Annotated in this window: 118 protein-coding genes, 1 pseudogene and 1 riboswitch (2 of these 120 cut by a window edge); of the genes and pseudogenes, 52 read left to right on the forward strand and 67 right to left on the reverse strand. The window is 70.8% G+C overall.

All coding sequences use genetic code 11. The annotated features are described in order from the left end of the window. Positions 1–234 carry the 3' end of a hypothetical protein gene (locus AB0368_RS28085; RefSeq protein ID WP_366156985.1) on the forward strand. The gene continues 405 nt to the left of window position 1, outside the view, so 234 of the gene's 639 nt are visible here — the last part of the coding sequence; its start codon lies off the left edge, out of view; the stop codon is at positions 232–234. Positions 235–245: 11 nt separating this feature from the next. Next, entirely contained in the window at positions 246–1331 is a 1086-nt protein-coding gene (ychF, locus tag AB0368_RS28090) for a redox-regulated ATPase YchF (RefSeq protein ID WP_366156986.1), read from the forward strand. Positions 1332–1372: 41 nt separating this feature from the next. On the opposite strand, the gene AB0368_RS28095 is transcribed toward ychF, so the two are convergent. From AB0368_RS28095 to AB0368_RS28110, 4 genes are all read right to left on the reverse strand, one after another. Then, positions 1373–1768, reverse strand: a complete 396-nt coding sequence (locus AB0368_RS28095) for a Uma2 family endonuclease (RefSeq protein ID WP_366157150.1) — start codon at positions 1766–1768, stop codon at positions 1373–1375. Positions 1769–1826: 58 nt separating this feature from the next. Next, positions 1827–2282 (reverse strand): hypothetical protein, encoded by a 456-nt coding sequence (locus AB0368_RS28100; RefSeq protein ID WP_366156987.1) that lies wholly within the window; start codon positions 2280–2282, stop codon positions 1827–1829. A 194-nt stretch (positions 2283–2476) separates the two neighbouring features. After that, positions 2477–3427 (reverse strand): hypothetical protein, encoded by a 951-nt coding sequence (locus AB0368_RS28105; RefSeq protein ID WP_366156988.1) that lies wholly within the window; start codon positions 3425–3427, stop codon positions 2477–2479. Continuing rightward, on the reverse strand, positions 3424–4002 hold the full coding sequence (locus AB0368_RS28110; RefSeq protein WP_366156989.1) for a SigE family RNA polymerase sigma factor: 579 nt from the start codon (positions 4000–4002) through the stop codon (positions 3424–3426). The genes AB0368_RS28105 and AB0368_RS28110 overlap by 4 nt, the downstream gene beginning before the upstream one ends. A gap of 460 nt (positions 4003–4462) precedes the next feature. Here AB0368_RS28110 and AB0368_RS28115 point away from each other — a divergent pair, with 460 nt between their 5' ends. After that, positions 4463–5032, forward strand: coding sequence for an NYN domain-containing protein (locus tag AB0368_RS28115; protein WP_366156990.1), 570 nt, complete (start codon positions 4463–4465; stop codon positions 5030–5032). On the opposite strand, the gene AB0368_RS28120 is transcribed toward AB0368_RS28115, so the two are convergent. From AB0368_RS28120 to AB0368_RS28135, 4 genes are all read right to left on the reverse strand, one after another. Continuing rightward, a complete protein-coding gene (locus AB0368_RS28120) occupies positions 5033–6370 on the reverse strand; it encodes an MFS transporter (protein WP_366156991.1) in 1338 nt (445 codons plus the stop codon). Positions 6371–6403: 33 nt separating this feature from the next. Continuing rightward, positions 6404–6886 (reverse strand): hypothetical protein, encoded by a 483-nt coding sequence (locus AB0368_RS28125; RefSeq protein ID WP_366156992.1) that lies wholly within the window; start codon positions 6884–6886, stop codon positions 6404–6406. A gap of 16 nt (positions 6887–6902) precedes the next feature. Then, positions 6903–7421, reverse strand: coding sequence for a phosphoesterase PA-phosphatase (locus tag AB0368_RS28130; protein ID WP_366157151.1), 519 nt, complete (start codon positions 7419–7421; stop codon positions 6903–6905). Positions 7422–7486: 65 nt separating this feature from the next. Then, on the reverse strand, positions 7487–8602 hold the full coding sequence (locus tag AB0368_RS28135) for an aminotransferase class I/II-fold pyridoxal phosphate-dependent enzyme (RefSeq protein ID WP_366156993.1): 1116 nt from the start codon (positions 8600–8602) through the stop codon (positions 7487–7489). Positions 8603–8661: 59 nt separating this feature from the next. On the opposite strand from AB0368_RS28135, the gene AB0368_RS28140 reads away from it, so the two are divergent. Further along, positions 8662–9144: an Lrp/AsnC family transcriptional regulator gene (locus tag AB0368_RS28140; protein ID WP_366156994.1), complete on the forward strand. Its 483-nt coding sequence runs from the start codon at positions 8662–8664 to the stop codon at positions 9142–9144. On the opposite strand, the gene AB0368_RS28145 is transcribed toward AB0368_RS28140, so the two are convergent. From AB0368_RS28145 to AB0368_RS28160, 4 genes are read right to left on the reverse strand one after another with little or no spacing between them, the layout of a single operon-like run. Further along, a complete protein-coding gene (locus AB0368_RS28145) occupies positions 9133–9627 on the reverse strand; it encodes an SRPBCC family protein (RefSeq protein WP_366156995.1) in 495 nt (164 codons plus the stop codon). The two genes, AB0368_RS28140 and AB0368_RS28145, sit on opposite strands and share 12 nt — an antisense overlap. Continuing rightward, positions 9611–9964 (reverse strand): metalloregulator ArsR/SmtB family transcription factor, encoded by a 354-nt coding sequence (locus AB0368_RS28150; RefSeq protein WP_366156996.1) that lies wholly within the window; start codon positions 9962–9964, stop codon positions 9611–9613. Before AB0368_RS28150 ends, AB0368_RS28145 begins: the two co-directional genes overlap by 17 nt. A gap of 31 nt (positions 9965–9995) precedes the next feature. Then, a complete protein-coding gene (locus AB0368_RS28155; RefSeq protein WP_366156997.1) occupies positions 9996–10619 on the reverse strand; it encodes a DUF402 domain-containing protein in 624 nt (207 codons plus the stop codon). Then, positions 10609–11100, reverse strand: coding sequence for a MarR family winged helix-turn-helix transcriptional regulator (locus AB0368_RS28160; protein ID WP_366156998.1), 492 nt, complete (start codon positions 11098–11100; stop codon positions 10609–10611). The genes AB0368_RS28155 and AB0368_RS28160 overlap by 11 nt, the downstream gene beginning before the upstream one ends. 18 nt (positions 11101–11118) lie before the next feature. Between AB0368_RS28160 and AB0368_RS28165 the strand changes: the two are divergent. From AB0368_RS28165 to AB0368_RS28180, 4 genes and pseudogenes are all read left to right on the forward strand, one after another. After that, positions 11119–11331 (forward strand): annotated as a pseudogene (locus tag AB0368_RS28165) (NAD(P)H-dependent oxidoreductase); the annotation flags it as partial. A 329-nt stretch (positions 11332–11660) separates the two neighbouring features. Then, positions 11661–12560: a G5 domain-containing protein gene (locus AB0368_RS28170; protein WP_366156999.1), complete on the forward strand. Its 900-nt coding sequence runs from the start codon at positions 11661–11663 to the stop codon at positions 12558–12560. An 18-nt stretch (positions 12561–12578) separates the two neighbouring features. Then, positions 12579–13412 (forward strand): nucleotidyltransferase domain-containing protein, encoded by an 834-nt coding sequence (locus tag AB0368_RS28175; protein ID WP_366157000.1) that lies wholly within the window; start codon positions 12579–12581, stop codon positions 13410–13412. Next, the gene (locus AB0368_RS28180; RefSeq protein ID WP_366157001.1) at positions 13409–14146 is read left to right on the forward strand and encodes a peptidase E; all 738 of its coding nucleotides are present in this window, start codon (positions 13409–13411) and stop codon (positions 14144–14146) included. The genes AB0368_RS28175 and AB0368_RS28180 overlap by 4 nt, the downstream gene beginning before the upstream one ends. Here the strand turns inward: AB0368_RS28180 and AB0368_RS28185 are convergent. The 4 genes from AB0368_RS28185 to AB0368_RS28200 form a co-directional block, all read right to left on the reverse strand. Beyond that, on the reverse strand, positions 14143–15819 hold the full coding sequence (locus tag AB0368_RS28185) for a ThuA domain-containing protein (protein ID WP_366157002.1): 1677 nt from the start codon (positions 15817–15819) through the stop codon (positions 14143–14145). The two genes, AB0368_RS28180 and AB0368_RS28185, sit on opposite strands and share 4 nt — an antisense overlap. Beyond that, on the reverse strand, positions 15816–18608 hold the full coding sequence (locus AB0368_RS28190; protein ID WP_366157003.1) for a PQQ-dependent sugar dehydrogenase: 2793 nt from the start codon (positions 18606–18608) through the stop codon (positions 15816–15818). The genes AB0368_RS28185 and AB0368_RS28190 overlap by 4 nt, the downstream gene beginning before the upstream one ends. Before the next feature lie 226 nt (positions 18609–18834). Continuing rightward, a complete protein-coding gene (locus AB0368_RS28195) occupies positions 18835–19197 on the reverse strand; it encodes a PH domain-containing protein (protein ID WP_366157004.1) in 363 nt (120 codons plus the stop codon). Between the two features lie 10 nt (positions 19198–19207). Further along, on the reverse strand, positions 19208–19519 hold the full coding sequence (locus AB0368_RS28200) for a pterin dehydratase (RefSeq protein WP_366157005.1): 312 nt from the start codon (positions 19517–19519) through the stop codon (positions 19208–19210). A gap of 182 nt (positions 19520–19701) precedes the next feature. Between AB0368_RS28200 and AB0368_RS28205 the strand changes: the two genes are divergently transcribed. Next, positions 19702–20139, forward strand: coding sequence for a (deoxy)nucleoside triphosphate pyrophosphohydrolase (locus tag AB0368_RS28205; protein WP_366157006.1), 438 nt, complete (start codon positions 19702–19704; stop codon positions 20137–20139). Here the strand turns inward: AB0368_RS28205 and AB0368_RS28210 are convergent. Together AB0368_RS28210 and AB0368_RS28215 are read right to left on the reverse strand one after the other, a co-directional pair. Beyond that, positions 20113–21651: a long-chain fatty acid--CoA ligase gene (locus AB0368_RS28210; protein ID WP_366157007.1), complete on the reverse strand. Its 1539-nt coding sequence runs from the start codon at positions 21649–21651 to the stop codon at positions 20113–20115. The two genes, AB0368_RS28205 and AB0368_RS28210, sit on opposite strands and share 27 nt — an antisense overlap. Next, positions 21648–22820, reverse strand: coding sequence for an acyl-CoA dehydrogenase family protein (locus AB0368_RS28215; RefSeq protein WP_366157008.1), 1173 nt, complete (start codon positions 22818–22820; stop codon positions 21648–21650). The genes AB0368_RS28210 and AB0368_RS28215 overlap by 4 nt, the downstream gene beginning before the upstream one ends. A 54-nt stretch (positions 22821–22874) precedes the next feature. Here AB0368_RS28215 and AB0368_RS28220 point away from each other — a divergent pair, with 54 nt between their 5' ends. The 3 genes from AB0368_RS28220 to AB0368_RS28230 are packed head-to-tail and all read left to right on the forward strand — an operon-like array spanning position 22875 to position 25977. Continuing rightward, complete coding sequence (locus AB0368_RS28220) at positions 22875–23504, forward strand: TetR/AcrR family transcriptional regulator (RefSeq protein ID WP_366157009.1); 630 nt, start codon at positions 22875–22877, stop codon at positions 23502–23504. Next, positions 23501–24895 (forward strand): aldehyde dehydrogenase family protein, encoded by a 1395-nt coding sequence (locus AB0368_RS28225; RefSeq protein ID WP_366157010.1) that lies wholly within the window; start codon positions 23501–23503, stop codon positions 24893–24895. The genes AB0368_RS28220 and AB0368_RS28225 overlap by 4 nt, the downstream gene beginning before the upstream one ends. Continuing rightward, positions 24892–25977: an alcohol dehydrogenase catalytic domain-containing protein gene (locus tag AB0368_RS28230; RefSeq protein ID WP_366157011.1), complete on the forward strand. Its 1086-nt coding sequence runs from the start codon at positions 24892–24894 to the stop codon at positions 25975–25977. Before AB0368_RS28225 ends, AB0368_RS28230 begins: the two co-directional genes overlap by 4 nt. Positions 25978–25980: 3 nt before the next feature. Here AB0368_RS28230 and AB0368_RS28235 read toward each other — a convergent pair whose 3' ends face one another. Further along, on the reverse strand, positions 25981–26544 hold the full coding sequence (locus AB0368_RS28235; protein ID WP_366157012.1) for an NlpC/P60 family protein: 564 nt from the start codon (positions 26542–26544) through the stop codon (positions 25981–25983). Positions 26545–26816: 272 nt separating this feature from the next. Here AB0368_RS28235 and AB0368_RS28240 point away from each other — a divergent pair, with 272 nt between their 5' ends. Continuing rightward, positions 26817–27821, forward strand: coding sequence for a trypsin-like serine protease (locus AB0368_RS28240; RefSeq protein ID WP_366157013.1), 1005 nt, complete (start codon positions 26817–26819; stop codon positions 27819–27821). A 7-nt stretch (positions 27822–27828) separates the two neighbouring features. Here the strand turns inward: AB0368_RS28240 and AB0368_RS28245 are convergent, their stop codons facing one another. After that, positions 27829–29016 (reverse strand): aminotransferase class V-fold PLP-dependent enzyme, encoded by a 1188-nt coding sequence (locus tag AB0368_RS28245; protein WP_366157014.1) that lies wholly within the window; start codon positions 29014–29016, stop codon positions 27829–27831. A gap of 42 nt (positions 29017–29058) precedes the next feature. Here AB0368_RS28245 and egtA point away from each other — a divergent pair, with 42 nt between their 5' ends. Genes egtA through egtD form a run of 4 tightly spaced genes read left to right on the forward strand, consistent with a single transcriptional unit; the run spans position 29059 to position 33372 of the window. Beyond that, entirely contained in the window at positions 29059–30300 is a 1242-nt protein-coding gene (egtA, locus tag AB0368_RS28250) for an ergothioneine biosynthesis glutamate--cysteine ligase EgtA (protein WP_366157015.1), read from the forward strand. Between the two features lie 47 nt (positions 30301–30347). Beyond that, positions 30348–31652 carry an ergothioneine biosynthesis protein EgtB gene (egtB, locus tag AB0368_RS28255; RefSeq protein ID WP_366157016.1) on the forward strand — a complete coding sequence of 435 codons (1305 nt, stop codon included), beginning with the start codon at positions 30348–30350 and terminating at the stop codon, positions 31650–31652. After that, the gene (gene egtC, locus AB0368_RS28260; RefSeq protein ID WP_366157017.1) at positions 31652–32401 is read left to right on the forward strand and encodes an ergothioneine biosynthesis protein EgtC; all 750 of its coding nucleotides are present in this window, start codon (positions 31652–31654) and stop codon (positions 32399–32401) included. The genes egtB and egtC overlap by 1 nt, the downstream gene beginning before the upstream one ends. Positions 32402–32403: 2 nt before the next feature. Then, on the forward strand, positions 32404–33372 hold the full coding sequence (gene egtD / locus AB0368_RS28265; RefSeq protein WP_366157152.1) for an L-histidine N(alpha)-methyltransferase: 969 nt from the start codon (positions 32404–32406) through the stop codon (positions 33370–33372). A 42-nt stretch (positions 33373–33414) separates the two neighbouring features. Here egtD and AB0368_RS28270 read toward each other — a convergent pair whose 3' ends face one another. From AB0368_RS28270 to AB0368_RS28330, 13 genes are all read right to left on the reverse strand, one after another. Then, positions 33415–34014, reverse strand: coding sequence for a TetR/AcrR family transcriptional regulator (locus AB0368_RS28270; RefSeq protein ID WP_366157018.1), 600 nt, complete (start codon positions 34012–34014; stop codon positions 33415–33417). Between the two features lie 47 nt (positions 34015–34061). Beyond that, a complete protein-coding gene (locus tag AB0368_RS28275; protein WP_366157019.1) occupies positions 34062–35267 on the reverse strand; it encodes an acyl-CoA dehydrogenase family protein in 1206 nt (401 codons plus the stop codon). Further along, a complete protein-coding gene (locus tag AB0368_RS28280; protein ID WP_366157020.1) occupies positions 35267–36277 on the reverse strand; it encodes a phosphotransferase family protein in 1011 nt (336 codons plus the stop codon). The genes AB0368_RS28275 and AB0368_RS28280 overlap by 1 nt, the downstream gene beginning before the upstream one ends. Further along, positions 36274–37056 (reverse strand): SDR family oxidoreductase, encoded by a 783-nt coding sequence (locus AB0368_RS28285; RefSeq protein ID WP_366157021.1) that lies wholly within the window; start codon positions 37054–37056, stop codon positions 36274–36276. The genes AB0368_RS28280 and AB0368_RS28285 overlap by 4 nt, the downstream gene beginning before the upstream one ends. Next, positions 37053–37808: an SDR family oxidoreductase gene (locus AB0368_RS28290; protein WP_366157022.1), complete on the reverse strand. Its 756-nt coding sequence runs from the start codon at positions 37806–37808 to the stop codon at positions 37053–37055. Before AB0368_RS28290 ends, AB0368_RS28285 begins: the two co-directional genes overlap by 4 nt. Positions 37809–37908: 100 nt before the next feature. Next, positions 37909–39174 carry an ABC transporter substrate-binding protein gene (locus AB0368_RS28295; protein WP_366157023.1) on the reverse strand — a complete coding sequence of 422 codons (1266 nt, stop codon included), beginning with the start codon at positions 39172–39174 and terminating at the stop codon, positions 37909–37911. Then, entirely contained in the window at positions 39171–40193 is a 1023-nt protein-coding gene (locus AB0368_RS28300) for a branched-chain amino acid ABC transporter permease (RefSeq protein ID WP_366157024.1), read from the reverse strand. The genes AB0368_RS28295 and AB0368_RS28300 overlap by 4 nt, the downstream gene beginning before the upstream one ends. After that, a complete protein-coding gene (locus AB0368_RS28305; protein ID WP_366157025.1) occupies positions 40190–41068 on the reverse strand; it encodes a branched-chain amino acid ABC transporter permease in 879 nt (292 codons plus the stop codon). Before AB0368_RS28305 ends, AB0368_RS28300 begins: the two co-directional genes overlap by 4 nt. A gap of 11 nt (positions 41069–41079) precedes the next feature. Beyond that, entirely contained in the window at positions 41080–41787 is a 708-nt protein-coding gene (locus AB0368_RS28310) for an ABC transporter ATP-binding protein (RefSeq protein ID WP_366157026.1), read from the reverse strand. After that, positions 41784–42488, reverse strand: a complete 705-nt coding sequence (locus AB0368_RS28315) for an ABC transporter ATP-binding protein (protein ID WP_366157027.1) — start codon at positions 42486–42488, stop codon at positions 41784–41786. The genes AB0368_RS28310 and AB0368_RS28315 overlap by 4 nt, the downstream gene beginning before the upstream one ends. 320 nt (positions 42489–42808) lie before the next feature. Beyond that, entirely contained in the window at positions 42809–43423 is a 615-nt protein-coding gene (locus AB0368_RS28320; protein ID WP_366157153.1) for an alpha-ketoglutarate-dependent dioxygenase AlkB, read from the reverse strand. Between the two features lie 30 nt (positions 43424–43453). Next, entirely contained in the window at positions 43454–43936 is a 483-nt protein-coding gene (locus tag AB0368_RS28325) for a hypothetical protein (protein ID WP_366157028.1), read from the reverse strand. 129 nt (positions 43937–44065) lie between these two features. Then, on the reverse strand, positions 44066–45286 hold the full coding sequence (locus AB0368_RS28330; protein WP_366157029.1) for an alpha/beta hydrolase: 1221 nt from the start codon (positions 45284–45286) through the stop codon (positions 44066–44068). 149 nt (positions 45287–45435) lie between these two features. On the opposite strand from AB0368_RS28330, the gene AB0368_RS28335 reads away from it, so the two are divergent. Next, on the forward strand, positions 45436–45945 hold the full coding sequence (locus tag AB0368_RS28335) for a TetR/AcrR family transcriptional regulator C-terminal ligand-binding domain-containing protein (RefSeq protein WP_366157030.1): 510 nt from the start codon (positions 45436–45438) through the stop codon (positions 45943–45945). Positions 45946–46001: 56 nt separating this feature from the next. Here AB0368_RS28335 and AB0368_RS28340 read toward each other — a convergent pair whose 3' ends face one another. The 6 genes from AB0368_RS28340 to AB0368_RS28365 all read right to left on the reverse strand — a co-directional run bounded on the left by AB0368_RS28340 (position 46002) and on the right by AB0368_RS28365 (position 53698). Continuing rightward, the gene (locus tag AB0368_RS28340) at positions 46002–47027 is read right to left on the reverse strand and encodes a succinate dehydrogenase/fumarate reductase iron-sulfur subunit (protein ID WP_366157031.1); all 1026 of its coding nucleotides are present in this window, start codon (positions 47025–47027) and stop codon (positions 46002–46004) included. Then, positions 47027–48937 (reverse strand): fumarate reductase/succinate dehydrogenase flavoprotein subunit, encoded by a 1911-nt coding sequence (locus tag AB0368_RS28345; RefSeq protein ID WP_366157032.1) that lies wholly within the window; start codon positions 48935–48937, stop codon positions 47027–47029. Before AB0368_RS28345 ends, AB0368_RS28340 begins: the two co-directional genes overlap by 1 nt. A gap of 13 nt (positions 48938–48950) precedes the next feature. After that, positions 48951–49757 carry a hypothetical protein gene (locus tag AB0368_RS28350; protein WP_366157033.1) on the reverse strand — a complete coding sequence of 269 codons (807 nt, stop codon included), beginning with the start codon at positions 49755–49757 and terminating at the stop codon, positions 48951–48953. Between the two features lie 152 nt (positions 49758–49909). Then, entirely contained in the window at positions 49910–50785 is an 876-nt protein-coding gene (locus AB0368_RS28355) for a hypothetical protein (RefSeq protein ID WP_366157034.1), read from the reverse strand. 61 nt (positions 50786–50846) lie between these two features. Continuing rightward, a complete protein-coding gene (locus tag AB0368_RS28360; protein WP_366157035.1) occupies positions 50847–52265 on the reverse strand; it encodes a metallopeptidase TldD-related protein in 1419 nt (472 codons plus the stop codon). Beyond that, positions 52262–53698, reverse strand: a complete 1437-nt coding sequence (locus AB0368_RS28365; RefSeq protein ID WP_366157154.1) for a TldD/PmbA family protein — start codon at positions 53696–53698, stop codon at positions 52262–52264. Before AB0368_RS28365 ends, AB0368_RS28360 begins: the two co-directional genes overlap by 4 nt. 100 nt (positions 53699–53798) lie before the next feature. Between AB0368_RS28365 and AB0368_RS28370 the strand changes: the two genes are divergently transcribed. Further along, positions 53799–54257 (forward strand): LysR substrate-binding domain-containing protein, encoded by a 459-nt coding sequence (locus AB0368_RS28370; protein ID WP_366157036.1) that lies wholly within the window; start codon positions 53799–53801, stop codon positions 54255–54257. Here the strand turns inward: AB0368_RS28370 and AB0368_RS28375 are convergent. Together AB0368_RS28375 and AB0368_RS28380 are read right to left on the reverse strand one after the other, a co-directional pair. Next, positions 54247–54765: a Uma2 family endonuclease gene (locus AB0368_RS28375; RefSeq protein WP_366157037.1), complete on the reverse strand. Its 519-nt coding sequence runs from the start codon at positions 54763–54765 to the stop codon at positions 54247–54249. The genes AB0368_RS28370 and AB0368_RS28375 overlap by 11 nt on opposite strands. Further along, a complete protein-coding gene (locus AB0368_RS28380; protein ID WP_366157038.1) occupies positions 54762–56495 on the reverse strand; it encodes a prolyl oligopeptidase family serine peptidase in 1734 nt (577 codons plus the stop codon). Before AB0368_RS28380 ends, AB0368_RS28375 begins: the two co-directional genes overlap by 4 nt. Positions 56496–56582: 87 nt before the next feature. Between AB0368_RS28380 and mshB the strand changes: the two genes are divergently transcribed. The 4 genes from mshB to AB0368_RS28400 are packed head-to-tail and all read left to right on the forward strand — an operon-like array spanning position 56583 to position 60085. After that, positions 56583–57461 (forward strand): N-acetyl-1-D-myo-inositol-2-amino-2-deoxy-alpha-D-glucopyranoside deacetylase, encoded by an 879-nt coding sequence (mshB, locus tag AB0368_RS28385; RefSeq protein ID WP_366157039.1) that lies wholly within the window; start codon positions 56583–56585, stop codon positions 57459–57461. Beyond that, positions 57458–57898 carry a hypothetical protein gene (locus AB0368_RS28390; RefSeq protein WP_366157040.1) on the forward strand — a complete coding sequence of 147 codons (441 nt, stop codon included), beginning with the start codon at positions 57458–57460 and terminating at the stop codon, positions 57896–57898. Before mshB ends, AB0368_RS28390 begins: the two co-directional genes overlap by 4 nt. Beyond that, on the forward strand, positions 57895–59601 hold the full coding sequence (locus AB0368_RS28395; protein WP_366157041.1) for a VanW family protein: 1707 nt from the start codon (positions 57895–57897) through the stop codon (positions 59599–59601). Before AB0368_RS28390 ends, AB0368_RS28395 begins: the two co-directional genes overlap by 4 nt. Before the next feature lie 19 nt (positions 59602–59620). Further along, positions 59621–60085 carry a hypothetical protein gene (locus AB0368_RS28400; RefSeq protein WP_366157042.1) on the forward strand — a complete coding sequence of 155 codons (465 nt, stop codon included), beginning with the start codon at positions 59621–59623 and terminating at the stop codon, positions 60083–60085. Here AB0368_RS28400 and AB0368_RS28405 read toward each other — a convergent pair. From AB0368_RS28405 to AB0368_RS28415, 3 genes are all read right to left on the reverse strand, one after another. Continuing rightward, positions 60057–60455, reverse strand: coding sequence for a hypothetical protein (locus tag AB0368_RS28405; RefSeq protein WP_366157043.1), 399 nt, complete (start codon positions 60453–60455; stop codon positions 60057–60059). The genes AB0368_RS28400 and AB0368_RS28405 overlap by 29 nt on opposite strands. Positions 60456–60485: 30 nt before the next feature. Next, entirely contained in the window at positions 60486–61838 is a 1353-nt protein-coding gene (locus AB0368_RS28410) for an L-serine ammonia-lyase (protein ID WP_366157044.1), read from the reverse strand. 124 nt (positions 61839–61962) lie between these two features. Continuing rightward, positions 61963–62057, reverse strand: a riboswitch (glycine riboswitch). A 54-nt stretch (positions 62058–62111) separates the two neighbouring features. Next, positions 62112–63077, reverse strand: a complete 966-nt coding sequence (locus AB0368_RS28415) for a GNAT family N-acetyltransferase (RefSeq protein ID WP_366157045.1) — start codon at positions 63075–63077, stop codon at positions 62112–62114. 82 nt (positions 63078–63159) lie between these two features. Between AB0368_RS28415 and fdxA the strand changes: the two genes are divergently transcribed. The 8 genes from fdxA to AB0368_RS28455 all read left to right on the forward strand — a co-directional run bounded on the left by fdxA (position 63160) and on the right by AB0368_RS28455 (position 71880). Further along, positions 63160–63486 (forward strand): ferredoxin, encoded by a 327-nt coding sequence (gene fdxA, locus AB0368_RS28420; RefSeq protein WP_366157046.1) that lies wholly within the window; start codon positions 63160–63162, stop codon positions 63484–63486. Then, on the forward strand, positions 63483–64574 hold the full coding sequence (gene dapC, locus AB0368_RS28425) for a succinyldiaminopimelate transaminase (protein ID WP_366157155.1): 1092 nt from the start codon (positions 63483–63485) through the stop codon (positions 64572–64574). The genes fdxA and dapC overlap by 4 nt, the downstream gene beginning before the upstream one ends. Positions 64575–64676: 102 nt before the next feature. Continuing rightward, positions 64677–65102: a hypothetical protein gene (locus tag AB0368_RS28430; RefSeq protein WP_366157047.1), complete on the forward strand. Its 426-nt coding sequence runs from the start codon at positions 64677–64679 to the stop codon at positions 65100–65102. Then, complete coding sequence (locus AB0368_RS28435; protein ID WP_366157048.1) at positions 65099–66592, forward strand: hypothetical protein; 1494 nt, start codon at positions 65099–65101, stop codon at positions 66590–66592. The genes AB0368_RS28430 and AB0368_RS28435 overlap by 4 nt, the downstream gene beginning before the upstream one ends. Then, a complete protein-coding gene (gene mycP, locus AB0368_RS28440) occupies positions 66589–67683 on the forward strand; it encodes a type VII secretion-associated serine protease mycosin (RefSeq protein WP_366157049.1) in 1095 nt (364 codons plus the stop codon). Before AB0368_RS28435 ends, mycP begins: the two co-directional genes overlap by 4 nt. 98 nt (positions 67684–67781) lie before the next feature. Further along, the gene (locus AB0368_RS28445) at positions 67782–67907 is read left to right on the forward strand and encodes a hypothetical protein (protein ID WP_366157050.1); all 126 of its coding nucleotides are present in this window, start codon (positions 67782–67784) and stop codon (positions 67905–67907) included. Between the two features lie 85 nt (positions 67908–67992). Then, complete coding sequence (locus AB0368_RS28450; RefSeq protein WP_366157051.1) at positions 67993–70902, forward strand: hypothetical protein; 2910 nt, start codon at positions 67993–67995, stop codon at positions 70900–70902. Positions 70903–71073: 171 nt separating this feature from the next. Then, positions 71074–71880, forward strand: coding sequence for an RNA polymerase sigma factor SigF (locus AB0368_RS28455; RefSeq protein ID WP_366157052.1), 807 nt, complete (start codon positions 71074–71076; stop codon positions 71878–71880). Between the two features lie 58 nt (positions 71881–71938). Here the strand turns inward: AB0368_RS28455 and AB0368_RS28460 are convergent, their stop codons facing one another. From AB0368_RS28460 to AB0368_RS28475, 4 genes are all read right to left on the reverse strand, one after another. Next, positions 71939–72868, reverse strand: coding sequence for a diacylglycerol kinase family protein (locus AB0368_RS28460; protein WP_366157053.1), 930 nt, complete (start codon positions 72866–72868; stop codon positions 71939–71941). A 46-nt stretch (positions 72869–72914) separates the two neighbouring features. Beyond that, the gene (locus tag AB0368_RS28465; RefSeq protein WP_366157054.1) at positions 72915–73745 is read right to left on the reverse strand and encodes an LPXTG cell wall anchor domain-containing protein; all 831 of its coding nucleotides are present in this window, start codon (positions 73743–73745) and stop codon (positions 72915–72917) included. Next, complete coding sequence (locus AB0368_RS28470) at positions 73742–74497, reverse strand: LamG-like jellyroll fold domain-containing protein (RefSeq protein ID WP_366157055.1); 756 nt, start codon at positions 74495–74497, stop codon at positions 73742–73744. Before AB0368_RS28470 ends, AB0368_RS28465 begins: the two co-directional genes overlap by 4 nt. An 87-nt stretch (positions 74498–74584) precedes the next feature. Further along, positions 74585–75256, reverse strand: a complete 672-nt coding sequence (locus AB0368_RS28475; protein ID WP_366157056.1) for a hypothetical protein — start codon at positions 75254–75256, stop codon at positions 74585–74587. A 272-nt stretch (positions 75257–75528) separates the two neighbouring features. Here AB0368_RS28475 and AB0368_RS28480 point away from each other — a divergent pair, with 272 nt between their 5' ends. Then, positions 75529–76101, forward strand: coding sequence for a DUF4352 domain-containing protein (locus AB0368_RS28480; RefSeq protein ID WP_366157057.1), 573 nt, complete (start codon positions 75529–75531; stop codon positions 76099–76101). Here AB0368_RS28480 and AB0368_RS28485 read toward each other — a convergent pair whose 3' ends face one another. Then, positions 76102–76866 (reverse strand): lytic polysaccharide monooxygenase, encoded by a 765-nt coding sequence (locus tag AB0368_RS28485; protein ID WP_366157058.1) that lies wholly within the window; start codon positions 76864–76866, stop codon positions 76102–76104. 86 nt (positions 76867–76952) lie between these two features. Here AB0368_RS28485 and AB0368_RS28490 point away from each other — a divergent pair, with 86 nt between their 5' ends. Further along, positions 76953–77597 (forward strand): SIMPL domain-containing protein, encoded by a 645-nt coding sequence (locus AB0368_RS28490; protein ID WP_366157059.1) that lies wholly within the window; start codon positions 76953–76955, stop codon positions 77595–77597. A gap of 60 nt (positions 77598–77657) precedes the next feature. Beyond that, positions 77658–78935: a DUF4407 domain-containing protein gene (locus tag AB0368_RS28495; RefSeq protein WP_366157060.1), complete on the forward strand. Its 1278-nt coding sequence runs from the start codon at positions 77658–77660 to the stop codon at positions 78933–78935. 235 nt (positions 78936–79170) lie between these two features. Here AB0368_RS28495 and AB0368_RS28500 read toward each other — a convergent pair whose 3' ends face one another. Further along, positions 79171–79371 (reverse strand): hypothetical protein, encoded by a 201-nt coding sequence (locus tag AB0368_RS28500; RefSeq protein WP_366157061.1) that lies wholly within the window; start codon positions 79369–79371, stop codon positions 79171–79173. A gap of 92 nt (positions 79372–79463) precedes the next feature. Between AB0368_RS28500 and AB0368_RS28505 the strand changes: the two genes are divergently transcribed. The 4 genes from AB0368_RS28505 to AB0368_RS28520 are packed head-to-tail and all read left to right on the forward strand — an operon-like array spanning position 79464 to position 82944. Continuing rightward, complete coding sequence (locus AB0368_RS28505) at positions 79464–80015, forward strand: RNA polymerase sigma factor (protein WP_366157062.1); 552 nt, start codon at positions 79464–79466, stop codon at positions 80013–80015. After that, entirely contained in the window at positions 80012–80815 is an 804-nt protein-coding gene (locus AB0368_RS28510) for a hypothetical protein (protein ID WP_366157063.1), read from the forward strand. Before AB0368_RS28505 ends, AB0368_RS28510 begins: the two co-directional genes overlap by 4 nt. Positions 80816–80833: 18 nt before the next feature. Further along, complete coding sequence (locus tag AB0368_RS28515; protein ID WP_366157064.1) at positions 80834–81634, forward strand: ABC transporter ATP-binding protein; 801 nt, start codon at positions 80834–80836, stop codon at positions 81632–81634. Next, a complete protein-coding gene (locus AB0368_RS28520; RefSeq protein ID WP_366157065.1) occupies positions 81631–82944 on the forward strand; it encodes a hypothetical protein in 1314 nt (437 codons plus the stop codon). Before AB0368_RS28515 ends, AB0368_RS28520 begins: the two co-directional genes overlap by 4 nt. Before the next feature lie 6 nt (positions 82945–82950). Here AB0368_RS28520 and AB0368_RS28525 read toward each other — a convergent pair whose 3' ends face one another. Beyond that, complete coding sequence (locus tag AB0368_RS28525; protein WP_366157066.1) at positions 82951–83634, reverse strand: TetR/AcrR family transcriptional regulator C-terminal domain-containing protein; 684 nt, start codon at positions 83632–83634, stop codon at positions 82951–82953. A gap of 69 nt (positions 83635–83703) precedes the next feature. Between AB0368_RS28525 and AB0368_RS28530 the strand changes: the two genes are divergently transcribed. Then, a complete protein-coding gene (locus tag AB0368_RS28530) occupies positions 83704–84369 on the forward strand; it encodes a DUF4386 domain-containing protein (RefSeq protein WP_366157067.1) in 666 nt (221 codons plus the stop codon). A gap of 4 nt (positions 84370–84373) precedes the next feature. Here the strand turns inward: AB0368_RS28530 and AB0368_RS28535 are convergent, their stop codons facing one another. Beyond that, entirely contained in the window at positions 84374–85102 is a 729-nt protein-coding gene (locus AB0368_RS28535) for a TetR/AcrR family transcriptional regulator (protein WP_366157068.1), read from the reverse strand. A gap of 46 nt (positions 85103–85148) precedes the next feature. On the opposite strand from AB0368_RS28535, the gene AB0368_RS28540 reads away from it, so the two are divergent. Beyond that, positions 85149–86003: an alpha/beta fold hydrolase gene (locus AB0368_RS28540; protein WP_366157069.1), complete on the forward strand. Its 855-nt coding sequence runs from the start codon at positions 85149–85151 to the stop codon at positions 86001–86003. Here AB0368_RS28540 and AB0368_RS28545 read toward each other — a convergent pair whose 3' ends face one another. Then, the gene (locus AB0368_RS28545) at positions 86004–87014 is read right to left on the reverse strand and encodes a hypothetical protein (RefSeq protein WP_366157070.1); all 1011 of its coding nucleotides are present in this window, start codon (positions 87012–87014) and stop codon (positions 86004–86006) included. After that, positions 87008–87550: a sigma-70 family RNA polymerase sigma factor gene (locus AB0368_RS28550; RefSeq protein ID WP_366157071.1), complete on the reverse strand. Its 543-nt coding sequence runs from the start codon at positions 87548–87550 to the stop codon at positions 87008–87010. Before AB0368_RS28550 ends, AB0368_RS28545 begins: the two co-directional genes overlap by 7 nt. A gap of 90 nt (positions 87551–87640) precedes the next feature. On the opposite strand from AB0368_RS28550, the gene AB0368_RS28555 reads away from it, so the two are divergent. Then, on the forward strand, positions 87641–88000 hold the full coding sequence (locus AB0368_RS28555) for a hypothetical protein (RefSeq protein ID WP_366157072.1): 360 nt from the start codon (positions 87641–87643) through the stop codon (positions 87998–88000). 4 nt (positions 88001–88004) lie between these two features. On the opposite strand, the gene AB0368_RS28560 is transcribed toward AB0368_RS28555, so the two are convergent. The 8 genes from AB0368_RS28560 to AB0368_RS28595 form a co-directional block, all read right to left on the reverse strand. Continuing rightward, positions 88005–88685, reverse strand: coding sequence for a hypothetical protein (locus tag AB0368_RS28560; RefSeq protein ID WP_366157073.1), 681 nt, complete (start codon positions 88683–88685; stop codon positions 88005–88007). Positions 88686–88948: 263 nt separating this feature from the next. Further along, positions 88949–89290 (reverse strand): hypothetical protein, encoded by a 342-nt coding sequence (locus AB0368_RS28565; protein WP_366157074.1) that lies wholly within the window; start codon positions 89288–89290, stop codon positions 88949–88951. Positions 89291–89312: 22 nt separating this feature from the next. Next, on the reverse strand, positions 89313–89645 hold the full coding sequence (locus tag AB0368_RS28570; protein ID WP_366157075.1) for a hypothetical protein: 333 nt from the start codon (positions 89643–89645) through the stop codon (positions 89313–89315). 147 nt (positions 89646–89792) lie between these two features. After that, positions 89793–90479, reverse strand: coding sequence for a hypothetical protein (locus AB0368_RS28575; protein WP_366157076.1), 687 nt, complete (start codon positions 90477–90479; stop codon positions 89793–89795). Positions 90480–90649: 170 nt separating this feature from the next. Beyond that, positions 90650–91120 (reverse strand): hypothetical protein, encoded by a 471-nt coding sequence (locus AB0368_RS28580; protein ID WP_366157077.1) that lies wholly within the window; start codon positions 91118–91120, stop codon positions 90650–90652. Between the two features lie 83 nt (positions 91121–91203). After that, complete coding sequence (locus AB0368_RS28585) at positions 91204–91698, reverse strand: hypothetical protein (protein WP_366157078.1); 495 nt, start codon at positions 91696–91698, stop codon at positions 91204–91206. 71 nt (positions 91699–91769) lie between these two features. Further along, entirely contained in the window at positions 91770–92258 is a 489-nt protein-coding gene (locus tag AB0368_RS28590) for a hypothetical protein (RefSeq protein ID WP_366157079.1), read from the reverse strand. 922 nt (positions 92259–93180) lie between these two features. Continuing rightward, positions 93181–93972 (reverse strand): hypothetical protein, encoded by a 792-nt coding sequence (locus AB0368_RS28595; RefSeq protein ID WP_366157080.1) that lies wholly within the window; start codon positions 93970–93972, stop codon positions 93181–93183. A 182-nt stretch (positions 93973–94154) separates the two neighbouring features. On the opposite strand from AB0368_RS28595, the gene AB0368_RS28600 reads away from it, so the two are divergent. Further along, a complete protein-coding gene (locus tag AB0368_RS28600; protein ID WP_366157081.1) occupies positions 94155–94598 on the forward strand; it encodes a nuclear transport factor 2 family protein in 444 nt (147 codons plus the stop codon). A 45-nt stretch (positions 94599–94643) separates the two neighbouring features. Here the strand turns inward: AB0368_RS28600 and AB0368_RS28605 are convergent, their stop codons facing one another. After that, on the reverse strand, positions 94644–95264 hold the full coding sequence (locus tag AB0368_RS28605) for a TetR/AcrR family transcriptional regulator (protein ID WP_366157082.1): 621 nt from the start codon (positions 95262–95264) through the stop codon (positions 94644–94646). 174 nt (positions 95265–95438) lie between these two features. Between AB0368_RS28605 and AB0368_RS28610 the strand changes: the two genes are divergently transcribed. From AB0368_RS28610 to AB0368_RS28620, 3 genes are read left to right on the forward strand one after another with little or no spacing between them, the layout of a single operon-like run. After that, positions 95439–96422, forward strand: a complete 984-nt coding sequence (locus AB0368_RS28610; protein WP_366157083.1) for an NADPH:quinone oxidoreductase family protein — start codon at positions 95439–95441, stop codon at positions 96420–96422. Positions 96423–96439: 17 nt separating this feature from the next. Continuing rightward, positions 96440–97201, forward strand: coding sequence for a 3-oxoacyl-ACP reductase FabG (gene fabG / locus AB0368_RS28615; protein ID WP_366157084.1), 762 nt, complete (start codon positions 96440–96442; stop codon positions 97199–97201). Between the two features lie 28 nt (positions 97202–97229). Beyond that, positions 97230–97682, forward strand: coding sequence for a MaoC family dehydratase (locus AB0368_RS28620; RefSeq protein ID WP_366157085.1), 453 nt, complete (start codon positions 97230–97232; stop codon positions 97680–97682). Between the two features lie 64 nt (positions 97683–97746). Here the strand turns inward: AB0368_RS28620 and AB0368_RS28625 are convergent, their stop codons facing one another. Then, entirely contained in the window at positions 97747–98358 is a 612-nt protein-coding gene (locus AB0368_RS28625) for a hypothetical protein (protein WP_366157086.1), read from the reverse strand. Between the two features lie 733 nt (positions 98359–99091). On the opposite strand from AB0368_RS28625, the gene AB0368_RS28630 reads away from it, so the two are divergent. After that, entirely contained in the window at positions 99092–100693 is a 1602-nt protein-coding gene (locus AB0368_RS28630; RefSeq protein ID WP_366157087.1) for a polysaccharide biosynthesis tyrosine autokinase, read from the forward strand. Here the strand turns inward: AB0368_RS28630 and AB0368_RS28635 are convergent. After that, a complete protein-coding gene (locus AB0368_RS28635; protein ID WP_366157088.1) occupies positions 100680–101300 on the reverse strand; it encodes a low molecular weight phosphatase family protein in 621 nt (206 codons plus the stop codon). The two genes, AB0368_RS28630 and AB0368_RS28635, sit on opposite strands and share 14 nt — an antisense overlap. A gap of 1 nt (position 101301) precedes the next feature. Between AB0368_RS28635 and AB0368_RS28640 the strand changes: the two genes are divergently transcribed. The 3 genes from AB0368_RS28640 to AB0368_RS28650 are packed head-to-tail and all read left to right on the forward strand — an operon-like array spanning position 101302 to position 103695. Continuing rightward, entirely contained in the window at positions 101302–102432 is a 1131-nt protein-coding gene (locus AB0368_RS28640; RefSeq protein ID WP_366157089.1) for an aminotransferase class I/II-fold pyridoxal phosphate-dependent enzyme, read from the forward strand. Then, entirely contained in the window at positions 102429–103067 is a 639-nt protein-coding gene (locus AB0368_RS28645; protein WP_366157090.1) for a sugar transferase, read from the forward strand. The genes AB0368_RS28640 and AB0368_RS28645 overlap by 4 nt, the downstream gene beginning before the upstream one ends. After that, on the forward strand, positions 103060–103695 hold the full coding sequence (locus tag AB0368_RS28650) for a NeuD/PglB/VioB family sugar acetyltransferase (RefSeq protein WP_366157091.1): 636 nt from the start codon (positions 103060–103062) through the stop codon (positions 103693–103695). Before AB0368_RS28645 ends, AB0368_RS28650 begins: the two co-directional genes overlap by 8 nt. Before the next feature lie 32 nt (positions 103696–103727). Here AB0368_RS28650 and AB0368_RS28655 read toward each other — a convergent pair whose 3' ends face one another. Next, positions 103728–104231 carry a PH domain-containing protein gene (locus tag AB0368_RS28655; protein ID WP_366157092.1) on the reverse strand — a complete coding sequence of 168 codons (504 nt, stop codon included), beginning with the start codon at positions 104229–104231 and terminating at the stop codon, positions 103728–103730. 10 nt (positions 104232–104241) lie between these two features. Here AB0368_RS28655 and AB0368_RS28660 point away from each other — a divergent pair, with 10 nt between their 5' ends. Next, positions 104242–105447 carry a hypothetical protein gene (locus AB0368_RS28660; protein WP_366157093.1) on the forward strand — a complete coding sequence of 402 codons (1206 nt, stop codon included), beginning with the start codon at positions 104242–104244 and terminating at the stop codon, positions 105445–105447. 5 nt (positions 105448–105452) lie between these two features. Then, positions 105453–105725, forward strand: a complete 273-nt coding sequence (locus AB0368_RS28665) for a hypothetical protein (protein WP_366157094.1) — start codon at positions 105453–105455, stop codon at positions 105723–105725. A gap of 196 nt (positions 105726–105921) precedes the next feature. Here AB0368_RS28665 and AB0368_RS28670 read toward each other — a convergent pair whose 3' ends face one another. Beyond that, a complete protein-coding gene (locus tag AB0368_RS28670; protein WP_366157095.1) occupies positions 105922–106074 on the reverse strand; it encodes a DUF397 domain-containing protein in 153 nt (50 codons plus the stop codon). Positions 106075–106316: 242 nt separating this feature from the next. Here AB0368_RS28670 and AB0368_RS28675 point away from each other — a divergent pair, with 242 nt between their 5' ends. Further along, a protein-coding gene (locus tag AB0368_RS28675) for a LamG-like jellyroll fold domain-containing protein (protein WP_366157096.1) crosses the window boundary here: on the forward strand, positions 106317–110566 show its 5' portion. 1654 nt of this gene lie beyond the right edge of the window; the window shows 4250 of its 5904 coding nt (coding positions 1–4250); its start codon is at positions 106317–106319; its stop codon lies off the right edge, out of view.

Consider the following 110566-nt stretch of genomic DNA (forward strand, 5'->3'; position numbering starts at 1 on the left):
ACCCTGCGGCGCAACGTCGGCACCTCGCACGCCTCGATCGAGCGGGTGCCGCAGCTCATCGCCCGGGACCCGGACAACGGGCGCACCGTGACCATCCCCCTGCGCGGCATCGGCACCGCCCAGCTGCCGGAATGGGAGCTCCGAGCGCTGGCGGACGCCATGCGGCCGGGCACGGCGGTGGCCGCCCAGCTGCGCACGATGGCGGAGAATTCCCTCGGCCTGGGCGCACCGTAGACTGGCCTGTCGTGAGCCTTACCATCGGGATCGTCGGCCTGCCCAACGTCGGCAAGAGCACCCTCTTCAACGCCCTGACCAAGAACGACGTGCTCGCCGCGAACTACCCGTTCGCGACGATCGAGCCCAACGTCGGCGTCGTGGGGCTCCCCGACGAACGGCTGACCAAGCTGGCCGAACTCTTCACCAGCGAAAAGATCATCCCGGCCCCGGTCTCGTTCGTCGACATCGCCGGCCTGGTCCGCGGCGCCTCGAAGGGCCAAGGCCGGGGCAACGCCTTCCTGGCGAACATCCGCGACGCCTCGGCCATCTGCCAGGTCGTCCGAGCCTTCTCGGACCCCAACGTCCTGCACGTCGACGGCAAGATCTCCCCGGCCGACGACATCGAGACGATCAACACCGAGCTGATCCTGGCCGACCTCCAGACGGTGGAGAAGGCCCTGCCCCGCCTGCAGAAGGAAGCCAAGCTCAAGAAGGACAAGGCCCCGGCGGTGGCCGCGGCGGAGGCGGCCTTCAAGCTGCTCAACGACGGCACCACCCTCTACGCGGGCGCCAAGGCGGCGGGCATCGACCTCGACCAGCTCGCCGAACTGCACCTGCTGACGATCAAGCCCTTCCTGTACGTCTTCAACGTCGACGAGGCGGAACTGGGCAACGCCGCATTCCTGGACGAGCTGCGCGCGCTGGTGGCCCCCGCCGAGGCCATCTTCATGGACGCGAAGATCGAGTCGGAGCTGATCGACCTGCCCGAGGACGAGGCGATGGAGCTCCTCGAGTCGACGGGCCAGACCGAGCCCGGGCTCAACCAGCTCATCCGGGTCGGGTTCCAGACGCTGGGGCTGCAGACGTACCTGACGGCGGGGCCGAAGGAGGCCCGGGCCTGGGTCGTGCCGGTGGGGGCGACGGCGCCGGAAGCGGCCGGGGTCATCCACTCGGACTTCCAGCGTGGCTTCATCAAGGCCGAGATCGTCAGCTATGTCGATCTGATCGCGGCAGGCTCGATGAGCGCAGCGAAGGCGGCGGGCAAGGTACGCATGGAGGGCAAGGACTACATCATGAAGGACGGCGACGTGGTGGAGTTCCGCTTCAACGTGTAGTGATTTTCCGAATCACCGTCTGGCGGACACGGGCGCCCCGCTCAGCTCTTGCGGCCGGGCACCAGCCCATCCAGATCGATCTTGATCGCGTACGGCGTCGTGGTGCGCAGCTCGTGCCGATGGATACCGGTCGGCACGTACGACCGAGTGGGCCCGTCGAGTTCGTAGGCGTGGACCACCGGTGATCCATGCTCGTCCTCGACGCGCCAGTAGTTCGCGATACCGGCTTCCGCGTACTTGCGCAGCTTGACGTTGCTGTCGCGGTGCGCTGACTCCGGCGAGACAACCTCGACGACGAGAAGAGTCTCCTCAGGCGAGTAGAAGGTGCGGGAGGGATCGTAAGGTGCGGTTGTGGCCAGGAGATCCGGCTCGGGGCGATTCCATCTGTCGAGTCGGATCGTGATCAGCGCATGCTGCGGGCCGCCGCGGGTCGGCAGCGGCCGCTCCGGGAGGCTGCGGGCCGCGTCGGAGGAGGCGCCGCATCGTGGAGCTTCGTCAGCCGAGGCGGGTCACGACCCGGCCGGTCGCGTCGCGGCCGGTGACGGCGGTGATGTCGGTGAGCTTCATGTCGTTGCGGCCGGGGGCCGTGCGTGGAAGCCAGACCGCGTAGGCGCCGATCTGGCGTCCGTCGGTGGCAGGCAGCGGACGCACGGCTGCGGTGGCGGTTCGGCCGAACATCGTCACGGAGACGTCGGTGATCGCGCCCCGCGTCGCGCCGATGAGGATGATCTCCTTCGACTGCGGGTCCAGGGGCGCGATGTAGGGCCGGGGTTTGCCCGGGAGCAGCGGTGGTCCCGGCGAGTTCAACGCCGCGGGCGCAGGGTCGCAGAAGACGAACTCGTTCTCTTGACCGTCGACGTGGCGGCCGCTGGTGCGCGCGGCCCGTACGCAGAACGTGTCGTCGTCGAGCCAGGCGGAGGTTTCCCAACCCCGAACGCTCGTGTCCAGCACGGCCGCCGCGTGCTTCGGAGTGGGTGGCGAGGGTTCAGGGGCGGCCCTTCGTACGCTGATGCAGCCTTGTGCGGCGAGGAGTCCGGCGATGGCTGCCAGGCAGGCTGAAGCGAAACGGCGGCGCATGTCGAAAGTATCCCCCGCTTCCCGTGGCCCCGCGACGGCCTCGACCGTCGCGAGACCATGTCGGCAGCTCAGCAGTAGCAGGCGTAGGTCCAGCCGATCCGGTAGTTCAATGTCACGCTCGGGGTGCTGAAGGGCAGTTTCACAGTGCTGGCGCCCGAAGCCGAGCGTTGGTCCGACGAGCCGCGGGTGCTGCTGCCGTGCCATTCCACCTTGTGCAGCGTCCTGTCCCACGTCACCGACCAGCCGTCGTCGCACAGCGGCGCCTGATAGGAGACCTCGATGATGTAGGCGAGGTTGATGCCGACGTTGTGGCAGTCGTTGCCGGGCAAGTTGGCCGCGGGCGACGCTTCGATGATCTCAGCGCTGGCACCGGACCAGGAGATCTGCGTGTACCCCTTCTGCAGTTCCTTGCCACCGCCGAGCACTCCAGTGCCCCAGCCGTGCCCGGTGCCGGAGCCCGCGGCGTACCAGGCGCGAGGATCAGAGGCGGTTTCGGCGTACAGCTTGTAGCAGCCGGACCACTCGAATTTGGGATCTGGTTGGACATCCTCGCTGTAGGCGCATCCGGAGCTGGCGATCGGCGGCTCGTCCAATGTGCCCTGGGGCTGCGCTTGGCGCCTGGCCTGTTCCGGGCTGAAACCGGCGGCGATCGCGTCCTTGTAGACGCTGCGCCCGGCGGCTTGGTAGGTGGCAGCCTGCTTGGCCGACGAGGCGCGGCTCAAGGCGTGCGGGTCGAGGATCTGTACAGAGCGGTCGTACACGCGCCGGCCGTCGGGCAGGGTCGCGACCGCGCCGGAACCGGTGAAGACCACCGTAGCCCCGGTGGGCGCCACGACGGTGATGCCCTCGGTGTAGTGCATCTTTTGTGCCGATCCGCCGTAGAGCGGTTCGATAGACAGCAGAGCTGGCTGCCACGTGTCCTTTCCACCGCCGGGTTGGGCCAGCGTCGGCCCGGACAGCAGCATCGACCCGGCCAGTAGCGCGGCGGACACGGCCGCGAGCGTGCGAAGCAACTTCATGAACTGGCTCCTTCGTCAACCATTGGGATGTGTCGATGCGTACACGTCGGTGCCGGCTGTGCGTGCTGCATGCGGAGGGGGCGGCTGCCTAAATCGCGCCGAAGCGCTGCGATAGCCCTTACTGTCTGGCTCGTCACCGTCCCGGGTGTGCACCCCAGGATCCGGGCCGTTTGCTCGACGCTGAGGTCGTTGAAAAATCGCAGGACCACGACGGCGCGTTGCCGCGGACCGAGGCGCTGCAAGGCGGGCAGCAGCTGCGCGCGGTCGTCCACCGCGGCGAGGTGATCCGGCGCCGGCGTGGCGTCGCCCATCGCATCCCTCACCACCTCCAGTCGTCGGTGTGCTCGGCGCTGCTCGGTCAGGTAACTACGCAGCACTACCTGCCGGGCGTACGCGCCCAGTGCCGCGCGGCGTTGCAGCCGGTCCCACCGCTGGTGCAACTTCCACAACGTCACCTGCACAAGGTCGTCCGCCTCGTGCCAGTCGCCGCAGATGTCGTAGGCCTCTCGACGCAACCAACGCCGGATTACCTGGGCGAATACCTCGAATGGCACGTCGCTTGAGTCGCCGGCCATGAGCTGTCCCCGCTTCCCCGCTGCGATCGGGCCCTCCTGTGCAGCACGCCGGAAGTCCCGAGGTGTGTACGCCTTGAGTCCTTTCCGGCTTTCGAGTGATGGCACCGCATCAAGATCGCCGGCCCGCGTGCGGCGTTCTCGTCACCCCGCCCGCGGAGACCCCGCGTCGCTCCACGTGTCCGAGAGGTCAGCATGGCAAGTGCATACATGGCCTTCTATAGGTAGATCTACCTATATCTGCCTATCAGTGCGTTTTGATCTCCGGCTGTATCACCTTTGGTGAGTCGTGGCGGAGACGAGGTATGCCACGGTTCGACGTCGGCCGGGTCCAGTCGGCGCGGAGGCTCCAGGGGGGGAGCCGACAATTCCTGATCGACGCCCGGTCCAGGGGCCTCTCCGGGCGACCGGAGGGCCCTGGATAGCCTGCTCGCTAACGACCTGGAGAGGCTGAGGTGCGACCATGGGCGACCCGAGCGGCGTCACATATCTGCTCATCGATGGCGAGAACATCGATTCGACCCTGGGGCAGCAGATCCTGGAGCGCCGGCCCAACTCCGACGAGCGGCCGCGGTGGGAGCGCCTGCGATCCTTCGCCGCCGAGGAGTGGGCGCAGCCGGTCAAGGCGTTGTTCTTCCTCAACGCGTCGTCGGGGCAGTTGCCGACGCCGTTCATCCGGGCCCTGCAGTCCATGGACTACCGGCCCATCCCGCTGTCGGGCTCGCCCGGGCAGAAGGTCGTCGACATCGGCATCCAGCGCACGCTCGACGCCATCGGTCGCCGGCGGGGAGACGTGCTGCTGGGCAGCCACGACGGGGATTTCCTGCCGCACCTGGGCCGGCTGCTGGACGCCGACGACCGGCGGGTGGGTGTCGTCGGCTTCCCCGAGTTCTTCAACGCGGGCTTCGCCAACTTGGTGGACGACGGCCTGACGCTGTTCGACCTCGAGGCCGACGCGCACTGCTTCACCAGCGTCTTGCCCCGGGTGCGGATCATGCCGGTCGACACGTTCGACCCGGAAGCTTTCCTCTGATCAGGCGGGAACGGTCTGTGGCATCGCGACCCGTGCCGCGACCAGCATCGTCAGGACACCCAGGACGGTGGTGAACGTGAACGGGCCGAGGAACGGCGCCACCCCGAACAGCAGCCCGGCCACCGCCAGCGAGCCGCTGCCACCGACCGCGTCCGTGATGCTCTTCGCCGCCGTGTTGAACCCCTGTTCACCCGGCGCCGAAGCGGCCAGCACCAGGGTGCTGATCCGGGGGTACAGCGTCCCCATGCCCGCGCCCGCGGCGAACCAGCCCAGCGCCGCCATCGCCGGGTGCAGATGCAGCCAGGCCGTGACGAGTTCCATCGCGGCGCCGCCGGTGAGTAACGCCGCGCCGGTTCGCAGCCACACGCCCGGATCCGCCCGCTCGCCCAGCCGGGCCTGCACCGCCGAGCCCAGCGCCCACGCCAGCGCGCCCGCGGTCAGCGTGATGCCGGAGAGCCAGGTCGGCAGGCCGTACCGGTCGTGCAGGAGGAGTGGCAGGTAGACCTCCGTACCGAAGAAGACGCCGCCGGCGGTCGCGCAGAGGGCGACCGCGGCGGGCAGGCCCGGACGGATCCGGTACGTGCCCACCGGTACGAGCCTGCGCAGGGCGACCGCGATCACGGCGAGTGCCACCGCCGCGAGGAGCCAGGCGAGTCCGCCGCCGAGGTCGCCGAGCGAGCTCAGTGCCACCGCCGCGAGCGCGACGACGGCCGCCCGGGCGATGCGGCGGGCGTCGTCCGCTGAGGCCCGGATGCGGTCCGGCGGGGGACGGTCGCGGCCGCGCAGCGCCGGCAGCATCAGGGAGGTGGCCACCGCGACGAGCAGCACCACGCCCAGGAAGACCCAGTGCCAGCTCAGGGCGTCGGCCACCAGTCCCGCCACGAACGGGCCGACCATCGACGGCAGCACCCACGCGGACGCGAAGGCACCGAAGATCTTGATGTGCAGGTCGGCGGGGTAGGCGAGGGCGACCAGGACGTACAGGGCGACGGTCTCGCCGCCCGCGCCCAGCCCCTGCAGGAAACGCCCCGCGGCGAACACCGGCATCGTCGTGGCCGTGCCCGCGACCGTCAGGCCGGCCGCGAAGAGCAGGATCGCGACGATCAACGGTACGGCGGGTCCGCGCCGGTCCGCCCACGAGCCGAAGGCCACCATGCCCACGACGGCGGCTGCCATCACGGACGAGAACGCGAGCGCGTAGAGGCCGCGCCCGTGCAGGTCGGCGGTGACCTCCGGCATGATCGTGGTGACGGCGATGGCCTCGAACGCGGCGAGGAAGACCAGACTCCAGGCGCCGACGGTGGTCAGGGCGTACGGGCGCTGCAGGATTCCGGTCACCGCAGCAACGTAGAACCTCAACCGGGGTCGAGGTCAACGGGCCTCGTGAACGCGGATGAGGCGCTGCGACAGGGTGGCCGCGAAGGAGATCAGGCCCATGCGTACGCCGAGGGCCCGGTGCGGGTGCGCGTGCCCGTCGCGTTCCAGTGCGCCCAACCAGCGCTTCTCCAGCCTGCGCCCGCCGACCATCGTGGCGACGGAGACGGCGACCGCCGCCCCGGTAGCGGCGAGGCGAGCCTTACTGATCGGCCGCGGCGGCACCTCGTCGGAAAGCATCTCGGCCTCGTCGGGAACGGCGCGGGTTTCGCCGGTTACGGCGCGGGTCTTGGCGGGGATGGCGCTGGGTTCGTCGGGGAAGGCCCAGTCGCGGACCGAGGCCATGCCGGAGAGCGCGACCACCGCCCCGGCCCGGCTCAGCCTGCGCTTGGCGGGCGGCAGTTCCCCGGCCGCGACCCACACACCGGTCAGCAGTCCCTGCAGGGCCGCCGCCCCGACGGCTCGTACGTAGGTGTCCATGTCCCGACGGTAAGGATCACGATCCACTCAGGGCGGGGAACACCGTGGCCGCGATCAGCGCGCCGACGATCGCCCCGGCGACGACCTGGGCCGGGGTGTGTGCCGACAGCCGGATCCGGGCCCAGCACGCCAGCAGTACCAGCGGCAGGCTGAGGAGGGCGGCCGGGCCGTAGAGCGCGGTGAGGGTCGCGGCGGTGCCGGCCGCCACGCCGGCGTGGATCGACATCTTCCACCAGTGCGTCACCGCCGTGAACACCAGCAGCCCGGTGCCGCCCGCCGCGAGCAGTGCCAGCACCTCGCGAGGGGCGCCGAGGACGATCAGCGCCACCAGGCCGACGGTCACCGAGGCGATGCCGAACAACAGCGGTACGCGGCGGTGCTCGCGTTCCGGGATGTGGTGATCGGTCAGCCGGCCGGTGCGGACGCCGCGGAGGACGTACGCCAGCGGGATGCCCGCCGCGAACAGTGCGCCGGGCAGGCCCCACCAGCGGGAGACGCCCGGTGCGGCGCCGGCGTGCCAGCCGACCAGCAGCATGAGGCCGGCCACCAGGACCGCCGGGGCGAAGATCTCGGAGGCGATCCGGGCGGCGCGGTCGGCGGTCACCCCTCGATGATCGCAAGCGCCTTCGAGAGGTCCGTCCACAGGTCGTCCACATCCTCGAGGCCGACCGACAGGCGCAGCAGCCGGTCGCTGATGCCGCCGTCGGCCCGCGACTCCGCGTCGATCACGCCATGGGTGAGCGAGGCCGGGTGCTGGATCAGGCTGTCGACGCTGCCGAGGCTCACCGCCGGGGTGATCAGCCGGACCGCACCCACCACCTCCCGCGGGTCGCCGGTGACCTCGAAGGCCACCAGGGCGCCCATGCCGGGGTAGTGGACCTTCGCGACGGCGGGGTGGGTGGAGAGCCGCGTGGCCAGGGTCGCGGCCGTTTGCGAGGACGCCTTCATCCGTACGGGAAGAGTCGACAACCCCCGCAGCAGCAGGTAACCGGCCAGCGGATGGAGCATGGCGCCGGTCGCGAAGCGGATCTGGCGCAGCCGCCGCGCGAAGTCCTCGGTGGTCGCTACCACCCCGCCCAGCACGTCGCCGTGGCCGCCGAGGAACTTCGTGGCGCTGTGCAGCACGATGCGCGCACCCGACTCGGCCGGCCGCTGCAGCACCGGGGTGGCGAACGTGTTGTCCACCAGCAGCGGTACGTCACCGCAGGCGTCGGCGAGGGCGCGCAGGTCCACCGTGGCGAGCGTCGGGTTGGCGGGGGACTCGACGATGACCAGGCCGGTGTCGGGGCGCAGGGCCGCCCGTACCGTTTCCGGGGTCGCCCAGGTCACGGAGGTGCCGAGCAGGCCGGAGGCGAGCAGGTGGTCCGTGGTGCCGTACAGCGGGCGGACGCCGACGACGTGCGGCTTGCCGGCCGCGGCGACCGCGAGCAGGCAGGCGGTCAGCGCCGCCATGCCGCTGGCGAACGCCACGCCGTCGTCGCAGCCCTCGAGCTGGGCCAGGGCCTGCTCGAAGCGGTCCACGGTGGGGTTGCCCACCCGGCCGTAGACCGGAGGGCCGGGAATGCGCTCGCCGGTGGCGAGCGTCTCCAGCCGGGCCGCCTCGGCTTGGGTGTCGCGCGCGGGGTAGGTGGTGGACAGGTCCAGGGGTACGGCGTGCAGCCCCAGCGCGACCAGGTCGTCGCGCCCCGCGTGCACCGCCCGGGTGGCAAGCTCCATGGGAGGAGTTTCGGCGGGGTGGCGGCCTCGTGGGCAGATCACCGAATAATGTTCGGGTCATGGGCGCAGATCTACAGTTCGATCCGGTTGATGTGGCGATTCTGCGCCTGTTGCAGAACGACGGCCGGATGCCGAACAAGGATCTCGCCGCGGCGGTGGGTGTCGCGCCGTCGACCTGCCTGGACCGGGTGGCGCGGCTGCGCCGGGCCGGCGTGATCACCGGCTACGCGGCGCAGGTCGATCCGGCGGCGGTCGGCCGGGACGTGGAGGCGCTGCTCATGGTGCAGGTGCAGCCGCATGCCCGGGGTGTGGTCGATCCCTTCGTTGCCCACGTGCTGTCCCTGCCGGAGACGCGGGCCCTGCACCACGTGACCGGGGCCGACGACTTCGTGGTGCACGTGGCCTGCGGCAGCAGCGCCGACCTGCAGCGGCTGGTGCTCGACGAGTTCACCGCGCGGCGGGAGGTCGGGCGGGTCCACACGTACCTCATCTTCTCGACGTGGTCCGGGCCGCCGGTCCTGCCGTACGCCTCAGGCGAGTGAGACCGCGACCTGCTCGAGCGCATCCATGGACTCCTGCATGCCGCCCTCCATGCCCGAGGCGATGACGGCGTCCCGGCCGGCCCGGTCGCCGTGCTCGCTGAGCATCTCCATGCGGGTGCGGCCGTCCTTCTCGGTGAAGGTGGTCGTCACCAGGGCCGCGTTCCCGTCCGGGTCCGGGATGCCCTCGTACGCCTCCGTGTTCACCAGCCGCTCGGGCTCCTGGATCTCGCGATACTCGCCGTGGAAGGCGACCTCGAACCCGCCGCCCGCCTCCATCACGTAACGCCACCGGCCGCCGACGCGCAGGTCGACCTCGGCGCTGGTGACGGTGCCCCGCTCACCGCTCCACCAGCGCTTGATCAGTTCCGGGGTGGTGAACGCCTTCCACACCAGCCGGGCCGGCGCGTTGAACTCGCGCGTGACGAGGATCTGGGTGTCCGTGGGGAGGGTGACCTTCGCCGTGCCCCTAGTCGTGGCCGTCATCGCGTGCCTCCGCTTCCTTGAGCTCTTCGAGTACGTCGTCCATGAGGTCGAGCCGTGCGTTCCAGGACTGCTCGTACTTGCGCAGCCAGTCGTGGATGGGCTTCAGCGGTTCGGCGTTGAGCCGGTAGAGCCGCCGCCGCCCGTCGTCGCGGACGTGCACCAGGTCCACCTCGCGCAGGACGCGCAGGTGCTTGGAGACCTGGGGCTGGGCCAGGCCGAGCAGCTCGACGAGGTCCCCGACCGGGCGTTCGCCCTGCGCGAGAAGGTCGAGGATCTGCCGCCGCCGGGGCTCGGCCACCGCGTTGAAGGCGTCCGTCGTCGTTGCCGCTCGTGCCATGCCGGCAATCATATACCCATAACGGAATACGTCAAGCGGGTACGTCCCAGCAGGCCGGCAGCGGCGCCGGCCCCCAGTCGCAGCTGAAGTCCCGCCAGCAGCCGTCGAACGGGAACTCCGCGGTGGCCACGAGCTTGATGATCCGCTCGCCCTCGGCTCGGATCTTGTCGCCCTCCGGCCCGGGATGGGCGGCGGCGAACTCCTCCTCGTCCTTCCAGAACCACTGTCGGTCGGCGGTCACCAGCAGGTCGAGCGTCCGGTCGTGGGAGTCGGTGCCGCCGCTCCAGCGCCGGGCGGGCGTCTCGAGGTTGACGTACCAGCCCGCGAAGGTGCCGTCCGCCAGCCAGCTCCACGAGATCGCGGAGCCGGCGGACGGGGGCAGGAGGAGCAGGGATTTGAAGGTCTCGCGTACGGAAGGGGACAGCATCGTCGGGATCGCCAGCTCCTGGGCGACGGGGAGGTGGCGGGTGGGCGTACCCGTGAGATCCGTCCGTCGCATGGTGGCCGAGCCGATGTCGCTCCACAGGAACAACCCGCGCTCGTCGTCGGCGACGACGAAGGCGGCCTGGGCGGCGGCTAACCGGCCGTCGGCGTGCAGGAAGCGGCGGACGACGGTGCTGCGGGGCGGGAAGGTGGGCAGGCTGTCACTCGGCACAGCCCGCACTGTCGCACGGGGACGCCGTGTCGTAGGTCATCGCGGTGAGCGCGGCGGCGAGCCGGTCCAGGTCGAGCTCGCCGAGGTGGTCGAAGATGTGCCGGCGCACGCTGGCGAGATGACTGGGCCAGGCGTCCTGCAGGCGCGCGAGCCCGGCATCGGTGAGGACGGCGTTGGCGCCGCGCCCGTCGTTCTCGCAGCGGATCCGTTCGAGGTAGCCCAGCGACTCGAGCCGGGCGACGAGGCGGGTCATGCCGCTCAGGGACATGTCCGCGGCGGCGGCGAGCTCGCTCATTCGCATGTTCCGGCAGGGCGTCTCGGAGAGGTGGCGCAGGACCGAGTACTCGCTCAGCGACATCCGCTGGTCGCGTTCGAGGTCCGCGTCGAGCATCCGGGGCAGCATCCGCATGAACCGGCCGAGCGCCCGCATGACCGCCTCTTCCTCCTGGCTGAGGGGCTGGGGCGTAGGCGCGGGGGGCATGACTTTGATCGTACGACCGCACACGACGGCTTCGTGATGGTCACGCCCGAGTACAACCACGCGACCTCGGGCGCGCTGAAGAACGCGATCGACTTCCTCTTCGCCGAGTGGAACAACAAGGCCGTCGGCTTCGTCGGGTACGGCTCGGTCGGCGGTGCCCGGGCGATCGAGTCCCTGCGGCTGGTCGTCGGTGAGCTGATGATGGCGGACGTCCGCGCCGCGGTGACGCTCGCCGCCGTCGCCGTCGCCGTCGCCTGAGAAACGCTGGGTGGCCCGCCGGCTCAGCAGGCCACCCAGGTGCGGCCCTTCTTGTACGTCCACGAGCAGCTGTCGAGCTGCCGTACCTCCAGGTGTCGTGGGCCTGCTCCGGCATTCTCCGAAGGTTGCCCGGCGGCAACGAGCATCCCCGCACAGTGGGTCGGGCGGTGTCGCAAACCCGTCGGTCGTCGCGCGGTCATCCTTTCGGGTGCGGCTGCGACGCTGGCGCTGCGCGCGGACGGCCGCACAATGCTGGGGTGCTAAACCAGACATCTAGTGATTCCTGGCAGCATTTGCTTGAAATGCCGCGAAAGTCATTCTGGGCCCGGCTGCCGTTCGCCGTCCGGATGAGTACGGCCGGGCTTGGGGTGCTCGCCCTGGTCGCCGGGACGGCAGGCGGGGTGGCCGCGATGACCGGCGCCGACCAGGCCCGTCCGGTCACCGCCGTCAAGCAGGAAGCTGTGGTCGCCGCGCCGCTCGAGGTGCCGGCCCTGCCGTCGGCCGTACCCGGTGAGGGGAGCGTCGGGAACGCCGCGGACGTCGACATGGTCCCGGTCGACGACGACCGCTCCGGCTCGGGGGAGGCGGACCGTACGGCGACGCGCGGCCCGCGCCGGACCGAGGCTCCGGTCGCGCCCGCGCCGCCGGCCACGAAGCCCAGGGCGGCCGCCGCTGCCGATCCTTCCGCCGCGGGTCCCGCCGTCCGCATCGTGCAGGTCTCCGAGACGCAGACCATCCCGTTCCGCACCATGCTGGTGCGTGACCCGTCGCTGCCGCCCGGCAGCAAGCGGGTGCAGACCCGCGGCGTGCCCGGCGAGCGGGTTCTGCACTACGAGGTGACCTACACCGGGACCAAGGAGACCGCGCGGCGGTTGATCGACTCGACCGTCACCCGTGAGCCCACCCACCGGGTGATCGCCTTCGGCAATCGCCGCGGCGACGGCGACGGCGGCCACGACCACCACGGCGGTCCGGGCTGCGGTCACGGCGACCGGGAGTGCACGCCGGTGGGACGCAGCGCGGTGTGCAGCGACGAGACCAAGCCGGAGGAGGAGAATCTCCTCGACCAGCACCTGGGCCTGCTCAGCTCCGCGGACCTGAACGCCCTGGACCTGACCTTGCCTTGCGAGGACGGGGCCGAGCCGGACGTACCGGCGCAGGCAGAGCCCGCGCCGAAGGTGGAGCCCGCGCCGAAGGAGTGAACCGGGGAGGATGGCGGCGTGGCGGTGAGCGATGCGCGACTGCAGGAACTGGCGGCGCGCCTGGTGCGGGTGCCGGGGATCGTCGGGGTGGTGCTGGGTGGCAGCCGGGCCCGCGGCACCCACACGCCCGACTCCGACACGGATCTGGGTCTGTACTACCGCCCGCCGCTGGACGTCGGCGCCCTCAACGCCCTCGCGCGTGAGGTGGGCGGTCCAGCCGGCAGTGTCACCGCGCCCGGGGAGTGGGGGCCGTGGGTGGACGGTGGCGGGTGGCTCACCGTCGCCGGCGCGCCCGTGGACTGGATCTACCGTGATCTCGACCGCGTCGCCCGGGCCGTGGAGGATGCCCGGCAGGGTCGCTACTCGTTCCATGCGCAGGCCGGTCACCCTTTGGGCGTCCCGGATTTCACGTACGCGGGAGAACTGGCCCTGGGTCTGATCCTGGCCGATCCCTCCGGTGAGCTGGCCGCGCTGCAGGGCCGCACCCGGGCCTACCCGCCGGCGCTGCGGGACGCGGTGATCTCCGGCCTGTGGGAGGCCGACTTCCTGATCGGCGTGGCCCGCAAGGCCGTGTCCCGGGGCGACGCGAGCTACATCGCCGGCTGCCTCTTCCGGATCACCGGGATCTGCGCCCACGCCCTGCACGCCGCCGCCGGACGGTGGCTGATCAACGAGAAGGGTGCGGTGGCCGCGGCGGCCGCGCTGCCGGGTGCGCCGGAGCGGTTCCGGCACCGCGTCGACGCGCTTTTCGCCGGGGTGGACGGCGATCCGCTGCATCTCGCCGAGACCCTGGACGCGGCCGTGGACCTCGTTCTGGAGACCGCCGACGCGTGCGCCATGATGGCGCGATGACGGCCGACGAACCCACCATCCTCGCCACCAGCGCCGGCTTCGAGCGCGGCAAATACGGCATCTTCGACCTGCGCCCCGGCGCGATCCACCACTTCGCCGCCGAACTGGCGAAGGCGGGCCCGACGGCGAAGGTCTGCTTCCTGCACCAGGCCATCGGCGACCCGGAGAACTGGATCGGCGCGACGTACGCCGCCTTCGCACGGACCACGTACCGCACCTCGCACCTGCAGCTGTTCCCGATGCCCAACCACGACGACATCCGCGCGCACCTGCTGGATCAGGACGTCATCTGGGTGAACGGCGGCAGCGTCGCGAACCTCTGCGCGGTCTGGCGGGTCCACGGCCTCGACGAGATCCTGCACGACGCGTGGCAGTCCGGCGTCGTGCTCGGCGGCGTCTCGGCCGGGTCGATCTGCTGGCACGCCGGCGGCAGCACCGACAGCTACGGGCTGGAGCTGCGCGGGTTCACCGACGGACTGGGCTGGCTGCCGTACAGCAACGGGGTGCACTACGACGCCGAGGAGCAGCGCCGGCCGAAGATGCACGAGCTGATCGGCGACGGCACCCTGCCCGACGGGTACGCCACCGACGACGGCGCCGGGCTGGTCTACCGCGGCACCCGGCTCGCCGAGGTGGTGGCCGACAAGGAAGGCCCGCAAGGGTACGAGCTCAGGCGGGCAGCGGACGGTTCGGTCATCGAGACACCGCTGCCCACCCGCGTGCTGAAGTACTAGGGGAGCGTCCACTTCTGGTTGGCGGCACCGGCGATGCAGTCCCAGATGTGGATCTGCTGGCCGTCGGCGGGGTTGTTGCCGGACACGTCGAGGCAGCGTCCGGCCTGCGGGTTGCGGATCGTGCCGTCGGCCTGGGCGGACCACGTCTGGGCCGCGGTGCTGTTGCAGGTGTAGAGCTGCACCTTGGTGCCGTTGGTCCGGCCGCCGCCGGCGACGTCCAGGCACTTGCCGAGCGCCTTGAGGGTGCCGCCGGCGGTGACGGTCCAGGTCTGCGCGGCGGTGTTGTTGCAGGTGTAGAGCTGGATCTTGGTGCCGTCGGCGGTGCCGGCGCCCGCCACGTCGAGACACTTGCCGGCCAGGCCCGAGATCCGGCCGGTGCGGTCCGCCGGCGGGTTCCCGCCGAGTTCCTTGATGCGGACGTTGCGGAAGGCCGCGTCGTCGCCGTCGCCGTGGTTCTGCAGGCCGATGTGGCCGGCCAGCGAGCGGGCCGGGTCGGTGTTGGTGAAGTCGTTGATCTTCGTGCCGTTCAGGAAGACCTGCAGGTGCTCGCCCTCGACGAGCAGCTCGTAGGTGTTCCACTCGCCGGGCGGGTTCAGCGCGGCGTCGCGGGCGGCGAGGTCGGCGGACTTGAAGGTGTAGACCGCGCCGGTGGTCCGGTCCGCGGCGTCCGTGGCGTCGATCTGGACCTCGTAGCCGTTGTTCACCGCCGACCACGGGTCGGTCGAGGGCGGGAAGCCGATGAAGACGCCGGAGTTGTCGTCGCCGGCCAGCTTCCAGTCGAGCTTGAGCGAGTAGTTCGTGAACTGCTTGGCGCTGTACCAGTACAGGCCCATGCCGCCGGTCGAGGTCAGGGTCGCGTCCGCGTTGGTGAAGCCGCCCGGACCGGCCTGGGACCAGCCAGTGGTCGAGCCGTTGTAGAGCGCGGTGTAGCCGACCTCGGGACGGCAGTCGGCGTTGGTCTGCCCCGCCGCGTACCGGATGCCGCCGAGCAGGTGCGCGCGGAAGGCGGGATCGGCGTACGACTCCTGGGTGTGCCCGCCGCCGGTGTAGAACGAGCGGCCGGCGGAGAGCGTCTTGCACCAGGCGTGCGGGTGGTCCGCGCCCATGCCACCGCCGGAGTACGTGCTCTCGTCCAGGCTCGCCAGCACGTGCGCGGTCGAGCGGGCGTTGGTGCGGTAGTTGTACCACTCGTCCGTACGGTTCCAGCGCTGCGGCAGGTGGGCGGTCGCCGCATGCGCGCGGTCCTCGACGACCACGGTGGCCGGCTGGATGGCCGGGTGCGAGGCGAACCAGGCGCCGACCAGCTCGCCGTAGAACGGCCAGTCGTACTCGGTGTCGGCGGCGGCGTGCACGCCCACGTATCCGCCGCCGCCGCGGATGTAGCTCTCGAAGGCGGTCTGCTGGGCGGCGTCGAGCACGTCCCCGGTGGTGTTGAGGAAGACCACCGCCTCGTAGCCGGCCAGCCCGGCGGTGGTGAAGACGGCCGGGTCCTCCGTCGCGGTGACCGAGAAGCCGTTCTGCGCGCCCAGGTCGCGGATGGCCTGGGTGCCGGCCGGGATCGAGTCGTGCCGGAAGCCGGCCGTCCGGGAGAAGACCAGCACGTCGTACGGGTCGTCGGCGACCGCCGCCGGGGCGGGGATCAACAGCAGAGCCGCGAGCAGTTTACCGATCATGGCAGCACCCATTTCTGGTTGGCCGCGCCGGCGATGCAGTCCCAGATGTGGATCTGCTGGCCGTCGGCGGGACTGTTGCCGGACACGTCGAGGCAGCGCCCCGACTGCGGGTTGCGGATCGTGCCGTCGGCCTGGGCCGACCAGGTCTGGGCCGCGGTGTTGTTGCACGTGTAGAGCTGCGCCTTGGTGCCGTTGGCGGTGGCGCCGCCGGCCACGTCCAGGCACTTGCCGAGCGCCTTGATCGTGCTGTTCGGCGTGACCGTCCAGGCCTGCGCGGCGGTGGTGTTGCAGGTGTAGAGCTGGATCTTGGTGCCGTCGGCGGTGGCGCCGCCGGCCACGTCCAGGCACTTGCCGGCCAGGCCGCGGATCGGGCCGGCGACGTTGAACGTGAACGCGTCCACGTCGAACAGCGCGCCGGCGCCGCCGGAGAAGGTCAGGTAGAGCGTGCCGGCCGCGGCCGGTGCGCCGCTGATCGTCCCGGTCACGTTCGTGAACGTCTCCCACCCGCCGGTCACCGGCACGGTGACCGAGCCGAGCACCGCGCCGGTCGGTGAACCGGTACGCACCTGCAGCGTGCCGCCCGCGCCGCCGGAGGAGACCCGGGCGGTGAACGACGTCGCCTTGTCCAGCCGGTACGGCTCGAACGATACCCAGTCGAAGTTGTCAATGTTGCCGACGGTCTTGCCGCCCTCGGCCTGCGTCTTGGTGATCGGGTCGACGCCGGAGGAGGCCTTGTAGTGCTCGGCCTGGCGGTGCCGCGGCTGCAAGGTGTGCTGGGTGTGCGTGGTCAGGCCGCCGGCATCGGTGTACTCGGCGTCGAAGATCGCGAAGATGTTCGCCGCCGAGTCGTGCTCACCGTCGACGGGGATGGTGATGGCGCCGGTGCACCCGTTCTGCGAGGTGATCTGGTGGCCGTGGCTGTCGTGGCCGAGGACGTACGTCATCTTCACCGTGGCGCAGTCGATGGACGTGTCCTCCGGGTCGGTGACCGTGATGGAGAACGGGACGGTGTCGCCGTACGAGAAGAGCGAGCCGTTGAGCGGGTTGTTGATCCGGACCGTCGGGGCGGTGTTGCCGACCGTGATGGCGACGCTCGCCGTGCCGGTCAGGCCCTCGGTGTCCCGGACGGTCAGCGTCGCGGTGTACTTGCCGTTGGTGGTGTAGGTCTTCGTCGGGTTGGCCGCCGTCGAGGTGCTGCCGTCGCCGAAGTTCCACGAGTACGTCAGCGCGCCGTGCTCGGGATCGGACGAGCCCGCCGAGGAGAAGGTGACCGGCAGCGGCGCCTGCCCGGACGTACGGTCGGCGCTCGCCACGGCGGTCGGCGCCCGGTTGGAGCCGGCCAGGTAGTCGAAGCGGTACAGCGCCGAGTTGGCGTCGCCGTTGAAGTAGCCGGTGCCGTAGTCGAGGACGTAGAGCGAGCCTTCCGGCCCGAACGCCATGTCCATGACCTGCTTGCCGGCCCACGGGAACGAGGAGATCTCGCCGACCGAGCCGTCGGCGCCGACGTGGATGGACTTGATCCAGCCGCGGCCGAGCTCGCCGGCGAAGAAGTGGCCGTCGAGGTCGGCGGGGAACTTCGTGGGCGAGGTCAGATTCGGGTCGAAGCGGTAGACCGGGCCGCCCATCGGGGACTCGGAGCCGGTGCCGAACTCGGGCGGGGTGCCGGTGTCGCCGCCGTACTTGATCCAGGCCGGGCGGGCCGGGGGCAGCTTGCTCTGCCCGGTGTTGCGGAACGAGTTGTTCGTCGGACCGCCGGCGCAGTCGTACTTGGGTCCGGTGCTGTTGGTGGCGAAGTTCCACTCGTTGTACGTCTCCGTGCTCGTGTTCGAGCCGGTGCAGTACGGCCATCCGTAGTTGCCGGGGCTGGTGATCCGGTTGAACTCGACCTGCCCGCCCGGCCCGCGGTTGGGGTCGGTCGCACCCGCGTCGGGGCCGTAGTCGCCGAGGTAGACGACGCCGGTCGCCTTGTCGACGCTCATCCGGAACGGGTTGCGGAAGCCCATGGCGTAGATCTCGGGCCGGGTCTTCGCGGTGCCGGGGGCGAACAGGTTCCCGCCCGGGATCGAGTACGTCCCGTTGGCGTTCACCTTGATCCGCAGCACCTTGCCCCGCAGGTCGTTGGTGTTGCCGGCGCTGCGCTGGGCGTCGTAGCCGGGGTTGCGGTCGGTGCGCTCGTCGAGCGGCGAGTAGCCGGCGGAGTCGAACGGGTTGGAGTCGTCGCCGGTGGACAGGTAGAGGTTGCCCGCCGCGTCGAAGTCGATGTCGCCGCCCACGTGGCAGCAGAGCCCGCGGTCGGCCGGCACGTCGAGCACGTCGACCTTGCTGCCGGTGTTGAGCGTGAAGTCGGCGTTGAGCGTGTAGCGGGAGAGCCGGTTGACGCCCTGCCAGTTGCCCCACGTCGAGCCGGAGGCCGGGGCGTCGCCGGAGGGGGTGGACAGCGGCGGCGCGTAGTACAAGTAGATCTGGCGGTTGGTGGCGAATCCCGGGTCGACGCCGACGCCCTGCAGGCCCTCCTCATCGTGGCCGTAGACGGCGAGCGTGCCGATGACGGTGGTGGTGCCGTTGGCGTCGGTGCGCCGCAGGGTTCCGTTGCGGGCGGTGTGCAGCACGGACCGGTCGGGGAGTACGGCCAGTGCCATCGGCTCGCCGACCTCCTCGACACCCTTGGCGAGGGTCACCTGCTGGTAGTCGTCGGGGTTGACGTCGTGGGCCTGTGCGGGGGCGGCGACGGCGACGAGCAGGCCCGCAGTCAGCACCGCCACCGCGGCACCCGATCGATATCTGGGCATGCATCGATATCTGGAGGACATGGGGGTTCGTCCTTTCCTGACGTGGGGAGGGCCAGGACGTGGGGGGAGCGCCAGGCGGCGGCGTAATAACGGTGTAACGGTGAGGAAACATTAAGCACTTCTGGATCAGGTGTCCATACTTTTCGATCTGTGGCATGGACTTTTGTCTATGAAGACAAAAAGGTGCGCCACCCCGGCGGGGCGGCGCACCTCGAACGTTCGGGCGTCAGGACGCGTAGTGCAAGATCACGTTGTGCACGTGGTGGGTCTTCTCGGAGCCGCGGAACTCGACCTCGTACACGTGCTGGCCGACCGTGATGGCGATGGTGCCGGTGGAGAAGTACTGCCCCGCCCAGCTCTTGTTGCTGACCACGCTCACGCTGCTGATCTTCGAATACGGGATGCTGGTGATCGCGAAGCGCTTGCCGACGAACGACTTGTCCTGGATGATCACCCGGCGGTCCGTCAGGCCGATGAACCCGGTGCCCACGCCGACCGCGTCGTAGACCGCGATGACCTGCTCGCCCTCGAGGAGGCCGGACGCGACCTGCTGGTACTGACCCTTGTTGTCGTACACCGGAGCCGTCATGGCGCCAAGATTACTGAGGGCCCACCACTGTGCGGTACGCATCCTCGATCCGCGCCGCCAGGGTTACCTCACCATCGGTGATGGCGCCGCCGTCCGACGCGCCGAGAAGGATCTGCGTGTGACCGTTCGTACGCTGGATCCGCGGACGCAGACGCAGGGTGTCGGCAGCCACCTTGATGCGCTCGGTCAGTGCGGCGTGCTGGCTCTCGTCGCAGGCGAGCACGCGTTTGAGCTGGACGCCGTCTCGCGTCCAGCCGCCCAGCACCGCGAGCGCGTCGCTGAGGTAATCGGGGCGGGTACCCCGTAGTTTCCTGCCCCGCATGGCCGCACCTCCCTGGCGTCGTTGCCGGCTTGTGGCCAAACTGTCGCCATGTCGTCATGGTCGGTGCCCACAGTCTTGCCTCCGCCGTCAATGATGTCCACGCCCACATATCCGTGTTCTCGTGACGATCGGGACGCATCGTTCAACCTGAACGGATAAGTTTTGTGGCACGCTGTTGGCTCATGGCCCTTGGACAGCACGTCAGCAGCGCATCGTCACCGAGAGTGATCGTTGCCGCCGTGATCGTCATGGCCGGCCGGGTGCTGGCGTGCGAGCGGTCCGCGCCGCCGGAGGTCGCCGGGCGCTGGGAATTCCCCGGCGGCAAGGTCGAGCCGGGGGAGACGGACGCCGAGGCGCTGACCCGCGAGTGCGCGGAGGAGCTCGGCGTCCGGGTCGAGGTGGGGGCCCGGGTCGGGCCGGACGTGCCGCTGGCGCACGGCCGCGCCGTCCTGCGCGTCTTCGAGGTGACGCTGCAGGACGGCGACGTGCCGCGCGCGCTGGAACACACGGCGATGCGCTGGCTCGCCGTCGACGAACTCGGCAGCGTGCCGTGGCTGCCCGCCGACGAGCCGATCGTGGCCGAACTGCCGGCGCTACTGACCGCCGATCGTCCGGCGTAGCTCCCGCTTCAGCACCTTGAAGCTGGGTCCCATCGGCAGTTCCTCCACGATCCGGACCTGGCGCGGGTACTTGTGCTTGCCGAGGCGCTCCTTCGACCACTCGATGAGGTCGTCGGCGGCGACACCGCCCTGATCCGGGACCACCACCGCGCAGATCTCCTCGCCGTGCACCTCGTCGGGCACGCCGATCACCGCCACCTGTACCACGCCGGGATGGCGGGCCAGCACCTCCTCGACCTCGCGCGGATAGACGTTGAAGCCGCCGCGGATGACCAGGTCCTTCTTGCGGTCGACGATGGTGATGAAGCCCTCGGCGTCCTTGGTGCCCAGGTCGCCGCTGCGGAACCAGCCGTCCACCAGCGCCTGCGCGGTGTCCTCCGGCCGGTTCAGGTAGCCGGCGAAGACGTTGTGCCCGCGGATCACGATCTCGCCCAGCTCGCCGGTGGGCAGCAGCTCGATCCGCTCGTCGACCTCGGCGCGGGCGATCTCCACCTCCACGCCCCAGACCGGGTGGCCGATCGTGCCGGGCCGGGTGCCGAACGCCGGCTGGTTCGTGGTGGCGGTCGGGGAGGTTTCGGACAGGCCGTACCCCTCGTAGACGGTGGCGTGGAAGGTCTCTTTGAACTTGTCCAGCACCGCCACGGGCAGCGACGCACCGCCGGAGAAGCAAAGCCGGAGCTGAGGCAGCTTGTCGGCCTTGGCGGCGGCCTCCAGCAGGCCGATGTACATCGTCGGTACGCCGAGGAAGACCGTCACGCCCTCGCGGACCATCAGGTCGATCGCCGCCTCCCCGCCGAAGCGGGCCATCATCACGAGCGTCCCGCCGAGGCGGAAGGTGCCGTTCATGCCGACGGTCTGGCCGAACGTGTGGAACAGCGGCAGGCAGCCCATCACCACGTCGTCCGGCCGGCAGTCGTGGGCGTCGATCACGTTGACGGTCGCGTTCATGACCAGGTTGAGGTGGGTGAGGAGGGCGCCCTTCGGCTCGCCGGTGGTCCCGCTCGTGTAGAAGACCACCGCGACGTCCTCGGCCTCGCGGGACACGTACGACGGCAGCGGTGCCACCGAGCCGGCGGCGTCCTCCAGCCGCTGCGGTGCGTCCGGCAACCCGTCCGGCAGCGGGCCGACGCTGATCAGCTTGACGCCGGCCTTCTGCGCGGCGGCCGCCGCGGTCTTCAGCTGGCTGGAGTGCGCCACGAGCACGCCGGCGCCGCTGTCGCGCAGGGCGTACGCCATTTCGTCGGCGGTGAGCAGCAGGTGCACGGGGACGACGCGCGCGCCGGCCGCCAGGGCGCCGTAGTAGACCCGGGGGAAGTCGGTGACGTTGGGGACCAGCACGGCTACGGCGTCGTCCGGGGCGACGCCGAGCTCCCGGAGGCCCGCCGCATAGGAAAGGGACTGCTGCCAGAGATCTCGGTAGGTCGTCCTGGTCGCGCCGTCGACCACCGCGATCTTGTCGGGATAGCGGCGTGCTGCTTCGGCAAGGATGGTGGCCAACGACAACATGGTCATGCCAGGTGCCCTCCGATCTTGGTGTACCCGCGAAGCAGGTCGCGGGCGATGATGAGGCGTTGCATCTCGTCGGTGCCTTCGTAGATGCGCATCAGGCGCACCTGGCGGTACCAGCGTTCGATCGGGAGCTCTCGGGTGTAGCCCATGCCGCCGTGGATCTGCATCACCCGGTCGACCACGTTGTTGACCATGGCGGCGCCGTACAGCTTGGCCATCGAGGAGGGGTGCCGCGGGTCCCAGCCCTGGTCCACGGTCCAGGCGGCCTTGAGGATGAGCCAACGGGCCGCCTCGAGCTCGACCTCGGAATCGGCGAGCATCCATTGGATCGCCTGGTTGTCACCGATCTTGCGGCCGAAGGTCTCGCGGGTGTTGGCGTACTCGAGCGCCATGCCGAGCGCCCGCTCCGCGATGCCGAGGGCGTTCGACGGGATGAGGTAGCGGCCCTTGCCGATCCACATCATGCCCAGCTCGAAGCCCTGCCCGACCTCGCCGAGGATGTTGCGGTGCGGCACCCGGACGTCCTCGAAGATCAGCGCCGCCGGGCCGCCCTCGCCCATGGTCTGGATGAACTCCGAGCGCCAGCCCATCGAGCGGTCGACGAGGAAGGCGGTGGTGCCGCCGCCGCGGACGCCCTTCTCCCGGTCCGTCACGGCGACGACGATGACGAAGTCGGCGTCGTTGCCGTTGGTGATGAAGGTCTTCTCGCCGTTGAGGATCCAGTCGTCGCCGTCGCGGCGGGCGCTGAGCTTGATGTTCGCGGCGTCCGAGCCGGCGCCGGGCTCGGTGATCGCGAAGCAGGAGATCCGCTCCCCCTCGATGGTGGGGATCAGGTACTCCTTCTTCTGCTCGTCGTTGGCGTAGAAGAGGATGTTGTCCGCCTCGCCACCGAACCGGAACTGGACGAAGGTGTGCCCGATCTCGGTCCAGATCAGGGACTGCAGCACGGCTGGCAGGTTCATCCCGCCGTACTCCTCCGGGGTCGACAGGCCCCAGAAGCCGAACTTCTTGGCCTTCAGCTGCAGCTCCCGCAGCTCACTGTGGTCCAGGCCCGGCTGATGCAAGCGTTCGCGCCGCAGAGCCTCCTGCTCAAGAGGCATGACCTCGCGGGTGATGAACTGTCGGGCGGTGTCGCGGACCGCCCGCTCTTCGTCGCTGAGTGAAAAGTCCACGTGCTAAAACTAGCGGTGTAAGTTTTCCGGAGTCCATAGGTCAGGAGCGTCAAAATGGCCCGCCCCCGCGGAACGCTGCTCACCCGCGAGCGCATCGTCGAGGTGGCCGGGGTCCTCGTGGACGCCGAAGGGCTGGAGGCCGTGTCCGTGCGCCGGCTCGCCACCGAGCTGGGCGTCGCCGGGCCGTCGCTCTACAACCACTTTCCCACGAAGAACGAGATCCTCGACGCCGTCGCCGACGCGGTGGTCGCCGAGGTCGACGTGTCGTTCTTCGCGACGCATGAGTGGCAGGAGGCGCTGCGGCTCTGGGCGCACTCGTATCGCGGGGTGCTGCTGCAGCACCCGAACATGGTGCCGCTGTTCGCTTCGGGCCCCGGCCGCCGGCCGGCCGCGCTCGCCATGGCCGACACCGTGTACGGCGGCCTGATCGCGGCGGGCTGGCCGCCGGCGCGGGCCACCCACATCGGCGCGCTGATGCGCTACCTCGTCACCGGCGCGGCGTTGGGCTCCTTCGCCATGGGCTTCGACGAGGACCCGCAGGTGTACGCCGAGCGCTACCCGCACCTCCGAGACGCCCACCTGCTCGCCGAGCACCGCAGCAGCGTCGACGAAGGCGCGTTCGCGCTCGGCTTGGAAACCGTCATCTCCGGCCTCGAGGCCATGAAGAACGGAGTGCTGCGATGAACCGGGACAGGTTGTACATCAACGGCCGGTGGGTCGCCCCGTCGTCGGACGAGACGATCGCGGTGGAGAACCCGGCGACCGAGGAGATCCTCGGGCACGTCCCGGCCGGCACCGCCGGGGACGTGGACCGGGCCGTCGCCGCCGCCCGAGCCGCCTTCGACGGCTGGGCGGCCACCTCAATGGCCGAGCGCGGCGCCGTCCTCGGCAAGCTGCACGAGGCGCTCGCGGCGCGGGCCGCCGACATCGCCCGCACCGTCGGGCTCGAACTCGGCACGCCGCTCAAGATCGCCCAGGCGGTCCAGGCCGGACTGCCGCTCGCGGTCCTCCGGGGGTACGCCGACCTGGCGGCCCAGCCGGTACGCGAGGAGACGATCGGCAACTCGCTGGTCGTACGCGAGCCGGTGGGCGTGGTCGGGGCGATCACCCCGTGGAACTACCCGCTGCACCAGATCGTGGCCAAGGTGGCGGCCGCCCTCGCCGCCGGCTGCACCGTGGTGCTCAAGCCGAGCGAGCTGACGCCGCTGACCGCGTACCTGCTGTTCGACGCGGCCGAGGAGGCCGGGTTGCCCGCGGGCGTGCTCAACCTGGTGCCGGGGACCGGTGCGGTGGTCGGCGCCGCGATCGCCGGGCATCCGGACGTCGACATGGTGTCCTTCACCGGCTCCACGGCCACCGGCCGGGCGATCTCGCACGCCGCGGCCGACCGGATCGCCCGGGTCGCGCTCGAGCTGGGCGGCAAGTCCGCCAACGTGATCCTGGAGGACGCGGACGTCACCAAGGCGGTGCGGGTCGGCGTCGGCAACGCGTTCCTCAACTCCGGTCAGACGTGTACTGCGTGGACGCGCATGCTCGTGCACCGCAGCCACTACGACGCGGCGGTCGAGCTGGCCGCGTCCGCTGCCGAGTCGTTCCGCACGGGAGACCCGTTCGACGAGGCGACCCGGCTCGGCCCCCTGGTCTCGGCGGCGCAGCGCGAGCGGGTACGCGGATTCATCGAGCGCGCCGACGCCCGGATCGTCGCGGGTGCTGCGCCCGTACCGGAGAAGGGCTATTTCGTGGCGCCCACGGTCTTCGCGGACGTGGATCCGCACAGCGAGCTCGCCCAGGAGGAGATCTTCGGGCCGGTCCTGTCGATCATCGCGTTCGACGACGACGACCACGCGGTGCGGATCGCCAACGACTCGCGCTACGGCCTCGCCGGCGGCGTGTGGGGTAGCCAGGAGCGGGCGCTGGCGGTGGCGCGGCGGATGCGGACGGGAGCGGTCGACGTCAACGGCGGCGCGTTCAACCCGCTGGCGCCGTTCGGCGGTTACAAGCAGTCCGGCATCGGCCGTGAGCTCGGCGTGCACGGTCTCGGCGAGTTCCAGCAGACGAAGGCGATCCAGCAGTGACGGCATACATCAACGCCCTCGTGGCGCGCGGCCCCGGCGCCACGCCCGCGGTCGAGGAGATCCACCTTCCCGAGATCGGCCCCGGCCAGGTCCGGGTCCGCATCCGCGCGGCCGGCGTGTGCCACTCCGACCTGTCGATGGTCAACGGGACGCTCAGCCCGCCGTACCCGCTGATCCTCGGCCACGAGGCGGCCGGCGAGGTGGTCGAGGCGGGAGCGGGCGTCACGCGCGTCGCCCCGGGTACGCACGTCGCCCTCAACTGGTCCCCGCCCTGCCGCGACTGCTGGTTCTGCACCCACGGCGAACCGTGGCTGTGCTCGGCCGCGAACGTGGCGGCGCTCGAGAACGGCAGCACGCTCGGCGGGGCGCCGGTGCACGTGACGCTGGGGCTGGGCGCGTTCGCGGAGCAGGTCGTGGTGCCGGAACGGGCCGTCATCCCCGTACCGTCGGAATTGGCCTGGGAAAGTGCGGCACTGCTGGGCTGCGCGGTGCTGACCGGCACCGGCGCGGTGCGGAACACCGCGAAGGTGGCCGCGGGCGACTCGGTGGTCGTGATCGGCCTGGGCGGGGTCGGCCTGTCGGTCGTGACCGCGGCGCGGGCCGCCGGGGCGGCGTCGGTCATCGCGGTGGACGTGTCGGAGAGCAAGAAGGCGCTTGCCGATGTGGCCGGGGCGACCGACTTCGTGGTGTCCGGCGAGACGCTCTCCAAGGAGATCCGGTCGCGCACGTCCGGCCGGGGTGCCGACCACGCGTTCGAGTGCGTGGGCCGGGCGGCGACGATCCGCGCGGCCTGGCGGAGCACCCGGCGCGGCGGGCAGGTCACGGTCGTCGGCATGGGCCGGGCGGACGACATGGTGCAGCTGAGCGCGCTGGACATCTTCTCGTCGGCGCGAACCCTGCGGGCCTCGGTGTACGGGTCGGCCGATCCGGACGCCGAGGTGCCGCAGCTGGCTCGCGAGGTGGTGTCCGGGGCACTGAACCTGGACCACCTCGTGACGGACCGGATCGGGCTGGCCGACGTGCCGGCCGCCTTCGAGCGCATGGCGCGCGGCGAAGGCGCCCGCTCGGTCGTCGTGTTCTGACGCTCAGCTGATGAGGCGGCGGAACTGCAGGGTGGACGTGCGGTAGATCAGGCGTTCCGTCACGCGGCGGCCCGTGCCCGGCGCGTCCACCATGCGCCACCTGCCGACCAGGATGCCCACGTGTCCACGCATGGCGACCAGGTCGCCGACCCGGGCGGTACGCGGCGTGACCCGCCTCCCGCGCCGGGCCTGCGCCGCCGACGAGTGCGGCAGCCGGATGCCGACGACCCGGTACGTGCCCCGGGTCAGCCCGGAGCAGTCCCACGCCGACGGGCCGACTGCTCCGTAGGCGTACCGGTCGCCGCGCTGGGCTCGCGCGAACCGCACCACCCGGACCCGCGCCCGGACGTGGCGCAGGGCCAGCTGGCGCGGGGTGAGCCGGGGTATCTTCCGCGTGACCACACGCGGCTGGAGCTTCTCTGCTGCCGTGACGCTCACCTTCTCCGGGGCGGACCGGGCCGCGTACGCGGGTACGGGAATCAGCAGGACGGCGACGGCGCCGGCGCAGGCGGCCAGGCGCAGCGGGCTAGCGGACAGGTGAGTCTCCTCGGTCGGCCCGGGACACACGTGTGTTTCCTGTACCGGCCGACACCGGTGCCTTTTGCAACGTTGCGCAAGGCGAGGACCCGAGCGAAATGTCTGACGTCGCGACCGTAACCCCGGGCTGTCTTCGCTGGTCAATCCGCACAGTCGGGGCGGTTCGTCAAGGAAGCGCGCACGGCGGGAAACCGAGGTGGCCGGTCGCTCGTTGACACTGTCCGTGATCATCTGCTGACAGCGTTTTCGAGCAGGAAGTGGTCTTCCAACCGATCACCGTTATGGGTGATCTTCGGTGCACGATGGACAGGAAACCGACGAACCTCGTGCTGGCGCTCCTGGTGCTCTGCGGTCTCGTCGTTCTTCCCGGCACGGCGGCGCACGCGGTCGCCAACGGGGAGAGCGTGGCCGACGGCAGGTACCGGTTCGCCGTCAAGCTGACCATGACCGGCATCCCGACCGCAGACGGCGGCCGGCGGAACAGCTCGTGCTCCGGGGGCCTGATCTCGCCGCGCTGGGTGCTCACCGCGGGCCACTGCTTCCGCGACGAGCACGACAAACACGTCTCCCGCCCGGTCGCCCGGAAGACCACCGCGACGGTCGGCCGCGCGGACCTGCGCAGCGACGCAGGCCATGTCGCCACCGTGATCGCGGTGCGGCAGAGCGACAGCGCCGACGTCGCCCTGGCGGAGCTGGACAAGCCCATCACCGACATCGCTCCGCTGCGGCTGAACCGCAGCCGGCCCCGGGTCGGCGACAAGGTGCGGCTGACCGGGTTCGGGCTGCTGAACGGCGAATCGACCCAGGAACCGAGCCGGCTGCGTACCGGCCGGTTCCAGGTGACGTCGGTGCGGGAGGACGTGATAGGCCTCGCCGGCACGGCACCGCGGGCCGACACCAGCCCGTGCCCGCACGACTCCGGCGGCCCGTACTTCTCCGAGGAGGCGGACGGTTCGGCGGTCGTCGTCGCGGTGGTGAGCCACGGCCCGATCTGCCCGCACACCGGCGCCGACCTCGGCGGCCGGATCGACACGGTGGCGCGCTGGATCACCTCGGTGGTCGGCAAGGACCTCAAGGCGTCCCCGAGCGCCCGCCCGTCGAAGTCGGCGGCCGGCAAGCGGTCGCCGGCCGGCGGAGCGGGTGCCGCGCCACCTCGGGCACCCGACTCCGGCCTGGGCGGTCTTGCCACCTACCAGCTGGCCGTGCCGGTCGTCGCGCTGGCGGCCGGGGTGGTCGGGGTGGCGGCCCTCCGGCGCCGGCGGCGGGCTCCGCGCGGCGGCGTGCACCGGCGCCGCTCGGGGCGCTGAGCGGGTCTCACCGGGGGCGCGGCAGATGCCGGCAGAGCAGGTCGAGCTCCTCCTCGGTGTTGTAGTAGTGGACCGAGGCGCGGACGACATCCGGCAGGCCGCGGGAGCGAAGATGCCACTGCGCGTAGTCGGCGGAGCTCACGCTGGTGTTGATGTCCGCCGCCCTCAAGGTGCGCTGCACCTCGGCCGCTTCCACGCCGGCGATGGTGAACGTGACGATGCCGCCCAGCTGGGCGCCGCGATCGTGCACCGAGACGCCGGGAAGCGCGCCGAGCCGCTCGCGCAGGCCGGCCGCCAGCGCCGTGATGCGCTCGGTGACCGCCGCCGCGTCCCACGACAGCGCGTAGTCGGCGGCGGCGCCGAGGCCGAGCTTCGCCGCGTAGTTCGTCTCCCAGGTCTCGAAGCGCCGGGCGTCGGGGCGGATCTCGTAGCGATCCGGGGCCGGCCAGCTGGCCGCGTGCAGGTCCAGCAGCGGGGGCTCCAGTTGCTGGGCGAGGTCGCGGCGGGCGTACAGGAATCCGGTGCCGCGTGGGGCGCGCAGGAACTTGCGGCCGGTCGCCGACAGCAGGTCGCAGCCGATCTCGGCCACGTCGATGGGCAGCTGGCCCACCGACTGGCAGGCGTCGAGCAGGAACGGGACGCCGGCGGCGCGGGTCAGCCGGCCCACCTCGGCCGCCGGGTTCACCAGGCCACCGGAGGTCGGTACGTGGGTCAGCGCGACCAGCTTCACGGTGTCGTCGAGGCGCCGGGCCAGGTCGGCCACGTCGATCTGGCCGTGCTCGTCGTCGTCGACCAGCTCGACGACGGCGCCGGTGCGGCGGGCCACCTGCAGCAGGGCGATGACGTTGCTGGCGTACTCGGCGCGGGTGGTCAGGATGCGGTCGCCGGGACGGAACGCGAAGGCGTAGAACGCCATGTCCCAGGCGCGGGTGGCGTTCTCCACCACGGCGATCTCGTCCGGGGCGCAGCCGACCAGCCGGGCGAGCGACCGGTAGACGCCCTCGACCCGCTCGGCCGCCTCGGCCGCGGCCTCGTAGCCTCCGATCGCCGCCTCCCGGCGCAAATGATCAACGGCTGTGTCGGTGACCACGGCGGGCGGCAGGGCGGCCCCTGCGTTGTTGAGATGGGTGACCGTGGCGCAGCCTGGGGTTTCGTGGCGAGCGCGGACGACGTCGATGGCAGCTTCTCGGAACATCTGTGTATGGTCCTCCGAGGGATCGCCACTCAAGGGAGAGCCGTGACTACCACAAGTAGTGACGAGGATTCGACCGGGAAAGTTCTGCGGCGGGCATCCGACGCCGCCGAGCACATCTCCGGTATCTGTTTCAAGACCGGCCCACCACGCAGGGTCGGCGTCGAACTGGAATGGACCACCCACCGCGCCGACCTCCCCACGGCGCATCTGCGAGCCGCCGCGTTGAGGCCGGCGCTCGGGCCGCACGCACCCGCCGTTCTCGGCAACCCCGACCCCGTGCCACTCCCGTCGGGAGGCACGGTCACCCTTGAACCAGGCGGTCAGGTCGAGATCTCCTCCGCTCCGGCGGACTCCCTGACCTCGCTCCACTCGGCGGTCACCGCCGATCAGGCCTATCTGGCCGATCTCCTCGCCCGCTCCGGCATCGGCCTCGGTGAGTGCGGACTCGATCCCCACCGGCCGCCGGTACGCATCCTCGACACCCCGCGGTACGCGGCGATGCAGCACGCCTTCGACCGCGAAGGGACCGTGTCCGGGCGAACGATGATGTGCAGCACCGCCGGTCTGCAGGTGTGCCTCGACGCGGGAACCCCGGCGCGGGTGCCCGCCCGATGGGCCGCGGCGCACGATGTCGGCCCGCCGTTGCTGGCCCTGTTCGCGACGTCACGAATACATGCGGGCCTCGACACCGGCTGGGCGAGCGGGCGGATGGCGACCTGGCTCGGCATCGACCAGCGGCGCAGCGGTCCCGTGCCCGACGGCGGGGACCCGTTCGGCAGCTGGATCCGGTACGTGCTGGCCGCTCCGCTCCTGTGCCTCCGCCGGACCCACGGCCGGTGGGAAGCCCCGGAGGGCGTGACGTTCGCCGACTGGATCGGGGGAGCGCTGCCCGACCCGCCGACGGTGGACGACCTCGAGTACCACATCAGCACGCTGTTTCCGCCCGTACGGCCGCGCGGCTATCTCGAGGTGCGCTATCTCGACGCGCAGCCCGGTCCCGAGTGGATCGCGCCGGTCGCTGTGCTCTCCGCGCTGTTCGCCGACGACGCCCTCACCGACACCGCCCGTGACCTCGCCGCCCCCGCGGCCGGCCGGTGGCAGGCAGCCGCCCGGGACGGCCTCGCCGATCCCGTGGTCGCCGCGTGCGCGGCCGACGTCGCCGACCTCGCCTGCCGGCACCTGGACCGGACCGGGCTGCCCCGGCCGGTACGCGACCAGGTGGGCGACATCGTCGGGCGGCGCCTGGATCACGCCCGGGCCCCCAGCGAAGACCTGATCCGTTGACCTCCGGGCCGGCTCGTCCCCGGCCGTTGCAGGAAGGACCCACCTCGATGACCCGCGACCTGCGGCTGACCGTCGCCGCCGAGCTGGAACGGACGCGAGCGCGTACGGCCCTGCTCACCGACGCCCTTGACGACACCGACCTCATCCGCCAGCACTCGCCCCTGATGTCCCCGCTGGTCTGGGACCTCGCGCATGTCGGCAACCAGGAGGAGCTCTGGCTGGTCCGCGACGTCGGCGGGCGCGAGCCGGTGCGCCGCGACATCGACGAGCTCTACGACGCCTTCAAACACCCCCGGCGTGACCGTCCGGCTTTGCCGTTGCTCGATCCGGACGAGGCTCGCGCGTACGTCGGACAGGTGCGCGACAAGGCCCTGGACGTGCTGGACCGGGTACGCCTCGACGACCGTCCCCTGGTCGCGGGCGGGTTCGCGTTCGGCATGATCGTGCAGCACGAGCAGCAGCACGACGAGACGATGCTGGCCACCCATCAGCTGCGCACCGGCGCGCCGGTCCTGGACGCGCCCGCGCCGCCGCCGGCCCGCGCGCCGGTCTCGGGCGAGGTGCTGGTTCCGGGCGGGCCGTTCACCATGGGTACCGACACCGAGCCGTGGGCGCTGGACAACGAGCGGCCCGCGCACCCGGTCGACGTGCCGGCGTTCTTCATCGACGCCGCCCCGGTCACCAACGCCGAGTACGCCGCCTTCATCGCGGCCGGCGGTTACGACGACCCGCGTTGGTGGAGCGAGCGGGGCTGGGGGCACCGGCAGGAGGCCGGCCTGACCGCTCCGATGCACTGGCGGCGGGACGGTGACGGGTGGGCGTACACGCGGTTCGGGCGTACCGCGCGGATCGTGCCGGACGAGCCGGTCGTGCACGTCTGCTACTTCGAGGCCGAGGCGTACGCCGCCTGGGCCGGGCGGCGGCTGCCGACCGAGGCCGAGTGGGAGAAGGCGGCCCGCTGGGACCCCGCCACCGGCCGCTCCCGCCGCTACCCGTGGGGCGACGACCCACCCGGCCCCGAGCACGCCAACCTGGGACAGCGGCACCTCACGCCCGCGCCGGTCGGTGCCTATCCGCAGGGCGCTTCGCCGCTCGGCGTACACCAGCTGATGGGCGACGTCTGGGAGTGGACCGCCTCCGGCTTCCACGGCTACCCCGGCTTCCAGGTCTTCCCGTACGCGGAGTACTCGCAGGTCTTCTTCGGCGGCGACTACCGGGTGCTGCGGGGCGGCTCGTTCGGCACCGACGCGGCGGCCTGCCGCGGGACCTTCCGCAACTGGGACCACCCGATCCGCCGGCAGATCTTCAGCGGCTTCCGGTGCGCCCGCGACGCCGGCCCGGAGGCCGGCTGATGTGCCGCCACCTGGCCTACCTGGGCGTTCCGGTCGCGCTGTCCGAGCTGCTCCTCGACCCGCCGCACGCGCTCGTGCGGCAGGCGTGGGCCCCGCGGGACATGCGCGGCGGCGGCACCATCAACGCCGACGGCTTCGGCGTCGCCTGGTTCCCGCCGGGTGCCGCCGAGCCCGTCCGCTACCGCAGCGCCATGCCGATGTGGTCGGATGCGGCCCTGCCGGTGCTCGCTGCCGCCACCACGTCCGGGGCAGTGCTGGCCGCCGTGCGCTCCGCCACGGTCGGCATGCCGGTGACCGAGACCGCGGCGGCGCCGTTCGCGGAGGGCCCGTGGCTGTTCAGCCACAACGGCGTGGTCCGGGACTGGCCCGGCTCGATGGTCAAGGTCGCCGGCCGGCTGCCGGTCCAGGACCTGCTCACCCTGGACGCGCCGACCGACGCGGCCCTGCTCTGGGCCCTGGTCCGCGACCGGTTGCGCGCCGGGGTGCCGGCCGCCGAAGCCGTCGCCGAGGTCGTCGCGGAGGTGGAGCTCGCCGCGCCCGGGTCCCGGCTCAACCTGCTGCTCACCGACGGCGTCCAGATCGTCGCCACGACGCTCGGCCACGCCCTGTCCGTCCGTACGGGACGCGACGGGGTCCTGGTCGCCTCCGAACCCCTCGATCCCGGCGCGGCGTGGCAGCCCGTACCCGAGGGGCACCTGCTCGTCGCCTCCCCGTCCACCGTCAACCTCACCCCGCTAGGGAGATCGTGACCATGCTCGAGATCCACCTCGACGAGCACGACATCGACCGCGAGCTGCGTGCCGACGTGACCACCGGGCTGACCGCAGCCCCGAAGTGGCTGCCGCCCAAGTGGTTCTACGACGCCCGCGGCAGTGAGCTGTTCGAGAAGATCACGCGGCTGCCGGAGTACTACCCGACGCGCACCGAGCGGTCCATCCTCGCCGAGCGGGCCACCGAGTTCGCCCGCATCACCGAGGCGAAGACCCTGGTCGAGCTGGGCTCCGGCTCGTCGGAGAAGACCCGCCTGCTGCTGGACGCGCTGCTGCACCGCGGCACGCTGGGCGCCTTCGTGCCGCTCGACGTCTCCGGGGCGGCGCTCGAGGAGGCGGTCGCCGGGCTGACCTCGGACTATCCCGGCCTGCTCGTGCGCGGGGTGGTCGGCGACATGACCCGCCACCTGCAGCACATTCCGGAGGGCGACAACCGGGTGGTCGCCTTCCTGGGCGGGACCATCGGCAACCTCGTCCCGGCCGAGCGCGCCGCGTTCCTGTCCGCGTTGCGCGGGGTGCTGCACGAGGGGGAGTGGCTGCTGCTCGGTACGGACCTGGTCAAGGACCCGGCGGTCGTGGTGCCCGCGTACGACGACGCGGCCGGCGTGACGGCCGACTTCAACCGCAACGTGCTGCGCGTCATCAACAAGCGGCTGGCCGCGGACTTCGATGTGGACGCCTTCTCCCACGTGGCGCTCTGGGACGCGGAGCAGGAGTGGATCGAGATGCGGCTGCGGGCCGGCAGCGCGCAGCGGGTCCACATCGGGGAGTTGGGCCTGACGGTCGACTTCGCCGCGGGCGAGGAGATGCGGACGGAGATCTCGGCGAAGTTCCGGCGCGAGGGGCTGGAGGCGGAGCTCGGCCGGGCCGGGTTCGCGCTGCGGCACTGGTGGACCGACCCGGCGGGGCTGTTCGGCGTCTCGCTGGTCCAGGCCGTCACCGGGGCCTGATCCTCCGGTCCGGGTCGCTGGGCGGCCCGGACCGGCGCCCGGTCAGTCGCGGCCCGTCAACAGCGCCTTGATCGTCCTGGTGAGCGTCAGGCGCGCCGCCTCCGGGTCGAGGCCCATGGCGTCGCGCAGGGTGCCCCAGGTGGGCCACATGCTGGTGGCGGTGAGCGCGTTCAGCAGGTGTTCGTCCCCGCCGATCTCCCGGCCGAACAGGGCCTGCAGCTCGTCGTGGACCCGGTCGATGTGGGTGCGGCGGTACGCCTGCAGGGCCGGGGAGAACGGCTCCTTGAGCGACGACGCCTTGGCCACCGGCGCGATCATCTCCAGCAGGCGGGCGCGCTGGTGGCAGTACGCCTCGATCCGGCGGTCGAGGGGCAGATCGACCGGGACCGGCCGGTGCGCCTCGTCGCGCTGCTCGAGGGTGAACTTGCCGCTCGCCGCGAAAAGGGCCTCCATGTCGGCGAAGTGGCTCCACAGGGCGCGCAGGGAGACACCCGCCTGCTTGGCGATGCGGTCCGCGGTGGGCCGCAGGTCGCCGTCGCGGAGCAGCGTCAGGTGCGCCTCCACGATGGCGGCGCGGGTGCGCTCCGAGCGGGCCGTACGGCCGTCGATGCGCTGGGGTGGGCGTGGTGAGGCAGCCGGCATCACGAACTCCGGTGGTGGTTTGACGGGGTGGGCGCTGCGGGCCGCATTCAGGCGGTCCGGTAGCGGTTCAGCTCCCGGCGGGCCAGCGAGCGCTTGTGCACCTCGTCCGGGCCGTCGGCCAGGCGCAGGGTACGGGCGGCGGCCCAGAGCCGGGCCAGCGGGGTGTCCTGGCCGACACCGGCCGCCCCGTGCGCCTGGATCGCCTTGTCGATGATCCACTCCGCGGTGGCCGGCACGATGATCTTGATTGCCTGGATCTCGGTGTGTGCGCCCTTGTTGCCGACGGTGTCCATCAGCCAGGCCGCCTTGAGCACCAGCAGGCGGGCCTGCTCGATGCGTACGCGCGACTCGGCGATCCACTCCTGCACCACGCCCTGCTCGGCGAGCGGCTTGCCGAACGGCGTACGGCTCAGCGAGCGCAGGCACATGAGCTCCAGCGCCCGCTCCGCCATGCCGATCAGCCGCATGCAGTGGTGGATCCGGCCCGGCCCGAGCCGCGCCTGGGAGATGGCGAACCCGGAGCCCTCCTCGCCGATGAGGTTGGCCGCCGGCACGCGTACGCCCTCGAAGGTCAGCTCGGCGTGGCCACCGTGGTCGCCGTCGTCGTAGCCGAAGACGGTCATGCCGCGGTGGATCGTGAGGCCGGGGGTGTCCCGGGGCACGAGGACCATGCTCTGCTGCACGTGCCGGGCGGCGTCCGGGTCGGTCTTGCCCATCACGATGAAGATCTTGCAGTCGGGGTTCATCGCGCCGGAGATGTAGAACTTGCGGCCGGTGATGACGTACTCGTCGCCGTCCCGCTCGATGCGGGTGCCGATGTTGGTCGCGTCCGAGGAGGCGACCTGCGGCTCGGTCATCGCGAACGCCGAGCGGATCGTGCCGTCGAGCAGCGGGCGCAGCCAGCGGTCCTGCTGCTCCGGGCTGCCGAACTCGGCGAGAACTTCCATGTTGCCGGTGTCCGGGGCGGCGCAGTTGAGCGCGGCCGGGGCGATGGACGGGCTGCGGCCGGTGAGCTCGGCCAGCGGCGCGTACTGCAGGTTGGTCAGGCCGGCGCCGTGCTCGCCCGGCAGGAAGAGGTTCCACAGGCCGGCCAGCTTGGCCTGCGCCTTCAGCCTCGAGATGACCGGCGGGGGCGACCACTCGCCCGCGCACGCCTCGTGGAAGCCGTCCTCGGCGGGATAGACGTGCTCGTCCATGAAGGCGAGCAGCCGCTTGCGATAGTCCTCGGTCTTCTCGTCGAACGCGAAGTCCATCAGTTTGCCTCCAGCGTTCCGTCGAGCGACTCGTGTCCCTGCGCGACGAGCGGTGCGACCATGGCGCCGACCGTGTCGAAGCCCTCACCGACCGTCTGTCCTTGAACGTAGCGGTAGTGCACGCCCTCGAGGATCACCGCGAGCTTGAACGCGGCGAAGCCCACATACCAGTGGAGGTCGGAGACGTCACGGCCGGAGCGCTTGGCATAGTGGTCCGCCAGCTCCGTCAGACCGGGATGCCCGGGCACCGACAACGGCGTACGGGCCGTGCCGTCCTTGGTGAGCAGCGGCCGCCCGGCGTAGACCAGCATGAGGGCGACGTCGCTGAGCGGATCGCCCAGAGTGGACATCTCCCAGTCCAGGACGGCGTTGACCTGCAGCGCGTCGCCGATCAGCACGTTGTCGAGGCGGTAGTCGCCGTGCACCACCGCGCCGGGGCCGCCGGCCGGGATGTCCGCGGCCAGCCGGGCGTGCAGGTCCTCGATGCCGGGCACGTCGCGGCTGCGGGACGCGTCGAGCTGCTTCTTCCAGCGGCGGACCTGCCGCTCGTTGAAGCCCTCCGGCTTGCCGAAGTCGCCGAGCCCGATGCCGTCCGGGTCGAGGGCGTGCAGGTCGGCCAGGGTGTCCACGAGGGACAGCGTCAGCCGCCGCATGGCCTCCGCGCCCATCGCCTCGAGGGCGGCGACGTCGCGGTAGATGGCGCCGTCGACGTGTTCCATGAGGTAGAACGGCGCGCCGATGACCTCGGGGTCGGTGCACAGCCGTACGGGCCTCGGCGCGGGGAAGCCGGCGCGGGACAGGGCATCCAGCACCTTGTGCTCGCGTGCCATGTCGTGGGCGGTGGGCAGCACGTGCCCGAGCGGCGGACGGCGCAGCACCCAGCGGTGGGTGCCGTCGGTCACCGCGTACGTGAGGTTGGAGCGGCCGCCGGCGAACATGGTCGCGCTCAGCGGTGGCGAACCGAGGTACGCCGCCAGGCGCTCCAGGTCGAGGCCCCGAGGCCCGCTCATGAGGTGGTCGCCACGTCGAAGCTGCGCTGGACCTTGTTCATGCCGCCCAGCCAGCGGTCCGGCTCGTTGGCTCGGCGCTGGTAGTACTCGGCCACCTCGGGGTGCGGCAGGATCAGGAAGCTGTCGCCCTGCACCGCCTGGGCCACCACGGCGGCGACCTCGTCCGGCTCCAGCGCCCCGGCCGCGAGCAGGTCCTTGCTGGCGCTCTCGCCGTCGCCGGTCAGCATGGCGGTGTTGACACCCTGCGGGCACAGCGCCTGCACGGTGATGCCGCGGTGGGCGTACGTCGCGCGCAGCCATTCCGCGTAGCCGAGTGCCGCGTGCTTGGTCACCGAGTACGGCGCGGATCCGAGCAGGGTGAGCAGCCCGGCGGCGGAGACGGTGAACAGCAGGCGACCGCCGTCGCCCTCCAGCCAGCGGGGGAGCAGGGCGCGGGTCACGTACACGTGGGACATGACGTTGACCTGCCACGCCTTCTCCCAGTCGGCGTCGGGCGCGTCGAACGAGCCCGAGGTCAGGATGCCGGCGTTGGCGCAGAACAGGTCGCAGCCGCCGAGCTCGTCCCAGGCGGCTTCGACGAGCCGGTGCACGTCCGCCTCGCTCGCCGCGTCGCCCGGCACCGCGAGGCCGCCGATCTCGGCCGCGACGGCCTCCGCCGCCGCGGCGTCGAGATCGTTGACGATCACCCGGGCGCCGTCGGCGGCGAACCGCCGGGCCAGGGCGGCGCCGATGCCGCCACCGGCACCGGTGACCACGACCCGGGCGAACCCGGAGCTCACTGGACCGCCCCGGTGAGGGTCACGCCGCCGTCGACGACGAGGGTCTGGCCGGTGATCCAGGCCGCGTCGGGCGAGCTGAGGAACGCCACCGCGCCGGCGATGTCCTCCGGTACGCCGAGGCGCCCGAGCGGGTACGCCGCCGCGACCTGCTCCTCGCGGCCCTCGTAGAGCGCGGTGGCGAACCGCGTCTTGACCACGGCCGGCGCGACCGCGTTCACCCGGACTTTCGGGGCCAGCTCGACGGCCAGCTCCTCGGTCAGGTGGATGAGCGCGGCCTTGGTGACGCCGTAAAAGGCGATCCCCGGGGCCGGGCGTACCCCGGACACCGAGGAGATGTTGACGATCGACCCGCCGGTCTGGGCCAGGCCGCCGCGCAGCGACTCCTGAACCCAGCCCAGCGTGCCGAGCACGTTGACGTCGAACATCTTGCGGGCAGCGCCGAGGTCGAGGCTGCCGAGCGGCCCGTACGCCGGGTTGATGCCGACGTTGTTGACCAGGATCGAGACCGGCCCGAAGGCGTCCCGGACGGTGTCGATCACCTCGGCCCGGTGCTCGGCGTCGTCGCCCTTGCCGGGCACCCCGATGGCCACGTCCGACCCGCCCAGATCCTTGACCGCGGTCTCCAGGGCCTCGGCGTTGCGTCCCGTGATGCAAACCTTGGCACCCTCGGCGACGAAGCGTTGTGCGATGGCGAATCCGATTCCGCGGCTGGCGCCCGTCACGACTGCGACGGCGCCCGAGAGCTTCGACATCCGGCCAGAACCCCCAATGATGTTGCAGTTGAAGTGCTAAATACTAGCGAGTAACTTTACCCCCGCCAACCCTGCATCGGCGGGCCTACAGTCGCAAATGTCACGGTGCTGCGGGGATACCGTTCTGTGGCGGAACGGCCGGGGCCGCCGTGTACGGCTGCACAGGCCCGTCGCCGTCGTCGGTCTCCACGACGGTGCCGAAGTACGCCTGCTTGCCGCCCTGGACGCGGCTCAGTTGCATCCCGCCGTACCCGGAATGGTTGTCGGCGGAGAACCGCAGCGGTGCGAGCCCGGGTCCCTGGAAGCCGCCCTTCTCGACCGCCGCGATGAGCCCGTCGCGGGTCAGGTCCTTGCCGGCCGCCTGCAGGCTCTGCACGAACAGGTACGCCACCGACATGCCGTAGACGATGTTGTTGTCGAACTCGGCGCCGCCGTTGTGCTGCGTGTTGACCTTCTTGAACAGCTGGATCCACGGGTTGGCGTCGTCGTTGCTCAGCGGCAGGTAGTTGTCCGAGATCAGCCCCTCGGTCAGTGGCGCCGCTTTCCCGAGTTGCTTCGACAGCGTGGTCAGATCCGCGCCGACCTGGGCGACGACGAACTGCGGCTTGAAGGCGATCTTGGCGGCGGTGCCGAGGCTCAGCGCCGTGAAGCCCGGCACGGTGGCCAGCATGACGACCTGGCAGCCGGCCTGCTTGAGGGCACCCATCTGCGGGCCGACGTTCGGGTTGCTGGTGACGTACGACTGTTTCGCCGCGACCGGGCCGAGGACCTTCTCGATGCCGGCGAGGCTGTCCCGGCCGAAGTCGTCGTCCTGGCCGAGGAAGCAGACCTTCTTGCCGGCCTGGGTCTGCTTGACGTGGGTGGCGAGGATCTTGCCCTCGACGGTGTAGTCCACGTTGAACCCGAAGGTGCCCGAGTACTTGTCCGGCTGGTTCCAGCTGCGGCTGCCCGAGGCCACGAAGAGGTCGGGCACCCGGTTGGTCTTCAGGAAGTCGAGCACGCCGGTGTGGGTCGGCGTGCCGAGGCCGTTGAGGATCGCGAAGACCTTGTCCTGCAGCACGAGCTCGCGCACGACCTGCTGGGTGGTCGCCGGGTTGTAGGTGTCGTCCATGATCTTGTAGGTGATCTTCCGGCCGTGCACGCCGCCGTTGGCGTTGACGTAGTCGAAGTACGCCTTGGTAGCGGGCGCGATCTTCGAGTAGCCGGCGGCGGCCGGGCCGGTCAGCGGCATGTGGGTGCCGACAAGGATCTCCGTGTCGGTCACGCCGGGGGTGTTCCCGCTGCCGCCTCCGCCGCCGCTGTCGCTGCAGGCGGTCGTAGCCGCGGCCAGGGTCAGGACGGCCAGGGTGGTCAAAAGACGTCTCATGCCTTACTCCTCAAGCGTCGGAAGGGTCGGAGGGATGCGATGCCGCCGGGAGCGGCGAGCATGACGACGATCAGGGTGATGCCGAACAGCGCCAGCGGGAGGTTGCCCTCGAGCCGCTGCGCGTCGATGCCGGCGGTCACGGTGTGTGCCAGGGCAGGCAACGCGACCAGCAGCACCGCGCCCCAGACCGCGCCCGCCAGGCTGCCCAGGCCGCCGATGACGATGGCCATGACCAGGAAGAGCGACAACGACAGCGGAAAGGCGCCGGGGGAGACGCTCTGCGCCAGCACGGCGAACAGCGCGCCGCCGAGCCCGGCGCAGGCCGCGCTGACCACGAACGCCAATACCTGGGTACGGGCGACGCTGACGCCCGCGAGCCGGGCCGCGGTCTCGTCGTCGCGGACGGCCCGCATCTCGCGTCCGAAGCGGCCGCGTACGAGCACCGCCAGCGCCAGCATCGTCACGAGTGCGCCGGCCCAGCAAAGCCACGCCTGCCACTGCTCGACGGCGATGGTGCCCGGCGGCGGGTCGAGGACCACGGACAGGCCCTGGTCGCTGTTGAACGTACCGTCGAAGGTGCTGGTGATCGCCGGGACCACCACCGCCACGGCAAGCGTCAGTCCGGCCAGATAAGGCCCGCGCAGCCGGGCCGCCGCCAGGCCGACCACGGCGCCCACCACGGTGGTGAGCGCGATCGCCGCGAGGACCGAGACGAGCAGCATCCCGTCCAGCTTTTCCTGAAGGAGGGCGACCGTGTATGCGCCGGTCGCCATCAACGCGCCGTGCCCCAGCGACAGCTGCCCGTTGAGACCGGTCAGCACCGTGAGTCCGGCCGTCACGCACAGGTAGGCACCGATGGTCGCGAGCTGATAGGTGCGGAACGACGGCAGCACATACGTCAGGGCGACGATCAGGACCGCGCCGCCGACCGTCCAGAGCAGATAGCGCAGCTTCCACGACCGCTGCGGGTTCGCCGCGGTCGGCGTTGCCGCGGTGACCCGTTCACGCAGGACACTCATACCGTTCTCGCCGCCGATCGGGAGAAGAGACCGCCGGGGCGGCCGAGCAGGACGACGACGAGGAGCACCAGCACCGCGATCGGGGCGACCGTGGCGCCGAGATAGCCGCTCACGTACGACAGCAGCAGGCCCACGATCAGGCCGCCCACCACCGAGCCGATCGCGCTGTCCAGGCCGCCGACGACCGCCGCGGTGAACGACGAGACGAACACGACGTCCATGGCGTTCGGGTGCAGGCCCAGCTCGGTCGGCAGGACCAGCATCCCGGCGAGCGAGCCGACCGCCGCCGCCAGCGCCCAGCCCAGCGTCAGCATCCCGCTCACGTTCACGCCGAGCAGCCGCGAGACGTCCGGCGCGAAGGCCGAGGCGCGCATCCGCAGGCCGACGGCCGTACGCGTGAACAGCAGCGCGAGCGCCGCCACGACGACACCCACGGCCGCGAAGACGAACAGGTCGAAGCGCGACAGCAACGCCACCCCGCCGACCGTGAACGCGTCCCGGCTGAACGGCGCCTGCGCCGGGCGGAACTCACTGCCGTAGATCATGCCGAGCACGCCCTGGATGACCAGCACCAGCCCGAGCGCGACCACTACCCCGTTGAGCGGCGACGAGTGGTCGACGAAGCGCATGACCACCCGCTCGGTGGCCGCGCCCAGCGCGATGCCGGCCACGATCGCCACGGCGAAGCCCAGCCAGTACGAGCCCGTCGCGGCGGAGACGGAGTAGCCCGCGTATGCCGTGGCCACCGCCATCGCACCCTGGGCGAAGTTGACGATCCTCGTCGCCCGCCAGATCAGGACCAGCGCCAGGGCGAACGCGGCGTACACCGCGCCCCGGCTCAGGCCGTCGAACGTCAGAAACACGAAGCGGTCCAAGGCCCCTCCTTTCAGAATCCGAGGTATGCGTGGCGCAGCTCGTCGTCGACCGACGTGCCGCGGCTGACCACGCGGCCGAGGGACAGCACGACGGCCTCGTCCGCGATGGCCAGGGCGCCGCGGACGTTCTGCTCGACCAGCAGCACGGTGAGCCCGCTGCGGTCCCGCAGGGTGCGCAGCAGCTGCATGATCTGGGTGGTGATCCGCGGCGCCAGCCCGAGCGACGGCTCGTCGAGCAGCAGCAGCCTCGGCCGCCCGACCAGCGCACGGCCCAGCGCGAGCATCTGCCGCTCCCCGCCGGACAGCTGGTGGCCGGGGAAGGTGCGGCGGCGGGCGAGCGGCTCGAACAGCTCGTACACCTCGTCCAGCGCCCGTTTCGCGTCCGCGCGGTCCTTGCGCCACAGGCCGCCGAGCCGCAGGTTCTCGTCCACGGTCAGCTCGGTGACGACGCCGCGGCCCTCCGGCACGTGCGCCACCCCGCGCCGCACCATCGCTTCGACCCGGACCCCCCGCAGGTCCTCGCCGTCGAGCAGGATCCGGCCGTGGGCGGCCGGCAACAGCCCGGAGAGGGTACGCAGCAGAGTCGTCTTCCCGGCCCCGTTCGCGCCGAGGACCGCGGTGATCGACCCGGCCGCCACGTCGAGATCGACCTCGTGCAGCACGGGAGCCGCGCCGTACCCGGCGGTGAGCTGCTCGGTCCGCAACAGCGACGCGCTCATGCGGCGGCGCCCAGATACGCGTCCGCGACCGCCTCGTCGGTGCGGATCTCGGCCGGGGTCCCGTACGCGACGGGCCGGCCGAAGTCGAGCACGAGGATCTCGTCGCAGACCGCCATCACGAGGTCCATGTGGTGCTCGACGAGCAGCACCGAGCACGGCAGGCCGTCGATGAGCTCGCGCAGCTCGTCGATCTCCTCGGCGCCGAGGCCACCCGCCGGCTCGTCGAGCAGCAGCAGCCGCGGCTCGGCCACCAAAGCCCGGGCGAGCGCTACGCGTTTGCGCAGCGCGTAGGGAAGCTTGCCGGGAAGGTCCTTGGCCTGCGGGCCGACGCCGCAGCGCTCGAGCGCTGCCATCGCCCGGTCGGTCCCGCCCGGCGCGGCGACCAGCACGTTCTCCAGGACGGTCAGGCCCGAGAAGAGGCCGACCCCCTGGAGGGTACGAGCGATGCCGTGCCGGACGAGCCGGTGCGGGCGCGGCCGCAGGGGGCGTCCGTCGAGCGTGAGCGAGCCGCTCGTCGGGGCGACGAACCCGCAGACGACGTTGAACAGGGTGGTCTTGCCGGCGCCGTTGGGGCCGATGACCCCGACCGTGCGGCCGGGCGGGACCCGTAGCGAGACGCCGTCGAGGGCAACGAGCCCACCGAAACGGACGCCGATCTGGTCGAGGGCGAGACCTGCGGTCTCGTCGGGGGGCTGGGGCATCGTCACCTCGGCTTTGAGGACGCGGACGTCCTAAGGGGAGGGGAAGTCGAGATCGAATGAAAGACACCTGGAGCGTAAATTCCTGAAGCCGCAAGTCAATGTGCTGCAAGCACAGCCATCACCGAATTCCGGCAGGTCACGGTGGTCGTGGGGCACAACCCGAGCGGGGTCGTGAGCACACTAAATACACTTCGAGTGTAATTTTTCGAGGTCGCCTGTCAATGCGCGAACGCATCGCCGGAAGTCGATCTAAGCTCGTCGCGGGGCAGCGGCGCTCACACACTCCCTGGGCGGCTGAGCGGGCGGTCCGGCTCGCTCCGCTATGCCACGCCGGCCGGGCGGAACTGGACGCTGACCCGCGGCCCCACCGGCCTGGCCGTTTTCGGGACGGCGTGCTCCCACGTTCGCTGGCACGAGCCGCCCATGACGATCAGGTCGCCGTGCCCCTGCGGGAGGCGCAGCGTCTCGGCCCCGCCGGCTCGGGGCCGCAGCATCAGGTTGCGGGGCGAGCCGAAGGACACGATCGCCACCATGGTGTCCTCGCGGGCGGAGCGGCCGAGGGTGTCGCCGTGCCAGGCCACGCTGTCGCGGCCGTCGCGATACAGGCACATGCCGGCGGTCACGAACGGCTCGCCGAGGTCGGCCCGGTAGTACGCCGACAGCAGCTCGCGGGCCTCGGTCAGCGCCGGATGCGGCAGCCGCTCGCCGGGGCCGTACCAGCGGAGCAGGCGCGGGACGTCGACGACGCCGTCGTACATCTGGCGGCGTTCGGCGCGCCAGTCGACCTCGGTGCGGAGGGTTTCGAAGACCTCGTCGGATCCGTGGACCCAGCCGGGGAGCACGTCGACCCACGCGCCGGCCGTGAGCGTGTGCCGGACCACGCGGCCGGGCAGCGGTTCGAGCGTGGCTGCGGCGCCACAGATCATGTCGAGCATCGACGGCTGATACGCACTCACGGCGCCACCCTACGCCCCGTTAGAACGCCTGTGCGACTCCTCCTGGCTGTGAGCGGGTCGCTGCCGAGCCTCCTCAGCCAAACGGTCGTCCACGAGCGCCTCGGCCCGATCTGCCTCGGCGGCCTCCCGATGTTCGTGCGCCTGTCTGCGGTGTGTCTCGACATCACCCAAGCCGACGTCCACAGACCGGTCATGCAAGGTCGCCGCCGAGTCATGCACCCCCGCGCTCGACCTCGCGGACGCCGCCGCGTTCTCAGCAGCCTGAATCGACAGCCTCTTGGACTCCTCCGCGAGCGCACTGGCGCGGTCGGCCTGAGGGACAGTCGAACCCTTCGGCTTCGCACCCCGCGCCAGGGAGCCCTGGCTGCGGAGTTCCGCCAGACGATCCCCCGCCTCAGCGGCTCGCTGCCGCGCCTGATCGGCGCGATCGTGTGCGTCCTTCGCCCGGTCCTCACGTCGTGAACGTGCCGCCTGCTCGTCGGAGTCAGTCATGGCTCAATCATCCAGCGTGTGACCGCCTGTGCTGGGCCGGTGCTGCCCCGGACGACGAGGCGCGGCGGGGTACCTCAATTCCGGCGCGTCCGCCGACGAGGTCCACGCGGTCGCCGACGCGCGACCGGATCAACGGCGGCCCGGGCGCAGGGTGTCGTCGAGCCAGTCGTAGATGCGGCCCATCGCCAGGCGCTGGGCACCGGAGTGGCAGTGCGCGCCGGCGCCCTCTGCCGTGGTGAACCGCATCAGGGTCTTCGGGGCGGTGAGGTGGTCGTAGAGCAGTTCGGGTTGCCCGGCGAAGAACATGTCGTCCTCGGGGTCGCAGACCAGGGTGGGGCAGGTGATCCGCTCGGCGACGCCGTCGCGCAGGTGGTAGTCGAGATAGCTGGCGAGGAAGGCGCGGGGTGAGTCGACGCCCATCGCGTACATGCCGTGGGTGAAGGCCCAGCGGGACGTGGGGTTCTCGGCCGCCATCTTCTCCAGGGCCGCGTCGAGCTCCGGGGCTTGGTCCGCGCGCAGGATCCGCTCCTGCTCGGCGCGGGTGCCGGGCAGGTTGCGGGTGCTGAGCAGGCCGAGGTCGTAGAGGCCGTCGACGGCCACGCAGGCGGCCAGTCGCGGTTCGAACGCCGCGGCGCGGGGTGCGAGCAGGCCGCCCATGCTGAGGCCGAGCAGACCCAGCCGGTCAGGGTCGACGTCGGGCCGGGCCAGGAGCCAGTCGAGGACGGGGCCGACGACGTTCTCCCAGTCCGGGCGGAACGGCAGGCCGTCGTGGAACCGCGCGGCGGGCTGGCCGGGACCGTCGAAGGTCAGGACGTGGTAGCCGCGTTCGGCGCCGGCGGGAGCGCCGAAGAAGTGCATCTCCTCGGCCGTACCGTCGAAGCCGTTGTGCAGCACCATCGTCGGGTGCGGGCCGGCGCCCGGTGCGCGGTAGAAGTAGCCGCGCAGGTGCATGTCCTCGTACGGAATCAGCACCGGCTCGATCGCCGGCTCGAACAGGGCCGCGGCGGTCTGGAAGCAGTCGACGGACCGGGTGTAGGCGTGCCGGATGCGCGGGTCGGCCGGATCGCCGTGCAGGAAGAACTCGGCGCTGCGGTAGTAGTTGCTGGCCCGCAGCAGCCCGTCGCGGGCGGTGATCGGGTGACCGGCGGCCCGCGCCTTCTCCGCCTCCGCGGCGACCCGGTCGGCGAGGGCCAGCCATTCGTCGTGCCAGCTGTCGTAGTCGCCGGCGACGATGCGCTCGGCAGTGCTCACCACTTCGCCGAAGTCGGAACCACCGTAGGGGGCGTGCCCGAGGGAGCGCAGGGTCTCGAACCAGAACTGCGGGTCGTCGGGAAACAGCAGCGGTCGCATGGCAACTCCTTAACGCAAGTCTCGTTGACTTAACGAAGAGTGCCATGGGCGACGCATTAACGCAAGTGCGGTTGCGTTAAGATGGATGAGTGCCAGAACACATTGCTCGACGCCGTACCGGAGGACGCAGCGCGCGCGTCGTCGCCTCCGTGCATCAGGCCGTCTCTGATCTGCTGACCGAGTTCGGGGTCGAGCAGCTCACCATCGCGGAGGTCGCGGCCCGATCGGGCGTGCACGCGACGAGCATCTACCGCCGGTGGGGCACCATCCAGGCCCTGCTTGTCGATGTGGCCGCGGCTCAGCTCGAGGTGTCGTCGCCCGTGCCGGACACCGGGTCGCTGCGTGGCGACCTGCTGGCGTACGCGACCCAGGCGGCCGAGGGCCTGCGCCGGCCGGAGGGGCTGACCTTCCTCGGCGCCGTCCTCGCGGCCGCCAGATCCGACGCCACGGCGTCCGTCACGCCGGTGCTGGCCGCTCGCGGCGCCCAGATCCAGATCATGCTGGACCGCGCCGCCGAGCGCGGAGAACTCGCCCTCGACTACGGCATCGTTCTCGACGTCGTCCTCGCCCCGATCTACCTCCGCCATCTGTTCGGCATCGGCGGCGTCGACGGGGATTACCTCGTCACCCTCGTCGACCGGGCGGTGACCCTCCACTAGCGAACCCGGTCGACGAAAAAGGCCCGCCGTGTGGCGGGCCTTCTTCGCGGTGCTGGTCAGTCCTTGTCCGGCTCGGGGTGGTTGTAGGTGATGTTCCGGAGCGGGAACTCCTGGTCGTCGCCGAACGGTGACGGGCCGCCCGCGTTCTGGGAGAGCAACTCCGCCACGTCCATCTTGCCGTCGGGACCCACCGGCGGTGCCTGCGGCAGGCGGGCACCCGCGCCGGACAGCCCGGCCGCCACGCCCGTGACGCCCTCCGAGGAACTGGGCGCCATGTTCTCGCCGCCACGGCTCTTCGTCGGGATGCCGCCGTGACCGGCCGACGTCGTGTCGAGCTGGTCCCGGCGGAAGATCTTGCGGCCCAGCCAGACCAGCGGGTCGTAGCGCCGGTCCACGACCCGTTCCTTCATCGGGATGATGGCGTTGTCTGTGATCTTGATGTGTTCCGGGCAGACCTCGGTGCAGCACTTGGTGATGTTGCAGTAGCCGAGGCCCTGGTTCGCCTGGGCGTACTCCTTGCGGTCCTCGCGGTCGTCGAGCGGGTGCATGTCCAGCTCGGCTGCGCGGATGAAGAAGCGCGGGCCGCTGAATGCCTTCTTGTTCTCCTCGTGGTCACGGACGACGTGACAGGTGTTCTGGCAGAGGAAGCACTCGATGCACTTGCGGAACTCCTGCGAGCGTTCGACGTCGACCTGCTGCATCCGGTAGTCACCCGGCTTGACGCCCGCCGGCGGTGCGAAGGCCGGCGTCTCCCGCGCCTTCTCGTAGTTGAAGGACACGTCGGTGACCAGGTCGCGGATCACCGGGAAGGTGCGCAGCGGCGTGATGGTGACGGTCTCGGTCTCCTCGAACGTGGACATCCGCGTCATGCAGCCGAGCCGCGGCTTGCCGTTGATCTCCATCGAGCAGGAGCCGCATTTGCCCGCCTTGCAGTTCCACCGGCAGGCCAGGTCGGGCGTCTCCGTCGCCTGCAGCCGGTGGATGATGTCGAGGACGACCTCGCCCTCGTTGACCTCGACGTCGAAGTCCTGGATCTCGCCGCCGGACTCGTCGCCCCGCCAGACCTTGAAGTGGCGCTTCATCAGTTGGCCTCCGTCGCGATCGCGTCGAACTCGGCGAGTTCATCGTCGGTCAGGTACTTGCTGAGCTCGGTGCGCTTGAAGAGCTGGAGCAGTTCCTCGCGCATCCTGGGCAGGGGCTTGCGCTCCAGGTGCACGTCGCCGGCCTCGTCCACCGAGCAGACCAGGTTCACCTTGCGCCACTCGGGGCTCATCTTCGGGTAGTCCTCGCGGGTGTGCCCGCCGCGGGACTCCTCGCGCTCCAGCGCGGCCTTGGCCGTGCACTCGGAGACGACGAGCATGTTGCGCAGGTCCAAGGCGAGGTGCCAGCCCGGGTTGTAGCGCCGGCCGCCGGTCGCGCCGACGTTCGCCACCCGCTGCTTGAGCTCCTGCAACCGCTTCAGGGCGTCGGCCAGCTCCGCCTCGCGGCGGATGATGCCGACCAGGTCACCCATCACGGCCTGGAGATCCTGCTGCAACGTGTACGGGTTCTCGCCGCCGGCCCGGCTCAGCGGCGCGAGCGCGGTGTCCACGGCCGCCTCCACGTCCGCGGTCGCCACCTTGGGCCGCTTGGCGAGCGCGTCGGCGTACGCGGCCGCGTGCTCACCCGCCCGCTTGCCGAACACCAGCAGGTCGGACAGCGAGTTGCCGCCGAGCCGGTTGGAGCCGTGCATGCCGCCGGACACCTCACCGGCCGCGAACAGCCCCTCGACGTGGCCGAACGCCGCGCCGGAGTCCGGATCGACCTCGACGCCGCCCATGACGTAGTGGCACGTCGGGCCGACCTCCATCGGCTCCTTGGTGATGTCCACGTCGGCCAGTTCCTTGAACTGGTGGTACATCGACGGCAGCCGCCGGGTGATGACCTCGGCGGGCATCCGGGTGGAGACGTCGAGGAACACGCCGCCGGACTTGGTGCCACGCCCGGCCTTGACCTCGCTGTTGATGGCGCGGGCCACCTCGTCGCGGGGCAGCAGCTCGGGCGGGCGCCGGTTGTTGTCCGGGTCGGTGTACCAGCGGTCCGCCTCCTCCTCGGTCTCGGCGTACTGGTGCCGGAACACGTCGGGGACGTAGTCGAACATGAACCGCTTGCCGTCGGAGTTGCGCAGCACGCCGCCGTCGCCGCGGACCGACTCGGTGACCAGGATGCCCTTGACGCTCGGCGGCCAGACCATGCCGGTCGGGTGGAACTGCAGGAACTCCATGTTGATCAGAGTCGCGCCGGCCCGCAGGGCGAGCGCGTGGCCGTCGCCGGTGTACTCCCACGAGTTGGAGGTCACCTTGTACGAGCGGCCGACGCCGCCCGTGGCCAGCACGACCGCGGGCGCCTCCAGCAGGATGAACTCGCCGGACTCGCGGTAGTAGCCGAAAGCGCCGGCGACCTTGTCGCCGTCCAGCAGCAGCTCGGTGATGGTCGTCTCGTCGAAGACCCGGATCCGCGAGTCGTAACTCCCGGTCTCCGCGAAGTCCTCCTGCTGCAGGGAAACGATCTTCTGCTGCAGGGTACGGATGAGCTCCAGCCCCGTACGGTCGCCGACGTGCGCGAGCCGCGGATACTCGTGGCCGCCGAAGTTGCGCTGCGAGATCTTGCCGTCCTTCGTACGGTCGAACAGCGCGCCGTACGTCTCCAACTCCCAGATCCGCTCCGGAGCCTCCTTGGCGTGGAGCTCGGCCATCCGGAAGTTGTTGAGGAACTTCCCGCCGCGCATGGTGTCACCGAAGTGCACCATCCAGTTGTCGCGGCTGTTCACGTTCCCCATCGCCGCCGCGGCGCCGCCCTCGGCCATGACCGTGTGCGCCTTGCCGAACAGCGACTTCGAGATGATCGCGGTCCGCTTACCCGCCAGCCGGGCCTCGATGGCGGCGCGCAGACCGGCCCCGCCCGCCCCGATGACGACGACGTCGTAGTGGTGTCGTTCGATTCGCGTAGTCATTGTGGAGGGCCCTCTAGTTGATGAAACGCAGGTCGTGGAACCAGGTGGCCGACACCGCCATGACGTAGAAGTCGGTCAGGGCGAGCGTCCCGAGGGTGATCCACGCGAGCTGCATGTGCCGGGCGTTGAGCTTCGAGACGAAGAGCCAGAAGCGGTAACGCACGGGGTGCTTGGAGAAGTGCTTGAGTCGCCCGGCGACGATGTGCCGGCACGAGTGGCAGGACAACGTGTACGCCCACAGCATCACCACGTTGACGACCAGCACGATGTTGCCCAGCCCGAACCCGAACTTGTCACCGCTCTGGAAGGCCCGTACGGCATCCCAGGTGTTGATCACGGAGATGATCCCGGCGGCGTAGAAGGCGTACCGGTGCGCGTTCTGGAAGATCAGCGGGAACCGCGTCTCACCGGTGTACTTCTCGTGCCCGTCCGGAACGGCGCAGGCCGGCGGCGACAACCAGAAGGCCCGGTAGTAGGCCTTGCGGTAGTAGTAGCAGGTGAGGCGGAAGAGAAGCAGGAACGGAAGAGTCAACGCGGCTTCCGGAATGAGCCAGAAGGACGGCAGCGGTGTGCCGAACTCCGCGGACCCTTCGACGCACCGGTCGGTCAGACAGGGCGAGTAGAACGGGGTCAGGTAGTGGTACTGGTCTACGTAGTACCACTTGTGCATGAACACGCGAACAGTGGCGTAGATCACCCACGCGCTCAGCCCTATGAAGGTGACCAGCGGCGGAAACCACCACCGGTCCGTACGCAACGTCTTCGCCGCGATGGCGGCGCGCGAACGCCCCGCATCCAGCCTCGTTGCCGTCGTCGTCATTGACGTCTCCCTGAACAGTGCAGCCATGACGTGCTCTGGCGGCGGGCGCGCAGGAACCCTGTCTGTGTGCGTCCGCGATGTGTGGCACACGTTACAACGAAGGTCAGGTTCATGCGCTGTAAGGGAAGGCTTACCGCTCGCGATGAGTCTCGCTACAGGTCGGGAGCGGCGAGGCGGCGGATCGGCCCGGCGCAGGGGGCCGGCGAGAACTGGTCCAGCTCATCGGTCACGACCCGGCCGTCGGCGGTCCGGGGAGCGACATAGAAGGCCGGGGTACGGGACTTCGCCTGCGCATCGAGGGCCTCGGCATAGGCGGTACGGGCATCGAGCACCTGCCGCCACCCGTCGCCGGTCCGCTCGCCCTGCAGCTGGCTGACGTAGATGCGCGTGGCGGCGTTCTCATCGCGTACGGCGACGGCGCGGGCCTGAGGGGTGGTGGTGGCGCCGGGCGGGGTGAGACGGTTGAGGCGCTGCTCGAGCTCCAGGCAGGCGGTGTCGCGCAGGCGGTGGTCCTCGCGGACCGCGTGAATGTCGTCGCGGGCGTCATGGGAGAAGGCCGAGATGACGGCGAGACCGCCGATGCAGAGGGCGACGACGATCAGAACGGCACCGGCGGCGAGCCCGACGATGAACAACCGTTGGCGGCGCCGCTTACGGGCGTCACCCTCAGGGCCGGCGAAGGTAAGCCGGGCAGCCCGGCTCCGCCAGCCCGCCGCCGCGCCGCCGGACGTGGAGCCGGCACCGCCGGGCGTGGAGCCTGCGCTGCCGGGCGTGGGGGCCGTGCCGCCTGCCGTTGAGGCTGTGCTGCCGGGTGTGGGCGTTGCGTTGCCCGGTGTGGAGGCCGCGCCGCCGGGCGTCGAGGCCGGGCTGCCCGGAGTGGGCGCAGAGCCGGCGGGCGGGGTGGAGGGCGGCGGGGCTTGGGCGGCGAAGTCGGCTTCGCTCGCGGCGACAGCTCCGGCCGGCGCACCGGTCGTGGGCTCGTCGGCCCCCTCGCCGTCCGTTCCCTGGTCACGCGGCATGTCGCTCACGGCCTCAGTGAAGCACGCCGGTCAATGCCCTGCCCGCCGAACCGGGTCTCACCGTGTCAACTCAGCCAGAGGCGTTCCCGGTGATGTTCCAGGACGCCAGGTGCAGGGCCGGCGCCGTGTACCTCACTCCCGACCAGCGGTCCGGCAGTGACACCTCCTCCGCGCCCACGGCCAGCACCGCTCCCGGTCCGAGCGCCTGCGGGTAGGACTGGGTGAAGCGCATGTTGCCCACCGCCGCCGTCACCTCGCCGTCCTCCACCAGCCAGACGCCGTTGCGGGTCAGCCCCGTCACGACGAGGCTTTTCTGGTCGAGCACCCGGGTGTACCAAAGGTCCGTGACGAGGAGCCCCCGCCGCATCCCGGCCACCAAAGCCCGCGCCGACCCTGCGGTCGGCCCATCGCCCCCAGCCGGCCCGCCCGCAGCCGACGCCCCCGGACCCGCCGACGCCCCAGCCAGCCGCAGATTCACGGCGATCGGCCCCCAAGAGCGAGACCCAGCCGAACCATGGCCGGTCGACACCCCACCCGCCTCGGCTGCCGACGTGCGGTCGTGGCTCACCGCCCGCGTCACTCCGTCCGACACGAGCACCAGGTTCCCCCGCGGCGTGCCCTCGGCGTCGAACGGCAACGTCGCGCCCAGCGGCTCGTCGACGATCGTGATGCGCTCGTCGAACTGCTGCGCTCCCAGCTCGGCGAACGACTGGTGCTGCGCGAACGCCTTGCCGTTGAAGCCGAAGCCGGCCAGGTTGTCGAGCAGGTCGGCCACCGCGGTCGGCTCCAGGACGACTTCGTAGCGGCCCGGCGGCAGCTCGATCGGCCGGCCCCCGGCACGCGCCTTGGCGGCAGCGCGTGCGCCGAGCGACGCCCCGTCGAGGTCGGTCAGGCGGGCGGCGGCGCGGCGGGCCACGCCGTCGGCGCCGTCGAGGCGGGCGATGCCGTCCATCGCCGCCTCCGCCGACCGGCCCTGCACCGCCTGACCGAGCGTGTTGGCAAACCCGCCGGACGCGTACGTGGTGCGGCAGAAGCCGGCCGTCTCGAGCCCGCCCGCGGCCTGCACGAAGTCGCGTACCCGGGCGGCGCGTTCCTGCGGGCCCGCGGTAGCAGTCGCCTCGTCGAAGTCAGAGTCGAAGTCGGCGTCGGCGGACAGCGGGGTGGGCGCGGTGAGGCCGGGCCAGGTCGAGTCCGGCGGCGACAGCCGGGCCGCGGCGACGGTGCGCTCGACCAGCGCCTGCAGGCCCCCCGCGTCCGTCACCGTGGTGGAGCCTCCGGCCGTACGCCCGTCCACATGCAGCCGCAGCCGCACCGTCGTGGTGGCGTCGGCGACGTTCTGGTGGATCGCCGAGTTGGCGAACCGGGTCAGCGCCTCGGCGGAGTGCGCGGCGACGACCTCGGCTTCGGCGTGCGGGCCGGCGAGCCGGCGGGTCAGGTCGACGACCCGTGCGGCCAGGTCCAGCTCGGCACCGACGGAACGTTCGCTCATCCCCGGACCCCCACCCGTACGTTGGTGAACCGCGCCGGTGCCGCGGGGTGCCCGGTGTGGCCGATCTGGCCGGGCTGGCCCTTGCCACAGTTGGGTGTGCCCCACGCGACGGTCTCGGACGACAGCATGTCCATCGACTGCCAGAACTTGGGCCCGATACCCGTGTACGTGGGGTTGCGCAGCATGCGGCCGCGCTTACCGTTCTTGATCTCGTACCCGATCTCGCAGCCGAATTGGAAGTTGAGCCGGCGGTCATCGATCGACCAGGACCGGTTGATGTCCATGAGGACGCCGTCGTCGGTGGCCGCGATGATCTCGTCGAGCGTGTGCGGGCCGGGTTCGAGGCCGACGTTGGTCATGCGGACCATCGGCATCCGGGCCCAGCCGTCGGAGCGGACGCTGCCGGCGTAGTCGAGGCCGGCCATCGCCGCGGAGTCGCGGCCGGCGAGCACGCCGACCCAGATGCCGTTGCGGACGGCGTCGCGTTTGGCCGCCGGGGAACCCTCGTCGTCGTAGCCGAAGCTGCCCAGCGCGCCCGGGATCGTCGGGTCGATGGTGATGTTCATCAGCTCCGAGCCGTAGCGCAGGCTGCCGAGCTGCTCGAGGTCGAGCCAGGACGTGCCGGCGAACGCGGCCTCCCAGCCCAGGATCCGGTCGAGCTCGATGGCGTGCCCGACGGACTCGTGGATCTGCAGGGCGAGCTGCTCGCCGCCCAGGATCAGCGTGGTCTCACCGGACGGGCACAGCGGCGCGGTGAGCAGCGCACGGGCCTCGTCGGCCATCCGGGCCGCGTTGTCGACCAGCGCCAGCTCGTCGACGAGCTCCCAGCCGCGGGTGCCGTACTGCCCGCGGTGTGATGGCCATGAGCGGCGCTGGATCTCGCCGTCACCGTATGCGCTGGCGGTGATGCCGGCGCCGCACTCCCGGATGTGCTGGTCGATGCGGTGCCCGTCGCTGGAGGCGAACCACTTGCGGGTGTCCCAGATCTGGTAGATGCCCTCGGCCAGGTCGGCGCCGGCGTCGCGCGCGGCGGCCGTCGCCGCGACCAGCAGGTCGCCCTTGGTGGACAGCGGCACGGAGAGCGGGTCGATCTCGCACGGGCTGGACCAGCTCGCCGTCCCGCCGCCGGCCGGCACCAGGTCGATCTTCGGCCCGGGCACCAGGGCGCTGGCGGCGGCGATCTCGGCGGCCCGGCGGCCGGCTGCCCGGGCCGCGGCGTCGGACAGATCCGGTACGGCGTAGAAGCCCCAGCTGGACCCGACCAGGGCCCGCACCCCGATGCCCGCGCTCTCGTCCGAGCTGAGGTCCTCGACCTCTCCGTCGCGGGCGCTCATGGTCTCGGTGCGGCGGAGCATGACGCGGGCGTCGGCATATCGGGCGCCCGCGTCGAGGGCGGCCTGGACCGCGGCCCCCGCCTCGTCGAAGTGATCCACGCTCATGCCGAAACCCTAGACGAGCGGGGGTGCGGCCGCGGCTCACCTGTGGACAGCCGGCGCGAGCACCTCCTCGCACCACTGGCGGAAGCTGGTGGGGGTGCTCGACTCGGGGGTACGGGGCGCGCCCCGCCTGCTCGCGGTCGCGGCCGATGACCCGCTGGCCGCCCGGTCGTCGCTACAGCTGGCCGACCTGACCGGCCGGACCCTGCCCGACGGCTCGCCCGCCGACCGGCAACCCCCGCCGTTCCGGCCCGTACCCCCCGATGAGCCGCGTCTGGACCTGGCGCAGCTTTTCAACCTCGTCGAGCTGGGCACCGTGGTGTGGTTCCTGCCCGCGTCCGCCGCCCGCCGCCACCCACGCCCCGGCGTCGCTTACCGCCCCGTCACCGACCTGGAACCGAGCACGCTGGCGGTCGCGTGGCCCCAGGACTCGCACTCCCCGGCGGTGGCTGCCTTCGTCCGCGCCGCCTTGACCGTCGCCGCGAAGAGCCGGCCGATCACCCCGGCGGAAGCAACTCCTCCGGCGAAGCCTGCTCAGCGGACGGTCAGAGGTTGAGGCCGGTTACTCGGACGAGCTGCATCACCGACTGTTCGACGTAGCCCTGCGCCGTCAGCATGTTGCTGTGCAGCAGCCCTCGGTCCGGTTCCGCCACCAGGTAACAGGGGATGCGCGCCTGGGCGTACGCGTGCATCTTGAGGGTCCAGTCCACCGTCGCGCTCGCCGCGGAGGTGATCTCGCAGACCAGGCGGACCGAGCCCGCCTCCACCAGCGGGACGTCCGGGTCGATGGCGCCCGTGATGATCAGGTCCGGGACGGCGATGCGGCCCGGGCCGAGGCGGACCGGTATGCCGGTGACCACGTTCAGGTCGGTGCGGCCGGCGCGCAGCGCGTTGGCCAGCGAGTTCAGGATCATCTGGTGGCGGGGGGTGTCTCGGGGGCAGGTCAGGACGTTGCCGTCCCAGAGTTCCGAGATCGCCGAGGTCTCGCCGAGCTGGAGGTAGTCGACCTCGGTCGTCGGCAGGGCTTCCATGGGCAGGCTGCGGCCGATCAGGGCTGACGTCATGCACACTCCCGGGTCAGGAACTGCAGTTCTTCGGACAGGCCCCCGGTGGGGCAGACCAGCAGCGGTGCCGTTCCCGATGGCTCCGCCGCATGGTGGTCGTAGATCTCGGCGTTGTCGGTTCTGTTGCCGAGGTAGCGCTCGGCGTACGGGGGTGGCAGTGCGGTCCAGTCGGTGACCGGGTCGATCGCGATGCCGCAGCGGAAGACGTCCGGGCGGCGCTGGACGCCGAGGATCGCCAGCCAGCCGCCGAGGCCGGTGCCGCGTACGGCGACGCGGCCCAGGTCGAGGTCGGGGTGTTTGCCGGTGAGCGCGTGCAGGGCGTCGATGTGGTCGGTGAGGGTCACGTCGGCGAGGCGGCGGTGGACCACCTTCTCGAAGCTGGGCGTGACTCCGGGCGTACCCCTGGTGTCGATGCTGACCACGACGAAGCCGGCGTCGGCCCACCATTGCCGTTCCTGCCACCGGGCCGGGTCGAGGACGACCTGCTGGTGGCCGGGGCCGGAGCCGAGTTCGATCAGGACCGGCAGGCGGGTGCCGGTGACGTGGCCGCCCGGGTAGAGCACGCCCGTGGAGAGGCGGCGGTCGGTGACGCGTTCGAGGGCCGGCTGCGGCGCGTACGGCAGCGGCAGCGCGTCCGACGGCAGCGGCACGACGGCCGCTCCCCGCCGCACGGTGTCGTCGACGACCATGACGTCGCCGCCGACGCGGGCGTGGTGCCAGCCCGGTTCGTCGGTGAGGCGGCGGGATTTCGCGCCGCCTCCGCCGAGTGCCGTACGCACCGCGAACACGTGCTGCTCGGCGGGCTCGCCCTCGGTGCCCTCGACGATCAGTTCCTGGGTGCCGGCGAGTACCCCGACGACCCGGCGTACGTACAGCTCGGGCGGGGTGAGCAGGCTGCCGTCGGCGAACAGGCACCGGGCGTCGAACCCGTCGTGGGCGAGTTCGCCGCCGACCAGGACGCGGCCGTCGGGCAGCAGTAGCGGGGTGCCGCGGACGGGTTCCACCCAGCGGGCGTCGGCCAGCTCGGCGTGGACCTGGGTCTCGCCCGTACGCGGGTCGACCGACAGCACCAGCCCGTGCTGCTGGCTGCGGCGCAGCACCGTGATCAGGGGGTTGCCGGCGCCCCAGCGGACGTCGACCAGGTACGGGTACGTCTCCCGGTCCCAGTGCACGTCGACCCACCCGCCGTGCAGGTCGAGCAGGTGCAGGCTGACCGTGCCGGCGCTGCGGACGGCCAGGATGCGGCTGCCGTCGGGGGACCACCACCAGCCCCGGGTACGCCCGAAGTCGGCCGCGGCGGGCTCGGCGACACCCCATGACACGCCGCTGCCGGGCTCCCCGGCGAGCAGCTGGTCCACGCCGTCCTCGCCGATCACCCGCAGCGTGGCGTCCGGCGTGGTGTACGCGACGGCGCCCCCGGTCGGATCGGGGCGGGGGTCCACCACCGGGGCCGTGGCGATCCGTTCGACGCCCGAGCAGTGCAGCCGGCCGTCGCGGGCCCAGGCCAGCACGGACAGGTCGGCCGAGCCGGCGTACGCGTCGATCGGCCCGTCGGCGATCCTGGTCACCGCCCCGGACGCGACGGTGAGGACCCACAGCGCCGCCGCGGGGTCGTACGGCCCCACGGAGCGCAGGAAAGCCACCCGGGCACCGTCACCGCCGACCGTCACGGCGTGGGGGGCGCCGAAGCGGAACCGGCCGGTGCGGTCGGCGAGTTCGGGATACTCCACGCCGACCAGCATCGCTGATCGGACACCACCCGCGGGGGCCAAACAGCAGACGAAGCGGCGGGACAGGGCGCGCGTAAAGTGGCGCGGGTGACCGACACCCTGCCCGAACGCCGCCTCATGCTGGTGCATGCCCACCCGGACGACGAGGTCACCGGCACCGGCGCGACCATGGCCCGCTACGTCACCGAGGGCGCCCACGTGACGCTGGTGACGTGCACGCTGGGCGAGGAGGGCGAGATCCACGTGCCGGAGCTGGCGCAGCTCGAGGCGCGCCAGGCGGACCAGCTCGGCGGCTGGCGCATCGGCGAGCTGCGGCGCGCCTGTGCCGCGCTCGGCGTCACCGACCAGCGCTTCCTGGGCGGCGCGGGACGCTACCGCGACTCCGGGATGATGGGTCTGGAGACCAACAACCATCCCCGGGCCTTCTGGCAGGCCGACCTCGACGAGGCCGCGGCGCACTGCCTGGAGATCCTGCGGGAGGTACGCCCCCAGGTGCTCATCACGTACGACGACAACGGCTTCTACGGCCATCCGGACCACATCCAGGCGCACCGGGTCGCGATGCGGGCCGCGGAGCTCGCCGAGGCCGAGGGGTTCGGGCCCGAGAAGATCTACTGGACCGCCATGCCCCGCAGCGTGCTCGAGGGCGGCATGGAGGCGTTCAAGGCGCTGGACGACAACCCGTTCGCCGAGGTGGAGAACGTCGACGACCTGCCGTTCGGCCACCCCGACGACGAGATCGCCGCCCGCATCGACGGCACCGACTTCTACGAGCAGAAGGTCGCCGCGATGCGCGCGCACGCCACCCAGATCCCCGACAATTCCTGGCTGTACGGCATCGCCGGCGACTTCGGCGGCGAGTTCATGGGCGTCGAGTACTTCACGCTCGCCAAGGGTGAGCGCGGCGAGGTGACCGGCCCGCACAAGTGGGAGAGCGACCTGTTCAGCAACGTGGCGGGGCGATGACGCTGGAGGCACCGGCGTCCGCGCCGCCCACCGAGGAGCCGCAGCCGCCGCGGGCCGGCCTCGAGCGCGTGATCAGGACCGCGGGCGTGGTGATCTCGCTGCTCGCGACGGTTGTCTCCGCGCTGCTCGAGCTCTTCCTGACGCCGTTGCGCATCGGCGGTACGCCGATCGGCGTGGCGATCCTGGTCGCCGCGGTCGCCAACTATGCGATCTCGTGGTTCGCCGTCACGACGGTGGGGCGGCGCTGGGCTCTGGCTCCGCCCTGGGGCCTGTGGACCGCGTTCATGTTCTTCGCCGCCGGCGGCCGCACCACCGAGGGGGACTACCTGGTCAGCGGCAAGGACTGGGTGGCCCTGGTGATGATCCTGGTCGGGAGCCTGACGTTCGCGGTCTACACGTACCGGGCGATTCTGAGGCCGGCGGTGACCCAGCCGTGACCGCTGTCTCCGAAGCGCCGGCCGCCGTCGACGCCGGGGAGTCCCGGTCGGTCAACCGCGGGCGGATCGTCGTCGTGGGTACGGTCGCCGCAGCGCTGATCGCCGCGGCCGGGGTGGCGGCCTGGGCGTACGGCGGTGACGTCCCCCGGGGCACCCGGGTCCTCGGCGTCGACCTGGGCGGCCTGTCCCGCACCGAGGCGGAGCGCAGGCTCACCGAGACCCTCGGCCCGCGCACCGGCGACCCCGTCGCGGTCGACCTGGACGGTCAGGCCCTGCGGGTCGAGGCCGCCGACATCGCGTTGAAGCTGAACGTCGACCTCACCGTGGGCCGGGCCATCAAGGGCGACCTGTCGTTGCTCGGCGAGCGCAGCGTCGCGCCGGTGATCGAGCTCGATCAGGAGAAACTCGAGACGGTCCTGCGCAAGCAGCTCGACCCTAAGGTCACGCTCAAGAAGCCCGGCATCGCGTGGGCGGGGCTCACCCCGAAGCCCACCTATCCGGCGACGGGCCGCGGCCTCGACCCGGCTGCCGCCGCGAGGGAGGTCCGCAAGGCCTGGCTGACCGGCGGCACGGCCCGGGTCCCGCTGGTGGAGCGGCCGCCGGCGACGAGCCGCGAGCAGGTCGACGCCATGGTGCGGGACCTGGCGGTGCCGGCCGTGGCGGCGCCGGTGACCGTACGGGTCGCCGGCAAGTCGTTCACCCTCTCGCCGGCGGCGATCGCCGCGGGGCTGGTCTTCCGATCGGACGACGACGGCCTGCTCACCCCGGCGATCGACGGCAAGCGGCTGCACGCGGCCGCGGCCAAGGAGTTCGCCAAGGTCGAGAAGGAGCCGGCGGACGCGCGCATCGTGCTGGTCAAGGGCAAGCCGACGGTCGTGGCCGGCACCCCCGGCGACATGGTCGACCTGACCGCGCTCGGCACCGCCCTGCTGGCCGTGCTGCCCGCCGCGGCACCCCGTGCGGTCGACGCCGTCCCGACCGAGCAGCAGCCGGCCGTCGCCGAGGCCGAGATCGCCGGGCTCGGCATCAAGGAGAAGGTCTCCACCTTCACCACCTACTTCACCGGCGGCGCGAGCTCGCCGCGCAGCCAGAACATCATGACGATCGCCCGGGCCGTGGACGGCGCGGTGGTCCGGCCGGGCGAGACCTTCTCCCTCAACGGGCACACCGGCGAGCGCGACTACGCGGCCGGCTACCAGGACGCTCCGGTGATCGTCGGCGGCAAGCTGGAGCCCGGGGTCGGTGGCGGCGCATCGCAGTTCACGACGACGCTGTTCAACGCGGCCTACTACGCGGGGCTCGAGGACGTGGAGCACAAGCCGCACTCGTTCTACTTCTCGCGCTATCCGGCCGTGATCGAGTCGACGATCTTCTACCCGACGCTCGATCTCAAGTTCAGGAACACCACGCCGTGGGGCATCTTCATCGACACCTCGTACACGAGCAGGTCGGTGACGGTCTCGATGTGGAGCACCAAGGTCTATGACAGCGTCAAGACGGTACGCAGCCCCCGCCGCAACCTCACCTCCCCGCCGACGGTCCACCGCGAGCCCGGCCCGAAGTGCATAACCAGCAGCGGACTCCCAGGTTTCACACAGGATGCGTGGCGCGTCATCCGCAAGGATGGCAAAGAGGTCGAGCGCAAGAAGTTCACTTGGCGCTACGATCCCGAGCCACGATTCGTCTGCGGCGAGGAGCCGTGAGTCCGTCCGGGAGGGCGTCATGAAGCAGCGTTGGGTGTCGATCGCGGTGCTGGCCGCGGCGCTGTTCGCGATCAACGTGGTGGCGCGCCTGGTGACGCGCTTCGCCTTCCCCGACAACGATTCCGCGGAGAACAAGGTATCGATCGTCATGTTCGCGGTGGTCGGCCTGGTGCTCGCGGTGGTCGCCTACCGGTGGGCCCAGCGGGTCCGGCTCGGCACCTGGCTGCCCGAGCTGGCCGCGGCGGCGGCCGGCGCGATGCTGCTCACCATCCTGGTCGGCCCGTTCGTGAGCGGCGACTACCCGTTCTCCGGCGGCGCGGGCAACTTCTTCTCCCAGGTCTGGCTGTACGGCGGCTTCGCGATCGTCGGCACCCTCCTCGGCTACTGGGTCGCCACGGCGCTCGGGCGCGACTACCGTTCGAAGTCGCTCAAGGCGTTCACCATCGCGAAGACGACTAAGCCCCGCCGGATCGTGCGCCGCTGACCGCCCACCGCTCCCACTCGCTCGGTGCGCTCGCGGTGACCCTGTCGCGCCGGTATTGCGCGGTGGATCGCGCGACGGCCATCGCCTTGGCCACCTCTCCGTAGGTGCCGCCGACCGTGGCGTGGGCCCGGATCAGGGCGTCGCGGATGCCGTCGAGGCGGCCGCCGAGGTGCCGTTCGGCCGTGGCGAGCATGTGCGCCCACGTCTTGCGGTCGAACTCGTCGGTGTCGCCGGTGCGCAGATAGCTCAGGGCGGTCAGGGTGGTGGCGAACCAGGTGAGCAGCTCGCCGAACTCCTCGCCCAGGGCCGCGGCCTCTTCGCTGGTGGGAACGATGGTGGCCGACCCGTCGCCGGCGAAGGTGACATCCATGCCGCCCAGTGTACGACTATCCGTACAGTCCTAGCACTCGACCACGGTCACGGCGAGGCCGCCGAGCGAGGTCTCCTTGTACTTCGTCGACATGTCGCGGCCGGTGTCACGCATCGTGCGGATCGCGGTGTCGAGGCTGACCCGATGCGTACCGTCGCCGTTGCCGGCCAGCCGAGCCGCGTTGATCGCCTTCACGCTAGCGATCGCGTTGCGCTCGATGCACGGCACCTGTACCAGCCCGCCGACCGGGTCGCAGGTCAGGCCGAGGTTGTGCTCCAGCGCGATCTCCGCGGCGTTCTCCGCCTGCTCCGGCGTACCCCCGAGCACCTCGCAGAGCGCGCCCGCCGCCATGGCGGCGGCCGACCCGACCTCGCCCTGGCAGCCGACCTCCGCGCCCGAGATGGAGGCGTTGCCCTTGATGAGTACGCCGATAGCCGCCGCCGTGAGCAGGAAGCGGACCACGCCCTCGTCGTCGGCGCCGGGAACGAACCGGGTGTAGTAGTGCAGCACCGCCGGGATGATCCCGGCCGCACCGTTGGTGGGGGCGGTGACGACCCGCCCGCCCGCGGCGTTCTCCTCGTTCACCGCCAGCGCGTAGAGGTTGACCCAGTCGATGACGTGCAACGGGTCGGTGTCCGAGTGGGCGATCAGGTCACGCCACAGCGCCGGGGCGCGGCGGCGTACGCGCAGACCACCCGGGAGGATCCCCTCGGCGTGCAGCCCGCGCTCGACGCACCCCTGCATGACGTCCCAGATGTGCAGCAGCCCGTCCCGTACGTCCGCGGCCGGTCGCGAGGCCCGCTCGTTGGCGAGCATGACCGCGGAGATCGGCAGGCCCTCCCGGCGGCAGATCTCCAGCAGCTCCGCACCGGAGGCGAACGGGAACGGCACCGCCGTCGCGTCGTCCCGATCGGCGACGACGCCGTCCTCCACCACGAAACCGCCGCCGACGGAATAGAAGGTGCGCTCGGCGACCAGCTCGCCGTCCGCGCCGAAGGCCCGCAACCGCATGCCGTTGGGGTGGAACGGCAGGCTCTCCCGGCGGTTCAGCACCAGGTCGGCGTCGGCGTCGAAGGCGATCGGATGCTTGCCGGCCAGCAGCAGGCGCCCCTCGGCGCGCATGGCGGCGACCCGTTCCCCGACCCGCGTGGTGTCGACCGTCTCCGGGTCCTCGCCGCAGAGGCCGAGCATGACGGCAGTGTCCGAGCCGTGGCCCCGACCCGTGGCGCCCAGGGAGCCGAACAGCTCTGCGCGTACCCGGGAAATCAGGGTCGGGTCGGCCAGGCCGGCGGCGAAGAGCTTGGCGGCCCGCATCGGGCCGACGGTGTGTGACGACGACGGGCCGATGCCGATCGAATAGAGGTCGAACGCGCTGATCGCCACGGAAAAGGCTCCCTGTGCTCGGGGCGGCCTCCCCGCTCTGTCATGGGACCTGAGAGCTTCACCGTCGTGACGACGGTTTGCACCGTGGGTGCGGGACATCGGTGTCCCGGCTTTCCAGAGTCGCCTGACCGGAGCGGTATCTGTGCCTGAGAGATTCCCGGGGAGGAGTTGCTCCTTCGGCGCCCCGGGCGCGGCCGGGAGCTCTCCCGCAGCGGTTCATGCGGCGCGATCTTCGTTTGTCCTGCTTACGGTAGTTACGCCCGCGACCCGGCGTCAACCCACGGGCGCCTCGCGGGTCAGGTACGTGTGGTGGGTCGCAAAGCCCATTTTCTGGTACAGCGTCACCGCCGGGGTGTTGCGCTCCTCCACTTGGAGGTAGGCCCGCGCCGACCCGTGCTGCACCGCCCAGTGCGCCACCGCCCGCAGAACATGCGCGGCCAGGCCCTGCCGCCGTGCTGCCGGAGCGGTCTGCAACAGCGAAACGCCCAACCACCGGTCGGGCCCGCTCACTGCGCCCCGGGCCACCGCGAGCAGCTCACCGTCGGCGTCGCGAACATGAGCGAAAACCGCATCCGGTACGCCGGTGAGAATCCGGATGGCCGTCCGGGGCAGCGTGCCCTTGTGCTCGGCGACCATCGCGTACCAGCCGTCGGTGGGGGAGTCGGCGAGCTCGACCGTCGGCAGGTCGGCGCGCGCCGGCAGGACCTCAAGCAGCGCCGCCACCCGCGCGGTCTGCACGAGTGTGAGGGGCCGGGCCGTCCAGCCGCGCTCGTCCAGCGCCGCGTTGACCGGGGCGGCGAGCGGCATCGGTGTGTTGATCAACGGCTGCTGGCCGCGGGCCGCGTACCACTGTTCGACCGCGTCGATCGCCTCCTCGAGGGTGCGATCCGGGTCGCCGACCGCCAGGGCCGAGTTGGCGCGCCCGGTCCAGTTGTCGGCCGCGCGCAGGATCCAGGAGCCCAGCCGGGCCTGCACCGGCGCCGGCCACCCGTCGTTGGCCGCCAGCTCGAGGGCCACCACGTCGGCGGCCGGCGGGCGGCGTGCCGGGGGCACCCTTTTCGCCCGGTGGACGTCCTTCAGGGGAACCCGGAGCGTGCCCTTGGCGGTGGCGAGAGTGAGATCCGTCTCCGTCAGTTCCACGAGCTCGCCGAGCGCGTCCGTGAAAAGTGGGCGATCCTGGGAAACACCGACAATCCGGCGAACCACCACCCGGTGTCCCACATCCTGCCGTCGGAGCACACCCCACCTCCTGTGGGCGAGATACTAGGCTCTGCGCGTACCGTCGCGCTCCGAAGCGGCGTGACTCTGGAAGGGAAAGACCGTGACATACATCATCGCTGAGCCCTGCGTCGATGTGCTCGACAAGGCGTGCATCGAGGAGTGCCCGGTCGACTGCATCTATGAGGGCAACCGGATGCTCTACATCCACCCCGATGAGTGCGTCGACTGCGGGGCCTGCGAACCGGTCTGCCCGGTCGAGGCGATCTTCTACGAAGACGACGTCCCGGAGCAGTGGAAGGACTACACGAACGCCAACTACGAGTTCTTCGAGGACCTCGGCTCGCCCGGCGGCGCGTCGAAGGTCGGCAAGATCGAGAAGGACACGGCGTTCGTGGCGGCCCAGCCGCCGCGCGGGGATGCGCACTGACCGTGGTCTCGGCATCGCTGCCTGACTTCCCCTGGGACCTGCTCGAACCGGCCAAGTCGGTCGCGGCCGCGCACCCGGACGGCATCGTCGACCTCTCGGTCGGCACGCCGGTCGACCCGGTGGCGGCGCCGATCCGGGCCGCCCTGACCGCCGCATCCGACGCGCCGGGCTATCCGCTGACCGCGGGAAGCCCGGCGCTGCGTGCGGCGATCTCGGCCTGGCTGTCTCGAGCCTGCGGCGCCTCCGGTACGCCGGGAGTGCTGCCGACGATCGGCTCCAAGGAACTCGTGGCGTGGCTGCCCACACTGCTCGGCATCGGCCCCGGTGACGTCGTCGTCATCCCGCAGGTGTGCTACCCGACGTACGAGGTCGGGGTGAAGCTGGCCGGTGCCGAGGTGGTCCGCAGCGACTCCCTGACCGCGATCGGCCCCCGGCGGGTGAAGCTGATCTGGATCAATTCGCCGTCCAACCCGACCGGCAACGTGCTGCCGGCGGCCCACCTGCGCAAAGTGGTCGACTGGGCCCGGGAACGCGGCGTGGTCGTGGCCAGCGACGAGTGCTACCTCACACTCGGCTGGGACGACACCCCGGTGTCGGTGTTGTCCGACGAGGTCTGCGCCGGCGACTACACCGGCGTGCTCGCCGTGCACTCGCTGTCCAAGCGCTCCAACCTCGCGGGCTACCGGGCGGGCTTCGTCGGCGGCGACCCGGCCCTGGTGGCCGAGCTGCTGGCGGTCCGCAAGCACGCCGGAATGATCGTCCCCGCTCCGGTCCAGGCGGCGATGATCGCCGCGCTCGAGGACGAGTCCCATGTGGCCGACCAGCGCACCCGATACGAGGCCCGCCGCACCGCGTTGCGTACGGCCCTGACCGGGGCGGGCTTCACGATCGAGCACTCGGGCGCCGGCCTCTACCTCTGGTCCACCCGCGGCGAGGACTGCTGGAAGACCGTCGACTGGCTCGCCGAACGCGGCATCCTCGCGGCGCCCGGCGCGTTCTACGGGCCGGCCGCCGGGCAGTACGTGCGGATCGCGCTGACGGCCACCGATGAGCGGGTCGCGGCCGCGGTCGCCCGGCTCGCCGCCTGAAGGTGCCGGGGTCCCGCCGCCGGGCGGGGTATCGAGCATCGCCGGTGGTCGCTACCCTCGATGGCGTTGCTGTGACGGCAAAGGCTGCACGGGGAGGCTGTCGTGGGCGATCCAGGTATCAATGTCGAGACGGGCGGGCTCACCAAGTTCGCCACCGATGTGCACGTGGACACGGACAGTGTTCTCGCGCCGGCCACCGAGCGGGCCGGCATCCAGCTGGGCGACGGCGTGCGCTTCGGTGAGAAGAACGCGAGCGGCGCGGTGCACGCGGCGAAGGTGCGATACGCCGAGGGACTGGCGGCGTCGACCGCGAATCTCCAGGAGTACGTGAACGCGGCCAAGCTGCTCGCCGCCGCCGCCGAGAAGGTGGCGGCCGACTTCGACGCGTCGGACACGCGCGCCGCCAAGACCACCGAGCAGGCCGAGCAGGCGCTCTGGGCCGCCGCGCAGGAGGCCCGCGCGGCCCGCCTCGCCGTCGAGCAGGCGCAGAACCCGCCCCGCCACGGGGGACAGGCGGCCGCGGTATGAGCGACGGAGTGTTGACCAGCAGCTGGTGCACGGCCTGGCAGTCGTACAACACACCCCGCCTGTGGGCGATGGTCGCCGACGAGGACGATCCCGAGGCGTGGCGGCAGGTCGCCGCATGGGGAGAGATCTCCGGCTCGGTCAAGGATCAGCGCAACCTGCTGCTCAAGGCCCGAGAGGACCTGGTCGCCGCGTGGCCGCCGGAGGACAACAAGTCGTCGGCCGCCTTCGTCGAGGAGCTGGACACCCTCATCGCCCGCATGGACACGGCCCGCACCGACGCGGACGACACCGCGACCGGTCTCGCCAACATCCTCGAGGCGCTGCGCCAGGCGAAGAACGCGATCCAGCCCCTCTACGAGGACTACAAAGAGAAGAACGACGACCTCGTCCCCTCCTGGTGGGACAACGCCGAGGACGACATCGACGAGAAGGCCCGCGCCCACATGATCACGGCGGAGGGCATCGTCCAGGACAACGTCGCCCGCCTCAAGGTGCCGGCGCCGTACAAGCTCGAGCCCCCGGAGCGCAGGTGGGGCGACCCCAAACCGCCGGGCGAACCCGACCCGACCCCCACCACGGGCTCGGGCGGCGGCGGATCGGTCCGGAGCGCCGGCGCGGACGGCGTACGGGTGCCGCACGACCCGGTGCCGCCGCTGCCGGGCCACGAGCCGACCATCCCGGATGGCGTGGCCGGCCCGGTCACCTCGCCGGTCGATACCTCCCCGGGGACGGGTTCCGGCGCGGGCACGAGTGGTCCGGGCCTGGCCGGGGTCATCACCCCGCCGGGCGTGACCCCGCCCGTGGCCCCGCCGACGGGCACTCCCGGTTTGCCGGGCACCGGCGGCCTGCCCGGTGGCGGCGTCGTGCCGCCCGGTGTTCTGCCCACCCCAGGCCCGATCGGCGGCGGCGGTGGCGGCTTGGGCGGTGGCGGCCTCGGCGGCTTGGGTCGCGGTGCGCCGCGGCCCATCCGTCCCGGCGCGGGCACCTCGCGTGCCCTGCCCTCGGGAGCGGTCATCGGTGAGACGGTCGGCGGCACGGGCCGCGGTTTCCCGGGCTCGATCGGCGGTGCAGCCGGTCGCGGCGTCTCCGGCCGCTCCGGCGGTGTTCCCGGTCGTGCCGGCAGCGCTCCCGGACGTTCCGGCAGCGCTCCTGGTCGCGTCGGCAGCGTTCCGGGTCAGGCCGGGGGAGTTTCCGGTCGCGGTGGTATGAGTCGTGCCGGTGCCGTCGCGCCGGCCGGCGAGGGGAAGCAGGTCCGTCCGCCTCGCCCGTCGTGGTTGCCTGAGGAGCCGGCGGGCACGGCCCGCGGTGCGAACACGGTCGGCATGGCGGGCTCGTCCCGCGGCGGCCGGCGCTCCGGCGACGGCAGCGGCCAGGACTACGACCCGGACAACCCGTGGCAGGTCGCGGAGGGCGTCGATCCGGTCATCGCCCCGTCCCGGTACGAGGCCGTCCACGACCCGGGCCCCAACGTGATCGGCTGGCGCGGGTGACCGCAGCCCGGCGCGTCCTCGCCGCCTGCTTCGCCGTCGTGCTCGCGGTGCTGGCCCCGGCTGCCCCGGCCCGCGCCGACGCCATGCGGGACGGACAGTGGTACTGGGATCCGATGGACGTCGCGGAGGCCCAGCGCATCACGAAGGGATCCGGCATCGTCGTGGCGGTGCTCGACACCGGCGTCGACGCACGGCACCCGGATCTGAAGGGTGCCGTGCTGCCCGGGCGGCAGACCGTACAGAACAAGCCGGCGGGCAACGAGGACGGCTTCGCGCACGGCACCGGGATCGCCGGCATCATCGCCGGACGCGGCCACGGCAACGGCGACGGCGTCCTCGGCATCGCCCCGGAAGCCAAGATCCTGCCGATCCGCCCGGTCAACGACTCCTACTTCGTGGCGCAGGGCATCCGCTACGCCGTGGCCCAGGGCGCCAAGGTCATCAACATGTCCTTCGAGACCCGGCCGTCCGAGACCCTCCAGTCGGCACTCCGCGAGGCTGCCGCCGCGGATGTGGTCCTTGTCGGCGCCGCCGGCAACGAAGGCAAGAAGGGCAACGAACAGGAGTACCCGAGCGCGTATCCGGAGGTCCTTACGGTCGGCGCCCTCCTGCGCAACAACAAGATCGCCGGATTCTCCAACCACGGCGCTCAGGTCGACCTGGCGGCCCCGGGCGTCGACATCCCGGCCCCCGCCCCCGAAGGCAGGTACATAACCGTCGAGGGCAGCAGCGCTTCGGCCGCCATCGTCTCCGGGGCGGCGGCCCTGATCCGCGCCAAGCACCCGGACCTGTCCGCGGCCCAGGTCGTGGCCCGCCTCACGGGCACCGCCATCGACAGAGGCACAAAAGGCCGCGACGACTTCTACGGCGCGGGCCAGCTCGACCTGATGGCAGCCCTGACCGCACCACAGCCCACGGCCAGCGGCACGCCGCCGCGGACGGGAACGGACGCCCCGGTGGCGATCCCCCGCCCGCCGTCCACGACCGACGACGGCCCCGGCATCCCGCCGCTGCTCTTCGTCGCGGCGGGCGCGGTCCTGCTGATCGGCGCTGTCCTCGCCGCGGTCCTGCTGAGCCGCCGCCGCCGGTAGATCACGCGCTTCGTCGCCGTCGGCCGTCGGAAAGCCGCGCAACCCAACTGCTGCGGAGCGGCCACCCGTCTGCGAGCCCCGGCGACCAGACTTGGGGCATGGTCGTCATCAGCACCTGGACCGCCGACGAGAAGCCGCCGACCCGGGTCGCCGTCGTCCGCGAGTTCGTCACGGTGTGGGCCGTCCATCTGCAGCGCTCGTACCGGCTCATCCGGGGAGACTGACCCCCACCAGCGAGTGTCGGCGTTCTGACGATCTGTTGTCGTCGTCGTCCGGTTTGTGGTCTGTTGGGGCGATGGATGCCGCCGGATGACCGGGCAGCTGACGTCCGCCTACTCCTACCACGCGTTCATCTCGTACAGCCATGCTCAGGACAGCGCGATCGCCGCGGCCCTGCAGCGTGAGGTCCGCCGCTTCGGCGTGCCCTTCTACCTGCATCGGCCGGCGTTCCCGCCGACGCCGCCGGGTACGCGACGCCGGCCCCTGCGCGTCTTTCGCGATGCGACCGACCTCGCGGCCGTGCCCGGCCTCTCCGACGAGATCCGATACGCGCTGAGTACCTCCCGGTGGCTGATCCTGATGGCGTCTCCGGCCGCCGCCCGGTCCCTCTGGGTGCAGGAGGAGGTGGCGATCTGGCTGACCCGCGATCCCCGCGCCGAGCGGGTGCTCATCGCGCTGACCGACGGGAACCTCGCCGTCGACGGCAAGCACATCGACGCCGCCGCGACCGACGCCGTGCCGCCCGCCCTGCTGGCCGCGCTCCGGGAGACGCCACGCTGGGTCGACCTGCGCCCGCTACGGCCGGCGGCTCCTGCGGGGGAGCGCCGGCTGCGGATCGGCGACCTCGTCGCCGACTTCGCCGCGCCGATCCAGGCGGTGGACAAGGACAGCCTGGTCGGCGAGCACATTCGGCAGCGGCGGCGCACCTTGCGTACAGCGGTGGGAGCTCTCGCGACGGTCACCGTTCTGGCCGTGGTGGCGTCCGTGCTGGCGGTGGTGGCGTATCTGGCCCGGGCCGAGGCCGTACGGCAGCGCGACACGGCCCTGGCCAACCAGCTGGTGAGCGAGGCGGAGACGGTCGCGGACACTCAGCCGGGCCTGGCGAGGCAACTCCTCGCGGCGGCGCGTGGCATCAGGCTCACCCCGCAGGTCGCAGGCGCCCTGTCCACCGGCCGGGCCATCCCTCAGGAGATCCACACCGACGCGGAGGACGCCGCGCACAGCCCCGACGGCCGTGTGCTCGCCACCATGAAGAGCGGCAACAAAGAATACGAGCTGGGCGGGCAGACCCATCCGCCGAGCGACGGGGTGGTCCGGCTCTACGACACCCGTAGGCTGACCGTCCTCGGGGAGATCCCGCTCGGCCGTACGATCGCGATGCGGGTCGGGTTCGTGCCCGGTCCCGGTCGGCGCCTGGCCGTGGCCATCGGCAAGCAGGTACGCGTCTGGGACGTCGCGGACCCGGCCGCGCCCCGCGAACTCGCGAGCCTGCGCGGGCATCGTGACGTCGTGGACATGATGGCCTTCAGTGAGCAGGGCCTCGCCGCGACCATCGCCTGGGACCACGAACTCCGGCTCTGGAACGTCAGCCGGCCGGATGCCCCGGCCCTGATCACCGCGATGCCCCTGCCGTTGCTGAAGGAGCTTTCGTACGACCGACTGGCGTTCGAGCCGGGCGGCCGCCGGCTGGTGCTGTCCGAGGTGACCCGCGGCCCGACGTTCATCGACCTGACCGACCCGCACCGCCCCGCCGTGCGCCCGTCCGTCGCGGCGCTGGCGAAGGTGCAGGGGTTCGCGTACGCGCCCGAGGGCGGCTGGGCGCTCACCGCCGGCCGGGAGGAGGCGCCGCGGCGCTGGGCGGTAGGCAAGGACGGCAGCCTCGCCGACCCGGTACCGCTGTCCCTCCCGGACCCCGGGGCCACGATTACCGAGGTCGCGTACGGCGCCAGGGGCCACCTCGCCGTCGTCACGGAGGACGACAGTGTCGTGATCTGGAACAACGCCCGCACCACGGACCCGCCTGCGTTCGTCAGCAGCCTCTCGCTGCCCGAGACCGACGGTGCGAACACCTTCGTGGTTCGCTTCAGTCCGGACGGCGGTCAGCTCATGATTCTGAGCAACAGTGCCAATGCCGGTTCGGACGGCAAGGGAGCACTCGGCAATACCCTGCGCGTCTGGCACCTGGCGGACGGCCGTCAGCCGGGAGCCGCCTTCGCGATACCTGGCGGAGGCATCGCCACCCACGGCAACGTGCTTGCCACGGCCACCGCCGACCCGCCCGGCAAGAGCCGGATCGACCTCTGGGACCTGTCCGCGTATCCGCCTCGCAAGCTCGGATCGGTGACCGTGGGCGAAGGGCTGTCGGGGCTGGCCTTCAGCCCGTCAGGACGGACGATCACCGCACACGGCGGGAAGCGGTTCACGGCGATCGACATCGGGGACCCGGCCGCGCCGGCCATCCTCGGCAGCTGGCAGATCCCCCAGCCACCGGACATATGCCCCGCGGACGGTCCTGTCCCCAAGGAGTGCGTGATCTTGAGCATCGTCTTCCGGGACGAGCACGTCGTTGCTGTGGGGGACTCTGCGCGCAACGTGTCGCTGTTCGACGTCACCCGACCCGAAGTGGGACTTCCTGTCTCCAGCTTCACCATCCATGGGGGCTCCGTCACCGAACTGAATCTGCGAGGGACGTATCTGGGTGCCTTCTGCGGCGGGGGAAAGCAGCAGGAAGACGACCAGGGCCGTCAGGTCTGCGTAGGCGGTTACCAGCTCCAGGCCTTCGCCGTGGGCGGTGGGACGCTCGCGGCGGCTGACCGGGCCGGCACGGTACGGATCTGGCGGGTCAGGGACGAGGGCCACGAGCTGCGCAGGCTGACCACGCTGACCGACACCGGGGATGTGGATTCGGTGGCACTGTCCGGCGATGGGCGTCGACTCGCCACCGTGGGACGGGACCGGACCCTGCGCTTTTATGCCGTCGGCCGGGACCGGGCGGAGCTCGAGGGCATCGTGCACATCGGTGCCGGCTCCGAGGGCGTCCTGGCGTTCGCCGGCAATGACCACACCCTGGCCAGCGCCACCGAATACGGGGTGGTGGACGTCTGGGAGCTGGACGCCGACGCCAACGCCCGCGATCTCTGTGCCGGGAGCGGGGAACGGATCACCCGCGCTCAGTGGGCCCGCGACGTGCCGGACCTGCCGTACGAGCCGTCCTGTTGATGAGGAGGCCGACTCATACTTTCGGCGATCTTCTTACGTCCGTTCGGATGAGTTTGACCATGCCGGGTAAGTGGGCATACCGCTCACCGACCTGCGACGAGCTGTAGCCCGCCGCAGGTCGTGCTGAATGAGAGAGGGCCGCCCCCGCGGCCGGACCGAAGGAGCTCGTCCATGACCGTTCTCGCCGCCCCTGTCGACAGCGCCCCCCTCGCTGCTGATGTCTCGGCGACGACGGACCGCGCGAGCGAGTTGATCGCCGCGCTGGCCGCTCTCCCGGCCGGGCACCCGTCCCGGGCGACGACTCGTGACCGTGCCATCGAAGCGTGGATGCCGCTGGCTCGGCACCTGGCGAACCGTTACGCGGGTCGCGGCGAGCCGCTCGACGACCTGATCCAGGTGGCCGTCATGGGTCTGATCAAGGCGGTGGACCGCTTCGAGCTGGACCGGGGCGTCGAGTTCGCCGGGTTCGCCATCCCGACCATCGTCGGTGAGCTCAAGCGCCACTTCCGCGACCGTACGTGGTCGATCCGGGTCCCGCGTCGCCTGCAGGAGCTGCGGCTCGCGATCACCGCGGCGAACAGCAACCTCACGCACACGCTGGGCCGTTCGCCGACGGTCGCCGACATCGCCGAGCACCTGGGCGTGACCGAGGAAGACGTTCTCGAGGGGCTCGAGGGTTCGCGCGCGTACAACGCGACGAGCCTGTCGACGCCGGTGAACGCCGACGGCAGCACCGAGCTGGGTGACACTCTCGGCGGCGAGGACACCGCCTTCGCCGAGGCCGAGATGCGGATCGCCCTCGGGCCGGCTCTCGCGATGCTGGACGAGCGTGAGCAGCGGATCATCACGCTGCGCTTCTACGGCAACCTGACCCAGTCGCAGATCGCCGAGCAGGTCGGCATCTCGCAGATGCACGTCTCCCGGCTGCTCACCAAGGCGCTCGCGAAGCTGCGTGGCCACCTGGACTTCGCGGTCTGATCGAGTCGGGCTCCACCGCGGGAGCCAGTCCCGCGGTGGGAGCCCACCGCCAGGAAGATCAGCGGTCCACCGTGCCGGCCGGGGCCATGATGCGCAGGGCGTTGGGGTCGACGCGGATCCGGATCGGGGTCTGCCCGCACGGTTCGCCGTCGACCTCGACCCGCGCCGGCCGGTCGGTCTCCAGCCACAGTTCGCCCACCGCGAGGAACGGCTCCTCCCGCAGCGTCCGGCGATGCCCGGTCGCCGCATTCCGGGCCGTCTCGCGCAGCAGCGCGCGCCGGCTTCCGTCGCCCACCGGGTACGCCACCAGCAGCCGGTCGTCGGCGTCCGCGTCACCGGTGATGGGCCGTCCCGCGTGGTAGCCGCCGTTGGCGACGTACAGCTGATGGGTGAGGAATTCGTGCTGCCGGCCGCCGGCGCGCAGCCGGGCCCTCAGCGCCCGGTGCCGGGTCAGCAGGGCGAGCGCCGTGATCGGGTACGCGAGCCGCCCCGTGACCCGCTTCAGCCGCCGCGGCGCGTTGATCATCACGTCCGCGGAGAGCCCGACGCCGACGTGGTTGGTGAACGCCATGTCGCCCGCGAGGCCCAGGTCGACGTCGATCACCGTGCCGTCCACGAGCGTCGTCACGGCCTCGCCCAGCTCGAGCGGTACGCCCACCGTACGAGCGAAGTTGTTCGTCGTGCCCATCGGCAGCAACCCGAGCGCGATGTCGCGATGGGCCAGCATCCTCGCCGCCGTGCTGATCGTGCCGTCCCCGCCGCCCGCCACCAGCAGGTCCGGGCCCAGCTCGACCGCGGACGTCAGGCACTTCTCCAGCTCGCCGGGTCGGTCGACGGGATGGTCGGCGAGCAGCGTGAACCCAGCGCTCAGCAGCCGCTCCCGGGCGTCCGCATAGAGCCGCCCGCCGCGGCGCGAGTGGGCGTTGACCACCAGGGCGGCCCGCCGTTCACCGCGGATGGCGTCACTGAGCTGTTCTTTGCTGCGCATCGGTGCCGAGGGTATCGGTCGCCCGCCTGAGTGCCGCCCGCCGAAGTCAGGTGGCGCGTCGGCGGGCGGTACGGCGAAGAACCAGGCCGAACGCAAGCAGTGCCCCGCCGACCGCGGCCAGCATCGCGGTGCCCGAACCCGTGACAGGCAGCCCCGCGCCGCTGCCCGCCGATGAGGGGGCCTGAGAGGAGACAGTGGGGGACGGTGAGGAAGGACTGGCGGACGGCGAGGAAGGTGTGGCCGAGGGCGAGGGGGAAACGGGCGGTTCGCTGGTCACGGTCGCCCGGATGAAGTTGCCGTTGGTCCGGATGTCCGCGATCGGCAGGGCCAGCTTCTCCACCGTCAGCGCACCCGAGGTCCCGCGGACCACCGCCGCCCCCGGCCCCGCGAAGAAGGCGGTGACCGGTCGCAGGCCGCCGCGCGCGTCCGCCCAGCCCTTGCTCTGCCAGCGGAACCCGATGCCCAGCCGGCTGCCCGGCTCCGCATCCACACCGGCGACGGCGACCGGTGTCGTGATGGCCCGGCCGCTGAAGGCCGGGAGCACGTCCGGGAACTCGCACCAGGCGATGTCCCGTCCGGCGTTGGTCGTGTACCAGCAGTTCCGGTAGTGGTGGGCGAAGTCCAGGTCCTCGTCCAGGTCGAGCTTGGCGACGAGGCCGCGGACCGGCTTGTGGTCCATGCTGATCACGCCGAGCGGGGCGCGGACAAGGTCGCCGCGGCGGACCTTGTACTCGACCTTGCTGGGCCACTCGTCTTCCTTGATCTCCGTGACGGCCTCCATCTTGGCCGGGTCCGGAGGCGCCGCCCGGACGGCGGCCGCGGGGACGCCGATGGTCCCCGCGGCGGTCAGGGCCAGCGCGAGGCGGACGACGGTCACGCGATCGCTACCCAGACGTCGTCGAGGGTGCCCTGGAACTGGTCGTTGTCCCGGTACGCGCCCTTGCCGCCGATGCTCAGCGGGATGCTGTTGGTCACCGACAGGTCGGCCGGGATCGTGGTGCTGCCGCGCCGCCGCCCGTCGACGCGGATGGCGAGCCAGGCTCCCTTGCGGCGGCATTCGAGGGTGTGCCAGGTGTTGTCGGCGACCGTGATGGTGCTCCGGGCGATGTGGACGGCACCCCTCGTGTCCACCATGGCGCAGCTGGGCTTGCCCGCCTTGCCGTCGATCTGGAGCTTGTACTGGCTCCCGGAGGCGGAGTAGCCCTTCTGGACCACGTTCTCGCCCTTGGTGGTCTGGTCGGCCGCGAGCAGCACCGAGGCGCCGTACCGGATCGGCCGGCGGCCCGGGTTGAGGTCGGCCGCGTTCTTGGCGCGGAGCGCGACGCGGGGGCACGGCTCGTGGCGGCACGGCGGCGGGAACATCAGCGCCGCGCCGTCGCCGCGGGTGATCGCGGTGAGGGCGCCGCCCTTGCTGCTGACCGGCTTCAGCGGCTGGTCGCCGCCCGCGAGGTCCAGGAAGCTCGGCCCGGCGGGCTCGTCGAAGGTGTAGCGAACCACCTCGGTGAAGCCTGTGGTGGTGGTGGCTTCCGCGTGCAGCTGCGACGAGACCGCGACCGTGGCCGCCACGGTCGTGGCGGCCAGGATGGCCGCGGTCGTCCGCCGGCGACGCCGATTTGGATCATTACTCATGCCCGAATCATCCCCTTTGGGAGTATTCTAGGCAGCTCTGGCGGCGCGGTCGAACGGCCAGGAGGTAGTGACCGTTCGGTGGGGCCCCTACGCGGCGGGCTCGTCCGAGGGCTCTTCTTCCGGCTCGGGGTCCTCCAGGTCGTCGCTGACCACCGGTACGTCGACCCAGAGGGCGCGCAGCTGGCCCTGCATGAAGGAGGTCAGCCGGGAGCGGTACTCGCGGTCGAACTCCTCCAGCGACTCGATCTGCTGTTGCAGCACCTCGCGCTTGGCGCCCAGGCTGCCCACCGCGTCCTCGTACCGCTGCTGGGCCTGGACCCGGAGCTGTTCCGCGTGCTCCTGGGCGTCCTTGGCGATCGCCTGCGCCTGCTCGCGCGCCTCGGACACGATCTGGTTCGCGCTGCGCCGCGCCTCCTCGGCCTGCGTCCGGGCCTCGCGGGCCGCCTTCTCCGCGGCGGCGCGCGCCTCCGCCAGCACCTTGTCGGCCTCGCGGCGGATGTTCTGCGAGTGGGTCTCCGCGTCGCCGGCGATCTTCTCGGCCGCCGCCTGCGCGTCCGTACGGATCTTGTCCGCCTGGCGGTTGGCGATGGCGATGTGCTCTTCCGCCGTCCGCTGCGCCAGCGTCAGCACGCCCAGCGCCTGGTTCGGGTGCATCGCGCCCGGGACTATCGGGGGATGCTCCGAGGTCGCGGTGTCCGGGGAGGTCCCGGCCAGGACGGCCTTGAGGCGGTCCTTTATCTGGTTCTCGGTGACGGTCACGGTCGGCTCCCGTAGGTGGTGGGTGGTCGGTTCACCATCGGTTCATAACGGGCGAAGGCGGTGATACGGCGCGGCAGTGAGACATGGTTCGCGCGATGGCACGAGACCGCGTCCGAGCGGGAGCCGCCTGCCGCCGACCGGGCGGCCGCGGGTGACCGTTCGGGCCACAACGTGGGGTGATTAGCACCAGTTTGGTAGGTAGCGTGGCCGGATCCTCGGGTGGTTGATCCGGCCACGCTGCACGTCCGAACCCGATCATGGGGAGCGCGTCCATGGCGTACGAGCGGATCGACCCCCGCCGGCTGTGGCCGTGGATCGCCGGTGCTCTGGCCGTACTCATGATCATGGGTTTGATCGGGCTCTTCGCCGTCATCGGCCGGATCGCGAACTCGGTCTCGGCCGGCCTCGGGCTCGCCCCCGCCCCGGCTACGACGCGGCGGGAGGCGGTCGCCGGGCGCTTCAACGAGGTCGTCGCGGACGGTGCGTTCCAGTTCGCGGTGACCGGCATGCGCTGCGGCGCCCGCCGGGTCGGCAGCGACGAGTTCGGCCAGAAGGCGCGCGGCGAGTTCTGCATGGTGGCGGTCACCGTGCGGAACATCGGCTCGCACGCCGGAACCCTGGACGGCACTTTCCAGACCGCGTACGCCGCGACCGGCGAGGCCTTCCCGAGCGAGGCCGGCGCCGCCATGTACGTCTCCCGGCGCGCGAGCATCCTGGAACGCATCGGCCCCGGGGCCCGGGTACGGGGCACGCTGGTGTTCGACGTGCCCCGCGGCACCCGGTTGACGTCGATCGTGTTGCGTGACTCCGCCCGTACCCGTGGGGTCCGGATCCCGTTGCGCTGATCAGCCGTCGGTCAGCGGCAGCCAGAGCGCGAGGGTGTTGATGGACGGTTCCCAGGTCGTCAGCGACGAGTGCGCCTGGCGGCAGGTGTACCGGACCCCGTGGTAACTGACCTGGTCACCGAGCCGGTAGTCGACGCCCGGGGCCCACTGGTCCGCGGCCCGCTGGTGCACCACCGGCGGCGGGGCGATGGGAGGCGGCACTTCCCACGAGTACGACTCCCGCGGCTTCGCGGGCGCCGGTGCCGGACCGCCGGTGCCGTTGATGTCGAGGTCGACGCAGCTGTAGAAGGCGTTGGGCGTGTCGCCGATGTTCCAGACCGCGAGCACGGTCTGCCGGCCGCTGAATCCGCTGAGGTCCACGGTGTGACTGACCATCTCGCCGGGCTGCGCGTTCTGACCGTCCACCGCGGTGACCTGCTTGCCGCCGATGTAGTACTCCCAGTTCGCGGTGCGGTGCCGTGCGGTCATGTGCCACATGAACGTGACGCTGGTGCCGACGGCCTTGGCGGGCCACCCCCGGCCGGCGTCGGACAGGGCGGCGAACTGCGGCAGCCCGCCGTCGCAGGTGCGCAGGCCCTTGGGCCCCTCCACGCTCTGCGGCTCGTACTGGATCGGCCCGCAGTTCGGCACGGCGCCTTGCTGGCACAAAGCCTGGCGGCTCGGCGGGTCCGCGACGTACCCGTGGGCCTGGGCGGGTGCGGCGACGGCCAGGCTCGTTCCCACGACCCCGAGCGCCGCCAGCGGATAGGCGATGGTTCTGCGCATGATCCGGTCTCCCATCGTGTCGTACGGTCTCCCGCACGACGGGCACGAGGGCGGCGAGGTTCATGGTTTCTGGGTAGGTTCTGGGGATGGCCGAGCAACCCATGGTCGTCGTCCGCGGTGAGGCCGTCCGCGAGGTGCCGCCGGAGATCGCCCTGTTCACCGTCACCGTGTCGGCGCGCGACAAGGACCGGCAGGTCGCGCTGAACCGGCTGGCCGAACGCGCCGCCGAGCTGCGCACGGCCCTCGACGACTACGCCGACGCGATCGAGCGGCGGGAGACCAGCGGGGTCCAGGTGCGGCCCGAGCTCAAGCGCGGCGGCGAGCGGGTCTCGGCGTACGTGGGCAGCGTCAGCACCACAGTGACCGTGACGGACTTCGGCACGCTCGGCGAGATGCTGCTGCGGTTGGCGAACGCCGACCAGACCGCGATCTCGGGCCCGTGGTGGCAGTTGCGCCCGGGCAGCCGGGCCGGCGCGGACGTGCGCCGGGAGGCGATCGCCGACGCGCTCGGGCGGGCCCGCGAGTACGCGGCGGCAGTGGGCGCCGAGGTGGACCGCCTGGTCGAGATCTCGGACGAGGGCTCCGGCGGTGGCGGCGGCATGATGCGTTCGCTGGCCTTCGGCGGGACGGAGTCCGCCGACCTGGACCTCGACGTCGATCCCCAGGTGCAGACGGTGCACGCGTCGGTGATCGTGCGGGTCGCGATCACGGAGCCGCGAACCCTTTCCTGACCTGCGGGCGATCCGTCCGTTTTGCCCGCGCGCGTCGCTGTCATGAGCGAGACTCGCATCATGCGTCGCTTGTTCCTCCGGATCTCCAACGTGAACCCGGACAGCGTCACTACGTACTCGGATCGGGTCCTCTACAGCGCCATCGGCTGCTTCATCGTGCTCTATTTCGTGTACGCGACCGTCGGCGGCGCCGCGTTCGTCGACGCCAGCGCGAACTACACGCATCCGTGGTACCAGTGGCTGGTCGGTCCGCTCGTGGCTACCGGCGTGGTCGCGTACGACCGTGCCGTGGTCGGCCGGGTGGCGGTCAACTACGAGAACCTGGACTCGCCGGATCCGAAGCAACTGCTGCGCAAGCCCACCTTCGGGCTGTACGCCGGCCGCCTGTGCCTGGCCCTGCTCTTCGCCGTGATCATCACCGAGCCGCTCATGCTGGCCCGCTACAAGGGCGAGATCGACGCGCGGCTGAACGACGTGCACAACGAGCAGATCAGCGTGATCGAGAACGGCGGGGCGATCGCCGCGTACGACGCCCGGCTCTCCGAGCTGAAGAAGCAGTCGGCCGCCGAGGACGCCGCGGTCCAGGCCCTCAACAAGCGGGCCGCCGAGAAGCGCAGTGACGCCCGCAAGCTCTACCAACAGGCGATCGCCGACTCCGAGGGTGACGGGGTGTCGCGCAAGTCGGGCTGCCCGGACGGCGGCTACTGCGACACGCTCGTCAAGCGGTCCCGGGGGCTCGACGACCAGGCCGCCGCGCTGGACGTGCAGGCCGCGAAGCTCCAGGACTCGCAGAAAGCCGCCCGGGACTCGCGGGCCGCCGAGGAGACGGACCTCACCCGCAAGATCAGCGAGCAGCGTACGGCCAACGCCGACGCGATCCGCGCCGACGCCGGGTTCGGTGCCCGCACCAACGCCATGTGGTACCTGATCAGCACCGACTTCTGGGGCATCGGCGCCTTCTACATCGGCATCGCCCTGCTGCTGGTCGCCCTGGACTGTGCCGCCGTCGGGCTCAAGTTCGCCTCGCACGGCAACGCGTACGAGCGCACCGAGGCCCGCTGCGCCCGGCAGACCGAGCACGAGGCCGCGATCGGTTACGAGCAGGGCCTGCGCGACGCCCGCCGGTACGCCGAGGCGGCGTCGCGGGTGATGGCGGAGAGCATCGGCCGGGCCTCGCACGACGAGGAGCTCTTCGACATCGCGATCGAGAAGGCCCGCGCCCACCTGTACGACAGCGTGGCGGGCGCTCCGGTGGCACCGCTGTCCCCGGCTCCGCTGATCAACCGGCACCCGGACCTGACCCACCCCTATGACGACGTGGAGTCGATCCGCGCGTAGTGCAACTTGCACGGGAGCGGGCTACTATTTCACTCCGGCGCACCGCCTGCCCACGCTCTGTTACCGGCGGCCGCGTCGGATCCGAGGAGGAGCGGCGGAGGCGACGAGCAATCGTCGCCGCCGCCGTGGCCTGCCGCGTACGGTCCTTCAGGTGCACACCGTCGAGCTGCCGCCGGATCCCCGGCTGGATGCCGGGCCGCGCTCGGTCACCGACGTCGAATCCGCCGAATGGTGACTAACCGTAGGTCTCGCGCAGCCGGCGCAGCTCCGCGTCGGTCTGGTCCTGCCGGGCGAGCAGCCCGGTCGCTGCCGTGTCGGACAGCAGGCCGACCTCGTGCAGCCGGCGGGCCAGGCGGTTGGAGCTCTTCGCGAGCTCGGCCACCGCGTCGATCAGCCCCCGGAGTGCGTCTTCGGGTCCGGCTTCCGACCTGAGCATGCCTCGACCTTAGTCCGCAGCTCCCCGCCAAAGTGTGACCCAGGTCATAGCTGAGGGAGAACCGGGACGGAAGAGAGATCGTCTTGCTGGGTGTGAGAAGAAGCCTGGACGCGGCCGACGAGGAGGAACTCGTCCGCCGCACCGCCGCCGGCGACCGGCGCGCGTTCGACGAGCTGTACAAGCGCACGTCGCCGTGGCTGGCCGTACGGCTGCGCCGCCGCTGCTCCGACGACGACGTGGTCGCCGACGTGCTCCAGGAGACCTATCTGTCCGTCTGGCGCGCCGCGGGAACCTTCGCCGGCTCGGCGGCCTCGGGCAGCGCGGTCGGCTGGCTGTGGACCATCGCCGCGAACCGCCTGGTCGACGCGTTCCGCCGGCGCGCCCGGCAGGCCCAGGTGCCGCCGGTGCCGCTCGCCGAGACGGTCGCCCCGGCCGCCGAGGACGAGGTGATGGCCGGCCGCGTCGGTCAGGAGCTGGAGCAGGCGCTGCTCGTGCTGCCGCCGGAGCTGCGGCAGGTGCTGCGCGCCATGGTCCTGGACGGGCTCTCCGTACGGGAGACGTCCCTGCTGCTCAGCGTGCCCGAGGGCACGGTGAAATCCCGCGCACGGCGGGCCCGGATCGCCCTTCGGGAGGCACTCTCATGACCACCCATCCGAACCTCGCCGTGATCTCCCGCTACGCCGAGGGCGGCAGCGGCCTCGACGACGCCACGGTCTGGTCCGTGGAGGTGCACCTCGAGGGCTGCCCGGACTGCCGCGCCCGGCTCGCCGGCACGGCGACGGACGACACCCGGGTCCTGCTCGACCGGGTCGCCGCCGGGGTGGCGGAGGGCATCACCGCCGGACCCGCTCCGGTACGCGTACGACGCCCCTGGTCGGCCGTCCACCGGCGCTGGCTCGTCTGGGCCCTGGTGCCCTGGCTGACCATGACCGTTGCGGTGCTGGGCTGCGCCTTGCTGCTCGCAGAGGTCAACCCGGAGCTGCCCTCTCTGGTGCTGCTGCTCGCCCCGGTGGCCCCGCTGCCCGGCGTGGCCGTCGCCTGGAGCCGCCGCGCCGATCCGGCCTGGGAGCTCATCGCCGGCACTCCCGCCGCCGGCATCGCGATGCTGCTGCGGCGCACGCTGTCGGTGCTGGCGGTGGTCGTACCCGCGCTGGCCGTGGCCGGGGCCGGCACCGGGATCTCCCTGGCGCTGGTGCTGCTGCCCTGCCTGGCATTCACCGCCGCGACCGTCGCGCTGGGCGCCGTGATCGGCGTCCGCCGGGCCGCCCTGGGTCTCGGCGTGGTGTGGGCCTCTGCCGTGGTCGTGCCCAGCGTCCTCACCCTGCACATGCCCCTGATCCTGCGTCCGGGCAGCGTCCCGGCGTGGGCCCTGGCCACCGTCGCGCTGGCCGCCTTCGCGGCGAGCCGCTCCGACGGCTTCCGCCGGCTGTCCAGCCACAACTGATCTCCCGGAGGTTCGTAGATGCGTACGGTGAGCGCGGCCGAGACGGCTCCCACCACCTATCCCTGGGCCGTGCACACCGAGGGCTTGCAGGTCCGGGCGGGCCGGCATCTGGCCGTCGACGGCTTGGATCTGGCTTTGGGTAGGGGTGTGCATGGTCTGCTGGGCCCGAACGGTGCCGGTAAGACCACCCTGATGCGGGCGTTGGCGACGGTGATCAAGCCGGCGGGTGGGCGGCTCTCCCTGTTGGGCGAGGACGTCGACGGTCGTGCGGATCTGCGCCGGGTGCGTCGGGGTCTGGGGTATTTGCCGCAGCAGTTCGGCTTCTACCCACGGTTCACCGTCCGCGATTTCGTCGAATACATGGCCTGGCTCAAAGAGATGCCCAAGACGGTGGTGCCGGGGGCGGTGCAACGGGCCATCGACCGGGTCGGGCTGACCGGTAAGGCGAACGCGCGGATGAAAACGTTGTCGGGTGGCATGTTGCGCCGCGCCGGGATCGCTCAGGCGATCGTCAATGATCCGCAGGTGTTGTTGCTGGATGAGCCGACGGTGGGTTTGGACCCGGAGCAGCGGCTGGATTTTCGTGAGCTGCTGCGTGATGTCGGCGTTGATTCGTGTGTGCTGGTGTCCACGCATCTGGTCGAGGATGTGGTCGCGGCGTGCACGGATGTGGTGCTGATCAATGAGGGTCGGCTGGTGTATCAGGGCACTCCGGACGATCTGGTGACGCAGGGCGGTCACGGCGATGCCGGCGATAGTGCGGCGGAGCGGGGTTATTCGGCGTTGCTGCGCCGGTATCGGGCGGAGGCCGGCCGATGACCCGGGTGTTGGGCATCGAACTGCGCCGTTCCGCGGCGATCAGCACCGCGATCATCCTGCTGCTGGCCGGCGCCGGCCTGCTCTACAGCCTGCCGGACCGCTGGGCGGCCGGCTGGATGCCGCTGGCCATGATGCAGCGCGAATATCTGATGCTGCTGTGGCCGGTCGCGCTGGCCGCCGGCGCCTGGCAGGCTCGACGCGAGCACCGGTCCCATGTGGCCGAACTGTTCGCCAGCACGGCCCGGCCGCGAGCCCAGCGGATGCTGCCGACGCTCGGCGCGATGGGCATCATGGTCGCCGGTGCGTACCTGCTGGCGGCGGCGGTCGCCGTCCCGTGGATGTTCGACACCGTCCGGTACCTGCCGGCCGCGCCCTTCGCCGTCATCGCCGTCGGCGCCCTGGCGATGGTCGCGGCGGCCTGGCTGGGCCTGGCGGTCGGCCGCCTGCTGCCGTCCCCGCTGACCGCGCCCGCGCTGGCGATCGCCGGGATCGGGGTGCTGCAGGTCGTACCCGTCGCCCTCGTCCGCCGGGAATGGCTGGCCCTGGTCTTCTCGCCGTCGCACGGCATGGGCCAGTACACCGACTATCAGACGGTCTCCGGCCGGGTCAGCGCCGCCCAGGCCGTCTGGCTGGTCGCCCTCGCGGTGGCCGCCGCCGTGCTCCTCGCGTCCGGCGGCTGGCGTACCCGGGTGGCGGCGCTGCTGCCGGCGGTGCTCGGGGCCGGCGTGGCCGCCATGATCGTTCCGCGGGGCGAGTTCGCGGCGCACCCGATCGACCGGGTCGCCCAGGAGCAGGTGTGCGACGCGGGCAGCCCCCGCGTCTGCGTCAGCCGCATCCACGCCGGACTGCTGCCCGAGATGGTCCCGCCGGCCCGGCAGGCGCTGGCGCTGCTGGCGAAGCTGCCGGACGCGCCGACCACGGTGGAGGAGGACACCTACACGTTCCACCCCGACACCTTCCCGGCCTGGCGCGCGGACACTCTGCGGATCTCCGTACGGGTCGACAAGAGCGGGCACCTCGGCGACCAGGACTGGGTCGTCCCGGAACTGCTGGGCAGGGCGTTCCGCGGCCCGTACGACTGCGACAACGGCAGCGAGACGGTCTCGCGCGCGGCGGCCGCCTGGCTGATGGGCCGCGAGCCCCGGCCGGACCACGGCATTACGGAAGAGCCCCAGGTCAACGCCGAGGCGGTCACGCTGTGGCAGGGCCTGCGCCGCCTGCCCGAGCCTCAGGCGCTGGCCCGGGTGGCCGCGGTGCATCGCGCCGCCGTGGCCTGCGAGAAGCAGGACGGGCTGCTCGCCGGCAAGTGATCGGCGTCAGCCGCGGAGGCGCGCCAGCCCGTCGAGCAGCAGATCGACGGTGAACTCGAACTCGGCCTGGCTGTCGCACCAGCCGAGCATGTCGCCGGCGGAGTCGTGCATCTCGGCCGCGACCATGGCCGTCAGGTGCGGCATCGCCTCCGCCATCGCGGCCAGGTCGGCCTCCGCGGCGCCGTCCTCCATGCTGCCGCCGGCCGAGGCCGGGCTGAACGTCTCCTGCGCGAAGCCGAGCGGCAGACTGCCGAAGGCGTGCAGCGCCCGGTGCGCCAGGTGGTACGAGAACCCGGCCCCGACCAGCGTGCCGACGATGCCGTCGTAGTACGCGAAGAGGCCGGCCGGGATGGTGCGCCGGGTGCCGAACACCCCCGGCGCCCACGGATGCCGCAGCATGACGTCGCGAGCCGACAGGAACTGCTGCCGCAGCCGCCCCCGCCAGTCCCGGTCGTCGGAATCGAGGTGGCCCGCGGCGGTGGTCAGCTCGGCGACGACGGACTCGACCAGCCCGTCCAGCAGGGCGTCCTTGCCGGGCAGGTGGTAGTAGAGCGACATCGCCTCGACGTGCAGGTCGGCCCCGAGCCGCCGCATGGTCACGGCCTGGATGCCCTCCCGATCGGCCAGCGAGACCGCCGTGGCCAGCACGCGCTCGCGGCTGAGCGGCTTGCGGGATGTCTTCGCCACCATTGCTCTCCTTGCAGCAGTGTGGCAACCTTACACAGTATGGTTACCTTACGACGTAAGGCTGCGCTTGAGATGAATACTGTGCTCGGGCCCGCACGGACGACCGGTCTGCTCTATCTCGGGCTTGCGGTCACCGGCGCGCTGGGCTTTCTGCTGATCAGACCCCGGCTGTTCGTGTCCGGCGATGCCGCCGCGACGCTGGCCAACCTGGTCGCGCACGAGTCGCTGGCGCGTGCCGGCGTCGCCCTGGAGTTGCTCGTCGTCGTCACCCAGGCGCTCGCCGCGATCTGGTTCCACCGCTTGTTCCGGGGCGCGGATCGGCTCGCCGCCCTGAGCATCGCCGCCTTCGGCCTGGTCAACGCCGTCGTGATCCTGGTCAGCGCGGCTCTGCTGGCCACGGCGGTCGAGGTCGCCGGCGATCCGACGGCGGACGCCGCGCCTGCCGTCCAGCTGCTGTACCTGATCAGCGGCAACCTGTGGGGAGTCGGAGCGCTGTTCTTCGGTCTCTGGCTCATCCCGATGGGCCGGTGCGTGCTCCGCTCGCCCCGGATGCCCCGCGCACTCGGCTGGACCCTCATCGCCGGCGGCGTCGGATACCTGATCAGCGCCTTCGTCGCCGTCCTCGCCCCCGGGGCCGGTCCCGTCGCCGACGCGCTGGTCGTTCCGGCGACTGTCGGAGAGCTTTGGATGGTGGGCTACCTGCTCTTCCGAGGTCTCGACCGCCCGGTCCCGGCCTGACGGCTCACCCGGCGGCCGGCTCCAGCGCCCCGGCGAGGATGCCGACGCCGGCCGTCAGGGACGCGCGAGGACTGTCCTGCCACTGCGCGGCGACCGGCTCGAGCGAGGTCGACAGCGGATAGCGCCGAGCCAGGTCCGGAATCTGCCGGGCGGTCGCCTGCGCCTGGGCCAGCCACTCGGACATCCCCTCCTGGCTCATCCGCCGGTACGCGGCGTCGGTCTCAGCCGTCGCCGCAACCGTCGCGTAGAGCATGGTGACCGCCGGGGTCCGGGCCGGCGCCGGGATGCGCCAGCTGTCCAGGATCCGCAGCAGCCGTTCCATCCAGTCCTGCTCGTTCGGTCCCTGGGTGGTGGCCTGTGACCAGCGGCGTTCGGTCAGCCACGGATGGGCCAGGTACACCTCGTAGAGCGCGGACGCCCACGCTCCGAGCGCGTCCGCCAGGCTCGTGGCCGGATCCTCCCAGTCCGGCAGGGCGGCGGCGTGGTCCTGCATCAACGCGAGCAGGTGCTCCTTGGTCCCGACGTACGGGTAGAGCGCCATGGGCGTCTTGCCGAACGCCGCCGCGACCGCCCGGGTGGAGACCGCCGCCAGGCCTTCCGCGTCGGCCAGGGCGATGCCCGCGTCCAGGATGTCGTCCAGATCGAGCTGCTGGCGCGGGCCCCGGCGCGGTACCGGCAGCGTCGTGCCGCGGTGCCGCCACAGCCGACGAACATGGGCGTCGATGTCCATCATAGTCCTTACAGTGTATAGTGTTTCTACAGACCAACGGGAGGTAACCATGATCCAGGCCCGGCTCCACGACGATTCCCTGCTGGACGTGACGGTGCAAGGCGACGGCCCGGCGGTGCTCCTGCCGCTCAACACCGCCGTCATCGAGGGCGAGACGGCCGAGCAGATGCGCGCCTGGGGCGCCGACCCGGAGCTCGGCAGCACGCTGGCGGCAAGCCTCGCCGAGGCGGGCTTCCGCGTCATCGCGGCCGACTACGAGGGACACCTCGAAACCCACCCCAAGCCCCGCACGCTCACCGCCGCGAACGTCGCCGCCGACCTGCTCGCCGTCGCCGACGCGGCCGGCGCCGAGCGGTTCGCCTACTACGGCTACTCGTGGCTCGCGCTGGCCGGGCTCCAGCTCGCCCTGCGCACCGACCGGCTCTGGGCGCTCGCCATGGGCGGCTACCCCGCGCTGGGCGGCCCGTACGGTCCCATGCTGACCGTCACCCGGACCGCCCACCGCATGGCCCTCGCCGCCCGGGACCGGCCGCCCGCCCCCGCCGCCGAGCCGACGCCGGGCGACTGGGACAGCGTCGAGTTCACCCGTACGCCGGACCAGACCCAGCAGTACGTCACGTTGTACGAGTCCCTCGAGGACTTCGACGACCGGGCGGCCCTCGACCGCCTGGCCGTCCCCCGTCTGGTCTTCGCGGGAGCCAAGGACAACATCACGTACGGCCCGAAGTGGGACGACGCCTACGTACCGATCGCCGAGCGGGTCGAGGAGCACCGGGCCGAGCTGATCGAGCGAGGCTGGCGGGTGGAGCTGATCCCGGACGCGGACCACATAAGCGCCATGCAGGTCCGCAACGTCCTGCCGATCCTCCGGCCATGGCTCACCTCGATCAGCCCGGCGCGCTGATCAGTTCGTTCCGGTGGTGTGGCGCACGTCGTAGAGCAGCGTGTAGCGGGTCACCTCCGGCGCCCCGTCGACGCGTACCGAGTCGTAGCTGAGCAGCTCGCCGGTGCGCCGATCGAGGACCACGACGTCCTCGTAGGGGGAGTCGCTCTGCCGGTGGGTGAGGGCGACGCCGGGGCGTCCGAGGCGGTCGACGACCGGGCCGCGCCACCGGAACACGTGCTGGTCGGCCAGGATGCGCAGGACCTCGGCCCGGGCGGTACGCGGCAGGCCCTGACCGGTGTACAGCCTGGTCAGCGCGTCGGCCACGGCATCGGGCCGCTCGACCCGAAGGGCCTTGGCAAGAGCCGACCGATGCAACGGTACGGGCGCAGCGAACGTACCGTCACCGGCACGGACCGTCTGGTCGTCGGCCCGCGTGTTGTCGAAGACGTCCGGTTCCGCGTCGAAGTACCGGCGCGACGCCTCGTTCGGATATTCCGCCGGCAGGGGAGTCGCCACGAGCCGCCCCGACAGATCCGCCCGCACCCAGGTCTTCCACTCGTCGGCCGCCGCCTTGAACAGCCCCTGGTCCTCGACGCCGGCACCGAAGACACCCACGGACTTCTGCCGGATGAAGGTGTAGGGACCGCTGCTGAGATCGAACGGAGCATCGGTCAGGTTCGTCGCCATCGCTCGCAGGTGAGGTGCGGCATCCTGGCCGGCTCCGGGGATCGTGTACGCGATGGGCACGATCACCGCCCCCCGTGGAACCGGCCGGCGCGGCGCGACATCGTCGTCCGGAAGCGCCACCGTGGCGACGACCGCGGCCGTCGCCGTGGCCAGCGCTGCGGCCAGCACCACCCGGCGGCGAGGACGAGGATGGGCGCGCTCCGGAGCCGTCAGCGGGTCCTGCGCAATCTGTTCGGCGAGCCTGATCATCTCGTGGGCGGGCAGCGCCGGGCCGGGAATCGCCACGTCGTCCGCCGGGTCGGCAGGGGCCAGGAGAGTGCGGGTACGTCGCTCGGTCAGCATGCGAATTCTCCTCCCGGCGACACCCTCGCCGAGCTGGTAGGGGGAGCGGAACGTCGAGGGCTCGCGAGCGCGGCGAGCCGCCGGCGGCGGGCCCGGTGCAGCCGTACCGCCGCCGCGGCCCGGCCGCAGTCCAGGACCTGAGCGGCCTCGGTGACACTGAGCTGCTCCCAGCCGACCAGGCGCAGGATCTCCTGGTCGGCGTCGTTCAGCGTGCTCAGCGCGGATCGCAGGTCCGTGACCGTGGCGACCAGGTCGGCATCGGATCCGACGGCCGCCTCGACGTGCTGGGTGGGCACCGGCCGGGCGGCACGGCGATGGTTGGCCAGCAGCCGCCGGGCCACGCCGTAGAGCCACGGGAGCACCCGGTCGGGTACGTCGGCGCGGCGGCGCCACGCAACGATGAACACCTCTTGAGCGAGTTCGCCGGCCGCATCCGCGTCTCCCAGGCGCCGCAGTCCATAGCGGACCACGGCGGCGTGATGAGTCGCGTAGACGTCGGTAAACCAGGCTTCGCCCCGGTCACCTCGCGCTGTCATGAAGGAACCCCGTCCGTCGTCCGACACCTTTCCCTTGTCTGTGTCGCTGACGACGGGATCGTTACATGTCCATGCCGGATAATGTGGCCGGTGAAGGTGAAGCTGAACAAGCGCCAGCTCGTCATCGGTGTCGTGGTCGTCCTCGTCGTGCTCGCCGGCCTCGCGATCGGCCGGTCCGCGCAGGACGCCGGGCCGGGCCGGCTCGACGACGCCGCGGCCAAGGCGTGCACGGCGTTCGCCGACGGGTACGCCGACGCGGACACCAAGACGGCCCGGCTGCGGCTGGCCGACGAGGTCAACAAGTTCTCGGCCGGCAGCGACAACGAGCAGATCGCCGACCGGGCGGCCGCGATGGGCCGCAGCGCGAACGACGCCACCGCGGAGTGGAAGGCGGACGCCGCGCAGTTCACGCGGGCCTGCCGCGACGCCGGATGGACAGCGGCCCACTGACGGGTCAGCGGTCGGCGGTGCCCCTGATCTGGACCGGCACGGTGAAGACCGCGCCATGGCACGCGGACTTCGCGTCGGCCGCCATAGACAGCCCGCCCCGTACGGTGAAGGCAGCGACGTTGTTGCGCCGCACGTTCCAGCGGACCGCGACCGTCGGCTGGGTGAAGGTGACACCCGGGTTCTGACACCCGTTCTCGCGGTGCTCGTCGTCGGCGATGACCTTGCCCGTGCCCGCCGACAGCGACGTCACGCTGATGGGGAAGTCGTTGGTGTTCGTCACCGTCACGGTGAGGTCGCCGGTCGTGCCCGGCCGCAGGGGAACGTCGAAGCTGGAGCGCCCGCGCAGATTCATCTCGACACCGGAGGCGCCCTCCGACGGGACCGCGACCTTCCAGTACGCCCACATGGCCCCGGCGTTGACGACGGCCGCGGCCACGGCGGCCGCCACCAGGATGCCGCGGGTCCGGTGGTCCATCCGGCGCCGGAGGGGCGGCTCGATGAACTCCGGCGGATAGTCGAACTCGTCGGCCTCGGCCACCGGCCCGGGGTCGGCCGGAGACTCCCGGCTCAGCACGGCGCGCCTCACGATCCCGTGCTCACCGGGCAGGGCTGCGCGGTCGGGGCGAGCCGTCTGCTGGTCGTACGCATCCGGGGCTTCCTCCCTGGGAGGTGCGGGTGCGGTCACCCCCACAGTGCCCGATCGGTCGCGGCGGGGAGATCGGCGTTCCGTCTCGCGTTACGAGCGTATGAACCAGCCATGACGGCCGGGACGGCCTAATTCCCGCGAGGGAGGGCTACCTGCCGCGATAGTCGCCGGCGCTCCGGCGCGGCGCCGCCAAGGGGCCGCTGACCTGCGGGTACCGGCGGCTAACACCGTTCGACTTCGGGGGCAAACACGAGCCTGATCGGCGTTTTGCGAAGGACCGGGAGCGCTCCGGGCGGCAGGTCTCAGCGGGCTCCGAAGCGGCGGCGCCGGCGGCCGATCGCCTTCGGTTGCGGCTGCGGCTGGATGCGCCGGCGGGACTGGCCGACGAGGTGGCGGCGTTCGGGGCTTTCCTCGGCCGGAGGGGTGAAGTCACCCTCGGCGGGCGCCGCGCCACTGTGTTCCCGCTTGCGGATCGCCATGTCGAACATGGAGTTCGACGCCTGGTCGTATCCGTTGCGGTAGGCCACGTCGCGGTCCAGGCCCTGCTTGTACCACTGGTGGATGCGCCCGGCGGCGTACCCGCTGGCGATGACGAAGGCGAGCGCGAACAGCGCTTGGATGATGCTGTTGCCGGGCACTGTCATGACTCTGTCTACCTTCCGTTTATCAAGCTTGGTGGTGCAGCAGGCGGTGGGACTCGCGCCGCTCGGCGTGGATGTCGATCGTGGTGCGTTCGGGCAGGTGGTGCAGGGGGACGACCGCGCGGACCTGCGCGGGTGCGCTGCTCGCCGCGGCTGCCGGCTTGATGCCGGCCGGGTGGTTGCGCACGGCGAGCTGGAAGAGCGTGTGCGAGGCCTGGTTGTACCCCTCCCGGTACGCCACGTCGCGGTCGAACCCGTGCCGGTACCACTGGTGGACGCGTCCCGCCACGTACGCGGTGAAGATGACCATGGCGACGGAGAGCGCGAGCTGAAGAGCGATGGAACCGGATGGCGTCATACCCAAAATGTTATTAGTTGTTGCAGAGAAAGTGGACCATCTGTAACGGCAGTGCTGCCGTACGCCAGTCGTCCCGAATCTGTCTGTTTGTTCAGGGCGTTTCGCCGTGACAAAAACGGCCTTTTATGAACTTCGACGGATGTCTAGTCAGGACTTGCGGACCGCGGTGATGGGAAGGTCGATCTGAATACCCGTTTGCGTGCCGTGTTCATTTTCCGCATTGTCCGGCGGCGTGTTCTTGGCAGGCTCGTTCGCGGACGACTCCGGCGCCGGAGCGGCCGATTCGGACGCGCTACCCGACTGCGGCGTCTCCGCCTCCGGAGGTGCGGGCGGCACGATCACCGGCGCCTGCGGCGACGCCGAGATGTCCGGTGCCGGATTCGCGGGATCGGCGGGCGTGCCGGACCCGTTCACCACGGCGCCGGGCGACGCGATCCCGCTCGGGCCAGGCCCGGGTACGAGCGCACCGCCGGCCGACCCGGGCAGCACGACCACGCCGTCGACCAGGATCGGAGCGGCCTCGCCGGGAAGCAGCACGGGCCGGCTCGACTCACTGGCCAGGCCCGTCCAGTACGAGCCGTAGGTGGCCGCGACGGTGTACGTCACCAGATATCCCGCCGGCGGATGCCAGTCGACACACCGGGTGCGCCCGGCCGGAACGTCGCACGCGACCTGCGTGACCGGCCCCAGGTGGCGGGTGACCACGTAGCGCTGCACCGGCACGCCGGTCGCGATGGAGATCCGGCGCCAGCTGATCCGCGGGCCGCGTACCACCAGCCCGTCGCCGCTGACCAACGGTTCGCCCGGAGGCAGCTCGGCGTCCGGCGCGGCCATTCGGGGAATGCTCGCGGCGCGCACGGTAAAGGTCACGGCCTCCGCTTTGACATCCCAATTCCCGTACGCGGCGACTCCGGTGCCGATCGCAGCCGCCGTCACCACGCCGATGATCGGCAGAGGCGACCGAAGAAAGCGCAATGAACGTCCGGTATGAGGGTGACGATGCCTCACCGGTCAGCCACGGCATCGGCGGTCACGGCGACGGTGAAGGTCGCCTTCTGGCACGCGTCCACGACGGAATTCGGCATGTGCAGCGGTACGGCCCCGGCCTGGCGGCTTTCCCGCGCACCGATCCGCGCCGGCAGCGCACCCGTGTACGGCTCGACCTCGAGGTTGGAGGCGACCGGCGCGCACCCGGGCCGGTCGGTGGCGGTGAGGCGGGCGTGCATCCCGGTCACCAGCAGGTCGACACGCGACGGGTTGTCCAGCGTCAGCACGAGCCGCCGGCGCGCACCCGGGTAGAGATCTTCGACGGCTGTACCCCGTACCGTGAATGCCGGGTTCTGGTAACCGCCGGCCGCAGCCGCGGTAAGGGTCATCTCCTGATCGGTCGTCGCGGGGTCCTTCAACGCGACGGCGAGTCCGGCCGCGCCGACGACGGCCGCCGCAGCGGCCACGGATTTGTGCCACCGGTGCACAGCCTGACTCCTGACATGCTCACGCCGACGTGACAAGGGGATGATCGCGGGCGGCACGTCGGCGGACGCCCGCGAGGTGGGGGTCAGGCCGCGCTGCTCAGGCCCTTGGCGGTGACCGGGATGGTGAAGGTCGCGCCCTGGCAGGCGGAGTCGGAGCTGTTGGTCATCCGCAGGCCGTGGGGAACGGTGAAGACGCCGATGGTGTTCTTCGGCACCTCCCACGACACGGACAGCACATCTCCGCTAACGATCACGCCGGTGTCCAGGCAACCGGCATCGCGGTGCTCCGAGTCGGCCGTCACCCGGCCCGAACCGGGACTGATCGAGGTGATCTTCACCGGGAAGGCGTTCTGGTTGGTCACCGTCACGGTCAGCCCGGCGGTCCCCCCGGGGTACAGCGGCTCGCCGTCGTCGGACCGGCCCTGCAGCTTCAGCTCCACCGCGGACCCGGCGACGGCCACGCCGGTGCCCGCACCGCCGAGCTTCCAGTACGCCCAGGCAGCACCAGCGTTGACGATCACGGCGGCGGCCGCGGCGACACTGAGGATCGCCTTGCCACGACGGTCGAGCTTCCGCATGCCCATCCTTTTCGGTCTTGGATCAACGGCGGACGGCGGAGACGCCATCCGCTGCGCCCCCACCGCCGTCATCAGGACGCCGCGCTCTGGGCGTCGAGGTGAACGTTGAACGTGAACGGCGCACCCTGACAGGCGTCCGCCGGGTCGGCGATCATCCGCAGCGGACCGCTCCAGGCGATCTGTGCGGTAGCCGGCTTGTCCTCGCTGCCCGGCGGCACCGTCGCCTTCGCCGGCAGGGCGGCGTCGTCGACGATCTCCACATTGGCGGCCGCGTCGCACCCCGCCTGCGGCGAGTCCAGCCGCGTGAGGTCGATGTCGGTGATCTGTACGGGGAACGCGTTGCGGTTCTCCACCGTGAGCAACACCGTCGTGGCGTTGCCGGGGGTGAGCCCCCCGGCCAGCCCGGCGCTGGTCACCTTGAGGTTGACCACGGAACCGGCCTTGGCCTCGGCGGTGCCGGAGCCGGTGAGGCTCCAGGCGGCCCAGGCGGCGCCGGCCGCGCCGACCGCGACGATGCTGGTCACGGCCACGGTGGCGGACCGTCTGCTGAGCTTGCGCATGCGCGCGTTCCTCCTGCGAAAACGTTTGAATGTGGCTCCGGCCGCCGGGACACGGCCGGAGCCACGGGGAATGAAATGCCGTGCGCCCCGCCGGTGGAGGCGGAAAGGGGCGCGGCACAACATTCCCGGACCAAGGGCAGAAACGTGATCGGATATCCGTGCGTCATTGCCACCGGATAAAATTCTGTTTCTGCGCCTACCGGGTTAACCCGTCAGAGGGACGGCGACGCCCGGGATGCATCGATCATCGATGCGCCGCCCCTGTCGTTCCGTTCTGGAACATTTGTTCACCAGCAACAACATCCGGCTACCACCTCCCCGCCCACAGTCCAAATCGGCATCGGTCACACTCCGGAGGGATCCCCACCGCCGGGCGGGGCAGCGAGGATCCCAGGAACCGCCGGAATCGCTAACCGGCGGATCCCCATCACCGGGCCGTCGCAGGGGGGCACTCGACGACGGCCCGGCGACAAGGTCTTCGTGGCGTCCGTGGCGCGGGCCCCCGGCGTCTTCTCCGGTCGCCGAGGACCCGCCTGATCCGCACACGCGCCACGACACGGTGCGCGGATCTCTTTTCATCACCTGCCGGGTTCGTAAGACAGCAGGCATTTCGGGGCCGGTCAGCCGGGTGGGCGTTGCTGCATGGCGCATCCCTCTCGCATCCCCGGGTGCCGGTCGCTCTCGGTTTAGGGAGACGCCGTCACTTCGCAGGTAGGACGGCGTCTCGTAGAGGAAAACGCTACGGCGGCACGGTCGGAGATCAGGCATCCGTTCGGGGATTTCGCGGTTTTGATCATTACCCGGCGACCGACCGGCTGAGCCCATCCGAGTGACTGTGCTGGCTCCGGGGCCGAGCCCCGGAAACCCACGGTGCGGTGGTTGCGCTCTGGGGCCTGCGCCGGGTATTGCGGTCGGCTGGTCTCTACAGTGCGGCGCGGTATCGCAGCCAGCAGTCGGCGGCAGCGGCGAGCGAAGCGAGGTGGGGTGCCCCTGACTTCTTCTGCCGGTCGCGCATCAGCTCGGCGACGGCGCCGGCGAATGCGTCGAGCGCCCCCGCCCGCGCCGAGGTCCATGCGGGTATCTGCTCGGCCCACGTCTGTGCATCGGCCGGCGGGTGGCCCGCGCGGACCAGGCGGACCACCATGAGCGCTGTGTCTATCCAGGCCGCACCACGACAAGGCGTGGACCAGTCGACGACGACGACACCGGCTGGGCCGATCAGGAAGTTGCGCGGGGTGACGTCGGTATGGGCGAGGGTGTCGCCGTCGATGACGTCTGGGCAGAGCCGGCCCGCCCAGCGGGTCGTAGCTCGTTGCACCTTCACTGAGGGGCTGGGGGTGAACTCGCTCAAGGCGGTCAGTGTCTGGGCGACTGATGGAAGGTCCATCGAATTGGGCGCCAGGTCGGGGTGGCGGCCTGCCACATGATCGAAGCCGAGCAGCAGCCAACCGTCCTGGTCGACGAGCCAGCGCAATCTCGGCGCGATGCCAGGCAGATGGGGATTGAGTCGCGCCTCGTTGCGGTGCATCCAGCCGAGCGGGTTATCGGATTCAACGCCCTTGCAGAAATGCGTGCCGGTCGTTGTGTGCAGGACCACGACCAGGTCGGACACGGCACCCGTCGCCACCGACTCGACACTTCGAATCCGGCCGGTGTTTTGCTCGACCGCCTCGACGACGGCCAGAGGCAGGTCCTGCCAGTGACGACGGGTCACGCTGAACCCTCCCGAGAAGCTTGCCTGCTGGAGTATGCGCAATCAGCGGACCCATCACGCGGCGAGGTGGCCCCTCTGCATGCGGATTTGTCGATCAGCGCGGGAGTGTGGATCTTTGGGGTTCGCGCGTGGCCGGTGCTGGCGCCGACCGCCGCGGGCCGCCGACGCGTGGGGAGTTCGCAATGGCCTTGACCGCCGAAGATCGTTTGCAGATCCATGAGGTAATCGCCCTGCACGGTCACCTGTGTGACGCAAGCGCCTATGAGCGATTCGACTTGGTGTTCACGCCGGATCTCGTGGTGGACACGAGCGATCTCGGCCTTGCTCCTCTGCATCCAGGTGATCAGTACGAGTCTCGGCTCGCGATGTACATCGCGGTCGCGCATCGTCGAGGGCCCGGGGACATCGTGGGCATGCATGCCACCAACACTGTGGTTCGCGAGGATGGCGACGGCGCCCGCGCATGGTCGAAGGGCTTCACCGTCAACCTGGATGGTTCGGTTGCCAGCTTCGTCTACGAGGATCTGCTCGTGCGGACGCCTGACGGATGGCGTATCAGGCGCCGGAAGGTCTCGCCTCGTCGCGAGCCCGGGCGTGGGGTCGAGTTGCCTGTCATGCCCGGCTGAAGAGGCGGCGAAGGCTTGACCGAACCACCGTCCACGCGTCGGTGCTCAGTTGTGGGGACGGTGGGCCGGCTGCTGGGCGCCGAGCATGCGGAGGGCCATTTCGGCGTATCGGGTGGCGATCTCCTCCGGGGTCCAGCGGCCTTCGTCGCGGTACCACCGGGCGATGTCCATGCTCAGGGAGAGCAGTGCGGTCGCGGCGATCTTCGGGTCGGGGGTGTCGAAGGCGCCGGTGGTGACACCGCGTTCGATGACGCCTAGGACCTCCGCGGTGGTCGCTCGGCGGATCGCTCGGATCTCGGTGAGGTGCTCGGGGGTGAGCGCCTCCAGTTGGGTGTTGATGACGCGGGCCATCGTGTGGTCGCGGGCGTGGTTCACCGCGAGGCTGTGGACCATCTCGTGCAGTTGCGTCACGGGGTCGTCGGACTGGGCGGCGATGGCTCGCATCGCCGTCAGCACGGCCCGGTTGCCGGTTGCCGCGATCAGGTAGAGCAGCTCTTCCTTGGACTTGTGGTGGATGTAAAGGGCGGCCGGGCTCATGCCCGCGGCTGCGGCGATGTCGCGGGTCGTCGTGGCGTGGTAGCCCTTGGCCGCGAAGGCAGTCACCGCGGCCTCCAGAAGGCGCGCGCGGGTGCTGTCGGCACGGGACAGGTCCGACGTCGGAGTCACGCTCTCCTCCTGCCTTGGTGGTGCGGGCTGCCCTGTTGACGTCGATCACCCTACAGCGGATACTACCGGCCAGTAAGCAAGCGCTTAGTTAGGCGGCGTGTCACCGGATCGGGGCTGATCAGCCCCCGCCGGGAAGCGGGATCCAGCGGCGGCTGGAGGAGCGGAGGAGGCCTGATGAGGGCTTGGCGCGTGGAGAAGCTCGGCGAGCCGCGGGACGCGTTGCTCCTGCAGGACGTACCCGACCCCGAACCTGGGTCTGGGCAGCTGGTCGTCCGCGTGCTCGCCTCGCCGGTGAACTTTCCCGATGTGCTGATGTGCCGGGGTGAGTACCAGGTGCGGCCCGAGCTGCCGTTCACCCCCGGCGTGGAGGTGTGCGGGGAGGTTGTCGCGCTCGGCGAGGGTGTCACCGCGTTCGCCGTCGGTGATCGGGTCCTGGGCGGGGCCGTCCTGCCGTACGGCGGCTTTGCGGAGCGGGCCCTGATGGATGCCGCCACCACTTTTCCGGCTCCGCGGGAGCTCGATGACGCTGAGGCGGCGTCGCTTCATATCGGCTACCAGACCGGCTGGTTCGGGTTGCACCGGCGGGCCGAGCTGCGGGCTGGGGAGACCCTGCTCGTTCACGCCGCGGCGGGCGGCGTGGGAAGTGCCGCGATCCAGCTCGGCAAGGCGGCCGGCGCTCGCGTCATCGGTGTCGTCGGTAGCCCCGCCAAGGCTGCCGTCGCCCGTGAACTCGGTGCCGATGTGGTCGTGGATCGCCGGGAGCAGGACTTCGTGGCTGTCGTCAAGGCGGAGACCGGTGGCCGGGGTGCCGACGTCATCTACGACCCGGTCGGCGGGGACGTCTACCAGCGCTCCACCAAGTGTGTGGCCTTCGAGGGCCGGATCGTCGTCGTCGGCTTCGCCGGTGGGGAGATCCAGTCCGCGGCGCTGAACCACGCGCTGGTGAAGAACTACTCGATCGTGGGCCTGCATTGGGGCCTCTACAACCGCTACGCCCCCGAGGCTGTCGCCGCCTGCCACCGCGACCTGTGCGATCTTGCCGCGCGGGGTGCGGTGCGTCCGTTGGTCAGCGAGCGGCAGCCCATCGAGGAGATGGCCGCGGCGGTGCAACGGGTCGCCGACGGTGTGACCGTCGGGCGCGTGGCGTACGTCGCATGACTGACAGGAGAGCTGACATGAGCAGTACCAATGGCCGCGTTGCCATCGTGACCGGCGGGGCGCGCGGCATCGGCGCTGCCGTGGCCGGGCGACTCAGCGCGGACGGGTTTGGCGTCGCCGTTCTGGACCTCGACGAGGAAGCCTGCGCGCCCGTCGTGCGGGGGATCACCGAGGCCGGTGGCAAGGCGCTGGCGGTCGGGGTCGACGTCGCCGACGAGAAGGCCGTGAAGGACGCGGTCGCGCGGGTGGCCGAGCAGTTGGGGGCGCCGACCGTACTCGTCAACAACGCCGGCATCACGCGGGACAACCTGCTGTTCAAGATGAGCGTGGACGAGTGGGACTCGGTGATGGGCGTCCACCTGCGGGGCTCGTTCCTGATGACCCGGGCGGTCCAGCGGTACATGACCGAGGCGGGCTGGGGGCGGATCGTCAGCCTGTCCAGCACGTCGGCGCTGGGCAACCGCGGTCAGGTGAACTACGCCGCGGCGAAGGCGGGCCTGCAGGGCTTCACGAAGACCCTCGCGATCGAGCTCGGCAAGTTCGGCGTCACGGCGAACGCCATCGCCCCGGGGTTCATCGAGACCGACATGACGGTGGCGACCGCCGCGCGGATGGGCGTGGAGTTCGAGCAGCTCAAGAAGGCCGCCGTGACGCAGATTCCGGTCGGCCGCACCGGCACGCCGGACGACATCGCGCATGCCGTGTCGTTCCTCGTGAGCGAGGGTGCCGGCTTCGTGTCCGGGCAGGTCCTGTACGTCGCCGGCGGCCCGCGCGGCTGATCCGCCGTACCCGAAGGGAGCTTGACTGATGAAGGTTTTCCAGGGCGTGGAGGAACTCGAGAAGGCCGTGGGTACCCACCTCGGCCACTCGGACTGGTGCACGGTGACGCAGCGGCAGATCGACCTGTTCGCCGAGGCCACCGGGGATCACCAGTGGATCCATGTCGACGCGGAGAAGGCGGCCCAGGGCCCGTTCGGCAGCACCGTCGCCCACGGCTACCTGACCCTGTCCATGATTCCGATGCTCATGTGGCAGATCTACACGGTCGAGGGGATCCGCATGGGCGTCAACTACGGCCTCAACAAGGTGCGTTTCCCGGCACCCGTACCGGTGGGCTCACGAGTGCGCGCGGGTGTGGAACTTGTGTCCGTCACCGCCGGAACCGGTGGCCACCAGATGGTGGCGCGGGTGACGATCGAGCGCGACGGCGGCGACAAGCCGGTCTGCGTGGCCGAGACGGTCAGCGTCCTGGCGTCCTGAAGCGACACTGGCCCGCACCCCGAGAGCAAGGAGTGCGGGCCAGCGGCCATGCTGCCGTCGGTGCTTAGTTCTGCTTGCGCCGGCGGATGGTACGGCGGGTGACGAGCGTGCTACCTGCCAGGGCGAGGACGCCCAGGCCCGCGATCGCCAGCCAGGTCCCGTTGGACGGCGCCGGGGTGGTGGTCGCCGATACCGGGGTTCCGGTCAGGCCGGTGGTGCCGCCGACCGTGTAGGAAGCGCGCCGGATGTTCCAGCCGCCGTGCTTCTTCTTGTCGATCACGTAGACCGCCGCGGAAGCGCTCTTGCGAGAAGACTTCCCCTTAGCCGTGATGATCAGGATGCCGGGCGCGAACGCCTTCACGGTGTACGTGAAGCCGCCGTTGCCGTTGGCGCGCACGACCGTCGTCTTGACGGTCTTCCAGCGGTGCGAGCCCTTCTTGCGGAAGGTGATCGTGATGACCACCTTCTCCTTCTTGGTGTACTTACGGCCGGTGGCCCGCACGGACGTGCCGTACTTGACCACACCCTTGTTGACCACCAGTGACGGCGGCGGCGGAGGGTAGTGGCCGTGGTTCGTGGCCGACGCCGCCGTGGCGGTGAAGGCCGTGACCCCCAGGGTCATCGCCAGGGCAGCGATGATCGAGGTGAGAAACGCGATAGCCCGATTGCGGCTCATTGCTGCCTCTTCCAGATGTGTGATTTGCCCTCGACGTTCAACGGGCTGTGCCCGTAGTCGTTGCGACTTCGGTCGCACCAGGACCCCATGGTGTGACGGCAGACCGAAAGTGGTCCGGCGTCGGTTTAAAGCTCGATCCGGGCTGCGGCCTGACGGTGATCACACCGACGACCCGGTCTCGTTCGAGTCCGGTGCCGGCCCCACCTCCTCGCCGTCAAGGGCGGCCCCCACCGCTCCGCCAGAGGTGGGGCTGAAGACCTGGGAACGAGTTCGGCCATAATCACGGATCGCCGGGCCATTCGGATGTCCCCGAAAGTGGGCACGATGCATTGCCGGCGGACGATCATCGGATATCGTGCGGCGGCCGCCGGCGAGCCGCGGCCCGAGTCGCCTCATCAGCGGCTTCCGGCATCGGTGCCGAGCGATGTGCCCGCGAGTGCGCACGGACCACCCGGCCATCGCCATGACGGCTCTGGCCTGCTCTTTCGTGGTCTCGGTGCGGGCACCGCGAAATTCATGCGTCCTCTTATGGGTGAATCTCGGAAATCATCGGAGTTTCTACTCGGCGAACCATCATCGGAAGCGCTATGCGCCGTTATTCGTGATGAGCCCTGGTTGCCCACGCGGGCTCGTACGGGACAACGCGCAATCGATGACCGAATACATGCGCAGTTCGGGCCGATGACGGTGCCCGAATGGCGGATACCGGGACACGAAAAGAGGAGGCTACTCGATGGACCTGCGCGATTACCTGCGCGCCGTTCGAAAGCGATGGTGGCTGGTCGCAGGAGCAATCGCGGTGTCGGTCGGCGTGGCGGTCGCCGTCACCCTCCTCACCCCACCGAAGTACGCAGCGTCGGTCACGTTCTTCGTGAGCACGCGCGGCACCGAGGTGACGCAGGCGTTCCAGGGCGGCCAGTTCGCCCAGCAGCGGGTCAAGTCCTACGTGGATGTGATGACCAGCAACCGGCTGGCCCAGTCGGTCGCGGTGGCGGAACCGGCCGGCCTGACCGCCGAGGACATCCAGGAAGAGATCACCGCTCAGGTGGTCCCGGACACCGTGCTCGTGCAGGCCACCGTGACGGACACCGACCGGGCCCGGGCGCTGCGCCTCGCCCAGCGGCTGGCCGTCCAGTTCCCCGAGCTGATCAGCAAGCTGGAGACTCCGCCGGGTTCCAAGTCGTCGACTGTCGGCGTACAGATCATCGCTGAGCCGAAGCTGGCAGATGCGCCTGTGTCGCCTCAGCCCGTACGAAATGTGGGTCTGGCAATTGCTCTTGGTTTGATCATCGGTGTGGGGGCCGCGGCCCTGCGCGAATCGCTGGACAGCACCATTCGCACGCCGGAGGCGCTGCACAACGCGGCGTCGGCGCCCGTGCTCAGTGCGATTCCGTTTGATCGTAAGGCGGAGAAGTCGCCGCTGATCACGGAGGGCAGTTCGCAGTCGACGCGGGCCGAGGCGATGCGGCAGCTGCGGACGAATCTGCAGTTCGTGAATGTGGATCGGCCGCTGCGGAGCCTCGTGGTGAGCAGTGCCCTGCCGGGTGAGGGCAAGTCCACGACGGTCTGCAACCTGGGCATCGCGTTCGCCGAGGCGGGCAAGCGGGTCATCATCATCGACGCTGATCTGCGGCGGCCGCGGATCGCCGAGTACCTCGGTCTGGAGGGTGCGGTCGGGTTGACCAACGTGCTGGCCGGCCAGGCGAATGTCCGCGACGTCGTGCAGGCGTGGGGCAAGAGCGGACTGTGGGTGCTGCCGAGTGGCTACGTTCCGCCGAATCCCAGCGAACTGCTCGGGTCCGGCAACATGGCTGACCTGCTGGCCGCCCTCGGGGCGGCCTTCGACGTCATCATCATCGACACCCCGCCGCTGCTGCCGGTCACGGACGCGGCGGTGATGTCCACGATCGCGGACGGGTGCCTGCTGGTGTCCCGGCATGCCAAGACGACGGTTTCCCAGGCGCAGACGGCTGCGGCTGCTCTCGCCAAGGTGGGCGGGAAACTGCACGGCTGCGTTCTGAACATGACTCCGGCCAAGAGTGCGGGTTCGTACGCGTACTACAGCTACAACACCGAGAACGAGTCGGTGCCGTCGGAGCCGGTCGCGCCGCTGCGGCCGCGTACGCCGGACATGCCCAGCGCCGGGCCGCTGGCCAATTCGCCGTTCCGGACCGAGTACACGCCGACCGTGGCGCGCACCGAATCGCGGTCGTCGCGGCGGTCGCGGCTTGCGGAGGTGGTGGACACGCCGACCACCGATCTGAGCATTTATCGCAAGGGCGAGGACGGGCCGTATCAGGGCTCGGCGTCGGTGCCGGGTGCTAAGCGGCAGTGATGACGCCGACTACCCCTCGCAGCGACTGCCATACGTCTTCGGCGCAGATCCGGAAGGCCTCGATCGGCTGGTTGACCGGGTCGGGCAGATCGTCCTCCTCGGCCGGCACCCGGGGGACACGATGCCGGCCGGTGTTGACCTCGTCGACCAGGCGCCGCATGCGGTCCGGGACGGAGCCTTCCCATATCGGCGGGGCGACGGCGGCGAAGCGGGCGAACTGGCGCAGCGTGAAGGTTCGGCGAATCGCTCCCGGCTCCAGCATCAGGCAGGCCGAGCGTTGGTCGGCTGTTGCGGTCAGGACCAGGTCGGACTCGCGCAGGATCGCCGGGCTGACCGTGCGGCTGACGAAGTCTGATGCGTCTACGCCGCATTCGGCTAGGACTTCTGCGCTGCCCCGGTGCATGGGCGAGCCGTCATACGCGCGGGTCCCGGCGCTGGCGGTGACGATCGCGGCGGCCTCCGGGCCGAACGCGTCGTCGAATGCGCGCCGGGCGAGCCGTTCCGCCAGCGGCGAGCGGCACAGATTCGCGTGACACACGAAAAGCATTCTGAATCGATAGTCAGTCACTGACTTCCTTCCTCCCGGCCCTCCGAAAGGATGCACCACGATGACCGGACGAATTCTGCTGTCCGCCCCCGACGTCGGCGAACTCGAGGAGGCCTACGTCGTCGAGGCGCTCCGCTCGGGCTGGATCGCGCCGGCCGGGCCGGCGGTGGACGCCTTCGAGCGCGAGGTGGCTTCTCGCGTCGATGTGGCTCACGCGGTCGCGGTCAGCTCCGGCACAGCGGGCCTGCACCTCGCCTTGATGGCAAACGGCATCAGTGCAGGCCAGGTCGTCCTGGTTCCCACTCTCACCTTCGCGGCGACGGCCAACGCGGTCGCGTACACCGGCGCAGAACCGGTCTTCGTGGACTGCGATCCGCGGACCGGCAACATCGACCCGGCCCTGGTGGAGCAGGCGTTGGCGGAACTGCGGGCGGAAGGCCGGAAGGTCGGTGCGGTCATGCCGGTCGACCTGTTCGGCACCTGTGCCGACTACGACGAACTAATCCCTTTGTGTGACGCGTACGGCGTCCCGCTCATCGCGGATGCCGCCGAATCGCTCGGGTCCACCTATCGGGGTCGACCGGCCGGCTCCTTCGGCGTAGCAAGCGTGATTTCGTTCAACGGCAACAAGATAATGACCACGTCCGGCGGCGGAATGCTGCTGTCGGACAACCGCGCGCTGGTCGAACACTGCCGGCACCTGTCCACCCAGGCCAGGCAACCGGTGCCGTACTACCAGCACGAGGAGATCGGCTACAACTACCGGCTGAGCAACCTCCTGGCCGCGCTGGGCCGCGCCCAGCTGACCCGGCTCGACGAGATGATCGGCAAGCGCCGCGCGCTGCGTGACGCGTATGCCAAGGTCTTCGCCAGCATCGACGGCGTTGAGCTGCTGGGCGAGGACGGCGGTGCGAACTGCTGGCTCACCAGCATCGTCGTCGACCCGGCGCGGGCGGGGTGGCGGGCCTCGGATCTCGCTGCGCACCTGGGGGCGCGGAACATCGAGACGCGGCCGGTCTTCAAGCCGATGCACCTCCAGCCGGTGTTCGCCGGTGCGCGGTCCGTCCTGTCCGGTGCCGCTCAGCGGCTGTTCGAGCAGGGACTGACGCTGCCCAGCGGATCCGTCCTGACCAAGCCGGACAGGCAGCGAATCCTCGATGCCACCGCGGAGTTCCTGGGGAGGAACCGATGATCGACCGTGTACGCCTGCACGCCCGGATCCAACGGACCGTCGACATCCTGGTCTCGGTCGTCGTGCTGACGCTGACCGCGCCGCTGATGCTGGGTGTCGCCGTTCTGGTCGCCTGGCGGCTCGGTACGCCGGTCTTCTTCCGGCAGGCGCGGCCGGGACTGCACGGCCGGGTGTTCACGATGGTCAAGTTCCGCACCATGCGAGACGTCGACCCGTCCCGCGGGCTGATCACGGACGCGGACCGGATGACCCGGTTGGGCCGCATCCTGCGGGCCACGAGCGTGGACGAGCTGCCCACGTTCATCAACATCGTCAAGGGCGACATGAGCCTGGTCGGGCCGCGTCCGTTGCTCGTGCGGTATCTCGATCTCTACACGCCGACGCAGGCTCGCCGGCATGAGGTGCGGCCGGGGCTGACCGGGCTGGCGCAGGTGCGGGGGCGTAACTCGCTGTCCTGGGAGGACAAGTTCGACCTCGACGTCTGGTACGTCGACCACCGCACGCTGCGGCTGAATCTGCGCATCATGGTCGAGACCTTCACGACGGTGCTGCGCCGTGAAGGGATCGCGGCTGAGGGGCAGGTCACCATGCCGGAGTTCAAGGGCAGCCGGGCGCGGGGTGTCGCACGTGTCTGACCCGCTGGTCATCGTGGGATGCGGCGGCCATGGGCGTGAGGTGTACGGCGTCGTGCATGCCGTCAACGAGGCGTACGGGGAGCCGTGGAAGGTTCTCGGCTTCGTTGATGATGCGCCCAGCGATGTCAATCTCGGTCGGTTGGAACGCCTGGGTGTTCCGTTCCTGGGGGATTTGGGGCAGCTCGCGGGGATGGGTGATGACGTTCGGTACGTCATCGGGATCGGGGATCCGCGGGTGCGGGCCAAGGTCGCTGCGAAGATCGGGCTGGCGCCGGCGGGGCCGCTTGTTCACCCTGATGCGAGTGTCGGGCTCGGAAACGAGTTTGGCGACGGGGTGGTGCTGCTTGCGGGGGTCCGGGTGACGACCAATGTGACGCTGGGCCGGCATGTGCATCTGAACCAGAACGCCACGGTCGGGCATGACAGCGTGCTGGGCGACTTTGTCCAGGTGAATCCGCTGGCTGCGGTATCCGGGGACTGTCGGTTGGGTGAGCGGGTGCTGATCGGGACGACGGCTGCGGTGCTGCAGGGATTGAGCGTCGGCGCAGGAGCCACGGTCGGCGCAGGCGCTTGTGTGGTTCGGCCGGTGCCGAGCGACACGGTCGTCAAGGGCGTGCCTGCCCGGTAGGACGCCCTGGAACGGCTGCCAGGATATGACGGCTATTCGCCGCGAGTGATTCGGTCGCGGCTTCTCTTCCAGGCGGTACGCATTTGGCGATACCCGTCGTATACCCGCCGCGGTGCGTCTTTGGCCGGATCGTCGTGCACGCTGGAGAACGGTACTGCTCCGAACTGGCCGATCTGTGATGCTCCCCACGCCCAGCGCGGTACCCCGCCGGCCCAGACCCGCACGATCCAGCCGGCGCTGGAGATGATGTCGATGTCTTCCACGTCGCTCCAGTAGAAGCGGAAGCTACGTAGCGGGTTGACCAGCTCGATGTGGTCGTCATGCAAGACAACCCGTACCAGGGCGAGCCGCAGCGCGAAGGCGCCGACCAGCACCAACGCGACGAGACCGGCGACAAGGCCCACGGGCGGCGTCCCCGGGTCCCCCGAGGCGTAGACCGCCAATACGACGATCAGCGGCAGACCGATCAGGAGGCCTCCGATGATCGAGTAGAAGACCCGGCCCAGGGACGAGCGCAGTACGCGGGAGCGGCTCACGCGCTGCATTATGCGGGGTGGCCGCTACGGGCACCACCATGCCATCCTCGGCGATCATGGCTGGACGCACGGCATGGGGGGCAGCGGTCAGGTGACGTTTCGAGTAGACCCGCAGGCGCTGGATCAAGCGGCTGCGCTCCTGGAGCGCAATCGTGCGGTGGTACCGGACATGCAGTCTTACATCAGCACGTACCTGGCGAAGGACGCATGGAACCAGGTCGGCGGGCAGGGCTTGTTGCTGTGGTTCAGCTACGACCACGACGAGCAGGTAGTGCGCGCCGATCACCGCCTGCATTGGGTCAACGGAGTGTGGCAGAGCGGCGCCGTGAACCTTGGCGTGTCGGCAGCGCAGTACCGCAGCGTCGACGCGGAAACCGCCGCACACATGGACGCGCAGCTGCGGCGACTCGGCGAAGCACCCCACGTCGATTCCGACCCCTCCCACTGGGAGTACAGCGACAGGCCAGCCGCCACCTTCAACGACGTGGCCGATCCGCACCGCGCCGTCTCCACGCCGCCCAACGACTCCATCGACAGCCTGGAACCGCAGGCCGCCGAGGTCGCCCAATGGGTGGGGCAGATCAATGACCTGGTCAGCATGAACGCCTGGGCGCGTTTTGCGATCAAGGAGATCTTCGGCGGCGACCCGATCAAGGAAGCCCTCGATCTGCTCGCGGGCGACTGGACCGTGTTCGCGCATTACGCCGTGGCCTGGAAGCATGTCGGCTTCTCCGTCGCCGCGATGACCGACAACATCGAGCACACCGGCGACGCCCTCGCCGCGCACTGGACCGGCAACGCAGCCGACGCTGCGCTGACCTGGCTGCAGAAGATGCACGGTGCGATGACCACCGAGTTCGGCTTCTACGACACCTACCTCTTCGGGGTCTGCAAGGCCTACATCGAGGTCGCCTATTACGCATACGAGAACCTGAACTACCTCGTCGGTGAGCTGTTGGACCTCGTGCTCGAGGCGGCCACCGCACTGATGGGCTTCGTGACCGACGGCCTGAGCACGATCGCGGCCGCCGTCATTGCGCTCTGCGACGCCATCATGTTCATCGTCGACTTCTGTCGCCAGCTCTACTACGCAGGCAAGAGCATCGCCGCAGTCGCCGGCATGCCCGAGGAGCCCCCGCTGGAGATCGCCGACCTGCTGTTGGCCGACCCCGACCCGGCCGGCCGGCACTGCATCTCCGTCCCGGCAACGAAGTGAGCGACATGAACACCGACCGCTTCCCGCGCCCGCCCATCGACCGCGAACAGATCGCCCGTATCCGCGGGCGTCTCCGCCAACAGATCCGGAATGCGCCGCCCGCCAAGGATCCGCTCACCCGTGAGCTGCAGCAGAATGTCGCCAACGGTGTGCGAGGCCGCGACCTGCTGAGCGTCGATGCCTACCGCGAACACTTTGCCGCCCACGCTGAGGAGCTGACCGAGCGCCTGCGCCGCGTCCGTGAAGATTTGGACGAGCAAGCCCCGGCACCAAACTGATTCGGCCACTGAGCAGGATCAGCCATGAGTCCAGGGTCCACCAAGGTGCATGCAGCTTGGTCGAGGGCGAACTTTGACGGTGTCACCCGGCGCCGGTTGAGGGAGACACGGAAAGCGGCCTGAGTGTGACCCGAACGACGGCATGCCGTCATCGGTGGCCGAACGAGCCGACGGGCAACCTCGAACGATCGACCCATCAGACGTCGAACTCCCCGGCCTTCACCGCGGCGAAGAAGGCCCTCCACTCGCTTGGCGTGGAGACCAGAGCCTGGTCATTGGGCGCCTTCGAGCGCCGGCTCGGCGGCACGAGGTGCGGCGTTCGAGGGCAGCCGGGCGCGGGGTGTCGCACGTATCTGAGCCGCTGTCTTTTGCCTTGTCCATTTCGCCCTGTATGTCAGCCGAAAGTACTCATCTGGTCATCAGAGGGGTGAGGCGCGGAAAGCCTCGTGTCCTCACCTGATCATGGGCGTTAGGCCGGGTGCTCGCGGCCTCGGTGAAATCCTTCGGATGGTGCCCGACGCCGTACTGATGTGCGGAGGGCAGTAATCGATGTGGAACAGCCGTAGGCGCGTGTGCGCCGTTCTGCTGGCGATGACATGTGTCGCGGCGTACTCGCCCGCGACCGCGTTCGCCGAGCTCAGACCGGATCCGGAGCCTGCACCGACCGCAACCACATCGGCACCTGCCGCCGAGCGGACCGCGAAACCACCGGCTTCTAAGGCCAAGAAGGCAGCTTCCGGTAAGAAGGCGCATGTCGCGAAGAAGGCGCATGTCGCGAAGAAGGCCGGCTCGAGGAAGGCGCCGGCTGCCCGGACGATCGCGGCGTGCGACACCCTCGGGGCGCCGCGCAGCGTGACGGTTACCGCCGGAGCGAATTCGGCGACAGCGACCTGGCAGGCACCCACCCTCGGCACTCCGACCTCCTACCTGGTCAGCGCCGTCAGCGGAACCCGGCAGGCCGGGGCGAAGGCTGTGCCCGCGTCCGTGCTGACCGCGACACTGACCGGGTTGACCGCCACCGCCCACACCATCACGGTGACGGCCGTCGCAGACTGCGGTGCCGGCCCCGGCGCCTCGGCCGCACCGGTGACGCCGACGGGCGCAGCGACCACATACGCCGCGACCGTCCTCACCGATGCCCCGGCCGCGTACTACCGGCTCGGCGAAGCGGCCAACAGTGGCTCGACGCCCGCGCTGGGTGCGGATTCGTCCGGCAGGGGGAACCCGCTGAGCTACGGCTATCCCGCGACGGTCGGGGCCGCCGGTGCTCTGGTCGGGGACAGCGACACGGGTGTGAGCCTCAACGGCGGCTGCTGCGCCGGAACGGCCCGGCCCGACATGCCGCAGTACGGCAGCGACCGGACCGTGGAGGCCTGGGTCAAGCCGAACGACGGCTACCTGCGGTGGGTGACCGGTTGGGGTGACTACAACACCAACGGCGGTTTCCAGCTCGGCCTGGAGAACGGCAACGTCGTCGTGGGTACGACGAGCGCCGAGTATCGCTTCGCCCTGCCCGCGAACATCGTCGGTGGTGGCTGGCACCAGATCGGAGCCACCTACTCCGGCGGCACCCTGATCGCTTATCTCGACGGCGTCGCGCTGGGCACGAGGACACTCGACGACCCCCTCGACACGGCCACGGACACCGTCCTCTACGTCGGCGCCGGGCACGACGGCGCGTACAACCCGTTCTACGGCGGCCTGGACGAGGTCTCGATCTATGGGACCGCGCTGACGGCCGCCCGGATCAGCGCCCACTTCGCCGCCAGCGGTCACAGCCGGCCGACTGCCGCGAAGGTCGTGAACGCGCAGACCGGCGAGGACAACGAGCTGATCGTGTCGTGGGGCGCCGCGACGGCGACCGGTGGTCCGGTGAACCGCTATGTCGTCACCGCACTGGTGGCCGGCGTGGCGCGCAACTCCATGGTGGTCGCCGGAACTAAGACGGCGGCCCGCATGACCGGTCTCGGCGGCGGCACCGGCTACACGTTCCGGGTCGTGCCCGGCAACGATTACGGGGACGGCCCGGCGGCCACGAGCACCACCGCAGTGGCGCCCACCGGTCCGGCCACCACGTACGCAACCACGGTTCTCGCCGACAGCCCGCAGGTGTACTACCGGCTCGGGGAGCCGGCCGGCAACGTCGTGGGCGGTGATTCTTCCGGGCGGGGCAAGCTACTGACTTACCGCGCCGCATCCGCGGGCTTCTCGAAGGCTGGCGCGGTTCTCGGTGACGCTGACAAGGCTGTACAGCTCAACGCGTCATGCTGCTTCGGCACCGCGCGGCCGGTGCTGTCCGTCAACAATGTCAGTCGCACGGTCGAGGCTTGGATCAAACCGGCTGACCAGTACAAGAGATTCTTCGCAGGCTACGGGGCCAGTGACGACGGCGCGGCTTTCGACGTTGGAGCCGACGCCGACACCATCTACGTGCGGACCTACAACGACGACGTGTCCATGCCGGTGCCCACGTCGCTGACCGACGGCGCCTGGCATCACGTCGTGGTGGCGCAATCTGTCACCACGGTGACGTTCTACGTCGACGGCGTCAGTCTCGGCTCCAAACAGTTGCGGAACGCGCCCAACACGGCCGAGGGTACGACGTTCTATGTCGGCTCCGGGCATGACGGCGATTCGCCGTATTACGGAGGCTTGGACGAAGTCGCGGTCTACCCGGGCTATCTCCTTCCCGCTCGCGTCACGGCGCATTTCGCGGCGAGCGGGCATGCCCGGCCGGCTCAGGTCACCGCACTCACAGCGTCGCCTGACGTCAATCAAATCAACGTCTCGTGGAGCGCCGTGGCGCCCGCCGACGGGATCACGTCGTTCCTGGTGACGGCGATGAGCGGCGGCGTCGCCCGCAACTCGATCGTCGTTCCCGGCACCGTTTCCACGGCCGTACTCACCGGCCTGGTCGGCGGAACTGCGTACTCGGTGCGCGTCATCCCCACCAACCGCTACGGCGACGGTCCGGCGGTTACGTCGGCGACGGCGGTCACCCCTACCGGTGCCACCACGACGTATGCGTCATCTGTCCTCGCGGCGGCACCCTCGGTGTACTACCGCCTGGGCGAGCCGGCGGGCCTCGGCACGGCGGCGAACTCGTCGGGCGACGGGAAACCGTTGACCATTCGTTCCACGAGTCAGACGTGGCGCGTTGCCGGCGCGTTGCGCGGCGACGCCGACACCGCGGTCACGACCGACGGCGGATGCTGCGTCGGTTCCAGCATGGCCGCCATGCCGCGCTTCGACGCGGGTCGGTCCGTCCAGGCATGGGTACGGCCGAACGACGGCTACACGCGCTGGTTCGCCGGTTACGGCGTCTCCGGTGACGCGACCGCCTTCTCGGTCGGTCTGCGCGACTCCGCCGTGCTCGTGCACAACGGCAACACCGAGCTGGCCATCCCCACGCCGCGTCCACTGACCGACGGAGTCTGGCACCACGTCACGGTCACGTACTCGGCAAAGCTCGTCACCGCGTACCTGGACGGGCTCAGCATTGGCACCAAGCAATTCCCCGACATCCTCAACACCAAGACGGCCGGCGGTCCTCTGTACGTCGGCGCCGGGCACAGCGGGAACAGCCCGTTCTACGGCGGCGTCGACGAGGTCGCTGTCTACCCGACGGTGCTGACTGCGGCTCAGATCGCTGGACAGTTCCAGGCGAGCGGGCACTCTCGCCCCGCAACGGTGACCGGCCTGACCGCCACTTCGCGTCCCAACGCGCTGAGCGTCTCGTGGAACGCCCCGGCCTCTCCAGACGGTGTGACGGCGTACCGGGTCACCGCGCTGAAGGGCGGGGTGGCGGCCAACGCCATCATGGTGCCGGGAACCGCGACGTCGGCCACGCTGACCGGCCTCGCCGGCGGCACGGCCTACACCGTCCGGGTGGCAGGCATCAACGCGTACGGCGAGAGCGCAGCGGTCGACAGCACCACCCCGGTCACGCCGACCGGAAGCGCCACGACATACGCCACGGCCGTGCTGGCCGACTCGCCGATCGCGTACTACCGCCTCGGCGAGGCAGCCGGGGTGGTCAGCGGCGCCGACTCCGCAAAGGGCAACACGCTCACCTACAGCAGCGGCACGCGCGGCATCCCGGGTGCGGTCGCCGGGGATGCCGACACCGCCGCCCAGGGCGATGGCGGCTGCTGCATCGGCTTCTCCCAGACCGTCCCGCCGCGCAACAACAGCTCGCGGACGGTCGAGGCGTGGGTCAAGCCCGCCGACGGCTACCTGCGGTGGATCGCCGGCTGGGGACGCAGCGGCGTCGACGAGGCGTTCAACGTCGGACTCGGCGACTCACGCATCGTCGTCAGCGCGTACGCGGACGACCTGACCTTCCCGGTCGGGCGCTCGCTAGTCGACGGCGCCTGGCACCACGTAGCAGTTACCGCGAGCACCACCGTAGCCACCGTCTACGTCGATGGGGTAAGCATGGGCACTCGTACATTCGCCGGTGAGATGGCGACGGTGACCAGCGGTGGCCTGCGCATCGGCGCCGCCCACGACGGCAGCACCCCGTTCTACGGAGGGCTCGACGAGGTTGCGGTCTACCCGGCGTATCTCAGCGCCAGTCAGATCGCCGCGCACTTCGTCGCTAGCGGGCATGGCCGTCCCGTCGCTCCCACCGCGGTTGCTGCGCTGAGCCAGGCCAACGCGCTCAGCGTCTCCTGGAACGCACCAGGCGGATCGGACGGCGTCTCCTACTACCTGCTCACCGCGTACGCAGCGGGCCAGCCGAAGAACTCCGTCGCGGTGCGAGGGAATGCGACGACTGGCACCCTGACTGGGCTGGCCGGTGGCACCGCCTACACCGTGCAAGTCACGCCGGTAAACGC

This window comes from Actinoplanes sp. NPDC051475 (assembly GCF_040689425.1).
Taxonomy (GTDB): domain Bacteria; phylum Actinomycetota; class Actinomycetes; order Mycobacteriales; family Micromonosporaceae; genus Actinoplanes.

Bases quoted from the DNA above. Each gene is read 5' to 3' on its own strand.
- AB0368_RS28105 (WP_366156988.1), bottom strand. From the start codon at position 3,427: ATGAAGTTGCTTCGCACGCTCGCGGCCGTGTCCGCCGCGCTACTGGCC.
- AB0368_RS28110 (WP_366156989.1), bottom strand. From the start codon at position 4,002: ATGGCCGGCGACTCAAGCGACGTGCCATTCGAGGTATTCGCCCAGGTA.
- AB0368_RS28115 (WP_366156990.1), top strand. From the start codon at position 4,463: ATGGGCGACCCGAGCGGCGTCACATATCTGCTCATCGATGGCGAGAAC.
- AB0368_RS28125 (WP_366156992.1), bottom strand. From the start codon at position 6,886: ATGGACACCTACGTACGAGCCGTCGGGGCGGCGGCCCTGCAGGGACTG.
- AB0368_RS28130 (WP_366157151.1), bottom strand. From the start codon at position 7,421: ATGCTGCTGGTCGGCTGGCACGCCGGCGCCGCACCGGGCGTCTCCCGC.
- AB0368_RS28135 (WP_366156993.1), bottom strand. From the start codon at position 8,602: ATGGAGCTTGCCACCCGGGCGGTGCACGCGGGGCGCGACGACCTGGTC.
- AB0368_RS28140 (WP_366156994.1), top strand. From the start codon at position 8,662: ATGGGCGCAGATCTACAGTTCGATCCGGTTGATGTGGCGATTCTGCGC.
- AB0368_RS28145 (WP_366156995.1), bottom strand. From the start codon at position 9,627: ATGACGGCCACGACTAGGGGCACGGCGAAGGTCACCCTCCCCACGGAC.
- AB0368_RS28150 (WP_366156996.1), bottom strand. From the start codon at position 9,964: ATGGCACGAGCGGCAACGACGACGGACGCCTTCAACGCGGTGGCCGAG.
- AB0368_RS28160 (WP_366156998.1), bottom strand. From the start codon at position 11,100: ATGCCCCCCGCGCCTACGCCCCAGCCCCTCAGCCAGGAGGAAGAGGCG.
- AB0368_RS28170 (WP_366156999.1), top strand. From the start codon at position 11,661: ATGCCGCGAAAGTCATTCTGGGCCCGGCTGCCGTTCGCCGTCCGGATG.
- AB0368_RS28180 (WP_366157001.1), top strand. From the start codon at position 13,409: ATGACGGCCGACGAACCCACCATCCTCGCCACCAGCGCCGGCTTCGAG.
- AB0368_RS28185 (WP_366157002.1), bottom strand. From the start codon at position 15,819: ATGATCGGTAAACTGCTCGCGGCTCTGCTGTTGATCCCCGCCCCGGCG.
- AB0368_RS28190 (WP_366157003.1), bottom strand. From the start codon at position 18,608: ATGCCCAGATATCGATCGGGTGCCGCGGTGGCGGTGCTGACTGCGGGC.
- AB0368_RS28195 (WP_366157004.1), bottom strand. From the start codon at position 19,197: ATGACGGCTCCGGTGTACGACAACAAGGGTCAGTACCAGCAGGTCGCG.
- AB0368_RS28200 (WP_366157005.1), bottom strand. From the start codon at position 19,519: ATGCGGGGCAGGAAACTACGGGGTACCCGCCCCGATTACCTCAGCGAC.
- AB0368_RS28205 (WP_366157006.1), top strand. From the start codon at position 19,702: ATGGCCCTTGGACAGCACGTCAGCAGCGCATCGTCACCGAGAGTGATC.
- AB0368_RS28210 (WP_366157007.1), bottom strand. From the start codon at position 21,651: ATGACCATGTTGTCGTTGGCCACCATCCTTGCCGAAGCAGCACGCCGC.
- AB0368_RS28220 (WP_366157009.1), top strand. From the start codon at position 22,875: ATGGCCCGCCCCCGCGGAACGCTGCTCACCCGCGAGCGCATCGTCGAG.
- AB0368_RS28225 (WP_366157010.1), top strand. From the start codon at position 23,501: ATGAACCGGGACAGGTTGTACATCAACGGCCGGTGGGTCGCCCCGTCG.
- AB0368_RS28240 (WP_366157013.1), top strand. From the start codon at position 26,817: ATGGACAGGAAACCGACGAACCTCGTGCTGGCGCTCCTGGTGCTCTGC.
- AB0368_RS28245 (WP_366157014.1), bottom strand. From the start codon at position 29,016: ATGTTCCGAGAAGCTGCCATCGACGTCGTCCGCGCTCGCCACGAAACC.
- egtB (WP_366157016.1), top strand. From the start codon at position 30,348: ATGACCCGCGACCTGCGGCTGACCGTCGCCGCCGAGCTGGAACGGACG.
- egtC (WP_366157017.1), top strand. From the start codon at position 31,652: ATGTGCCGCCACCTGGCCTACCTGGGCGTTCCGGTCGCGCTGTCCGAG.
- egtD (WP_366157152.1), top strand. From the start codon at position 32,404: ATGCTCGAGATCCACCTCGACGAGCACGACATCGACCGCGAGCTGCGT.
- AB0368_RS28270 (WP_366157018.1), bottom strand. From the start codon at position 34,014: ATGCCGGCTGCCTCACCACGCCCACCCCAGCGCATCGACGGCCGTACG.
- AB0368_RS28275 (WP_366157019.1), bottom strand. From the start codon at position 35,267: ATGGACTTCGCGTTCGACGAGAAGACCGAGGACTATCGCAAGCGGCTG.
- AB0368_RS28280 (WP_366157020.1), bottom strand. From the start codon at position 36,277: ATGAGCGGGCCTCGGGGCCTCGACCTGGAGCGCCTGGCGGCGTACCTC.
- AB0368_RS28290 (WP_366157022.1), bottom strand. From the start codon at position 37,808: ATGTCGAAGCTCTCGGGCGCCGTCGCAGTCGTGACGGGCGCCAGCCGC.
- AB0368_RS28295 (WP_366157023.1), bottom strand. From the start codon at position 39,174: ATGAGACGTCTTTTGACCACCCTGGCCGTCCTGACCCTGGCCGCGGCT.
- AB0368_RS28300 (WP_366157024.1), bottom strand. From the start codon at position 40,193: ATGAGTGTCCTGCGTGAACGGGTCACCGCGGCAACGCCGACCGCGGCG.
- AB0368_RS28310 (WP_366157026.1), bottom strand. From the start codon at position 41,787: ATGAGCGCGTCGCTGTTGCGGACCGAGCAGCTCACCGCCGGGTACGGC.
- AB0368_RS28315 (WP_366157027.1), bottom strand. From the start codon at position 42,488: ATGCCCCAGCCCCCCGACGAGACCGCAGGTCTCGCCCTCGACCAGATC.
- AB0368_RS28320 (WP_366157153.1), bottom strand. From the start codon at position 43,423: ATGCTCGACATGATCTGTGGCGCCGCAGCCACGCTCGAACCGCTGCCC.
- AB0368_RS28325 (WP_366157028.1), bottom strand. From the start codon at position 43,936: ATGACTGACTCCGACGAGCAGGCGGCACGTTCACGACGTGAGGACCGG.
- AB0368_RS28330 (WP_366157029.1), bottom strand. From the start codon at position 45,286: ATGCGACCGCTGCTGTTTCCCGACGACCCGCAGTTCTGGTTCGAGACC.
- AB0368_RS28340 (WP_366157031.1), bottom strand. From the start codon at position 47,027: ATGAAGCGCCACTTCAAGGTCTGGCGGGGCGACGAGTCCGGCGGCGAG.
- AB0368_RS28345 (WP_366157032.1), bottom strand. From the start codon at position 48,937: ATGACTACGCGAATCGAACGACACCACTACGACGTCGTCGTCATCGGG.
- AB0368_RS28350 (WP_366157033.1), bottom strand. From the start codon at position 49,757: ATGACGACGACGGCAACGAGGCTGGATGCGGGGCGTTCGCGCGCCGCC.
- AB0368_RS28360 (WP_366157035.1), bottom strand. From the start codon at position 52,265: ATGAGCGAACGTTCCGTCGGTGCCGAGCTGGACCTGGCCGCACGGGTC.
- AB0368_RS28375 (WP_366157037.1), bottom strand. From the start codon at position 54,765: ATGACGTCAGCCCTGATCGGCCGCAGCCTGCCCATGGAAGCCCTGCCG.
- AB0368_RS28390 (WP_366157040.1), top strand. From the start codon at position 57,458: ATGACGCTGGAGGCACCGGCGTCCGCGCCGCCCACCGAGGAGCCGCAG.
- AB0368_RS28400 (WP_366157042.1), top strand. From the start codon at position 59,621: ATGAAGCAGCGTTGGGTGTCGATCGCGGTGCTGGCCGCGGCGCTGTTC.
- AB0368_RS28405 (WP_366157043.1), bottom strand. From the start codon at position 60,455: ATGGATGTCACCTTCGCCGGCGACGGGTCGGCCACCATCGTTCCCACC.
- AB0368_RS28435 (WP_366157048.1), top strand. From the start codon at position 65,099: ATGAGCGACGGAGTGTTGACCAGCAGCTGGTGCACGGCCTGGCAGTCG.
- AB0368_RS28445 (WP_366157050.1), top strand. From the start codon at position 67,782: ATGGTCGTCATCAGCACCTGGACCGCCGACGAGAAGCCGCCGACCCGG.
- AB0368_RS28450 (WP_366157051.1), top strand. From the start codon at position 67,993: ATGACCGGGCAGCTGACGTCCGCCTACTCCTACCACGCGTTCATCTCG.
- AB0368_RS28455 (WP_366157052.1), top strand. From the start codon at position 71,074: ATGACCGTTCTCGCCGCCCCTGTCGACAGCGCCCCCCTCGCTGCTGAT.
- AB0368_RS28460 (WP_366157053.1), bottom strand. From the start codon at position 72,868: ATGCGCAGCAAAGAACAGCTCAGTGACGCCATCCGCGGTGAACGGCGG.
- AB0368_RS28470 (WP_366157055.1), bottom strand. From the start codon at position 74,497: ATGAGTAATGATCCAAATCGGCGTCGCCGGCGGACGACCGCGGCCATC.
- AB0368_RS28480 (WP_366157057.1), top strand. From the start codon at position 75,529: ATGGCGTACGAGCGGATCGACCCCCGCCGGCTGTGGCCGTGGATCGCC.
- AB0368_RS28485 (WP_366157058.1), bottom strand. From the start codon at position 76,866: ATGCGCAGAACCATCGCCTATCCGCTGGCGGCGCTCGGGGTCGTGGGA.
- AB0368_RS28490 (WP_366157059.1), top strand. From the start codon at position 76,953: ATGGCCGAGCAACCCATGGTCGTCGTCCGCGGTGAGGCCGTCCGCGAG.
- AB0368_RS28495 (WP_366157060.1), top strand. From the start codon at position 77,658: ATGCGTCGCTTGTTCCTCCGGATCTCCAACGTGAACCCGGACAGCGTC.
- AB0368_RS28500 (WP_366157061.1), bottom strand. From the start codon at position 79,371: ATGCTCAGGTCGGAAGCCGGACCCGAAGACGCACTCCGGGGGCTGATC.
- AB0368_RS28510 (WP_366157063.1), top strand. From the start codon at position 80,012: ATGACCACCCATCCGAACCTCGCCGTGATCTCCCGCTACGCCGAGGGC.
- AB0368_RS28515 (WP_366157064.1), top strand. From the start codon at position 80,834: ATGCGTACGGTGAGCGCGGCCGAGACGGCTCCCACCACCTATCCCTGG.
- AB0368_RS28520 (WP_366157065.1), top strand. From the start codon at position 81,631: ATGACCCGGGTGTTGGGCATCGAACTGCGCCGTTCCGCGGCGATCAGC.
- AB0368_RS28525 (WP_366157066.1), bottom strand. From the start codon at position 83,634: ATGGTGGCGAAGACATCCCGCAAGCCGCTCAGCCGCGAGCGCGTGCTG.
- AB0368_RS28530 (WP_366157067.1), top strand. From the start codon at position 83,704: ATGAATACTGTGCTCGGGCCCGCACGGACGACCGGTCTGCTCTATCTC.
- AB0368_RS28535 (WP_366157068.1), bottom strand. From the start codon at position 85,102: ATGATGGACATCGACGCCCATGTTCGTCGGCTGTGGCGGCACCGCGGC.
- AB0368_RS28540 (WP_366157069.1), top strand. From the start codon at position 85,149: ATGATCCAGGCCCGGCTCCACGACGATTCCCTGCTGGACGTGACGGTG.
- AB0368_RS28545 (WP_366157070.1), bottom strand. From the start codon at position 87,014: ATGCTGACCGAGCGACGTACCCGCACTCTCCTGGCCCCTGCCGACCCG.
- AB0368_RS28550 (WP_366157071.1), bottom strand. From the start codon at position 87,550: ATGACAGCGCGAGGTGACCGGGGCGAAGCCTGGTTTACCGACGTCTAC.
- AB0368_RS28565 (WP_366157074.1), bottom strand. From the start codon at position 89,290: ATGACAGTGCCCGGCAACAGCATCATCCAAGCGCTGTTCGCGCTCGCC.
- AB0368_RS28570 (WP_366157075.1), bottom strand. From the start codon at position 89,645: ATGACGCCATCCGGTTCCATCGCTCTTCAGCTCGCGCTCTCCGTCGCC.
- AB0368_RS28575 (WP_366157076.1), bottom strand. From the start codon at position 90,479: ATGGCCGCGCCGGACGCCGAGCTGCCTCCGGGCGAACCGTTGGTCAGC.
- AB0368_RS28585 (WP_366157078.1), bottom strand. From the start codon at position 91,698: ATGCGGAAGCTCGACCGTCGTGGCAAGGCGATCCTCAGTGTCGCCGCG.
- AB0368_RS28590 (WP_366157079.1), bottom strand. From the start codon at position 92,258: ATGCGCAAGCTCAGCAGACGGTCCGCCACCGTGGCCGTGACCAGCATC.
- AB0368_RS28600 (WP_366157081.1), top strand. From the start codon at position 94,155: ATGGCCTTGACCGCCGAAGATCGTTTGCAGATCCATGAGGTAATCGCC.
- AB0368_RS28610 (WP_366157083.1), top strand. From the start codon at position 95,439: ATGAGGGCTTGGCGCGTGGAGAAGCTCGGCGAGCCGCGGGACGCGTTG.
- fabG (WP_366157084.1), top strand. From the start codon at position 96,440: ATGAGCAGTACCAATGGCCGCGTTGCCATCGTGACCGGCGGGGCGCGC.
- AB0368_RS28620 (WP_366157085.1), top strand. From the start codon at position 97,230: ATGAAGGTTTTCCAGGGCGTGGAGGAACTCGAGAAGGCCGTGGGTACC.
- AB0368_RS28625 (WP_366157086.1), bottom strand. From the start codon at position 98,358: ATGAGCCGCAATCGGGCTATCGCGTTTCTCACCTCGATCATCGCTGCC.
- AB0368_RS28630 (WP_366157087.1), top strand. From the start codon at position 99,092: ATGGACCTGCGCGATTACCTGCGCGCCGTTCGAAAGCGATGGTGGCTG.
- AB0368_RS28640 (WP_366157089.1), top strand. From the start codon at position 101,302: ATGACCGGACGAATTCTGCTGTCCGCCCCCGACGTCGGCGAACTCGAG.
- AB0368_RS28645 (WP_366157090.1), top strand. From the start codon at position 102,429: ATGATCGACCGTGTACGCCTGCACGCCCGGATCCAACGGACCGTCGAC.
- AB0368_RS28660 (WP_366157093.1), top strand. From the start codon at position 104,242: ATGCGGGGTGGCCGCTACGGGCACCACCATGCCATCCTCGGCGATCAT.
- AB0368_RS28665 (WP_366157094.1), top strand. From the start codon at position 105,453: ATGAACACCGACCGCTTCCCGCGCCCGCCCATCGACCGCGAACAGATC.